The 115,343-nt window shown below is 40.9% G+C and carries 89 protein-coding genes and 1 pseudogene (1 of these 90 running past the window's edge); 50 read left to right on the top strand and 40 right to left on the bottom strand.

Features of this window, described 5'->3' with window-relative positions; genetic code table 11:
• Nucleotides 1-325 precede the first annotated feature (325 nt).
• From H5203_RS01645 to H5203_RS01655, 3 genes are all read left to right on the top strand, one after another.
• The gene (locus H5203_RS01645) at nt 326-1,072 is read left to right on the top strand and encodes a hypothetical protein (protein WP_182819266.1); all 747 of its coding nucleotides are present in this window, start codon (nt 326-328) and stop codon (nt 1,070-1,072) included.
• An 87-nt stretch (nt 1,073-1,159) separates the two neighbouring features.
• Entirely contained in the window at nt 1,160-2,356 is a 1,197-nt protein-coding gene (locus tag H5203_RS01650) for a hypothetical protein (protein ID WP_182819267.1), read from the top strand.
• 63 nt (nt 2,357-2,419) lie between these two features.
• Nucleotides 2,420-3,295, top strand: coding sequence for a hypothetical protein (locus tag H5203_RS01655; RefSeq protein ID WP_182819268.1), 876 nt, complete (start codon nt 2,420-2,422; stop codon nt 3,293-3,295).
• Between the two features lie 410 nt (nt 3,296-3,705).
• Here the strand turns inward: H5203_RS01655 and H5203_RS01660 are convergent, their stop codons facing one another.
• A complete protein-coding gene (locus H5203_RS01660) occupies nt 3,706-5,100 on the bottom strand; it encodes a PLP-dependent aminotransferase family protein (RefSeq protein ID WP_182730818.1) in 1,395 nt (464 codons plus the stop codon).
• Between the two features lie 88 nt (nt 5,101-5,188).
• Between H5203_RS01660 and H5203_RS01665 the strand changes: the two genes are divergently transcribed.
• Nucleotides 5,189-5,815 carry a LysE family translocator gene (locus H5203_RS01665; protein ID WP_145234560.1) on the top strand — a complete coding sequence of 209 codons (627 nt, stop codon included), beginning with the start codon at nt 5,189-5,191 and terminating at the stop codon, nt 5,813-5,815.
• Nucleotides 5,816-5,824: 9 nt separating this feature from the next.
• Entirely contained in the window at nt 5,825-6,259 is a 435-nt protein-coding gene (locus tag H5203_RS01670; RefSeq protein ID WP_182819269.1) for a GNAT family N-acetyltransferase, read from the top strand.
• Nucleotides 6,260-6,600: 341 nt separating this feature from the next.
• Here the strand turns inward: H5203_RS01670 and H5203_RS01675 are convergent, their stop codons facing one another.
• Both H5203_RS01675 and soxR read right to left on the bottom strand, forming a co-directional pair.
• The gene (locus tag H5203_RS01675; RefSeq protein ID WP_145234556.1) at nt 6,601-8,454 is read right to left on the bottom strand and encodes a S8 family serine peptidase; all 1,854 of its coding nucleotides are present in this window, start codon (nt 8,452-8,454) and stop codon (nt 6,601-6,603) included.
• 237 nt (nt 8,455-8,691) lie between these two features.
• Nucleotides 8,692-9,159, bottom strand: a complete 468-nt coding sequence (gene soxR, locus H5203_RS01680; RefSeq protein ID WP_145234554.1) for a redox-sensitive transcriptional activator SoxR — start codon at nt 9,157-9,159, stop codon at nt 8,692-8,694.
• A 97-nt stretch (nt 9,160-9,256) separates the two neighbouring features.
• Between soxR and H5203_RS01685 the strand changes: the two genes are divergently transcribed.
• Genes H5203_RS01685 through H5203_RS01695 form a run of 3 tightly spaced genes read left to right on the top strand, consistent with a single transcriptional unit; the run spans nt 9,257 to nt 10,900 of the window.
• Nucleotides 9,257-9,721, top strand: a complete 465-nt coding sequence (locus H5203_RS01685; protein WP_182819270.1) for an NAD(P)H-dependent oxidoreductase — start codon at nt 9,257-9,259, stop codon at nt 9,719-9,721.
• 32 nt (nt 9,722-9,753) lie between these two features.
• A complete protein-coding gene (locus H5203_RS01690) occupies nt 9,754-10,278 on the top strand; it encodes a DsrE family protein (RefSeq protein ID WP_182819271.1) in 525 nt (174 codons plus the stop codon).
• Nucleotide 10,279: 1 nt separating this feature from the next.
• A complete protein-coding gene (locus H5203_RS01695; protein ID WP_182819272.1) occupies nt 10,280-10,900 on the top strand; it encodes a GDSL-type esterase/lipase family protein in 621 nt (206 codons plus the stop codon).
• On the opposite strand, the gene H5203_RS01700 is transcribed toward H5203_RS01695, so the two are convergent.
• Both H5203_RS01700 and H5203_RS01705 read right to left on the bottom strand, forming a co-directional pair.
• Complete coding sequence (locus H5203_RS01700) at nt 10,883-11,557, bottom strand: LytTR family DNA-binding domain-containing protein (RefSeq protein WP_182819273.1); 675 nt, start codon at nt 11,555-11,557, stop codon at nt 10,883-10,885. The genes H5203_RS01695 and H5203_RS01700 overlap by 18 nt on opposite strands.
• 140 nt (nt 11,558-11,697) lie before the next feature.
• Nucleotides 11,698-13,089, bottom strand: a complete 1,392-nt coding sequence (locus tag H5203_RS01705) for a sensor histidine kinase (protein WP_259401891.1) — start codon at nt 13,087-13,089, stop codon at nt 11,698-11,700.
• Nucleotides 13,090-13,305: 216 nt separating this feature from the next.
• On the opposite strand from H5203_RS01705, the gene H5203_RS01710 reads away from it, so the two are divergent.
• From H5203_RS01710 to H5203_RS01720, 3 genes are all read left to right on the top strand, one after another.
• The gene (locus H5203_RS01710) at nt 13,306-14,178 is read left to right on the top strand and encodes an ABC transporter ATP-binding protein (protein WP_182819274.1); all 873 of its coding nucleotides are present in this window, start codon (nt 13,306-13,308) and stop codon (nt 14,176-14,178) included.
• Nucleotides 14,169-17,336: a M1 family aminopeptidase gene (locus H5203_RS01715; RefSeq protein ID WP_182819275.1), complete on the top strand. Its 3,168-nt coding sequence runs from the start codon at nt 14,169-14,171 to the stop codon at nt 17,334-17,336. The genes H5203_RS01710 and H5203_RS01715 overlap by 10 nt, the downstream gene beginning before the upstream one ends.
• Nucleotides 17,337-17,503: 167 nt before the next feature.
• Nucleotides 17,504-18,709 carry a sugar efflux transporter gene (locus tag H5203_RS01720; protein ID WP_220495275.1) on the top strand — a complete coding sequence of 402 codons (1,206 nt, stop codon included), beginning with the start codon at nt 17,504-17,506 and terminating at the stop codon, nt 18,707-18,709.
• 57 nt (nt 18,710-18,766) lie between these two features.
• On the opposite strand, the gene H5203_RS01725 is transcribed toward H5203_RS01720, so the two are convergent.
• The gene (locus H5203_RS01725; protein ID WP_182819276.1) at nt 18,767-21,037 is read right to left on the bottom strand and encodes a TonB-dependent receptor; all 2,271 of its coding nucleotides are present in this window, start codon (nt 21,035-21,037) and stop codon (nt 18,767-18,769) included.
• Nucleotides 21,038-21,293: 256 nt separating this feature from the next.
• Here H5203_RS01725 and H5203_RS01730 point away from each other — a divergent pair, with 256 nt between their 5' ends.
• The 3 genes from H5203_RS01730 to H5203_RS01740 all read left to right on the top strand — a co-directional run bounded on the left by H5203_RS01730 (nt 21,294) and on the right by H5203_RS01740 (nt 25,148).
• On the top strand, nt 21,294-22,301 hold the full coding sequence (locus H5203_RS01730) for a LacI family DNA-binding transcriptional regulator (protein ID WP_149981828.1): 1,008 nt from the start codon (nt 21,294-21,296) through the stop codon (nt 22,299-22,301).
• 103 nt (nt 22,302-22,404) lie between these two features.
• Nucleotides 22,405-23,655, top strand: coding sequence for a sugar MFS transporter (locus H5203_RS01735; RefSeq protein WP_182819277.1), 1,251 nt, complete (start codon nt 22,405-22,407; stop codon nt 23,653-23,655).
• Nucleotides 23,652-25,148, top strand: a complete 1,497-nt coding sequence (locus tag H5203_RS01740; protein ID WP_145234536.1) for a trehalase family glycosidase — start codon at nt 23,652-23,654, stop codon at nt 25,146-25,148. Before H5203_RS01735 ends, H5203_RS01740 begins: the two co-directional genes overlap by 4 nt.
• 382 nt (nt 25,149-25,530) lie before the next feature.
• On the opposite strand, the gene H5203_RS01745 is transcribed toward H5203_RS01740, so the two are convergent.
• On the bottom strand, nt 25,531-26,334 hold the full coding sequence (locus H5203_RS01745; RefSeq protein WP_145234534.1) for a hypothetical protein: 804 nt from the start codon (nt 26,332-26,334) through the stop codon (nt 25,531-25,533).
• Between the two features lie 1,134 nt (nt 26,335-27,468).
• Here H5203_RS01745 and H5203_RS01750 point away from each other — a divergent pair.
• Entirely contained in the window at nt 27,469-28,161 is a 693-nt protein-coding gene (locus tag H5203_RS01750) for a response regulator transcription factor (protein WP_145234532.1), read from the top strand.
• Nucleotides 28,162-28,745: 584 nt separating this feature from the next.
• Here H5203_RS01750 and H5203_RS01755 read toward each other — a convergent pair.
• The 4 genes from H5203_RS01755 to H5203_RS01770 are packed head-to-tail and all read right to left on the bottom strand — an operon-like array spanning nt 28,746 to nt 31,899.
• Entirely contained in the window at nt 28,746-29,519 is a 774-nt protein-coding gene (locus H5203_RS01755) for a CsgG/HfaB family protein (protein WP_145234530.1), read from the bottom strand.
• Nucleotides 29,520-29,960 (bottom strand): curli assembly protein CsgF, encoded by a 441-nt coding sequence (locus tag H5203_RS01760; protein WP_145234528.1) that lies wholly within the window; start codon nt 29,958-29,960, stop codon nt 29,520-29,522. It abuts the gene before it with no gap.
• A complete protein-coding gene (locus H5203_RS01765; RefSeq protein WP_145234525.1) occupies nt 29,950-30,351 on the bottom strand; it encodes a curli production assembly/transport protein CsgE in 402 nt (133 codons plus the stop codon). The genes H5203_RS01760 and H5203_RS01765 overlap by 11 nt, the downstream gene beginning before the upstream one ends.
• A gap of 33 nt (nt 30,352-30,384) precedes the next feature.
• Nucleotides 30,385-31,899 carry a curlin gene (locus H5203_RS01770; RefSeq protein WP_145234523.1) on the bottom strand — a complete coding sequence of 505 codons (1,515 nt, stop codon included), beginning with the start codon at nt 31,897-31,899 and terminating at the stop codon, nt 30,385-30,387.
• A 591-nt stretch (nt 31,900-32,490) separates the two neighbouring features.
• Between H5203_RS01770 and H5203_RS01775 the strand changes: the two genes are divergently transcribed.
• Both H5203_RS01775 and H5203_RS01780 read left to right on the top strand, forming a co-directional pair.
• On the top strand, nt 32,491-34,992 hold the full coding sequence (locus tag H5203_RS01775) for a S8 family serine peptidase (RefSeq protein WP_182819278.1): 2,502 nt from the start codon (nt 32,491-32,493) through the stop codon (nt 34,990-34,992).
• A gap of 244 nt (nt 34,993-35,236) precedes the next feature.
• The gene (locus tag H5203_RS01780) at nt 35,237-36,700 is read left to right on the top strand and encodes a carbon starvation protein A (RefSeq protein ID WP_145234518.1); all 1,464 of its coding nucleotides are present in this window, start codon (nt 35,237-35,239) and stop codon (nt 36,698-36,700) included.
• 131 nt (nt 36,701-36,831) lie between these two features.
• Here the strand turns inward: H5203_RS01780 and H5203_RS01785 are convergent, their stop codons facing one another.
• Nucleotides 36,832-37,350: a TetR/AcrR family transcriptional regulator gene (locus H5203_RS01785; RefSeq protein ID WP_145234516.1), complete on the bottom strand. Its 519-nt coding sequence runs from the start codon at nt 37,348-37,350 to the stop codon at nt 36,832-36,834.
• A gap of 179 nt (nt 37,351-37,529) precedes the next feature.
• On the opposite strand from H5203_RS01785, the gene H5203_RS01790 reads away from it, so the two are divergent.
• The 3 genes from H5203_RS01790 (at nt 37,530) to H5203_RS01800 (ending at nt 39,393) form a co-directional block, all read left to right on the top strand.
• On the top strand, nt 37,530-38,150 hold the full coding sequence (locus H5203_RS01790; RefSeq protein ID WP_145234514.1) for a glutathione S-transferase: 621 nt from the start codon (nt 37,530-37,532) through the stop codon (nt 38,148-38,150).
• Between the two features lie 27 nt (nt 38,151-38,177).
• Nucleotides 38,178-38,870 carry a cupin domain-containing protein gene (locus H5203_RS01795; RefSeq protein WP_145234512.1) on the top strand — a complete coding sequence of 231 codons (693 nt, stop codon included), beginning with the start codon at nt 38,178-38,180 and terminating at the stop codon, nt 38,868-38,870.
• 121 nt (nt 38,871-38,991) lie between these two features.
• Complete coding sequence (locus H5203_RS01800; protein ID WP_145234510.1) at nt 38,992-39,393, top strand: STAS/SEC14 domain-containing protein; 402 nt, start codon at nt 38,992-38,994, stop codon at nt 39,391-39,393.
• Nucleotides 39,394-39,591: 198 nt separating this feature from the next.
• Here H5203_RS01800 and H5203_RS01805 read toward each other — a convergent pair whose 3' ends face one another.
• The 3 genes from H5203_RS01805 to H5203_RS01815 all read right to left on the bottom strand — a co-directional run bounded on the left by H5203_RS01805 (nt 39,592) and on the right by H5203_RS01815 (nt 44,456).
• On the bottom strand, nt 39,592-40,536 hold the full coding sequence (locus H5203_RS01805) for a carbohydrate kinase (RefSeq protein WP_145234508.1): 945 nt from the start codon (nt 40,534-40,536) through the stop codon (nt 39,592-39,594).
• A 129-nt stretch (nt 40,537-40,665) separates the two neighbouring features.
• Nucleotides 40,666-43,059 carry a TonB-dependent receptor domain-containing protein gene (locus H5203_RS01810; protein WP_145234506.1) on the bottom strand — a complete coding sequence of 798 codons (2,394 nt, stop codon included), beginning with the start codon at nt 43,057-43,059 and terminating at the stop codon, nt 40,666-40,668.
• A 167-nt stretch (nt 43,060-43,226) separates the two neighbouring features.
• Entirely contained in the window at nt 43,227-44,456 is a 1,230-nt protein-coding gene (locus H5203_RS01815) for a sugar MFS transporter (protein ID WP_149981806.1), read from the bottom strand.
• 176 nt (nt 44,457-44,632) lie between these two features.
• On the opposite strand from H5203_RS01815, the gene gtfA reads away from it, so the two are divergent.
• The gene (gtfA, locus tag H5203_RS01820) at nt 44,633-46,105 is read left to right on the top strand and encodes a sucrose phosphorylase (RefSeq protein ID WP_145234502.1); all 1,473 of its coding nucleotides are present in this window, start codon (nt 44,633-44,635) and stop codon (nt 46,103-46,105) included.
• A gap of 25 nt (nt 46,106-46,130) precedes the next feature.
• Here gtfA and H5203_RS01825 read toward each other — a convergent pair whose 3' ends face one another.
• Nucleotides 46,131-47,162 carry a LacI family DNA-binding transcriptional regulator gene (locus H5203_RS01825; protein WP_145234500.1) on the bottom strand — a complete coding sequence of 344 codons (1,032 nt, stop codon included), beginning with the start codon at nt 47,160-47,162 and terminating at the stop codon, nt 46,131-46,133.
• Nucleotides 47,163-47,585: 423 nt separating this feature from the next.
• Between H5203_RS01825 and H5203_RS01830 the strand changes: the two genes are divergently transcribed.
• Nucleotides 47,586-50,360 (top strand): collagenase, encoded by a 2,775-nt coding sequence (locus H5203_RS01830; RefSeq protein ID WP_182819279.1) that lies wholly within the window; start codon nt 47,586-47,588, stop codon nt 50,358-50,360.
• A gap of 89 nt (nt 50,361-50,449) precedes the next feature.
• On the opposite strand, the gene H5203_RS01835 is transcribed toward H5203_RS01830, so the two are convergent.
• The 5 genes from H5203_RS01835 to H5203_RS01855 all read right to left on the bottom strand — a co-directional run bounded on the left by H5203_RS01835 (nt 50,450) and on the right by H5203_RS01855 (nt 57,541).
• Entirely contained in the window at nt 50,450-51,466 is a 1,017-nt protein-coding gene (locus H5203_RS01835; protein ID WP_145234496.1) for an ABC transporter ATP-binding protein, read from the bottom strand.
• A gap of 14 nt (nt 51,467-51,480) precedes the next feature.
• Nucleotides 51,481-52,980, bottom strand: coding sequence for an iron ABC transporter permease (locus tag H5203_RS01840; protein ID WP_145234494.1), 1,500 nt, complete (start codon nt 52,978-52,980; stop codon nt 51,481-51,483).
• Nucleotides 52,980-54,020 carry an extracellular solute-binding protein gene (locus tag H5203_RS01845; RefSeq protein WP_145234493.1) on the bottom strand — a complete coding sequence of 347 codons (1,041 nt, stop codon included), beginning with the start codon at nt 54,018-54,020 and terminating at the stop codon, nt 52,980-52,982. Before H5203_RS01845 ends, H5203_RS01840 begins: the two co-directional genes overlap by 1 nt.
• Nucleotides 54,021-54,833, bottom strand: coding sequence for a hypothetical protein (locus H5203_RS01850; protein WP_145234491.1), 813 nt, complete (start codon nt 54,831-54,833; stop codon nt 54,021-54,023).
• Nucleotides 54,834-55,039: 206 nt separating this feature from the next.
• Complete coding sequence (locus tag H5203_RS01855) at nt 55,040-57,541, bottom strand: hypothetical protein (RefSeq protein ID WP_145234489.1); 2,502 nt, start codon at nt 57,539-57,541, stop codon at nt 55,040-55,042.
• 68 nt (nt 57,542-57,609) lie between these two features.
• Between H5203_RS01855 and H5203_RS01860 the strand changes: the two genes are divergently transcribed.
• From H5203_RS01860 to ppiC, 5 genes are all read left to right on the top strand, one after another.
• Nucleotides 57,610-59,379, top strand: coding sequence for an MFS transporter (locus H5203_RS01860; RefSeq protein ID WP_182819280.1), 1,770 nt, complete (start codon nt 57,610-57,612; stop codon nt 59,377-59,379).
• Nucleotides 59,369-61,741, top strand: coding sequence for an alpha-glucosidase (gene ygjK / locus H5203_RS01865; RefSeq protein WP_145234486.1), 2,373 nt, complete (start codon nt 59,369-59,371; stop codon nt 61,739-61,741). Before H5203_RS01860 ends, ygjK begins: the two co-directional genes overlap by 11 nt.
• 43 nt (nt 61,742-61,784) lie before the next feature.
• A complete protein-coding gene (locus H5203_RS01870) occupies nt 61,785-62,210 on the top strand; it encodes a thiol-disulfide oxidoreductase DCC family protein (protein WP_145234484.1) in 426 nt (141 codons plus the stop codon).
• Between the two features lie 20 nt (nt 62,211-62,230).
• The gene (locus H5203_RS01875; protein ID WP_145234482.1) at nt 62,231-63,142 is read left to right on the top strand and encodes a hypothetical protein; all 912 of its coding nucleotides are present in this window, start codon (nt 62,231-62,233) and stop codon (nt 63,140-63,142) included.
• Between the two features lie 62 nt (nt 63,143-63,204).
• On the top strand, nt 63,205-63,483 hold the full coding sequence (gene ppiC / locus H5203_RS01880) for a peptidylprolyl isomerase PpiC (RefSeq protein WP_145234480.1): 279 nt from the start codon (nt 63,205-63,207) through the stop codon (nt 63,481-63,483).
• 89 nt (nt 63,484-63,572) lie between these two features.
• On the opposite strand, the gene H5203_RS01885 is transcribed toward ppiC, so the two are convergent.
• The 4 genes from H5203_RS01885 to H5203_RS01900 form a co-directional block, all read right to left on the bottom strand.
• Nucleotides 63,573-64,985 (bottom strand): YfcC family protein, encoded by a 1,413-nt coding sequence (locus tag H5203_RS01885; protein WP_145234478.1) that lies wholly within the window; start codon nt 64,983-64,985, stop codon nt 63,573-63,575.
• Between the two features lie 191 nt (nt 64,986-65,176).
• Nucleotides 65,177-65,824: a DsbA family oxidoreductase gene (locus H5203_RS01890; protein WP_145234476.1), complete on the bottom strand. Its 648-nt coding sequence runs from the start codon at nt 65,822-65,824 to the stop codon at nt 65,177-65,179.
• Nucleotides 65,825-65,968: 144 nt separating this feature from the next.
• The gene (locus tag H5203_RS01895) at nt 65,969-67,189 is read right to left on the bottom strand and encodes a Xaa-Pro peptidase family protein (protein ID WP_145234474.1); all 1,221 of its coding nucleotides are present in this window, start codon (nt 67,187-67,189) and stop codon (nt 65,969-65,971) included.
• Between the two features lie 25 nt (nt 67,190-67,214).
• On the bottom strand, nt 67,215-68,504 hold the full coding sequence (locus H5203_RS01900) for an FAD-binding oxidoreductase (RefSeq protein ID WP_145234472.1): 1,290 nt from the start codon (nt 68,502-68,504) through the stop codon (nt 67,215-67,217).
• Nucleotides 68,505-68,773: 269 nt separating this feature from the next.
• Here H5203_RS01900 and H5203_RS01905 point away from each other — a divergent pair, with 269 nt between their 5' ends.
• From H5203_RS01905 to H5203_RS01930, 6 genes are all read left to right on the top strand, one after another.
• The gene (locus H5203_RS01905) at nt 68,774-68,956 is read left to right on the top strand and encodes a hypothetical protein (protein ID WP_145234469.1); all 183 of its coding nucleotides are present in this window, start codon (nt 68,774-68,776) and stop codon (nt 68,954-68,956) included.
• On the top strand, nt 68,956-69,957 hold the full coding sequence (locus tag H5203_RS01910) for a 4-hydroxyproline epimerase (protein WP_182739491.1): 1,002 nt from the start codon (nt 68,956-68,958) through the stop codon (nt 69,955-69,957). Before H5203_RS01905 ends, H5203_RS01910 begins: the two co-directional genes overlap by 1 nt.
• Before the next feature lie 13 nt (nt 69,958-69,970).
• Nucleotides 69,971-71,467, top strand: coding sequence for an aldehyde dehydrogenase (NADP(+)) (locus H5203_RS01915; RefSeq protein WP_182717615.1), 1,497 nt, complete (start codon nt 69,971-69,973; stop codon nt 71,465-71,467).
• Between the two features lie 135 nt (nt 71,468-71,602).
• Nucleotides 71,603-72,271, top strand: a complete 669-nt coding sequence (locus tag H5203_RS01920) for a GntR family transcriptional regulator (RefSeq protein ID WP_145234461.1) — start codon at nt 71,603-71,605, stop codon at nt 72,269-72,271.
• A 124-nt stretch (nt 72,272-72,395) separates the two neighbouring features.
• A complete protein-coding gene (locus tag H5203_RS01925; RefSeq protein ID WP_182757463.1) occupies nt 72,396-73,187 on the top strand; it encodes a Cthe_2314 family HEPN domain-containing protein in 792 nt (263 codons plus the stop codon).
• A 277-nt stretch (nt 73,188-73,464) separates the two neighbouring features.
• Entirely contained in the window at nt 73,465-73,686 is a 222-nt protein-coding gene (locus H5203_RS01930) for a hypothetical protein (protein ID WP_182717613.1), read from the top strand.
• Nucleotides 73,687-74,151: 465 nt separating this feature from the next.
• Here H5203_RS01930 and H5203_RS01935 read toward each other — a convergent pair whose 3' ends face one another.
• A complete protein-coding gene (locus H5203_RS01935; protein WP_145234584.1) occupies nt 74,152-75,120 on the bottom strand; it encodes a dihydrodipicolinate synthase family protein in 969 nt (322 codons plus the stop codon).
• A gap of 330 nt (nt 75,121-75,450) precedes the next feature.
• Here H5203_RS01935 and H5203_RS01940 point away from each other — a divergent pair, with 330 nt between their 5' ends.
• The 5 genes from H5203_RS01940 (at nt 75,451) to H5203_RS01960 (ending at nt 82,196) form a co-directional block, all read left to right on the top strand.
• On the top strand, nt 75,451-78,444 hold the full coding sequence (locus H5203_RS01940; RefSeq protein WP_182819281.1) for a TonB-dependent receptor domain-containing protein: 2,994 nt from the start codon (nt 75,451-75,453) through the stop codon (nt 78,442-78,444).
• 205 nt (nt 78,445-78,649) lie between these two features.
• The gene (locus H5203_RS01945; protein WP_145234449.1) at nt 78,650-79,699 is read left to right on the top strand and encodes a proline racemase family protein; all 1,050 of its coding nucleotides are present in this window, start codon (nt 78,650-78,652) and stop codon (nt 79,697-79,699) included.
• The gene (locus tag H5203_RS01950; protein WP_145234446.1) at nt 79,696-80,781 is read left to right on the top strand and encodes a Xaa-Pro peptidase family protein; all 1,086 of its coding nucleotides are present in this window, start codon (nt 79,696-79,698) and stop codon (nt 80,779-80,781) included. Before H5203_RS01945 ends, H5203_RS01950 begins: the two co-directional genes overlap by 4 nt.
• Nucleotide 80,782: 1 nt before the next feature.
• Nucleotides 80,783-81,727, top strand: a complete 945-nt coding sequence (locus H5203_RS01955; RefSeq protein ID WP_182717610.1) for an ornithine cyclodeaminase family protein — start codon at nt 80,783-80,785, stop codon at nt 81,725-81,727.
• 70 nt (nt 81,728-81,797) lie between these two features.
• Nucleotides 81,798-82,196 carry a hypothetical protein gene (locus H5203_RS01960; RefSeq protein WP_145234441.1) on the top strand — a complete coding sequence of 133 codons (399 nt, stop codon included), beginning with the start codon at nt 81,798-81,800 and terminating at the stop codon, nt 82,194-82,196.
• Between the two features lie 90 nt (nt 82,197-82,286).
• Here H5203_RS01960 and ycaC read toward each other — a convergent pair.
• Both ycaC and H5203_RS01970 read right to left on the bottom strand, forming a co-directional pair.
• Nucleotides 82,287-82,796 (bottom strand): annotated as a pseudogene (gene ycaC, locus H5203_RS01965) (isochorismate family cysteine hydrolase YcaC); the annotation flags it as partial.
• Nucleotides 82,797-82,993: 197 nt separating this feature from the next.
• The gene (locus H5203_RS01970; protein ID WP_145234436.1) at nt 82,994-83,968 is read right to left on the bottom strand and encodes a transposase; all 975 of its coding nucleotides are present in this window, start codon (nt 83,966-83,968) and stop codon (nt 82,994-82,996) included.
• Between the two features lie 412 nt (nt 83,969-84,380).
• Between H5203_RS01970 and H5203_RS01975 the strand changes: the two genes are divergently transcribed.
• Nucleotides 84,381-85,190 (top strand): peptidase S8, encoded by an 810-nt coding sequence (locus H5203_RS01975; RefSeq protein ID WP_145234434.1) that lies wholly within the window; start codon nt 84,381-84,383, stop codon nt 85,188-85,190.
• Between the two features lie 186 nt (nt 85,191-85,376).
• On the opposite strand, the gene H5203_RS01980 is transcribed toward H5203_RS01975, so the two are convergent.
• From H5203_RS01980 to H5203_RS01990, 3 genes are read right to left on the bottom strand one after another with little or no spacing between them, the layout of a single operon-like run.
• Nucleotides 85,377-85,991, bottom strand: coding sequence for a flavin reductase family protein (locus H5203_RS01980; RefSeq protein WP_145234432.1), 615 nt, complete (start codon nt 85,989-85,991; stop codon nt 85,377-85,379).
• 9 nt (nt 85,992-86,000) lie between these two features.
• Nucleotides 86,001-86,735, bottom strand: coding sequence for an SDR family NAD(P)-dependent oxidoreductase (locus tag H5203_RS01985; RefSeq protein ID WP_182730786.1), 735 nt, complete (start codon nt 86,733-86,735; stop codon nt 86,001-86,003).
• On the bottom strand, nt 86,735-87,100 hold the full coding sequence (locus H5203_RS01990; protein WP_182757459.1) for a thiol-disulfide oxidoreductase DCC family protein: 366 nt from the start codon (nt 87,098-87,100) through the stop codon (nt 86,735-86,737). The genes H5203_RS01985 and H5203_RS01990 overlap by 1 nt, the downstream gene beginning before the upstream one ends.
• Before the next feature lie 220 nt (nt 87,101-87,320).
• Here H5203_RS01990 and ppc point away from each other — a divergent pair, with 220 nt between their 5' ends.
• The 3 genes from ppc to cdd all read left to right on the top strand — a co-directional run bounded on the left by ppc (nt 87,321) and on the right by cdd (nt 91,721).
• Nucleotides 87,321-89,966 carry a phosphoenolpyruvate carboxylase gene (gene ppc, locus H5203_RS01995; RefSeq protein WP_182819282.1) on the top strand — a complete coding sequence of 882 codons (2,646 nt, stop codon included), beginning with the start codon at nt 87,321-87,323 and terminating at the stop codon, nt 89,964-89,966.
• A gap of 396 nt (nt 89,967-90,362) precedes the next feature.
• The gene (locus H5203_RS02000; protein ID WP_145234423.1) at nt 90,363-90,740 is read left to right on the top strand and encodes a hypothetical protein; all 378 of its coding nucleotides are present in this window, start codon (nt 90,363-90,365) and stop codon (nt 90,738-90,740) included.
• 48 nt (nt 90,741-90,788) lie between these two features.
• On the top strand, nt 90,789-91,721 hold the full coding sequence (cdd, locus tag H5203_RS02005; RefSeq protein ID WP_182819283.1) for a cytidine deaminase: 933 nt from the start codon (nt 90,789-90,791) through the stop codon (nt 91,719-91,721).
• Here the strand turns inward: cdd and udp are convergent.
• Nucleotides 91,702-92,457 carry a uridine phosphorylase gene (gene udp / locus H5203_RS02010; protein WP_145234419.1) on the bottom strand — a complete coding sequence of 252 codons (756 nt, stop codon included), beginning with the start codon at nt 92,455-92,457 and terminating at the stop codon, nt 91,702-91,704. The genes cdd and udp overlap by 20 nt on opposite strands.
• A gap of 429 nt (nt 92,458-92,886) precedes the next feature.
• Between udp and H5203_RS02015 the strand changes: the two genes are divergently transcribed.
• The 3 genes from H5203_RS02015 to H5203_RS02025 all read left to right on the top strand — a co-directional run bounded on the left by H5203_RS02015 (nt 92,887) and on the right by H5203_RS02025 (nt 96,246).
• On the top strand, nt 92,887-93,999 hold the full coding sequence (locus tag H5203_RS02015) for an arginase family protein (protein ID WP_145234417.1): 1,113 nt from the start codon (nt 92,887-92,889) through the stop codon (nt 93,997-93,999).
• Between the two features lie 124 nt (nt 94,000-94,123).
• Nucleotides 94,124-94,816 (top strand): ABC transporter substrate-binding protein, encoded by a 693-nt coding sequence (locus H5203_RS02020; protein ID WP_182819284.1) that lies wholly within the window; start codon nt 94,124-94,126, stop codon nt 94,814-94,816.
• 131 nt (nt 94,817-94,947) lie between these two features.
• Complete coding sequence (locus tag H5203_RS02025) at nt 94,948-96,246, top strand: hemolysin family protein (protein ID WP_182819285.1); 1,299 nt, start codon at nt 94,948-94,950, stop codon at nt 96,244-96,246.
• 26 nt (nt 96,247-96,272) lie between these two features.
• Here the strand turns inward: H5203_RS02025 and iadA are convergent, their stop codons facing one another.
• From iadA to H5203_RS02040, 3 genes are all read right to left on the bottom strand, one after another.
• A complete protein-coding gene (gene iadA / locus H5203_RS02030) occupies nt 96,273-97,439 on the bottom strand; it encodes a beta-aspartyl-peptidase (RefSeq protein WP_182730782.1) in 1,167 nt (388 codons plus the stop codon).
• A 12-nt stretch (nt 97,440-97,451) separates the two neighbouring features.
• Nucleotides 97,452-98,858 (bottom strand): putative basic amino acid antiporter YfcC, encoded by a 1,407-nt coding sequence (gene yfcC / locus H5203_RS02035; RefSeq protein ID WP_182819286.1) that lies wholly within the window; start codon nt 98,856-98,858, stop codon nt 97,452-97,454.
• Between the two features lie 163 nt (nt 98,859-99,021).
• On the bottom strand, nt 99,022-101,952 hold the full coding sequence (locus H5203_RS02040) for a TonB-dependent receptor domain-containing protein (RefSeq protein ID WP_182819287.1): 2,931 nt from the start codon (nt 101,950-101,952) through the stop codon (nt 99,022-99,024).
• A 339-nt stretch (nt 101,953-102,291) separates the two neighbouring features.
• Between H5203_RS02040 and H5203_RS02045 the strand changes: the two genes are divergently transcribed.
• The 5 genes from H5203_RS02045 (at nt 102,292) to H5203_RS02065 (ending at nt 110,864) form a co-directional block, all read left to right on the top strand.
• A complete protein-coding gene (locus H5203_RS02045) occupies nt 102,292-103,992 on the top strand; it encodes a cyanophycinase (protein ID WP_182819288.1) in 1,701 nt (566 codons plus the stop codon).
• A gap of 409 nt (nt 103,993-104,401) precedes the next feature.
• Nucleotides 104,402-105,559 carry an efflux RND transporter periplasmic adaptor subunit gene (locus H5203_RS02050; RefSeq protein ID WP_182730778.1) on the top strand — a complete coding sequence of 386 codons (1,158 nt, stop codon included), beginning with the start codon at nt 104,402-104,404 and terminating at the stop codon, nt 105,557-105,559.
• A gap of 12 nt (nt 105,560-105,571) precedes the next feature.
• Nucleotides 105,572-108,703 carry an efflux RND transporter permease subunit gene (locus tag H5203_RS02055; RefSeq protein ID WP_182819289.1) on the top strand — a complete coding sequence of 1,044 codons (3,132 nt, stop codon included), beginning with the start codon at nt 105,572-105,574 and terminating at the stop codon, nt 108,701-108,703.
• Nucleotides 108,703-110,112, top strand: coding sequence for an efflux transporter outer membrane subunit (locus H5203_RS02060; RefSeq protein ID WP_182733974.1), 1,410 nt, complete (start codon nt 108,703-108,705; stop codon nt 110,110-110,112). The genes H5203_RS02055 and H5203_RS02060 overlap by 1 nt, the downstream gene beginning before the upstream one ends.
• Before the next feature lie 137 nt (nt 110,113-110,249).
• Nucleotides 110,250-110,864, top strand: coding sequence for a TetR/AcrR family transcriptional regulator (locus H5203_RS02065; protein WP_182739503.1), 615 nt, complete (start codon nt 110,250-110,252; stop codon nt 110,862-110,864).
• A 92-nt stretch (nt 110,865-110,956) separates the two neighbouring features.
• Here the strand turns inward: H5203_RS02065 and H5203_RS02070 are convergent, their stop codons facing one another.
• From H5203_RS02070 to H5203_RS02090, 5 genes are all read right to left on the bottom strand, one after another.
• Nucleotides 110,957-111,544 carry a GNAT family N-acetyltransferase gene (locus H5203_RS02070; protein ID WP_182819290.1) on the bottom strand — a complete coding sequence of 196 codons (588 nt, stop codon included), beginning with the start codon at nt 111,542-111,544 and terminating at the stop codon, nt 110,957-110,959.
• Between the two features lie 140 nt (nt 111,545-111,684).
• Nucleotides 111,685-112,803, bottom strand: coding sequence for a HupE/UreJ family protein (locus H5203_RS02075; RefSeq protein ID WP_182819291.1), 1,119 nt, complete (start codon nt 112,801-112,803; stop codon nt 111,685-111,687).
• Nucleotides 112,800-113,807 (bottom strand): hypothetical protein, encoded by a 1,008-nt coding sequence (locus H5203_RS02080; RefSeq protein WP_182783526.1) that lies wholly within the window; start codon nt 113,805-113,807, stop codon nt 112,800-112,802. The genes H5203_RS02075 and H5203_RS02080 overlap by 4 nt, the downstream gene beginning before the upstream one ends.
• Before the next feature lie 51 nt (nt 113,808-113,858).
• Nucleotides 113,859-114,374: an Ig-like domain-containing protein gene (locus H5203_RS02085; RefSeq protein ID WP_145234389.1), complete on the bottom strand. Its 516-nt coding sequence runs from the start codon at nt 114,372-114,374 to the stop codon at nt 113,859-113,861.
• 11 nt (nt 114,375-114,385) lie between these two features.
• On the bottom strand, nt 114,386-115,343 hold the 3' portion of the coding sequence (locus tag H5203_RS02090) for a DUF4331 domain-containing protein (RefSeq protein ID WP_145234387.1). Its footprint extends 635 nt past the window's final position; 958 of the gene's 1,593 nt are visible here — the last part of the coding sequence; its start codon lies beyond the right edge, outside the window; its stop codon occupies nt 114,386-114,388.

Raw genomic sequence — 115,343 nt, forward strand, 5'->3', positions numbered from 1 at the left:
AATCAGCTAAAAGCAGAAACAAGCTTTAATAAAGGCATGCCCGCAAAACAGAAAAAAGCTATGCGCAGTACAGATTACCTTGAAAAGATATTGAAATCATAGATTTTTTTCATGCTCTTGCCCTGCCTTTAAATACGCGTTTTTGGTGATGAAGTAGAATAAAAACAAACCATGCGCGAGGTAAACTCCCGCCTACAGGCGATGTAATACTGTTCTTTAAATTTGCGTAGACGGGGCTTTGTGTCGCGCAAATTTAAAAATAAAAACGACACTCACTCTGAATAGTTAAGATGGGTATCATCTTAATTCATGCGTTGCAGGGTTAGTGATAATTTTAATTGCGGCAGGGCTTATTTATTACTTTAGTGAATCTGAAATTGAAGCGTGGCTACATGCATGTCCGTGGGGGAAAGCTGCCTTTATTAATGATGGCTCAACTAGTGTACGAGCTGACGAGTGGCAGAACCGACCTGACTTAGCGCTTCTCGATGTTTATAATGCACTTTACAAGCCTTATATTAAAGTGGTTGCAAGCCACCTTGCCAAAACTATTTCAATTAGTTTATCGACTCCCGTTGCTGCGGTAAAAGAGGGAGTTGATACAAAGCTCTATTGGCGGGTCGTTAATCCAACTGATGCAAATATAATTGCACCTTATCGTGGTTATAATGTTGAAGCAGCTAAAAAATATGCAGAAATGATACAACGTAGAATGTCACGTTACACAAAGCATAGAGTATTTAAACAAATCCCCCTTAATTCCCCTATATTAGTAGATGCAATATGGATGCTTCAACCTGCTCGAACAGGCTGGCAAGCAGAAATAAATTACAATGCATTTTTGACTGAATTTGGTTTGCAGCCAGGCGACCAGGTAGAACTCAAACTAGAAGCTACCGTATACCCAAGTGGTAAAGGTCAATCAATCATTCAAGGATTTTCAAGCAAGTATGGCTTACCAATCGAATATTATAAGCAAGGAGAAGCACCAAGCTGGTACGAATTTAGCGATGACCGCAAATATAGCCACCGGATTGGCCAAGTCATTAGCCAAGCCATCATTCATTTATAAAGGGTAAATTATAAAAAAAAGCTAAGTTTTAATAAGTTGAGTTGTAAAAACAATACATAATGAAGTACAGCAATTAAAGGAGTAACAATGAGTAGTGATGATAAAAGCTCAGAGAAATCAAGCGAACTTGATGACTTAATTGATAACCTTATTAGTGATGAGGATCTTGAGCGCTATTTTGCTGAACAAAAAGACGGTTTAACTCATGAAGAACGGGAAAAAATTAAACGAGAAAATCGTATTAACGCGATTAACCAGTGGTGCGCTGAAAACCCAAACCGAGACCCTACAAGAGCAAAAGACAAAACCATCAAACAACTGGCGTTAGATGAAGAAGCGGTGGTGCGATTAGAAGAGTTTAGAAGAGATAACCCTGAAAAAGCAGCAGAAAATAAAAGGAGAGCTGAAAACAGAAGTAAATACCGTAAGGATAAACAAGCCTATAACGAGCAACTGCCAAGGGACTATTTACATAAAGATAGTTATGAGACGCGACTAAGAAAAGCGGAAACACTCAATGGCTGCGGGTTTAAAACCCGCACGTTTAAAAGTAAACGATTCACTGATGAATATGCAGCAGAGCTTAAGTCACCTAACCGTGGCTCAACACTTGAGGGGCACTGGGTTCGCGGAGATGGGCAACAACTTGCTATTTCATGGTTTGGCGGGTGGTCAAATCTATTTACTATTCTGGGTTTTGGTTGTACTAGCCTCGCTTTAATCGTTTTCTTTTTTCATATCATTGCGTTAATTGCGAATGGGTTTGAATATTTCTGGGTGATGGCCTCAATCTATATAACTCTTTTTTGTTTAGGAGTGTTTACGTTAAAACACCGTGCCATATTATCGCACCGAGATAAGTTTTATTTTAACCGCCATACAGGTTTAGTAAAAACCCCTCATACTTTGTTTAGAAAACCGTTTTATTTACCTTACGAAGACATTGTTTGTTTTGGTGCAAATGAGCGAAATGTAGGTTCAGCCCGTGGTGGTTCACGCGTGTTTGTGTCTCTCATGGTGCCGTTAAAGTACCCTAAACATTATCGCCTCACTAAACCAACATTTTACGTAGGTGGTTTTAACCGTGAATGGGATTCACTGCAATATGCCACAGCAATGACCTTTATGGATACCTCAATCCCGCTTGGGACACACTTATATCAATCAATAGAGCATTACTTCAAAATTGATAAAGATATAACAGAAAAACACGCCTTTCCTGAGGAGTTAAAACCTTATTTAGATCCAACCGATTGCCAAGTTAACCGTCAGGAAGTGTGGTAATTAGAGGATTCCTAGTATTTAAACAATGGAACAGCCTGAAAATATGCCATAAGGAAATAGAATATGCTTGAGCAGTATGCTGACACGGCTTACAGAGGTAAGCAAGATGCAAAATTTAGAAATGAAATCGCTAAAGATGAACGTGATTTAATGTTCTGCCGCTATCAAAGCAAACAGGCTCTGTATCCAAGAGGAAAAGTGTTCGGCCATTGTTTTGATAATAGCCAAAGAAGTTATTATAAGAGGAATATTACTGGAGAAGAAAGGTATGTTCGTTCAATTTTAGCTAAAGGGAAAAGTGATTTAGCTATGCCATTGGTTGGAAATGCTACAAATATGATTGGTTTTATAAACTTTACTTGGGCAATAATTCATTTATGTATTGTTATATTCTTGTTTGTTATGCCGTTATTTAGTTTAGCATTAGGGGCGGTTGATGTTGCGTTAGAATTTTTAGCGGGCCTGTCATTATGTTGGATAGTTTCTAAATTGATTAATTGGTTAATTTGGCCGTTTTTTAGGTTTAAATATAATCTAGCTGTTATTTTTAATCGTGCCACAGGAATGGTGGAGGTACCAACTAAAAACGCGAAAGATTTCGATATTTTCCCATTTGAAGAGTTTAATGCACATTATAGGGTGCAGCATAACCCTAAAAGCGGTTTTCCATACCGTGGCTTTACTTTGTTACATTATAAGCAAAGCATGCGATATGACCAAACATATAGTAATCAAATTACTTCTGCTTTTTTACACTGGGAATTACTACAAAACTTTATGGATGTTACTCAACCTTTAGCTGATATTCCGCAATTTGAATATTACCGTGAGTTTGATAAAACCACCGCTGAATTTGATAAAGCGAATGGCCGCCCTAAGTATTTTTGGTATCGTGTTGATAAATCATTTTTAAAGCAAATGAATCAAGCTGATGATTAGCTTCTAAAAGATTTTAATGATGAAGAGCAGCTTGATAACCTTTTGATGGGTAAACCTATTAAAAAGCTAACACCGCCGGATATATTTAAGTTTCCATGGAAATACGCAGATAACATAAAGGCGAGTGTGACATTAAGTTCGGTAAAACGTTGTGGCAAAAATTCACTTCATTTTTGATGGTAGATCTGTAGTTAAGTAACATAATAAAATTAAAGGAATTTAACCCAAGCAGTAAATAACTGCTTGGGTAGGCAAAAGGATATTCATGTCAATTTCATATAGATTTGCAAAACTAAATGCAAGAGTGATAGAAAATTCGCAGAACTTTAAACACTATATTTCCTCAAAAAAGTATGAGTTCACATCACCCAAAGGAATAATGATTCCCCGATTTTATTGAATAATAAAATTTAAATAACTACCTCAAATGTTTGATTAAACTGCTGTAAAGCGGCTTCAACGCGGGTGATGCCTAAGTCAAACTCAGCCCGGGTTGCTGGGCCGCCTAGGGTGAGGCGAACACCATTTGGATTATCTACTTTTAGGGCTGGAACTTCTGGGATAAAGGAATCTAGCGTCCTTACAATTACCTTATGCGCTTTTAATACGCTGCAAAACTCAAACATATTCTGCGACTGGGATAAGCGAATATATACATTTAAACTGGCAAACTGAGCATCTATCTCATAAGTTTGAAGCAGCTTTTTTATTTGTTCAATACGATAGCGTATCTCATCTGCTAGCTTAGTTTGATTATAAGTAAATTCGTTACTTTTAATGGCGCGCATTATTAACTCAAAATTCATTGAGGAAACCGCCCAACACTCACTATGAATTTGTTTTAAAATTGGTTGCTCCCAAAGTCGTGGAGGTAATAAGTAACCGGCTCGTAGTCCGCCTGCAAAATATTTTGAAAAGCTTGAAATATAAAAAACCCGATCCGGTGCTTGTTGCCACAATGGTAATCGCCAATACTCTGGCAAACAGTAATTTACGTCATCTTCAATAATGAAAAAATTATATCGGCGACTCAGCGCCAGTAGGGCATTTAAATTGTTACTGCTATAGCAAATATTGGTTGGATTTTGACAGTTTGGCGTGATGTAAACCGCTTTGATTGTACGCGACTTACACAATGCTTCAATTTGCGCAAGATCAATCCCGTCGCTATGCACGTTTACTTGTGCTAATGAAAGTTTAAGCGAATGACACGCATGGTAAAAACCGGGGTAACACATTGACTCTGCAATGACAGTATCGCCACTTTCACACAAGGTTGCTAACGTAGTGAATATTCCTTGCTGAGCACCTTGGGTAAATATCAACGGATGGTTTAAGCAATCAAAGCCCTTATCCGCTAGCCATTGTTTGAAAAAATGTTGATGTGAGGTAAGTCCATTGAGTTTATAAATCATCACATCTGTTAATGCACTTTGATCCTTTGACAGCGATTGCAGGGCATTGGTCATAACATGTTGTTGCCCCATCATCGGTTGCATGCTTGAAGCAAAGTCTGTGTCGCCCTCAAAATGACTTAACTCAATAACTTTACTTACAAAGGTACCAGCCCCTAGTTTTGCAGTAACCAACCCTCGTTGCTCAAGTAAAGCATATGCACGAGTTACCGTACCATGTGTAACACTTAGGCTGTCAGCGAGTAGTCGTTGGGCTGGTAATTTTTGCTCAAAACCCAGCATTTTGTTGTCGATAGCATGCTCAATCAAAGCGGCTAATGCGCGATATTTTGGCTGTGTTTTGCACAAACTACTAAATAGAGTGTGATCCGGTTTGTAAATTGTATTCATAACAATAAAAATATTGATGATTTTACATAAGTATGACAATTAATAGTTATTAAACAACTACAATATTGTATCAATACAATTAATTATTATGAATACAGCTACTGTTTTTGAGCTTGCTCCGGCTCTCATTTTATTTTGTTTTGCGGCGTCAATTACGCCTGGGCCTAATAATATTTTGCTTACTCACTCAGGCACACATTTTGGCGTGATCAAAACCCTACCGCACTTATTGGGTATTCGAGTAGGCATGACGATAATGCATTTGGCAATGCTACTAGGATTAGGGAAATTGTTTTTAATACAGCCAAAGCTGCATTTTTTTCTACAGCTTTGTGCCAGTGGTTATATTTTATATTTGGCATACAAGATAGCTAGTAGCTCTCAATTAAAAGGTGATAATGCTCAAGCAAGGCCTTTAAATTTTTTTCAAGGCATGCTTTTTCAGTTGATCAATCCTAAGTCATATGCAGTGTTAATGACACTTTGTACTGCACTGACTTTACCAGGAGGTGCCTATTGGCCTTCTGCAATTTTGGGCGTGATTATTTTTAACCTTGTCGCGGCTTGCTCAGGCTTGTTTTGGGTGAATTTTGGCAAATACATGCGCCAATTTCTAAATAAGCCAAATATCTTTAAACGTTTTAATTGGGTTATGTCACTGTTTCTTGCGGCATCAATTCCTTTAGTTTTTCTTTCCAATGCAAGCATTCAGTAGGGAAATAAAATGAAATTTACTCACCAATTGTCACCACAACAATTTACCCAAGCATTTGAGTTTTTATCTGAGCGAAGTTATTGGAGTCAAGGCATTAGTCGCGAACGGTTAGAAAAAGCGTTCGCACACTCGCTGTGCTTTGCATTAATTGAAAATAAACAGCTATTGGCATTTGCACGAGTGGTGACTGACCAAGCCACTTTTGCAAACTTACTGGATGTATTTGTGTTAGAGCCATTTAGAGGTCAAGGGCTGGGTAAAAAGCTGATGGATCATGTAATGAGTCACCCTGAATTGCAATCATTACGCCGTTTTACACTGGCAACAAAAGACGCTCATTCACTTTATCAACAATTTGGTTTTCAAAGCCAAGCAACCCCCTATCTCTCGATGGAAAAGTGTTTAGTTGGCGGGTACTCAACATTATTACAGCGGCAAAATTAAGTATGGATTGAACGCTTTAATGCGTGCAGTTAAATACTATTATTATTTTGCAGCTGAACTATTTATTCTCTATTTATAGCCGTTTTATTAAAAATGTGAGCACTTTAGAGAGTATCAATAAATAATACGGCCTATAAAAATAGGCCATATTATTATACCAATCGACTTAAATATTTAACCATTCTGGCGGGCTAAATAAAACGCTAACTGCGTTAATCATTTTTTATGTAGAGCAACAACATGTCAAAATTTCTGCCTTGTTATCACTGTATTTATCTGTCGTTATAAATGGTCAGCAACTTAACACTATTGGTATTATTGAGTTTTTTAGAGTCAGTTAATTAGTAAGATGCAACAATGCTTACGCCAGAAAATGCATTGTACCCTCTTAGTGTAATGTAATATTTACCGCCTTGTCCTGAGCCTAGGTTACAGCTTTCATTATTACCATTTGCATATGGACGGCAGTCATACACACTAGTTGTAGCTTGTGCGCCTTTACGAACATATAAATCAGCGTCGCCCGTACCTCCAGACATACTAATATTCAACGAAGCATTTGCTGGTACTTCAATGGTGTAGACAAGTTCTTGATTTCGTGCCCCAGAAAGCCCTGTAATTGGCACGCCATTTGTTAAGCAATTGCTGCCACAGCTAGTGCCACCGCCAATTGTGCCAGTTAAACTTACACCACTGTATTGGCTGTAGCCATTGAGCATTACCCACCAATCGCCAGCTTGTGGGTTAGTGAATGTGCAGTTTTCTGTGTTGCCATTTTTATATGGTCTACAGTTGTAGCTACTAGTTGAAGGTTTTTGCCCTACCTGTACATACATATCAACATCGCCTGAACCACCATTGGTATCAAATGATAGCGATTCAGAACCCGCAGGAACAACGAGCTTATAAAAAGTGTTTGTACCTTGAGCGCCTGATACGTTAACGCTTTGTCCATTGGTCAGTTCATTTTCTTCTGGGGGGACAATAATGCCACCTTCTAATGTATAAAGTAACTCATTCGGTGAGCCAGATTTCGCATCAGACACTTTGTTTTTAGTACTTCGTTGGCTGAGCATAGTATCGATTTGTGATGGGCTCAAAGAGGGCGTTTCATCAAGGTATAGTGCAACGGCACCAGCAACATGAGGCGAGGCCATTGAGGTGCCACTGATAGTATTTGTTGATGTATTTGAGTTATACCATGCTGATTTAATACTTGAACCAGGTGCGTAGATATCTAAGCAGTTACCATAGTTTGAAAAACTTGAACGACTATCGCTGCTAGTCGTTGAGCCAACAGTTATGGCGTTCGCTGCACGAGCTGGTGAATAATTGCAGGCATTACTGTTGTCATTACCCGCAGCTACTACAAAACTTATTCCTGCTGCTACGGCATTGTTTACTGCGTCATCAGTTGCTTGTGAGGCGCCACCGCCTAAACTCATATTTGCAACTGAAGGTCCCGTCGCGTTATTTTTAACCCAGTTAATACCTGCAATAACCCCTGAGTTTGAGCCTGAACCATTACAACCTAGTACGCGCACACCTACGATGTTGACATTTTTAGCAACCCCGTAAGTACCACCACCAATCGTGCCGGCAACATGCGTACCATGTCCATTACAGTCTGTTGCATCTGAGTCGTTATCTATAAAGTCATAACCGTGAGATGCGCGATTGCCGAATTCATTGTGGCTTATACGTACACCTGTATCAATGACATACGCAGTTACGCCAGACCCATCAAAATCATAATAGTAATTTGAATTGAGAGGGAGGTCTTGTTGATCTATGCGGTCTAAGCCCCAGATTGCATTTGGTTGATTTGCGTTTGTTTGTGCCAAAGGGTTAATCGACATCATTTGATCTTGTTCAATGTAGTCAATATTCGGATTGCTAAGCATTTGTTGAATTGTTTTATCTGACGCATTGACAACAACACCGTTTAAAATGCCGCCAAATTCCTGAGCCACATCGATGTTATATAGGTTACTTAAACTCGCTGATTGTGAACTGGCAAAGTCAGCTATTGCATCACTACTTTGAACATTTAAAACGGAGGGAGTTTTAAATACAACGATATATTTACCTTCAATCGCGCGGCTTGTGTCGACGGACATAAGTTCTGCCGCATGAGTTTGCACCGCTGATAAACTGACTAAAACAGCAAAACTTAGAGTACTTAATTTACGCATTGTTTAATCCTTTTTGGATAGTTATTGTTTGAAACGCACTCCAAAAGATAGCTTTAATTAGCAACAAGCAAATATTTTGTTAACTTTAATTTTACTTAAATGTAAAAATATGTAAACAAGTGTAACTGTTTTGGTTTTTTGTAGCCTTATTATGAATCTAACACTTGCTTGCTTTTTAGTGCAATTATTTGAATTTAAGTGTTTTTAATATTGAGCGTATTGTTATTTTTGGCAGGATTATTTTTGAGGATTATTCAAAAGTACTGCGCCACTTTGGGTATCGCCTAAGTAATCGTCTTTATTGTAAATCGGGCACTTTGTCATTGACAGGCAACCGCAGCCTATGCAGCCGTCGACTCTGTCGCGTAGGCGCTGCATAAAAGCAATACGTTCATCAAGTTGTGCTTGCCAGTTTTTTGATAATGCTGACCAATCTTCTTTAGTAGGGGTACGTTTATCAGGTAAAGTGGCGAGGGTTTGTTTGATTTCTTCAAGAGTAATGCCCATTGCTTGCGCTGCTTTGATGACCGCCACACGGCGCAGTACATCAGGCTTATAACGGCGTTGGTTGCCGTTGTTCCGCCAGCTGCGGATCAAGCCTTTGGTTTCGTAAAAGTGTAGTGCGGAGACTTTTACGCCGCTGCGTTTAGCTACAAAGCCCACAGTTAAATTAGCTTCAACAAGCTTTTTTTGTTGATCGGTCATAGTTCTCTTCTTTTTTATTAAAAATCAATTTTTAAGGTTGACCTCAATCTTACTTGAGGTTTCATGCTCTTTGCAACCATAAAAAAGGAGAAATAAAATGCAAGAAAAATCAATGCATAACACCGCCATTATTTATTCAAGTGGCCGTAAAAACGGTAATACTACGGCGCAAGTTAATGCCTATAGTAAGCAACAAAGCGGCATTGTTTTTTGCTTAGATGATTATGTTATTTCACCTTATCGCTACGATAAGCAGTATCACAATGATGATTTTTATAATTTGTTTGAAGTGTTACTTCGCTACGAACATTGGGTGTTCGCATCGCCTGTGTACTGGTATAACACCACGCCACAAATGAAAGCATTTATGGATAGGATCACAGATTACATGGATGACGAGGCGTTAAAACCGAAGCTTAGAACTTTACGTCAAAAACAGTTTTCACTATTGTCTAATGCCTCATCTGCCTCTGCGCCAGACGCCTTTATAGACATGTTTAAACAAACCTTTAATTATTTAGGAATGACTTTTACAGCTCATTCACATGTACAGGCTGGTTAAATACGGGTAGGCTAAACAAAAAAGGATGATTTATGAAAACTTCACTTTTAGGCTTTGGCCTTCTTGCAACTAGCTTAACAACGATCGCTGCTGAGCCAACTCCTGTTGTCAATGACTTTGGTTATTTTTACAATGTACCAGCTCATGTATCAGACTTAAGCCAAGCGCAGTTTAAAATTGCCTTTGATGTGGGGGATGGTGCAAAACATGGCGAGCAAAATAACCCTATTAATTCGTTAGCGCGCTTTATTAATATGCATGTTGCCCATGGGGTAAAGCCGGAAAACATCCAACTGGCCTTAGTCGTACACGGTAGCGCGAGCGTTGATATGCTGGAAAACAGCGTTTACAAAAGCCGCTTTGATGTTGATAATAAAAATCAGTCTTTGATCACCCAGCTACTTGCTAATAATACGGTTGTTTATGTGTGCGGGCAGTCGGCAATGCATATGAAGGTAGCAGCAGAGCAGCTTATCCCAGGGGTGAAAATGGCGCTTTCTGCAATGACCGCTCATGCGCAGTTACAGCAACAAGGCTACACGCTGAATCCATTTTAAAATGAATATTTTGTGTTTTGGTGATTCGAATACCTTTGGTATTTCTCCTGTTGATGGGAAACGGCTGAGCGAAACTGAACGCTGGCCTACTTTATTAAAGCAGCAGTTGGGCACAGGCTTTGAAGTGATTGAAGCAGGGGAACCTAATCGTACTTTAGTCAATAATCCCCCGTTTATGGGGGATAAATCGGGCATTAAGTATTTAAAACCGTATTTGGAAGCGCATACTGTTGATGTTGTTATTATTCAACTCGGTACTAATGATTTAAAAGCGCGCTTTGACTTAACACCAGAGCAAATTGCAGGTGGGTTAGACTCTTTTATAACTGCTATTAAGCTGTTTTATCAACAATCAATGATACCTGTACCAAGCATTGTGGTTATCTCTGTTGCAAACGTAATTGCGAACGGCGCTTATAAAAAAATCTATGCGGGGGCAGAGCATAAAGTTATGCATCTTGCTGCTTGGTGTAAAAAAGTGACCAACAAGCATAACTGCATATTGGTTGATGCCTTCTTGTTTATTAAGCCTTGTCAGTATGAGGGGGTGCACTGGCCATCTTGTGAACATAAAAAGCTCGCAGATAATTTATATCAGCATATTTTAGAGCAAAGAACGTGATACTTCTTTATATGACTTGCCAACTTTTACAATCGTACCTGAAATTAGCTCAATATAGTCATTACTAACCGCAACAACCTTATTTTTATTGATTAAAAATGATTTATGAGTTTGCAAAAATGGGCCATCAAGTTGTACTGAGAGCCGCTTAAGTGTGCTTGTTGCAAGTATCACTTGGTCAGCTAGGTGAACTCTTACATAGTTTCCATATGCCTCAATGTATTCAATACTATCTAAGTTGACCTTACGTTTTTCACGGTCAACTTTAAGAATGATGCTTGATTGCGGCTGTGTTGAAAACTGACTCTCACGAATTATAACTTTGTTGAGTGCTTGCTCAAGCCTTTGTGCCGATACGGGTTTTAGCAAATAATCAGTTACATTGAGTTCAAAGCCTTCAAAGGCATACTCTTGATAAGCACTGACTATAATTACTTGCGGTGGTTTAGCGAGCGCTTTGAGTAACTCTAACCCCGATAACTCTGGCATATTGATGTCTAAAAAGACTAAATCGACGTCTAACTTTGCCAAGTCATATAAAGCATCTTTTGCGCTATAGTATTGGCCAACAATATTAATTGTAGGGTGAGCTGCTAAGTGGTGCTGAATTACAAGGTGTGCGAGTGGCTCATCATCGATTATCAATGCGTTTAACATGATGAAAGCTCCAAAGTGAGTGTAGTTTGCCAAATATTATGTTGACTATTTGTAATCAGAGAATAGCTATTTGGGTACAGAAGTTCCAGTCTTCGCATTCAATTGCTCAGTCCCATGCCAGAATCATCTTGTTGTTTTTGTTATTCTTGTTGTTTTTGTTGTTTTTGTTGGTGGATGGTGTTTGCGCAATACAGCGTTAGTGTATTGCTACTGACTGTGAGTTCAAAGGTTATTTCTGTTTGCTGTGATGTTGGCTCTACACCATGTTTAATAGCATTTTCTAATATAATAATGAGTAGCAGTGGGGCTATTTTTAATTTACCAGGGTTACTTGGCCAAACAAGGTTAAATTGGCACTTGTCACCACTTCTGATCTGCTGTAATTCGATAAAGTCTTTAAGATAATTAATTTCTTGGGTTAAGAAAACCTGTTGTTTTTGACCTTCGTAGACCGTGTATCGAAGTAAATTGGCAAGTTGCATCACCAACTGCGGTGCATTATCTGATTTAGTGAGTGTTAATGCATATAAGTTATTTAGTGTGTTGAATAAAAAGTGCGGGTTAATTTGTTGTTGTAGTAACGTCAGTTCTGTTTCAGTTTGCTGCTTGGCAATCACATTTAATTTATTATGCTGCTGTTGGCGTTCAAAGGCTAAAATAATTGGCGTGCTAACGCTAAGAAAGAAAAACATAAACTGGTAGTTATACTTACTAAAAAGGCTTCGAGTTCCACTTGGTGTTAAATTTACAACCTCTGTAGGCAGATCATTGATGGGCAGTAAAAGCACACCCGCAGTGAGGGTGGGTGTAAGCAAAGCAATAAAAATTAAACATGCAGCGAGAAAAGTAAACACACCATGGTTTGTTAATATTTGGCGGATCAATATGTATCGGTTAAATAAGTACAAACAAAAAATGATAGCTGTGTATACGCTTAGCTGCCAAAAGTAAGTTAGGAATTGATTAAATTGGGTAAATACTTTGCTTATGTCAAGGATCAGGTCTAAAGGTTGATTTAGCATCGGGTTTGTATGCGTATTAAGTACGCCAGCCATAATTAAAGACCACGATACTAATACTAAAATAACCATATTATCGAAAGATGTTAATGAGTTAAACCACTTTGAAGTTAATGAGTTTTGTGCGCTACTAACTCGCTTTAACATTAGCCAAATAAGACTCGCGAATGCAGAGAGTATCCAGCATTGTGCGTCGAGGTATTGCCAATTAGCAAACGCAGAAGACATTATATTTAACAGGTAGACAAGAGAAGGATACGCAACAAAGCCTAATAGCCACACTACAACTGAGCGTTTAAGTGGCAATTTAAATGCTAAAGCGTGAGCAGCTAAAAAAGGCAAGCACTCTAAAAATAGTTGCCCATTAATTAGCGTGTAGAGCTCGGCTGAGTCTTGCTTCAATGATAGATAGCGAATGTGTGCTTCTAGCATTATTGCAGCAATAACGGGTAGTAAAACAACCACATAATGTAAGTTTAATCGTTGCCACCGCGCTGAAATAGCTGCCTGCATACTACACTCCATGTTCATCGTGCTTAATGATATGTTTTATTAAGTTTAAATGAATTACTTCACTTAGTTCAGCAAAATAATGATCAAAGGTCGTTTTTTAATGACAACTGCAAAATACTTGCTTTCATCCTTTAATTCAATGTGTTGATCATTGCTATGTAGCTTATTGTGCGGTGGTTTCTTAATGTGATTATTAATCAATTAAGGAACATAACGATGCTAACACTTACAAATATTAATAAAAAATATGCAGATGGTACCCAAGCATTAAGTGATATATCTATTACTTTACCAACCGGTATGGTGGGATTACTTGGGCCAAATGGGGCGGGTAAATCAAGCTTAATGCGCACGCTTGCGTGTTTGCAAAGCGTTGATACTGGTCAGGTGAACTTTGACGGTTTAGATGTGTTGCAACACCCTGATGAGATGCGCAAGCAGCTTGGCTATTTACCGCAACAGTTTGGTGTTTATCCAAATATGAGTTGTATTGCTTTGCTAGAGCATATCGCAATTTTAAAGGGCCTCAATAAAAAAGACCGACAGCAGCAAATAAGTGAGCTCTTGGCGCTATTAAATTTATCTCAGTTTGCAAACAAAAAGGTGAGCCACTTTTCTGGTGGGATGAAACAACGCTTTGGTATTGCTCAAGCGTTGCTAGGCTCCCCTAAGCTGATTATTCTAGATGAACCAACCGCAGGGCTTGACCCTGCAGAGCGTGAAAGTCTCAACAATTTACTCGTAACTATTAGTAAGCCGCGCTTGGTGTTGTTATCTACCCATATTGTTGAAGATATAGAAAATCAGTGTCATTTTGTCGCGATGATCAATCAAGGTCGGTTAATTCAAAGTGGTGAAGTGGCAGCACTCATTAAGCCATTGCATGGTTGTGTATGGCTACTGGAGAGCCTTCCTAGTGTGTTACCGCAAGAGAGCTTTGTATTAAGCCAAAGTTATCGATACGGCAAGCCTTCATTTCGAGTTTATGCCACTACTGCTCCCGCTGAGCGTGCAAGACCTGGCGAAGTGACGCTGCAAGATAGCTATTTTTATGAGTTGAAATTGCGAGGTAGTAACACATGCTACTGATCAACGAACTACGTTATGTACTTCGCCAGCCTTTGCTTTGGCTTTGCTTTGTAACTGCCCCTTTATTTGCGTTTACATTGTCATCAGGTTTAGCCGTCGAAGGCAGCGACGCTATAAATCAATTTAAATTACATCTAGTTGCACTGCAAATGATACAACTAGCTTTACTTACAGGTGCGCTTGCACCGCCACTTTTTTTACGTGATCAAATACACAATATGCAAGAGCTGGTGGCAGTGACACCTATCACGTTTAAACAAAGCGCATTGCTACGTGTGGGGACGTTGGTGTTGTGTGTGTTTGTGATTGTGCTTATCAGTATGCTAGTAATGATGGTTATGCAAGTACACAGCAAAGGGTTTGACTGGCAAATCATTAATCAACTGGCTGTTAATAGTCTTTTTGTGCTGCTTCCTAATAGTTGTTTGCTTGGTGTAATTGCATTCTGGTTTTGTCAAAAATTCAGCAGCCCTCTGGTGAACTATGTTGTATTTGCAGTTTTATGGATTGGCTACTTACTGCTTGCAAGTGTCACGGGTAATCCCATATTGGCGGGAAGTAGTATTATCAGTGAAACTAGTTATCAACTGTTTATATGGTTAGATCCTTTCGCATACACTGCAATTATAGGTAGCTTTGTTGAGCCTCAGGGCTGGGTTATAGCCATTAATCGGGTGCTGATACTGTTACTCACAACCGCTATCTACTTTAGTACGGCGGCTGCGAGTAATGTGTTTAACTCGTTCAATAAGCGGGTAAAAAATGCAGTGAGTAATCTACAACCCGTTATAGTAGCAAGTGCTTCGTACCAACCTGTGGCTGCAAAAAACCATGAACTGCCGATATTTATCGCATGCTATAAAGTAGCGCTTTTCAATGTTTTAAAGCATCCAATAACACTGTTAATTTTATTAGCTTGGCCAGCCATGGTGTTTAATAATGTAGCCTCTTCTTCTGCTTATGCTGAGCCGCTAAGTGTAATAAATGCAACCAGTATCGATGCAGTTAGTCACTATGCTTTTGATATGCAAATACTGTTTGGGTGTTTGCTGATGGTGCTTTGGAGCTGGCAAATCAGTTGCTATGCACGGCGCTTTAACATGGCTGAGCTAATTGCTGCTACGCCGATCAAAACGGCCACTATTTTATATAGTCAATTATTGGTATTGGCTACTCTGGTTATTATTTTTTCAACGATGAGCTTTGTTGGTGCTTCTTTGTCACAATGGTTTATTCATAGCCAATATGACGCGTACGATCATGTATATGTTCTGTGTTTAACGGCACTGCCCCTAATGATGATTACATGGGTAACGGTGTGTGTGTTTAATTTGTGTCGTTCAATACTGATTTCAGGGCTGGTTGTTTTTGTAATGCTAATACTCAAATTTACACCAGTTATGACTTATTTAGGATTCACACACACATTTTGGAGCCTAGCTTGGACGCCATTGCAGCCACCGAGTGAATTTTGGGATTATCGGGCCAGTATTAGCAGTTATTGGCCTTATATACAGGTGTGGTTGTTTGCCTGTGTAAGTTTTATATTGCTAACGTGCGTATTTAGTCACCGCGGTGCAGGGCTTGATAGGCGTGCGGTTGTACGAAAAGATGCATGGCTAATAATGCCTGTGTTGCTCTGTGTTGGTTTATTTGTGCAATTACACCTACGTTTAGTTGATGAAAAGCCCCTTACCAATTCACATAAACGTGAGGCCTTTAAAGCGGATTATGAAAAAACCTTTGCAGGCTGGCAGCATAAGTTGCAACCTCAGGTTAGTCATATTGATGCAAAAATTGATTTTTACCCGCATCAACAGTTAGCAAAGTTTGATCTGGCTTACACCTTAAAAAACTCTCATCCAATGGCCATTAAGCAAATTTTAGTCGGCAGAGCTGGGTTTTATAAGTGGGCGAAGGTGAAGATTAAAGGTGCGACCCAAATCGCTTTTTATCCTGACTTAAATCAGGCTGTATATGAGTTTGACGTTGCAATAAAACCACATGAAACACGACAATTAACAACACAATTTGAAGTACATCAAGCGAAATTGTGGCCTGCTGGTGGACATCAAATAATTACGCCTGAATTTAGTTATATTCGAGCAGTTCCGGTGCTGCCAACCATTGGCTATCAAATCAACTATGAGTTAACAGATACAAGCTTACGAGCTCAATATGGTTTGCAACAAAAGCCTCGCCCTTTAGCTTCAGCGTTACTTACTAAAGGGCAAAATAGACCAGCACACTATGAGCGTATAACGATGTCGAGCACAGTATCAACGGCAACGGGGTACCAAGTTGTGACACAGGGCAAGCAAATTACGCATCAACGTGAACAGGGTCGTGAAATATTTAAGTTTAAAACAGTGTCTGCAATTAATAACTTACCAGCTTGGCTGTCAGTGCCTTTTAATGCTGAAACTAAAAAACATGATGGTGTTACTTTACAAGTATTTGCAAAAAAACAAGAGCCGATTGAGCGTTCAGATGCAATTGCCGTTAACTTTCAAGCAATGATGGACACACTTGATTGGTTTAAAAATAATATTGTTGCGTATAAAGCCAAGCAATTAAGCTTAATTGCAGCTCCCCCATTTGGTGGCACTGGGTATGCTTTACCACAAATTATATTAATTGAGGATAAAGTTGGGTTTAGGGCTCGTCCAAGCGTTGGCGCTGACTTTGATCAGCGTTATCGCCGTGCAGTGCATGAAACCGCGCATCAGTGGTTTGGCCATGATATAGGTAATAGTGTGCCTGCAGATAGTGCCTTTTTAATGGAATCGATGGCTAAATATATCGAATTAGTCGTGTTAGAAAAACGCTACGGTAAAACCGCCATGAACGCATTAGTTGATTATGAAACAAAGCGTTATGAGCAGGCATCGCGCATGGATATTACCGCTCAAATGGCGTTGATTGATTCAACAAAAAATTATGATCAATACTCAAAAGCCACCATCGTGTTTGCAAAACTAAGGGCTAAAGTAGGCGATGAAGCGATAACTAGTGCACTTAAGTCAGTATGGCAAGAGTATGCTTATCCAAATCGGCCTGCGACAGCAATGGATTTTATTCGAGCATTGAAACAGCAGGTTGAGGAGCAGCATATTGCATTTATCAATTCGCTGTTTTTAGACGTTTTAGTGAACTAAACGCCACAATTTATAAACCGTGGCTTGATTTTTATGCTTTGTTTAGTCGCTGGTAAAATGTGCGTAGTTTAAATACTCGTGATTATTAAATAACCCGCTTTGTATTTTAATATTACTTAAAGCCACGTATAATACGCGGCTTATTTTTAGTGTCTGTATGGTGTTTTTTGAAGTCGATATTCAAACAATATGGTGTGGTATTCATCTTGTTAAGCTTATTAACGGGCTTAATAGGCGCATTTGTTAATCCACTAATGAGTTTGTTTATTGTTGAAGGCTTACAAAGTCCACCTATATATTTGGGTGTGTACACTACCGGTGTCACTTTGATGGGCATTCTCTTTAGCCAATGGTTAGGTGGATTGGCCGATAAGGGTGTGAGCGCTAAAAAGATGTTTATGATTGCGGTCTCTGGCATGGGGATGGCCTTAGTCGTATTTGCCAACGCAACATCTTTTTGGCAGGTGTTTGCAGCCGGAGTACTCTTGCTCTCGATGGGCAATGCTGCGATACCGCAAGTTATGACCATTGCTCGCCAGTGGGCTGATGAGCAAGAGCATATTGATATCACCAAGTTTAATACTCGTCTTAGAGCGGCAATTTCATTTGCATGGGTCGCAGGCCCGCCGCTTGGCTATTTACTTGCATCAGGAGTTGCCTTTAGTCACTCATTTTATACCGCAGCTACGTTTGCGTTGTTGGCATTAATTTTTGCAATGAAGTTTTTGCCCAGTGTTAATGCTAACGACAGAGCTAAAAAAGCGGAGCCAAATCAGCCGATCAATCAATCATTTTGGGCCTTAGGGGCTGCTATAACCTTTGGTTCAATTGGCAATATTATGTACGCCAGTGCCTTACCGCTTTATACAATAAATGAACTGGGCTTTGCTAATAATATGCCTGGAATATTTATGGGCATGGTGGCATTAATTGAAATACCTGTGATGTTGTATAGCGCAAAGCTCAGTAAACGCATCACTAAAACAGCCTTGTTAGGTTTTGCTTTTAGTTGCGCTATTTTGTTCTATATTGGCGTGTTTTTTGCCGATCAAGTATGGCAATTCTTTGTACTGCAAGGTGTAAATGCTATTTTTTATGGGATCTTTGCGGGTATCGGCCTGACTATTTTACAAGAGCAGCTACCATCACGAATTGGTTTTACCTCTGCTTTTTATGGCAATGCCATTAAAGTAGGGGTCATGCTTGGCACTGCCAGTACCGGTTTAATTGCACAGTGGTTTAGTTTTCGTTTTGCCACGCTAGGCTCGCTTATTGCGGCAAGCATTGCTATGACTTTTTTAATAATATTTAGTTATTTAAAGCGCCAAGAGAGCGAGTCGCAAGAGCCGATTTTTGCTCAAAACGTGATTTAAAAAAGCCGCAGTGTATTAACCACCACGGCTTTGGGTATTGATCCAGGGAGATGGGGGTTAGAATTCGTAGCTTACGCTTAAGCGTGTTGTACGAGGCATAATGTAACGGCCATTGGGGGCGTCAGCATTACGTGGGTCGCCTTCGGTAATTCCTTGCTCGTCAGTTAAGTTATCAATTGCTAATTGCAGTTTAATCCCTTCCATTGGCTCAAGGATAAAACCTAAGTCAACTTTTTCGTAGCCATCAAGTGTCACGGTGTTTTCATTATTACCAAAGCGGTCATCCACTGCTGACAAAGTACCATAGAGTGTGGCGTACATGCCGTCGACTTCAAAGTCATAGCTTGGTGTTACGCGTACTTGCCATTTAGGTTGGCGCTGTGCTTCTTTGCCTTTATTTTTTGGACTTTTCGTGATTTCTGTTTGTTGTAATGTAGTATTTAAATTAACAGAAAAGCCAGATTCATGATTAAAGTTGTAATCAAGTTCAACACCATACGCTTCGTTGGTTAAAATTTCAGCTGGCACACCCGGGCGACTTACAAAGGTATCGCCTTTGACTTCGTTGGTAAATAAAGTGGCAAAAAAGTCAGTGCTTTGAGTGATCAGTTTATAGCCAAGTTCAGCTTGAGTGACTTCTTTAATGAGTTTCTCGCCGTCTTGGTGGTATGCGACGTAGTTATCTCTAAAATCATCGAAGTATGGCATTTTATAACCACGGTTAACGCGAGCAAATACGCCCATGTCATCATTAATTGAATAGTTTAAACCGGTTGTCCATGAGGTTTTACTCTCATCGTAATCAACGGTTTTATTGATAATACCGTCAAGGCCTTCATCAACACTGTACTGTACATCATGGCTTTCATAACGTAGTCCACCGTCAAGAGTGAGATCTTGGCTTAGCTTGTACTGTGCTGTGGTATAAAAAGCATTAGTGCGTGCATCACCTGATGAATTAATGTCGTAGTTAAAGTCACAGCCTTCGGCGCTTTCATTACAAGTAATATCACTGAGCATTTCACCACCCGCTTCAAGAACATGATAGGCTGTATTGCCTAAGCTCCACCAGTCATTGGCAGAGGTGCTTGCAGTGTAATAGCCGACAGCAACAGAGAGGTCTTCAAATTGCTTTGAAAATGCTAAATCATTAGTAAATGAACTAATTTCTTTGAGTACCACCCAACGACCCACTTGTTGTACTGGTGTATCACTGTCATAAGTTGTGCCTGTCGCGGCGCCTGTTGCAGATTGACCATTATCAGCCACTTCACCTAGTGTTGTTGCGGAGCCTGCTGGCACTAAACCAAGTGTATTGGCATCGCCTTTGGTGATATTAAAGCGGTCTGAAAAACTCCAGCCATTGTCAAATTCAAGTTTAATACTACCGCCAGATACATGGCCATTCCAACCGCGGCCATCGCCAATATCAACTTGGTGCGCGTCATTATTTGGCCCGGTATAAATGGTCGCTTGGCGGTTTAGTGTGCCAAGTTGGGTATATTCAGCATCAATGCCATTAACATTGAGTGGTGTTGGTAAGTACCATGCGCCATGATCGTCTGTTTGGCGAGTGTAGAAATTCATTTCACCGTTATCGAGTTCTTTGGTGATATTAACCGTAAACTGGCTGCCTTTCTCAGAGGTAAAGCCTGCATCACGAATACCTGGTGAGCTTTTTACATAGCCGCCTACCATAAAATATAGGTCGTCGCTGATTTCGCCACTTAAAACAGCATCAACACGTTGCAAATCGTAATCAGAGGTGGTGTATTTAAATAAGCCTTGAGTATCTTCGCTGCCACGCTTTAAACGAAAGTTGGTTGTTAAGCCCGGTTGGCCGTTAGAAACCACTGGGTTTGGACCACCACGTAATGCTTCCATGGTTTCAATGGTTTCGTCGATTCTAAATAATGATGAGTTTTCTAAAAACGATAATGTTGGTGCTGGGTAAATAGGAGAGCCTTCAAGGCTTAGGGTTAAAAATGGTGCATCACCACCACCAGGAAAACCACGCACAAATACATTAGCGCCAGATTCACCACCCGAGCTTTCTACCCACACACCGGGAACTGCTTTAAATAAGTCCGCAGTACTTTTTGGTGATAGTTTAATTATTTGCTCAGCATCAATATTTGTCACAGCATAGCTGGCATCAATTTTACGAACGCCCATACCTGCAGGTGTGCCAGAAACCACAATGCGTTCAACTTTTTTATCTGTGGTTGTTTGCGCGCTTGTTGCTGGTTGATCTGCAAGCACGGTTTGACTGGATAGCGCTAAAATAATAGCGCAAGCAAGTTTGCTTGGTGTGTGTGTTGTTGTCATGTTGGTATTCCCATTTTTTGTTCGTTATTTAAAAAACTATAAATAACAAAGCACTAACTAATTTAATGAAATGTTAATGCTGTGTTCTTTTAAACCTTAGAACTTTATGCAAACGTTTGCAATTATTTTTTTAACTTTCTGTATTATTTTTATACACGGTTATGTTTATGACTAAATTTAGGCCTTGGCGCAGCCTAATTTTAATAATGATGGTATATTGCAACTTCACGATTTAAGGAAGGCTTCGTACTTAGCAATGAATAACAAACAACTAAAGTTAGCGGATCTAGCCAAGCTTGCTGGAGTATCAACCTCGACTGTTTCTCGTGCGTTAAATGATAACCCATTGATAAAAAAAGAAACTAGAGATAAATTAAAGCAGTTAGCAAAGCAACATAACTTCAGTTTAAATACGGCTGCGAGCCGCCTTCGCTCACAAAAAACCAATGTTGTAGCAGTGATCATAAATTTCGACAGTGGCACTGAGCAATCAATTAACGACCCTTTTTTGCTTAAGGTAGTCGGAGAGATAAACCTCGCGTTGAATAAACAAGGGCTAGAACTTCTGCTCTCAAACTCATTTATGGCCGGTGATGACTGGGCTAATTACTTTATCAATAGCCGTCGGGCTGATGGCATTATTGTGGTTGGGCAAGGCAAAGATCCGGCAAACATTGAAGCCGCCGCTAATGCAGGCGTGCCCTTAGTTGTTTGGGGTGACCCAAAAACTCCCAGTAATTATCCCATTGTAGGCAGTGATAACTTTGTTGGGGGTCGTCTTGCTACTGAACACTTATTAGCAGGTGGCGCTAAAAATATTGTATTTTTGGGAGACCCAGGACATGCTGAAATTGGCGAACGTTACCGTGGCTATTTAGCGGCTCTAAATACGGCTAACGCTATAGCACACGTAGTGTCTATCGATATTACTAGTAGCGCAGCATACCACGGGATCAACCAATTACTAGTCGCGAAAGGTTTATGTTTCGACGGCATTATGGCGTGCAGCGATATGGTGGCACTAGGCGCTATGAAAGCGTTAAAAGAGCGCTATATCAGTATTCCTAACGATGTTGCGTTAGTTGGTTTTGATGATATTGCCATGGCAGATGTGAGTCACCCATCACTTTCGAGCATTAAGCAAAACACTCAGCGAGCCTCAGTATTACTGGTTGAAAAATTATTAGCGCAGTTACAAGGCCAGTCAGCTGAATCGCAAGTTGTTGAAATAGAATTAATTAATCGTCAATCTAGCAAAGGATAATCTGTAGGGTGAGTTAACTCAATTTTGAAATTTAAAATGCAAACGTTTGCATTTTATTTTGCGCTACACTATGCTAAAAGAAATCAACATCAGGTTAACGTGCATGAACCCAATAAGAATAACCATAGCGTTGGCGTGTAGCTATTTCGTGTTCGCTATTTTACTCAATAGTGTTGGCACCGTAATTTTACAAGCCATCAATAGTTTTGACATAACAAAAACGCAAGCTTCTGTTTTAGAAGGCTATAAAGACCTTACCATAGCAATAGTTTCTTTTATTGTTGCATCATTTATTCCACGACTTGGCTATAAACTGGCCATGCTTGTAGCGTTGGGGTTGGTTGCCTTAATGTGCTTGTTAATGCCCTCAATTGCACAGTTTTATGCGTTCAAAGTATTGTTTGCTGTGATCGGTTGCAGTTTTGCGATTATGAAAGTATCCGTTTACTCGGTTATTGGCCAAGTCACTGATAACGCCAATCAGCACTCAGCATTGCTTAACACCATTGAAGGTATTTTTATGCTTGGGGTGTTATCTGGCTATTGGGTGTTCTCATGGTTTATTGATAGTAGTAATGCGCAAAATACAGCATGGTTGAACGTGTATTATTTGCTGGCTTTGTTAGCGGGTATGGCTTTTATTACAGTGCTTATAGCGCCAATAAAAGTTCCGCAAAAAGCAACATTACGTACCAGTCAATTAGCTGCTTTTATTGACATGCTAACACTCACTTATAAACCTCTAGTGGTTATATTTATTATCAGTGCATTTTTGTATGTGTTGATTGAGCAAGGGGTAGGGACTTGGTTACCTACTTTTAATAATCAAGTACTTAAGCTGCCAGTTGATATTAGTATTCAACTGGCCAGTGTGTTTGCCGCAGCACTGGCGCTAGGTAGACTAGTGGCGGGGCAGATATTACGCGTTATTGGCTGGTATAGTTTGTTGTTAAGTTGCTTGGTTGCTATGGGCGTGCTGGTGCTACTAGTTTTACCGCTGACTCATGAAATTGATGGCAGCCAAGTAACGAGTGTATTTGATGTGCCTTTTGCAGCATACATGCTGCCGCTCATTGGCTTTTTTATGGCTCCTCTTTACCCATTACTTAACTCTGTGATGCTCAGTGCGTTAGCCGCTCACCAGCAGGCAGCTATGACCGGACTTATCGTGGTTTTTTCAGCATTAGGCGGCACCACTGGTTCAGTAATTACCGGCTTCATCTTTGATAAATTTAGTGGCCAACATGCCTTTTATCTTACCTTGATCCCAATTAGCTTGTTGTTGATCAGTGTAACTTTATTTAAAAAAATGACAGTAAACTTAGGCGCAGTGCCAGAAAAAGGAACGATATGAACTTTGTAAATAGCCAATTATTTTTAGATGTGCAACTGGCGGCTATATTTAGTGACAGTAAAACTTTTGCTGATGCGATTGCTAATGATAGTTGGCAGTTAGCATGCGACCTTTACTTACGCGTTAAACCACTTACTACACCACAGTTAACAGAATTTGTAGCACAGCATTTTACGTTTGAATCAACACAGCTCCCAACTCAGCAAAGCAACAGCGATAGTGTGCAAAGCTATATTGCCAATTTATGGCCGTATTTGCATCGCAATGCAGACACAGCTAAAGCCAGCTCTTTATTACCACTTAAACACAGCTACATAGTACCGGGTGGGCGCTTTCAAGAAATATATTATTGGGATAGTTATTTTACTGCGTTAGGTTTGCAAGATATTGGCGATATAGACAGTATCGAAGCCATGCTTGCTAATTTTATTGATCTGCAAAATCGTAATGGTTGTATTCCCAATGGCAACCGCAGTTACTATAGTTCTCGCTCGCAGCCTCCTATTCTAGCGCTGATAGTTGATTTAATTTGGCAAGCAAAATACTGTAAAAATAGTGACTTTGCATGGTTAACTGATTGCGTTGTTGCCCTTGAGCAAGAATATACATTTTGGATGCAGGGGGCAGAGCTACTGAGTGAGCAAATATCAAGCCATAAGCGTGTAGTAAAAATGGCAAATGGTGCATTACTTAACCGTTACTGGGATGATCAAGCAACACCACGGCCAGAATCACTGCGTGAAGATTTGCATGATGCCTCATTACTTCCTGAACAGCAAAGAGCTAATTACTATAGAAATATTAGAGCTGCGTGCGAGTCTGGTTGGGATTTTAGTAGTCGCTGGCTGGGTAATAATAAGCTTACCAGTATTCAAACCACGGATATTATTCCTGTGGACCTCAATAGTTTACTTTATTACCTTGAAAAACAGCTGGGTCATTACTTTGCGGTATTAAACAATACAAATAAGCAACAGTATTTTGAGCAACAAGCAGCTCAAAGACGTGCGGCAATTAATCAGTATTTATTCAGTACTGATATGGGGTTTTTTGTTGATTTTAATTATCAAAGCCAGCAACAATCTACAGTGCTGTCGCTTGCCGCCACCGTCCCATTGTTTGTCAATTGTGCTAGCGAAGAGCAGGCGGTGTTGGTTAAAAATAAGCTTATGAGTGACTTTTTAAAACCAGGCGGATTAGTAACAACCCTCAATGAGACTTCCCAGCAATGGGATAGCCCTAATGGCTGGGCACCACTGCAGTGGTTTGCTGTACACGGATTTCACCAGTATGGCTTTGTTGCAGATGCAAACACCATCATGAGCAATTGGTTACAGATGATAGAAAACAGTTTTAAAACCGACCACTGTCTACTCGAAAAATACAATGTTTATGAGCCTGAAAATAGAGCTGGAGGTGGCGAGTACAAAGTGCAGCAAGGCTTTGGTTGGACCAATGGAGTGACTTCTCGATTTTATCATTTAATAAAATAACGTAATAGCCAAGGATTGGCTTTAAAATTGTTTAGTCGTTATGCATCAGACATCTAAATTTTCATTCTTTTGATAAATCAGATGCAATATAGATGCAATATAACCCCCATCTCTGTTATTAGCATTGAAGATAGGTGTCATTATAAGTTTGTTCCTTATACTGAACATGGAATAGCGGTTTAAAGGAGAGAGTAATCGTCTGCTAATACACTCCTACAAAACAGCTAAGAGTGATTGTTATCAGCCAATTAAGCAAAGATATTTAGCGATGTTGCTGCTCTCTTTTTAGCGTGAAATAAAAGCTTTTCATGAGTATATACATGGTTACGGCCAGCTATATTCATACTTTTCAATAGTATAAAAGCATGATGTAGCTAAGGTTTTAAAAATTACAGGGGATATTGTCAATAATCGCTTGTGATGCTACCTGGCCAAATAATGCTTGTGTTATTGCATCTCCTGGTAAGGTATCGCTAAACGTTAATAAATCGGCTGACTTCCCTGTTATGGTTTCATACAACACCAATGAGGAAAGCAACTTACCTAACATTGTTGCATGATTCCCGTCAGCCTGATGAATGGTTAACTCAGGCGATATTTCGAAGGCTTGATTCCATGCTAACCCTACAGGGGCCACACAACTATGTTGCTCTTTAGCAATATCTACATGAATACCGTGTACGTAAATTGCATCTTGTGGCTTTCCTGCCAGTGGATGTTCAGGAAAAAGAATTGGCGTGGCACCTATCGCTTTTGCTCGTTGTATCCAAGTTACAGTGGCATCGATAGGATAAAATTCCGACTGGCTTTGAGAGTATTTTTGCCCTTGTAAAATAACATGGGTCCATTGTTTATTTTGTATTGTTTCAATAATGCTTTCGTTATTAACGATCGTGTCGAGAAATGCTCCATTGCGAGTGTCAATATTTACCGTTTTATTGGCGTCACCATGAGAAAATATTTCTGTTAGTAAAGATTCAATACCGGCTACATGGCTATTACCAATAATTAGAATATTATAATTACTTAATTCTCTGTTATTGGGGATTGGTAAATTATCCGTTGATTTTATTGGCTCACTAGTGCCATTTCCAGCAGGGATGGCTGCTTCTGATGTGGAAGTCGACCCCCCACACGCACACAGCATAAGTATTGCAGAATAAATAATTAGGTTTTTTCTCATCATTCCCTCGATAGTTAATAGTTATTTTTTTAGTGTGAAATTTGGCTTGATGTATCCTATTTTTTTGCCACTTTATTTAAATTTATTATAAAACTCGTCAGTTATGGTTGTCATTTTGCAATTCAATGTGGTGTTTTTTCGCTTCATTATAAACAATGCATAAATTTGTACTCATCAAATCAACAGCAAAGATAAAATTATATCGCTGTTAAAATCATTTGATACGGTGTTCCAATTACCTGCAGTGCCTTTAGAAATAGTTTAAAACAATGCGTTAAAGTCTAAATCTTTTTGTTGAACATTTTCATCATTAGCAACACCGTAAAAACGATGGTGCACTGCATATAGTCACATTCCATTTACATTACCACCAAGTTTGAAGCAAATAAAGTAAATATCTACTCCTTGGCTACCGACATTTAATAAACAGATACTGAAACGTCTTGTTGTAGGGCCGTTGGCATGTGGCTCTTACTTTCGCGTTAAACTACTCACAAGAGCGAAATTAACAGAATTAGTAACGTAGCATTTTTACATTCGTATCAACGAAGCTTCCAGCTAAGCAAAGGATCACCGAGGCCAGAATCATTGCGTGAAGATTTAAAGTATGCCTAATTACATCCTGAGCACCAACGAGCTAGTTACTATAGAAATATTAGAACCGCGTGTGATTATGGTTGAGATTTTAGTCGTTGCTGGCTTTGTAATAATAAGCTTATGAGTGACTTTTTAAAACGAGGAAGATTACATCCCTCAATGAGACTTCCCTGCTATGGGATAGCCACAAATGCTCACTGGTGCTAGAAAGTACTTTTAATACTGACCACTGTCTACTCTAAAAAAGTACAGTTTTTATTGGGCTTTAAATAGGCTAGAGCTGGCGAGTACAAAGTGCAGCAAGGCTTTGGTTTATAACCACACGATTTTATTATTTAATCAAACTATAAGTTAATAATAAAGTTTTGATTTAAATCATTTTTATAACTAAAATGGATTAGTTGAAAGGTGCTTGATAGTCAAGCATCTAGACGTCTAAATTTTTTATTCTCTTTATAAATCAATAGATTTGAGTGAAATAGGTTGAACATTGGAGTTGTTTTAGGTATTGTAAACAAAATGTTTCAAGGACGAGATGCAATGATTCAACCAACCTCAGTATTTATCAAAACCGTTTTTAAAATGCCTGTCCGTTCGCAGTGTTATCCATACTTAATTAAAACGTTAGATGCATTTTTTAGTAAAGTAAAAATGGACGACAGTCTACCCCATAATGACAACCGCAATGAGTTTGATCTTTTCTTAATTGATAGCAGCGGCTGCAATTGGCAAAACTTAATACCAGCAGACTTATTAGCCTTAGCCAAAGTGAAACCTGTGATTGTGTTTAATGCGCATTCTGACGCTATTTGTGAAAAAAACTTGTTACTTAATAATTTTAAGGGAGTCTTTTATAACAATGACCTTCCTGAGGACGTATTTACCGGATTAATGCGGATCATTAATGATGAGCTCTGGTTCAGTCGCAAGATTATTTCTTCTACATTTAATGAAGTGCTCGCGATGGTAAGTCATTATGATCATCAACCTAGCAGTGATGCTGGTAGTGAACATCAAGTGTTAAAAAGCCTGACTAAACGAGAAAAATCAGTGGTTTATTTACTTGCGCAAGGTGCGAATAACCATAGTATCGCAGAGCGGTTAAATATCAGTGATCACACCGTAAAAACACACCTTTATAGCGCATTTAAAAAAACAAATTCACGAAATCGTATTGAGCTATCTAATTGGGCACAGCGATATATGGCGGTACGATTACCGTTGCATGACTAACAGATCAACCATAATATGCACCCAATTATAACCAGTAGGATGGAGCATCAGTAACTGCATATTTTGTGATATTGTTTCAGGTAAAGCACCTTGTGACCCTGTTTGGGAGGATGAAAGCATTTAGTATTTCTGACTATCTATCCAAATACAAAAGGAGCAACTGTGGTTATTCCTAAGCAGCACCTTAGTCGTTATGCTTTTGCGCAATCTGATGAAGTACTTGCAAAGCTGATTGTAGCCACTCAAAAGTTGCTCTTATTTTAGACTCTGCGCTAAAGGGAGGGGAGAACAGGTATGTTTTTGAAATTTATATTCTCACGATTGTGAAAGAGCCGACGACAGTGAGCTCGCTGCTTTTGCCAAACAGATCAGAGAGTACGCATAACCTTTGTTTATATAATACTCAATCGGTAATTGCAGCCCTAATACTCTTCATACATTACGTTGGTTTTTGATTGGTGCTATATCGGTGCTGGTACACAGATATAACACCTGTTATTGCTATTTTTGTATCTCATGGTTAGCTATAGAATAAGCTAACCAGAAATCAGAATCGTTATGCCAGCGTTGATAGACGTTAATTATCAACTACGCTTTGTTGCCCATATGCCTTTATCAATGCCTTTGATGACTAGATCACTGAGGGCTTTTTCAATTGCTTGGGTTACGCAAATACTCATCGGTTCGTTATCACTAAAACCCGCTTCGGCTTCGGCTAAACGTTTATAACTAACATAACGGAAAAACCCTGCGCGCATTTCTTGGCTGAGCACTTTTTTGCTGGTGGCTACGGACAATAATACTTGCCCAGTACGCACGTCTACGGCACGTAAGTAAATAGAGATAGCATCTTCGCGGTAGAGTTCTGACGCGCCGATGCCAAAATATTCCATGCCAAAACCACCGGTTTTTACATTGGTGTCGTAGCTAATTATACCGCCTTCTAAAATGATTTTAGCGGTGGTCAGTGGTGGTAATTCAACAGCATTTGGCTGTTCGGCTTGGGCGGCACGAATAATTTTTCTTTCAGTCAGAATATTTTGCAAACCTTCACGTTCAACCGGAATAAACCAATCAGATTCGTGTAGCGCTTGTATTAAGATGGAATTAGCCCCTTGAGTGACGGCGGTTGAAAATGAACTAACATTGCCTTGCGGTTTATATTGGCCCGTTTGATCACGAAAAGAATATACCGATACGGCGATACTGCCAGCAGGTGTTGGTAACTGTTGAAGTGCTTTAAAGGTTTCAGTGGGGGTTAAACTTGCGGCCAACTGTTGCGAAGGTGGGATCAAATTGCCCATGCTACTGCATGCGGATAATGCCAGGGTAAGTACTGCAATAAAGAGCGCTTTCATTTAGCTAAACCTCGGTACTTCAATGACCACGACACTGTTGTCAGTGGTGTTGGTTATTCGCACTGTAATTGAATCTACGGTACTGGTGATCACTTGAATTTCGTAATCACCACTTAAAAAAATTGAATCTTGGTTAAAAATACTTTCATCTATATCTTCACCAAAGGCAATATCAGTGATCTCTCTTACCATGCGGTTTAAGTAGGTACGTTCTAGAGAATCTTGAAATTTCTCAGCGTAGCTTTGTTCAATTATTGGTGCTTTATGTTTATTTTGCGCTTGCGCTTTATTTAATAGCATACTGGCATTGAGTGGACTACCTCCGAAACTTGGATTAATGGGGGTATACACAAGCTCTGTTGCAGATACCGATAAGGGGAGTAATATCATTATAGTTGTTGTTATATATTTTCTTGAGTCGGGGGCCATTTTACCATCCATTTTTTGCCATATCGGGCGAAGCTTTATGTAAATTAGAGCGCGCCATCGCATCCATAACACTGTATAAAGCGTGTTCTACACGCTCATCAATAGGCTCCAAGCGACGCCCTAAATAGGTTACATATACAATTTGATTATTCATTACTAAGGTCAGTTTTGTGCCAGCCCGAGGAAGTACGGTCTCTTTTATTTCTATATTAAAACCAGCGGTTGAGGGTAGGTCGCGCCAAAGGTTTGAAAATTCAAAATAAAACTGGTGACCAAAGCGACTAATGCTGCGATCGAGCACTAGGCCATCTATTTCTAATTCGTCAGCGCCTTGAGATAAGTGGCTAAAGGTAGTTAAAAAAAGCAGGCTTAGCGCGGTAATAAGCGTTCTAACTAATGTCATGTTTAATATGGGGGGACGTGCCCCCCAATATCCTTATTCTTGGGTCACAGTTGCTGTGTTGTAATCGCCCACTTGGGTGATCACGACTGAAGTGTTAGAAGCGGTAATAGCACCTTCAACTAAGTTGCCATTGCCTACTTGTGTGACTGTGAAGTTGATGTTGTCACCACCAACGATAAATGCACCCGTATCGATACCTGCTACCATATTCATATCGCCTTGCTGCGAAATATCAATAGAATGGTTGCTGCCTTCCATAACTAAATCAATCGCATTCAGATCGCCACTTTGGCTAAAATCAACGCTATTGTTATTACTATTTAGCACACTTGCAAAGGTTAATGTTGCTTCATTTGTGCTGCCTAATTGACTGATATTAATGTCATTATCGTTTGAATTAAGCGATGTGTCAGGGTACGAAGATTGAATTAAAGCGGTATTCATGTCACCGGCTTGAGCTAAATCAACGTCGTTGCCTTGACCATTAAAATTAGCGATGTGAGCGCTGTTTTCGTTACCAATTTGAACGCTTGAGAATTCATTGTCAGCGCCAATTGTGCCCAAGTAGGTCTCGTTCATTGAGCCATTTTGCATAACAGTGAGTTCATTGTTATCACCTAATACATCAGCCCCAACTTGATTATTATCTTGTTGTTGATCAACCGAAACTTGATTGTCATTACCGGCAAATAACTCAGATGTGAAGGTATTGGTATTACCTTCTTGATCGATTGATAGGGTGTTTTCGTTTCCTTCAACACTTGCAAAAGTCGCAGTATTTGAATCACCCGCTTGTTCGATGTCTAAGCTGTTTTCATCGCCGCGAACAGAAGTAACCGTAACGCCGTTGAAATTACCTTCTTGTGCTATTACTACTTCATTCGTATTACCAACGAGTTCAGTAAGTGTAAAAGCGTTAAACAAGCCGTTTTGAGTAACTTCAATGGTGTTTTCGTCACCACTAATAGTTGCCAGCGTTGCTTCATTTAAAAGGCCTGCTTGAGATGCGCTAATTTTGTTGCTATTACCTTGCAAATCCAAATTATAAAACCAATGGCCGCCATCTTGCTGAGTAACTGCAATGTCGTTAGCATCACCTTGAACTACGTTAATCGCTTCGTTATTAATACCAAAAAAGCCCGTGCCAAACTGCGCAACATTGACTGAGTTATCATCGCCTGTTATGTCTGATAGAGCGCCATTAACTTCACCATCTTGGCTGTGACTTAGGGTGTTGTTATCGCCTATTACGTACGTTAAAGACAAGTTTTGAATTTGTTTTTGATCAACATTAATGCTGTTGTTATCGCCTAAACTTGTTACGTTTGCTTCAAGGCCATCACCTTGTTGCGTGACCATTACATCGTTACCCATACCTTGCAATGATGTTTGTTCAATAGTGAGGACATTGCCTACCGCAGTAGTTGACACTTGACTTGCTAATACAGAGGTTGATTGGTTTTTATCGTCGATATTTGCGTGTGCAACAAAGCTTGAACTTAATGCAACTGCGATTGCACATGTCAATAAAGATTTATTTAACTTCATGATTTTTCCTTAACTTATAATTATTAGAGCAGTCATTAATGGGTTGTGGATACCTTAATGTTCTGCATAGTTTGTTCGGCATGCCTTGCCGATTTAAGTTTTGTGATATCAAGAGCAAAAAGCTCACTCATACAAAAGTGAGTGAAGAATTATATTGATATGCAGTGTTGTGTTTTATGCAATTAATGCTTTTTTACTTACGCACTGCTACCAATTGACGGTTAACTTTATTGTGTAAACGTAATATTCGAAATCATCTCTTTTTATGATTTTTAATCTACTTTCTTTTCAATTGCTTACTTGTTTTCCACCGTAATCAGCTTGGAATGTTGAATAATCTGGTAATAAAAGATGAGGCGGGTAAGGCATCTACTGAGCGCTAATTACTCATAAAAACGATTGTGTTGTTAATAAATTGACCGTTAAAAACAGTGTTAAAGACTGGTTTTTTAGTAATTTATTGAATTTTTCTTGTCTGGTTTAGGTTTTCTCTGTCATTTATGGTGCTTGCCAGTGATATTTCAAAAGTAGTGAAGTTAGCGAAACTTAGTAACAAAGCTAAGTTAATATTTCTAACTATGGATACAAAATATGAAAACTAAATTATCTATTTTAAGCTTGGCTATTTTGCCATGTTTAGCTGCAGCACAAGTAACAACCATTGCTGCAGAGCCTTCAGCACGAGCTTCTCAAGACTCATTGCTTGTTATGTATAAAAAAGGCACTTCTGTGGCAATGCGAAGTCAAGCCCGCAGTTTAGTAAAAGCTAAAGTAAGTGATTTAAATAAAGATGGTGTTGATGATAACTATTCGTCGATTTTATCTGGTCGTCTAGCTAAGTTTGAAGTAACTGGCATGAGCACCAAGCAAGCAATTAAATTACTGCAAACACATGCAGCGGTTGAATATGTTGAGCCAGATTATCGCGTGAGCATTGCTACGGCTCCTAATGACCCTGATTTTTCAAAGTTGTGGGGATTACACAATGAAGGCCAATCTGGTGGAACGGCCGATGCGGATATAGATGCACTCGAAGCATGGTCAATTACAACAGGTGGTAAAGATGTCGTTGTGGGCGTTATCGATACTGGTGTAGATCACAGTCATAGTGATTTAACGGCAAATATGTGGATAAATCCGAATGAAATCGCAGGCGATGGCATCGATAATGATGGTAATGGCTACATTGATGACGTGCATGGTATTAATGCCATTACAAATGTTGGCGACCCAATGGATGACCAAGGTCACGGTACGCATGTCTCAGGGACAATCGGCGCTGCAGGTAATAACAATAATGGTGTTGTGGGTGTTAATCATGAAGCGGCGATTGTTGGTTGTAAGTTCTTAGATGCATCAGGCAGTGGCTCTACATCCGACGCTATTAAGTGTATTGACTATATGGTGAGTCTGAAAAATGCGGGTGTAAATGTTCGCGTACTAAATAATAGTTGGGGCGGTGGTGGCTTTAGCCAAGCGCTTGCTGATGCGATAACCGCCAGCGAACAAGCTGACATTTTATTTGTTGCCGCTGCAGGTAATGACGCCGTTGATAATGATCAAAATCCACATTATCCATCCAATTATGAGCATGAAAGCGTGTTGTCAGTGGCCAGCACTGATCGTAACGATAATATGTCAGACTTTTCACAGTGGGGTTTAACCAGTGTTGATTTAGGCGCACCAGGGAGCGCTATTTTATCAACCGTACCGGGTAATGGTTATGCCACTTACTCTGGTACATCAATGGCCACACCGCATGTTGCGGGTGTCGCTGCTTTGGTACTATCACTCAATCCTGACTTATCAACAAGTGAGCTTAAACAGCTGCTTATGGATAGTGGCGATGATAATGCACAACTGGCAGGGAAGACCGTATCGGGCAAACGCTTAAACGCTAATCAAGCTCTTGAGCAGGCAGACCCTACACCAAGCTTTAAACTATCTGTTACACCAACAGCTCAGCAGATCACTGCCGGTGAAACGGCAACATATACATTTGAAATTGGCTCAATTGCCCAGTGGCAAGGGGTTGTAGACCTTGAATTAATTGGCGATTTAGCTGGTGCTAGTTTATCAGCAAACACTGCAACGCCTGGTGATGTGGTGATACTTAGTGTGCCAACTCAAGAGTCAACACAATGGGGGCGCTATGACTTTAGCGTAAATGCATCTTCTGGCGAGTTGGCTAAGCAGAAGTCAGTAAGCTTATTAGTTGATCCTGTTGGCTTAAATGATTTTACCTATACGAATGATACCGCAGTAGCAATCCCCGATAACAATGTTGACGGTGTTGATTCTGTGATCACCGTAAATGATCCACTGACTGTTTTTGCAACTCAAGCGAGTATTGATATTTCACATACTTACATTGGTGATTTAATCGTTACGTTAACCTCGCCTAGAGGAACAAGTTCTACATTGCATAGTCAGTCAGGCGGTAGCGCAGAGGATATAGTACAAAGCTACTCTTTAGCTGATTTTAATGGCGAAGTGGCAACGGGTGATTGGGTATTACATGTTGAAGATACCTATGCGGCAGATACTGGCACACTGAATAATTGGTCACTTACATTTAGTGCAATTGGTGAGGTAACCCCGCAGCCACCACAAGCTGATTTTGACTATGATGCACAAGCTTTAACAGTCTCGTTTACGGATTCAAGCAGCGATGCAAATAACGATATTACACAATGGAGCTGGGACTTTGGTGATGGTGCAACTTCAACAGATGCAAATCCAGTTCACGCTTATGCGCAATCAGGTAACTACCAAGTAACATTAACTGTAACCGATAGTGAAGGTAATACTGATTCGTCAGTACAGACCGTGGTTGTGAGTGATGTTGCAATTGCGTTGAGTTTAACCCGCGCGAATAAAACCCGCTTAAACACTATGCGTGTTGATCTTAGCTGGGAGCAAGTGGGTGCTCAATCACTTAATGTATATCGCAATGGTGAGTTTGTAGGAACAACGACTGATAACGGCCGTCACCGTGACTTCTTACGTAATGCAACTTTGCCAGCCTATGATTACCAAGTTTGTGTTACAGCAGATGTATGTTCAAATATCGTAATAGTGACATTTGAATAAGTGCACTTAACATTTAAATAATTCCCCGTGAAGTCCCAAGCCTTGCTGTTCCCCTGCAAGGCTTTTTTATTGCCTACTATATTGTTCCTGATAGTTAAACTCTGCACTTCAAACATCTAATAATATTATCAGATAGTCGTATTGTGGATTTTAACTGGCTCTGCTAACGTTCAACGATTACCCATAGTTTGAAATTCGGGGCGACTGACAACGCGCTCTATATTACAAAAAGAGAAACGTGCTTATGATCATCTTTTTTATCTGCCTGACTATTTTAATATTAGGTTACAAGTTCTACAGTCCCTTTGTAGAAAAACAAGCTGGTATGGACGCCACCATTGATACACCACAAAAACGTTTTAGCGAAGGTGTTGACTATGTTGCAATTCATCCTGTTCGTGCGTTTTTAATTCAGTTTTTAAATATTGCAGGGGTAGGCCCAATATTTGGCCCTATTCTCGGTGCTCTATATGGACCAATTGCTTTGGTCTGGATCGTACTCGGTAATGTATTAGGTGGAGCTGTACACGACTTTTACTCAGGTGTTATGAGTATCAAAGAGGATGGTAAAAGCCTACCAGAAATTGCAGGTAAATATTACAACGTTGTATTTAAAGGCTTTATGTTAATATTTACGGCGATGTTACTGTTTTTTGTCGGCGTGGTATTCATAATGAGCCCCGCTGGATTATTAAGCAACTTAGACGTATTTAAAGATACTATATTTGCCAATAATACCTTTTGGGTTTTGGCTATTTTGGCTTATTACTTTTTAGCTACTTTACTGCCAATTGATAAAATCATTACTAAATTTTACCCTGTTTTTGGTTTATTAATGATTGTGATGACGGTTGCAATTGCTGTATCACTGTTAATTAATGCGCCGCATTTACCGGTAGCTGGTGATTTTTTAGCGTATTTTGAAGCTGATCATGCCCATGACTTTTTAACTCCAAATCCAGATGGATTACCTACGTGGCCGTTATTGTTTATTACCATAACCTGTGGTGCTATTAGTGGTTTTCATTCTACGCAAGCACCAATTATTGCACGTTGCCTAACTAACGAAAAATACGTTCGTCCAGTTTATTATGGCGCAATGATGTGTGAAGGTATTGTTGGTTGTGTATGGGCATTAGCGGGTATTGCTGCTTTCCCAGAAGGCTATGCAGGTTTGAAAGCAATGCTTGATTTAGGCGGCCCAGGTTTGGTGGTTAACCATATAGCAAACAGTTATTTAGGTGTGTTTGGTGGTATTATGGCGATTATTGCAGTAGCAGTATTCCCAATTACCTCAGGCGATACGGCGTTTCGTTCACTTCGTTTAACAGTGGTTGATGCGTTTAGTATTCCGCAAAGTTTGCGTAATCGTTTATTGCTAGCAATCCCTATTTTAACGATTGCCTACTTTATGACTAAGCTTGATTTCTCTGTGATTTGGCGCTACTTCGCATTCTCAAATATGCTGCTTTCTACGAGTGTGTTATGGCTTGCGACCAAGTACTTATTTGACCGTGGAACATTTCACTGGATTGCCAGTGTACCTGCAGTCATCGCTACAGCAGTGACCTTGTCATACATAATGACTGCGGCAATAGGGTTAAACTTATCAAGTGATTTAGGTAAACCGATTGGTGCAGCAGTGGCGGTAATAGGCTTTATAGTACTAGCGATAGTGCATTCAAAGCATAAAGTGCGTGCAGTTTAATAAATCGTAATCTTAATAATGTAAAAGCGAGCCTTGTGAAGGCTCGCTTTTTTATGTTTAATCGAGTTGTAATTTAGTTAATAGCTTTATCAACTTTTTGATCACTAACCGTTCAGGCAAACTATTAGCCGTTAAAAAGTAGCTTGCTCAAAGTAGCGAATATCATCAAGGGTGTTGCTGATCATCATTGCGCCCTCTAATAAACTCACTGTTTTAATCGCAGCACGTTCAGGATTAAGCTCTCCATTTATTTTATGTGCTTGAGTTAACCAGACTAAATTTTTAATGAAAAAGCGTTTTACTTCATCGCGCACTTTATCAGGAAGGCTGTCACTTTGTGCGCCAAGTAAGCCACATAAACACATTTTTTTATCCATCACTAACGCATTTCTAAATAATTGCGTGTAAATATCGATTGGATTTTTACCGTTTGCTTTATGTGCCTCCGGTTCGCCAAGCACAGCGATAAAGGCATCAGTGTATTGATGCGCGAGTTCAGCACCTAAATCAGCTTTGGTCGGAAAATGATAATGCACACTCGCACTTTTAATACCAATTTCATTCGCCAACTCTCTAAAGCTAAAATTGCTATAGCCACCAAGTCTAACCTTATTTTCTGCTGCTTTTAACAGGGCTGCTTTTTTTGTCATTTTAAAACTTCCTTCATATCGCTGCAAAAAATTATCAACCAGTAGGTAGTTATTTTCAAGCTCTTTTATTTTTAGTTTGCAAAGATCGAGATCTTAATATAAATTACCTATCAGTAGGTAGGTAATTTAATCTTGCCAATATTAGTTCAAACTGTGGTTAAAAATATAAAGAGATAATTATGAAAATTTATGACGTAGAAAACTTTCCTAATCCATTACGTGTACGTATTGCACTTGCTGAAAAAAATGCGACTGACAAAGTAGAATTTGTTGCTGTTGATTTATTAAATGGTGAGCATCGTACTGAAGCCTTTTTAGCTAAAAACCCCTTAGCAGGCGTGCCTGTTTTAGAGCTAGATGACGGGACATATATAGCAGAATGCACCGCGATTACTGAATACATTGATAGTTCTTTTGCTGGCCCTTCATTAACCGGTGTTGAGGCAAAAGAACGCGCGGTGATTAATATGATGCAAAAGCGTGCGGAGTCAATGGTCCTTGATGCTGTAGCCAGTTACTTTCATCATGCAACGGATGGCTTAGGCCCAGCACTTGAAACCTATCAAAATGTTGCTTGGGGAGAAAAGCAAGGTGAAAAAGCGCGCCAAGGCTTTGTTTATTTTAATACAGTGTTAGCCAATTCTGCTTATGTTGCCGGTGAGAATTTTAGTGTTGCAGATATTACTTTGTACGCCGGTCTGGTGTTTGCAGGATTTGCGAAAATTGCTATTCCTAGTGAGCTATCACATTTAATTGCATGGCAACAAAAGGTCTCTCAACGTCCAAGCATTGCCGCTTAGTTATCAATTTATAATGTGGAGCTACTTATGAAAATTGCAGCTGATTTTAGCGAACGTGTTGTTGTGCATAGCGAATCGTTAGAATGGATAGCCTCACCGATGGCGGGTGTTGATAGGCGTCCACTTGATAGAGTGGGCGATGAGGTTGCACGCGCAACCAGCATTGTACGTTATGCGCCAAACAGCCATTTTTCTGCCCATACACATACCGGCGGTGAAGAATTTATTGTGCTTGAAGGTGTTTTTCAAGATGAACATGGTGATTTTCCCAAGGGTTCTTATATTCGTAATCCGCCTGAGTCAAAACATACACCAAGCTCTGAAAACGGGTGCGTTATATTTGTAAAATTATGGCAGTTTCAGCCAGAGGACAGAGAGCATGTTCGCTTGCAAACTAATACCATGCATGGTGTTCCTCACCCTGAGTTTAGTGATGTAAATGTAGCTCCTCTTTATAAAGACGCCTTTGAAGAGGTGAGTATTTTAGCATTTGCACCTAACAGTGAAATATCGTTAAACGCCTTGGGTGGGGGCGAGCTTTTAGTTCTTGAAGGCTCGCTTGAAGAGCAGGGCGATACATTAGTAAAACACAGCTGGTTAAGAGTACCGCCTAACAGCGAAATTAAAGCAATAGCAGGCAGTGAAGGAGCCAGAGTTTGGCTTAAAATCGGTCATTTAACAGATGTTGAAAACCAAATAGCACGGCTTAAAAATGCATAATTAAGCATTTAATTAAAATAGGCACAATAAAAGTATATGTGCCTGTTTTTTGATCTACTTCACTATTGGTTACTAAGCTATCACCTATACTCAATGCTCATTTTATTGCGGAGTTCGGGTTATGGTAAATTTAACACACGGCTTATCTATTGGTATTGAGCGCTCTGGTTGCGAGTTTTTTTTAACCTTAAAAGCCATAGGCACACTCACTCACAAAGATTATGAAGTGATTACGCCGATGATAGACTCTGCGCTTGGCGAAGTTAAACATCCTATTGTTAATGTACTCATAGATGGAACTGAGCTTGATGGCTGGGAACTTAGAGCCGCATGGGATGATTTAAAACTTGGCTTAAAACACAACAAAGAGTTTAAAAAAATAGCCATATACAGCAACAAAGACTGGCAATCAACCATCGCTAAATTAGGCAGTTGGTTTGTATCAGGTGAAATTCAATATTTTGAGAACGCCACTGCGGCCTTAGAATGGTTAAAAAGTAATGATGAAGAAGCGGATGCTTAAATAAAGGCCATAATCGGCCTTTATTTTTAAAGTATTTATACCAATTCGCTTAATTAAGTGATCTATTTTGAGGCTGGAAAAACGTGTTGATAGCTAGGCAAAAAATTTGCTATTTAGTTGTTCTAAATGAGAATTTTTTAACGCAGATAGCGACACGTTTAGCCCCGTAAAATTATTAAGTATTATTGCGGATTGGTATTATACCTCTTGAAGTGTAGGTAATGCTGGAAAAGCCCCCTTGGCTAAGCAGGCTTTAGAGCCACAGCGAAGGCCGAAATTTAAAGCGCGTTTTACTATTTTCTGATTGTTGAGTTTATCCGTGAGCAATATATTTTCATCATTATGATTTAAATAATACAAAACCCCGGCAATAAACGCATCGCCCGCACTGGTGGTATCAACCGCCGTAATAATTGGTGCAGCTTCAGTAAATGTAAATACGTTATGGTAAACCGTTGCCGGTGCAGGGCCATCGGTTAAAAATACCAATTTAACACCTGTATCTAAAATAGATTGTAAATAATCATCAGGTGCTTGCTGTGTTTGCTCAGCTAAAAAGTTTAGCTCATCACGCGATAGCTTAACAATATCGCAATAGGCGTAACACGCGTGTACATTTTGCTCAATGTCATTGCTATTTTGCCACAAGCTATAGCGTAAATTCACATCAAAGCTGACTAGCTTATGGTTGTTTTTAGCCAGCTTTAAAGCATTGATCGTGGTGCGCGCAATGGCTAAATTAGTTAACGTGTTGGAACAAAAGTGTAGGGTACTCAATTCATCCCATTTGATATGGTTTAAATGCTCACTCGTTAACAGTAAATCGGCGGTATTGTGGCGATAAAAATTAAAGCTGCGTTCACCGGTTTCATCCAAACTGACAATAACCACGGCCGTTTGAGAGTCTTTAATTGTAAATAAGTACTCTGTACTTACCTTATATTGCGCAAGCGATTTACTTAATTGTTTAGCAAAATAGTCATCGCCCATACCGCCACAAAAAGCCGCTTTGCCGCCCAGTTTGGCATAACCTACCGCTACATTGGCAGGAGCGCCGCCAGCAATGGGCAAATAAGCACTGTTTTGAGAATCTTGCGGCAGCATATCAATAAGCAGCTCGCCAAGGCTAAGTAATTTGGTCATATTGTAAATCCTAAAAAACCTAGCAAGGGCTAGGTCAAAAGTAGTGGGAGAGTCTTTCAAGGTAAATAGATGTTAGGAGATCAAGCGCTGAAAATACATTATTCAGCGCTTAAAAATACTAAAGCTCGGTTAATTAAATAGGTATTTAAGTGTTAGTGACGTTGTACGGCCGTTAATAGTGCGGGCACGAATAATATTATTATCTGGGATAGAACCTTCTTCGGCTTCAGTAATACCGACTGTATCAAATAGGTTATTTACATTAAGCGCGATGCTAAGGTTTTCAGATAAATCGTAGCTTACAAAGCCATTTACTTGGGTGTAACCATCAAATTTAAGGTCGTTGTTGTCTTGAGCGTATGCATCGGTAGTACCAATAAAGCTTACACCAGCTGCACCTTTCTCGTAGCTATAACGCGCCATTAGTGAGTAAATTAAATCTGCTTGGCGTCGAGGTGTATTACCTTCTACTTCCGGTGTTAGAGCATCTTTAACGATTTCAGCATCGGTCCAGGTTAAGTTACCGCGAAAATCCCACGCATCGATGAAGTAAGTTGATTCAATCTCAATCCCTTTGGCTTCGTATTCACGGTCGAAAAAGGTTTGTGATGTAGCTTCAAAATTTTGCTCTTCAGTTTCTGCATAAAAAGCAGTTGCAAATACAGAGAAGGAATCAAAACGTTTTTTAACCCCAAACTCATATTGATTAACTTCATCTACAGCATCTTCTTTCGCAACAGAGCCATCTGCACGTACTTTACCAAATAAAAGTCGGTCAGCATTCGCTCGTCCGCCTTTACTGATACGAGCAAATGTTGCCAGACTTGGGTCAATTTGATAGTTGGCACCAATTGAATAAGATGTGTAGTTCCAGTCGTAGTTAACTGGGCTGGCATTAGTAATATCAATGCCTGCAACATTTTGTTCAGGAACGGATATTTCACCATCACGATTCATATCAACTGTAGAGGTTACTGCACCTGCGTAATTACCGCGAGCTTCGCCACTATCGTAACGGGCACTTGCATCAATACTTACATCGCCAAGTTTTGTAGAAAATGCAACGTACGGGGCGCGAGTGTCGTATTCTGTGTCGTAATCACGCTGACAACAGTTACCCCAAAAAGGTGTTCCGTATGCGTATAAACCATTTTCAGAAAACTCAGTACCATCGGCAGCTGTGACATTTAATAAGGCTGCGTTATCGCCCTTAAGCTCCATTAGATAAGAGTTCCATAACCACGACATGGCAATGTTTTGCGTTGATGCGTAGTAACCAAACGTAATACTGGTGTCGTCATCGAGCGATTTAGTCAATTTAAAGTCGTTCACAATAGAGTCAAAGTCGTTCATTGTGACGTCAAACGTATGAATACGCATTGCTAAATTGTCTTTAAATGCAGCCCCAGTATTTGCATTGCTGAGTGTTGCACCTGCGCCGCCAATACTTTCTGCAATCGACGTTGCACTGCCTACTTCAGCAGGAATAAGTGAATTAAAGTTACCGCTTACAGATGATTTACGAAAACGGTTTTCGATACGCCAATCATTATCTAAGTCAAATACTGCTTCAAAGCCAATTGAGTCAACGTTAGGGTTCATACCGTCGCGAATATCGCCACTGCTAATTTGGTTTTCGCCGTTTAGACGCACTGTTTTTGTAAATAATGCCGAGTGTGGTGTATCCGATTGTGCGTCAAACCCAGGGATAGAATCGCCATTTGCATACATTGGCATCGGTAAGTAACCTACGCTTTTATCATCTAAATGCTTGTAATAAATTCGAACATAGCCGTTTTCAAAATCTTTGGTTAGGTTGGCTTTAATTTGCCCGCCTTTATTTGATGTGTAACCTGTTTCGCGTGGACCTTCACCTTGGCGAACAAAGCCACCGACATGAAAACGTACACTATCGCTTAGGTAAGTACCGTATTCAAAGTCTGTACGAACGCTATCGTAATCGAGGCCCAGAGTAGTTGATACGCTGCCTGATTCGTTTTCACCATTTTTAGAAATAAAGTTAATAATGCCACCAGGTGCATTACTTGCAGCCGTCGATGCTGAGCCGCCACGAATTGATTCGATTGTTTGTACGGTATTATCTAAGCGCATAAAAATATCAGCGTTACCAAAAGCGATATCACCGTATTGCAGTACAGGTAAACCGTCTTCTTGTAATTGTAAAAATTTCGCACCGCCAGATGCCACAGGTAAACCACGCACAGCAATGTTTGCGTTACCTTCACCACCGGTCGATTCTGCGCGAATACCCGGAATGATTCTAAACGCCTCAGCGGTTGAGCGAGGTGTAGACACTTCAACCTGTTCAAGCGACAAGCTACTGACTGATACGCTTGATGCCATAATCGTTGTACGACGTGGTACACCAGTTACAACGATTGTTTCAAGACCTTTGTTAGCTTGTACTTGAGAATTTTGATCTTGTTGTTGCGCATGTACGCCTTGGCTTACTGCAAGTGCTAATGCACTGATTAAATATAAAGGTGTGTTGTGTGTTGTCATGGTTACGCCTCGTTATGTTGAACCCAATTGGATTTGTATTTTTACTTAATCGATTAAGTAAAAATAACAAATATTTTACAAGAAGCAAATTATTTTGTGCTTAATTTGCTCTTTTTTTATTCATTCATTGATTTATAAAGTATTTTTTATTGTCTTAGAATATAGGTTTACTCAGTTACAGGGTTATCTTGCTGTAAAGCCGTTGCTGATGGATCTTTAAAATAATTAAACAGCATAGCTAAAAATAAAATGACAGCAAAGCCCGTAGCTAAATAAAAACCGTAACGCACATGGCCAAAGTAATCGCTGATCATACCCATGAACAAGGGTGCTAAAGCCGCCGAAAGTGCGGTAAAAAATAATATCACGCCCGCCACAGCACCGTGCTGTTGCACTGCAAAGCAGGATATACCTTTAGAGTTTAAAGTCGGATAAACCATCGACATAAATAACCCCGAAAGCGGCAATAAACCCACAGCCCAATCAACGCCACCGAATAATGTACCGACATAACACAGCGCAATGCCTAAGCTTAAATAGGCCATAACACCTTGCCAGCTATAGCGGTTTAGTAACCATACGGCAATAAATCGCCCTGCGGCACGCAGTACAAAAAATATTGTCAATGCATAGGTTGCAAGTAGTGGCCAAGAGCCAGTGTAATCTTTTAACAGCGTAGGCATCCATACATAAATAGCAACCTCCGTGGCCACATAAAGGGCAATTGCCAGAGAAAAACCTAGCGCATACGGATTTTTGATCATTTTCATGGTGGTGGCAAGCGAAGTGGGCTTTGCTGTGGTTTTTACAACGGCTGGGTAGTCTGCACGCCACGCTAGTAAAGCGAGAATTAAACACATTACACCTGCAATAATGTACAGGTAAGTCCAGCTTACATTTTGCACCAGTAAGACGCCTACTAGAGCTGGCCCTACAATGGCGCCTATGCCAAAAAAGCCTTCTACCTTATTCATCGTTTTAGTGTGATCTTCGTTACTATGTGAAATATCACCAAGTAACGCAAGCGCACCCGTTTTAAATAAACCAATGGCTAAGCCTATGCAGCAAAGTAGCAATAAAAAGAAGGTAAAGCTGGTGCTAAACGCAAACAAGAAACAGCTCGCCGAAAATATTAAAAGGCCTAGCATGATGGTTGTTTTACGCCCTAAACTGTCTGCTAAAAAACCTAAAAACAATCCACTAAAAGCAATTAGCGCCATAGGTGCATAATGGAACGCGCTTGCTTGGGTCATGCTTAAACCAAACTCTTTAATAAGTTCAGGTATGATCATGCCCACCGCATCAGAAGTCATGGCAAACATAAAAAACATCATATATGTAAGCCAGCGTATTTGTTGCAACGGATCGCTGCTTACGTGTGTGTGTGATTTTGTCATGTACTTTTTCCTCGTTAAATGCTCAGTTAATACTTAGTAAGTCAGTTAGTTACTTATTGTAGTATTACGTGAGCCACGATTTTTGTATGTAAAATTATTAAAAATTACTTGTAAATTCTTACTTGCTAGTTAAAGATATATCTTAATCGATTAAGTTTCAACATGGTAATCACACAATGATGAAGAATAAAGTTCAATTGATCACATATGCTGATCGAATCACTGGCCAAGATATCAACGCATTGACCGCACTTTTAAATGGTCCATTACACGGCGTGTTCGGAGGTGTCCACCTATTGCCATTCTACAATCCAATTGATGGTAGTGATGCAGGCTTTGACCCTATTGATCATAGTGCCGTGGATGAACGGATCGGTACTTGGCAAGACATTCAAGTGTTAGGAGCAGACTATGATCTGATGGCCGATTTGATTGTGAACCACGTATCGGCGCAATCCTTTCAGTTTCAGGATGTACTAGCAAAAGGTAAAGCATCACCGTTTTGGGATTTATTTTTAACTAAAGAAGATGTCTTTCCAAATGGTATGAGTGACGCCGAGCAAAAAGCGATTTATCGCCCGCGCCCTGGCAGTTGTTTTACTCCAATGCCATGTGGCGATGGTCAAACGTATGATTTTTGGACCACGTTTACCGATAATCAAATCGACATTAATGTTAAAGTTGCTGCGGGCGTTGCGTATTTAAATAATGTATTAACAAAGTTCTCTGCTAATAACGTTAATATTATTCGTTTAGATGCGGCGGGTTACGCGATTAAGCAAGCTGGCACAAACTGCTTTATGCTAGATGAAACGTTTGATTATTTAGATAAGTTATCGGCGCAAGCTAATGCATTGGGTATGGAAACAATTGCTGAAATTCACAGCCATTATCAAACTCAAGTTGACGTCGCAAAGCGGGTCAATATGGTTTATGACTTTGCATTACCACCATTGATTTTGCACAGCTTATTTACCAATAATAGTGATGCACTTGTAAAGTGGTTAAATATTTCACCACGTAATTGCTTAACAGTACTCGATACCCACGATGGCATTGGTATTATTGATGCGGGTCCAATGGGTGATAAGCCAGGATTATTAAATGCAGCGCAAATTGATAATCTAGTTGAAACTATTCATGCAAATAGCAATAACCAAAGCCGCCAAGCAACTGGGGCTGCTGCCAGTAATGTCGACTTGTACCAAGTAAATTGCACTTATTACAATGCGTTAGGTGCAAATGATTTTGACTATTTAGTTGCGCGCGCGATTCAATTTTTTGCACCCGGCGTACCACAAGTTTACTACGGTGGCTTATTCGCAGCTGAAAATGATATGGCGTTACTAGCAAAATCAAATGTAGGTCGTGATATTAATCGTCCATATTTAGATGCTGATATCATTGCGCAGTCTCTTGCAAAGCCTGTTGTACAGGGATTACTAAAATTAATTGAGATACGTAATACTCACAGTGCCTTTGCAGGTGAGTTTAGTGTTGAAGGTGATGACAATAGTTGTGCTTTAAAGTGGCTATTAAACGACAGTGAAATTGTCCTAAAAGTTAATTTTGCACGTCGCGAAGCGTTAATAATTGAACGCACTGGGAATGAGCAAATACTCACCTCACTAAATGATTTGTTAAACTAAATTAAACCTTACAATCAGTCACTTATCAGCCACTATGACCTAACTGTAATTGGTAGTTGATAAGTGCTTTTTGCTCTTCTTTGCTAATAAATAAATTAGCTGCTAACGATCCTTTTTCTTCACTATTTTGATGAATTGTTGTTAATGTTGGCATAGAGCGCTGCGCTTCATCAATGCCATCAAATCCAACAATTCGCAATTCTTGGGGTATTTTTATACCTATTTTAACTGCTTCGCGAATTGCCGCGAGGGCAATAAGATCACTCATACAAAGTAATACATTGGGTCTAGGTATGCAGTTGAGCGCCTCTTTTGCTGCGATGCTCGCATAACGTTCGCTACTTTCTGGAATATTCCAAGTTCTATCGTCACCTAAGGTAATGTTAACTTCGCTTAATGCTTTTTGATAACCTCGTAATCTTTGATGTGCAATTGATTGACCGGCTTCGCATTCATGGTGCTCATATACACGACACAATACATTTTCATCTAATAACCGCAGTCCCAATATAGCGACCTGATCAGCACTGCTTTTTAATACGTGTTTAGCCACTTCATAACTAGCTTGTTCGTTATCTATGTTTACTGAGGCATTACGATCAATATCAAAATCAACGGTAACCACATGTTTGGGTACAATTTTTAATTGATCTACAAGTGATTGATTGCGCGGACGACCATAACAAATAAAGCCATCAACAAAATCTAATACGCTGTTAAGGTTTTGACTATTTCCCGAAAATAATAATAAGTTAATATTGTTTTTTTCAAGGATAGAAGCCACACCACGCATAAAACTACTGGCCACAGGATCCGACACCATATACTCAATACTGTCAGGTAATACCAGCGCAACAATATTAAATTTACCACGGCGTAATGATTGCGCTGCTTTATTGGGTCCAAAATAGCCAAGCTCTTTACACGCCAATAAAATAGACTCGCGACGACTTTTTGATAGTTGATCTGGACGATTAAATGCATTTGAAACGGTGGCGTTAGAAACGCCTAATTCTTTGGCGATGCTTTTTAATGTCCAATGTTTTTTTTGGGTCATACGACTTCTCATGATAGTGAACGCGATTCACTAATAAATTACCATATTTCACGCTAAATCAAAGTGTTAATTATATTGTAGCGTGTATAGCAAGTTACGTAATTAGGTATTAGGAACAAGAATGAACTAGAAAGTGGTTGTTATTAATAATAAAGTACTGGCTTTTTTATATCTGCTAGCTTACTAACTCACACGTTACTGTTTGGGTGATTTTTCACAAAGTCGCCTTATCATTTATATCTTTACATATGTACCCTTTTTGATGATAAAGTACTGTTGTTTTCTATTTTGCTACAACTAATGAATTAAAAATTTTTTAGTTTTAGGCAAAGTATATTGTATGTAATGGCGATTATATGTTGCAAATTGCGTCCTCGATAACCCGTTCTGGATTGAAATAATAAAATTTATCAAAGGTAAATTATGAAAATGAATAGATTGATTTTGGCGTTACCGTTATTAGGAGCAAGCTCTATGGCGCTTGCTAATACGACCCATCAGCGCGTATTCAAGCCACAAGCTGCGATTGTTGAACGTGTGCATCATCATGGCGTTGAACACGGCCATAATGAAAAAGCACCAATAGCACAGCTGCAATCACAACCCCAAAAATTTAGTATGTTAATGATGCGTAGCCAAGCTGCAACAGTCAGCTGCGATTTAAATGCACTGGCTAATGCTAGTTCAACGAGCATTATTACAGAGCTTAAAAATCAAGGTAGTGGCTGTGTTAATGAACTATTTAGTGCATCAGCATCAACTCAGAGCCTAGTATTTAGTTCTGATAATATGTATGCGGTTGCTAATCATGCAAAGTCACTCTCACAGACTTATGCTGGCGGTGGTGACATTGAACTCGAGGCATTGTTCCTATATTTACGAGCTGGTTTTTATGCGGAATTTTACAACGACAACGTGAGCTTTAGCTCTTGGGTTACGCCTGCCGTAATTGATGCGATAGATGCTTTTGTAAACAACAGCCATTTTTATGACGATAATGACGGCCATGGTAAAACGCTTTCTGAAGTGATCATTACGATGGACAGCGCTGAACAGCAACATCGTTACTTGTATGTGGTGAAACAGTGGCTAACGCGTTTTAACGAAAGCTATGCTGCAAAATGGAATATACGCAGTGCGGTGAATGGTATTTTTACTTTGCTTTATCGCGGCCAGTGGAATGATGCATTTGTTACAGCTGTAGCTAGCGATACTGATTTAGTTACTAAGCTGAATGCATTTACCCAAAAGCAGTGGATGATTGACTCTGACGCACAATATTTAATTGTTAATGCAGCCAGTGAGCTTGCGCGCCTTAAGCAGTATTCCGACACTGCTATTCAAGCTACTGTTGATACTGGCTTAAAAGCGGTTTTTAGTACTTATAACAGCTTTGGCTATGGTGATGCAGTATGGCTTGCGGCGGCAGATTCTGTCAGTTATTACGCTGATTGTAATGACTATGGTATTTGTGGATTTGTTGATGAACTTACTCAGCAAGCGCTTTCGCAAAATTATAGCTGTAGTAGCACTATTAAAATTCGCTCACAAAATATGACTGCAGCACAACATACAGCTGCATGTGCTGCAATGGGCGCAGAAGAAGGTTTATTTCACACTAAACTTGCCACCAATAACACCCCAGTTGCCGATGATAACAACAGTTTTTTACAAGTAAATATATTTGATAGCAGCGATGATTATAGTAAATACGCAGGTGCGATTTTTGGCATTAACACCAATAATGGCGGCATGTATTTAGAAGGTGACCCCGCAGTTGTGGGTAATCAAGCAAATTTTATTGCCTATGAGGCGAGCTACGCCAATGCTGAGCATTACGTGTGGAATCTAGAGCATGAATATGTGCATTACTTAGATGGTCGTTTTGACTTATATGGAAACTTTAATTCACCAACTGAAGATATTGTGTGGTGGTCAGAAGGCGTTGCAGAATATGTTGCTAATCTTGATAACAATGACGCCGCTAAAAATACCATCAGTGATGGTTCGCGTTATACCTTAGCGCAAGTATTTGCCACTAACTATGACGGTTTTGATCAAGACCGTATTTATCGCTGGGGTTACTTAGCTGTGCGCTTTATGTTCGAACGCCATTACAGTGAAATTAATGCCATGCTTGCAGATACACGCATTGGTAATTGGAGTGCTTATAAAGCGAAAACTGTGCAGTGGGCAAATAATTATGAAAACGAGTTTGTACAATGGTGTGATGACTTAGTTGCAGGTACAACCACTAATACGCCACCAATCGCATACATCAATGGACCTTATGCCGGTATGCAAAACAATGAGATCAATTTTACGAGCAATGGCAGTATTGACAGTGACGGCTCAATTGTTAGTTATCAGTGGAGCTTTGGTGATGGCAGTAGTTCTAATCAAGCAAACCCGGTGCATACTTATACAACATCAGGACAATATAGCGTATCGTTAACGGTTGTTGATAACCAAGGTGCCAGCCAAACCGCATCAACATTGGCTAGTATTGAAGAGGATAGCAGCGTTGGTAACGGCGAGTTGATAAACGCTCAACCAATGACTATTGCTGGCGAGCAAGATGAGCTGTTGTATTTCAGCTTTGATGTACCGCAAGGTGCCAGCGACTTAGTGTTTAGCTTAAGTGGTGGCACGGGCGATGCTGATTTATATGTGAGTTATGCTGCTACACCAACAATGGATAGTTATGATTGTCGTCCATATGTCGGTGGTAATAGTGAACAATGTGTAATAAATCCTGCGCAAGCAGGTGTTTATCAAGTAATGGTTCGTGGCTATAACATGTTTGATAATGTGCAATTAACTGCTTCATACACAGGAGCAAGCAGTAGTGTACCTGATGCATGTGCTACCCAAGGTAGTCGTAGCAATGGCCGTTTAAATGACGGTGAAGTGATTTGTTTGGGTAACAGCGATCCTATGTGGTTTAGTATTGCTGACGTTCAAAGTCAAAGTGGTGTGGCGATAACCACCGCTAATGGCAGTGGCGACATCAGCCTAAGTTATTCAAACAGCAGCTGGCCAAATGGCAGTAATGAACAGGCTCAGTCCAGTAATAGCGGCAATAGCGAATGTATTTATATTAGTGATCAAAGCCAATATTGGGGTTATTTAAAGGTGTCGGGCAATAGTACTGGTGCAAATCTAGTGGTTGATTTTAATAGCCAAGGGTGTCGTTAAAATTATCATATTCAAAAAGTAAAGCACCTACAGCAAAGCCCATCTAGATGGGCTTTTTTTAGTGTTGTAACTTAAGCGTTAAAGTGAGTTTAGGTTACTCGTTTATACACCGCGAGTGGATGCGAAGTACTTAATGATACATGCACGCTATCGCCAGGGTATACCACGACTTCGTGGCTTACGCGGCTAGTAACCACTGTTTTACAGGCAAGCTCTACTGCACATAAACGACTCCCTCCTTCAAAGCGTACCCATACGACCACACCGTTGTTGCCGATCTCACCTTGTACTAGCATTACATCGTCGGGGCGAAGTAGGACATCCACCTCACCTTGTTGGCAATCTACGGCTAGAGCGGGCACATTGCCGATGGCTGTAGTTGCTTGATTATTATCAAAAAAACCGCTAATGAAACTTGCTTCACCTAAAAAACGTGCAACAAAGCGATTGTTGGGCACACTAAAACAACGCTCAGGAGTATCAAGTTGCTGGATTTTTCCGGCCTTGAGCACACCCACACGATCGCCTATTGATAAAGCTTCTTCTTGATCATGAGTCACCCAAATTGCAGGCACGCCAGCTTTTTTCAGGGCATTTCGGATATCCCAGCGCAGCATATCTTTTAGTGCCGCATCAAGGTTTGAAAGCGGCTCATCAAGTAACACAAAGTCAGGTTGGTGGGCAAGGGTACGTGCTAGTGCAACTCGTTGTTTTTGACCGCCTGAAAGGGTGGCTGGCTTTTTATGACGAAAATCATCAAGACCCAGAAGGGCTATCCAATGATCAGCAACGGCGGTATCTTTTAAACGAAAGCCAATGTTTTGCTCAACGGTTAAATGAGGGAATAACGCAAAGTCTTGAAATACCATACCTACGCTGCGTTTTTCAGGCGGCACAGTCAATTTTGGGGTAGCCTGCCATTTACCTAAGTTAATTTCACCTTCGCTAATAGGAATTAGTCCGGCGAGCGCTTGTAAAATTGTGCTTTTACCACAGCCCGTAGGGCCTACTAGCATGAGAATTTCACTTTCACCAAGCAACAAATTTAGGTCGCTTACTACACGGTTACTGCCATAATCTATAGACAACTGGCTTACAGATAGCATTTGTATTTAAATCCTCAATGTTCGAGTTGGTTACGTTTTTCGCCAGACATCATAATAGCTAAACCGCACGCAGAAATCAGTACTAACAATAACCCAGGAATAGCAGCACGACCAAAATAGCCCGCCTCATAAACACGCCATAAATAAGTCGATAGTGTTTCAAAACCAGTTGGGCCAAGTAATAAGGTTGCTTCTAATTCACGCATGGATTCTAAAAATACTAAAGCGGCACCGGCTATGATCCCACGCATTGTGAGTGGTAAAGTTATGCGGGTAAATGCTTCGCGCGGACTGGCGCCTAAGACCCGCGCAGATTTAACTAAACTTGGATCAAGGTGCTCAGTGCTAGTGCGCACAGAGCCTACCGCTAAGGGTAAAAAACGCAGCATATAGGCAATGATCAACAGCCCTAATGTTTGATATAAAAACGGCAATTGCAAACCACCGTAAACTAGCGCGGTGCCCATTACAATACCTGGAATACCAAAACCAAAGTAAGTAACACGCTCCATGATACGACCCGCTTTACCGCTAAGTGCAGCATGGGCAACAGGGATAGCTACAATCACCGCAACCACTGCAGCAATGGCTGAGGCATACGCTGAATTCCACGCGATGCTAAAATCAAATGAGCTAAAGCCATCACGCGCTAACCACAGCGAAAATATCGCCAGAGGTAAGCCAATGGCTAATAATAAAATAGGCGCAAAAGTGGCAAACATAGCCGCTAGTTGCCACTTACTAGGAAACAAAATTAATGGCCGGCCATGGCGTTCGCTAGCCGTTTTAATTTGTGACTCAATCAACAGTAAAAAGCCCACAATCACCAACAACTGTAACGATAACATTGCCGCACGACTTAACTCAAAAGCATTGTACTCGACATAAATAACCCGGGTAAAGGTATCAAGGCGCATCATTGCAGGTGTGCCAAAGTCAGACAAAGTATACAGGGCGACCAATAACGAACCTGCGGCAATGCCATTTACTACACGGGGTAAGATGACTTTAAATACACTTTCGGTCATCGACATACCTAAGGTGCGGGCCGCATTAACCATGCTTGCATCAAGACTAAGTAAAGATGAGCGGGTAGTCATCATTACAAATGGAAATGTGTAAAGAGTCATGACAATAGCTGCGCCGCTGAGTCCATCCATCGATGGCAGTTCAATACCAAGTAGATTATGTATCTCTCCGCCGGAGCCAAAAGCCGCATAAAGCGTAAATGCACCTATGTAACTGGGAATGGCTAGAGGCGCGGCAAAAAACACCAACCATACTTTTTTAAACGGTAAGCGCACATAAGCGCTGATAAATGCTAACGGTACTCCGATTAAAATAGAACCAATGACCGTTAATACCATCAAGGACAAAGTATTGCCGAGAATACTTAAATTATGATTATCAAACAAAGAGCTGGCATCAGTGGCCAGCGTTATTAAAATAAAGATAGGAGATAAAACAATAAGCGCTGCAAGCAGCGCCATTGGGTAAGAAGCTGGTAGTCGCATTACAGTACGCCGCTATTTCGCATCAAAGCTATGGTTGGCCGAAGATCAGCTAACTGTGTTAAGTCCACTTTGGGTGGTGAAATATTGGCTAAAGATGGTAACCCTTCAGGTAGAGGGACACCATTTACCAGCGGAATTTCATAGGCTTCACGAGCCAAGTAACCTTGCACTTCGATGCTTAATAAATAGCGCATAAAGTGAGTGGCAAGAGGGTCGTCGTTCAATGCCAAAATACCTGATGCATTGACTAAACAGCCAGCATCTTGTTGGGTAAATGCTAAATCAAGTTTGGCATCTGGTTTGCCTGATTTTAAACGTAAGGTGTAATAGTGATTAGCAAAACCAATATCCACTTCACCACGTTCAACGGCCATTACTACACCCAACTCACCGGCATAGGTTTTAGCACGCTTCTTAATCTTTTTCAGCCATTTCGCTGTTTTATCGTCACCTTCGAGAATACGCATTGCCGTTACAAATGATTGAAACGATGCATACGCAGGTGCCCAGCCAATGCTTAAGTCACTATCAGCAATGTCCATAATACTGGTTGGAATTTGCTCTTTGGTCAAACGCGAAGTGTTATAGGGTATGGTGCGCACACGACCGGTGACAGGGGCCCAATCTTTATAGCGAAACTGTGGTTGCAACTGCGCTGATAGATCACTCGGAATAGGTTGTGCAAGGCCGGCATCTGAAACCAAGCCAATAGCGCCAGAATCAACAGCCCAAAACAAATCGGCTCTACGCACCCCTGCTTTTGCTTCAGCAACAATGGTATTGGCTAAAGCTGCTGTAGGACCACGACGAATGCCTAGTTTAAAGTTGGGGTTTCTGTCTTGAATTGCTTGTAGCACATTTTCATACAAACCACCTTCACCACGACCTAGGTATAAGGTCAGCTCACCTTCAAGTTTAGGTAAGTCATCAACAGAAACTGGGTTTGCTATGTTGGCAGCTAGTGCGCGAGAAAGAGGCAATGGTAATGCACCGATTGCCCCAAACGCAGCTAGGCCTTGTATAAAGGTCCTACGCTTCACTTAAAATACATCCTTACGTGCTTTTTCGGCTTTTTCGAGTAATACCTTGGCGCGGTCTAATTTAGTGTGCATGCTACTTACCACATCGCGTACTTCATCAACACTTTTGTTATCTGAAATTGCTTTTGGCAGTGTCACGTTAAAATCTTTTTCTAATATTTCAACAAGTTTGGCATCTTGTTCGATAAGTGTGCCTTCAACACCTTCAAATAGGTGAAGGTAAGTATCGTGCACAATGCTGGTTGCTTCATCACTTAAACGCTCTGCATATTTGGCAATGACACGATCAAGTTTATGTTTAATTTCATCGATTGTAGCACTTTGAGTCATGCTTGTGGTTGCAGTTGCTTTAACGTTTGCAAGCAAACCTTTTTGTTGAAATTGCGCCGCTAGTTTAACTGCGCCAAGACCTTGCCACAAGGCAGCATTCATCGCTTGTTGTTCTTTACGAGCTTCAGTCGCCGGCTTGTTATTATCAATGGCCATTTTTACGCCATAAATACCTTGCCAGATTGACGCATATACCGGCACAAAATTTGTTTCAATCGCGCTGTGAAACTTCACTGATTCCCAATACTCGATTAGGTCATCGCTTTTTACTGCTTTTACGCCTTTGCTTTCATAGTCGCTTACCATGGTATCGACTTTGCCGATCATCCATTCAACTTCTTCTGAGTAATCTTTGATATTTGCTTGTAAGTGATTTACATGTTCGCCAATAGGGCCATTAGCAAATGCAGGTTGCGCAACAAATGCTGATACTAAAAGAAGGCTCACACCTAAGGTGGTAGCTGATTTAAATACTGCTTTCATAATAGAGGATCCGAAAGGTAATTGTAAATGATAGGCATTATCATATATGTAACCATGACTAAAATCAAGGATACTAATTTTACGGACTAAATTCTATTTTGTCTTTATTTATAAAGCATTTGGCGATATTAGGGACGTGCCAACGGGTCGTTGAGTTGTGGCTAAAGCAAAGCAGCTAAGAGGTTATTTCTTAGCTGCTAACTAAATTATAAGTTTAACCGTTTGATAAGTCGGATCTCCTCCCCATCGACATCTAATAACGCAGTGACGGTGATCAACATCGGTTCGCTACTCGCTGTGAATTTAAATTGATAGTTTTGTACTGCATAAGGCGCAATCTCCACAGGGTGTTTTTGTGTCATTACACTTTCAAGCTGTATAAAGGGCGTAGCTGTCAGTGTTATTTGCCCCGTTGTCGCACCTGAATAAGGGCCTGATAGGGTCGCGGTAAATAGCCAATCACCCGCGTTATTTTTAGTCTGAGTGAGTGTCATCCTAACTCCGTTGAAAGGGACATTAGCAGCACTAATTTCACGGGTTTTATTTAATCCTTGCCAATTAAGATCTTGTTCGACAACAATTGTTTGAGCTTGTGTTGACGCTGGTAAGTGAATGTTGTGGATACCGGGTTTTAAGAGCTGACGGAGATGGTGCTTGTTAAGCACCTTACCTGCAGTTGCAAAGCTAACTTGGGCGGCCAATTGCAGCTCAAAATCGGTAGGGTTTTCGACGCGTAAAAAGGCTTTGTTGTGGTGATAGTAAACACCAGAATTAATACCACTGAGTGCGCTAAAACCACTATTACCTAATAGGGTTTTATAGCGGTTAAATATAACTGCAAGTTCAGCATTTATGGCTGTATGGTTGCTCGGCTGAGGTAATTTTGCCATTAACTTACTCAGCTCGACATCGCAATTAACCAGTTTGCGCTGATGTTGTTGGCAGGTTCTAAACACTCGATTTAATAATTTATAACCTGTAAATAGCCACGGATCAGTAAGCTGTGTTTGGTTTTGTGCTGCTAAATTTAAATATTTAGCATCGCCAGCTGGCGTTGCAAATAAGTAAGGTGTGATCTGGTGATTGTTATTTTTACTTAATAAGCTGATTTTTTGTGTATCGAGTGCGGCTGTTATTTTAGTCGATAAAGCAAGGGTAAATGTTTGCCCAATGATATTCGTCCCGTTATCCGCTTTTAAGCCCACCGTTAGTTGGCTGCTCCCTAATGTAAGGTTTAAACCAAGTGTTGCGTGTTGAGCTAAAGCGGCTTTTAACTCAGGACTAAGTGCGATTTGCACAGGCTGAAAATCTTTGAAATTACGTGCGGTTATTATTAACCGCTCAGCATCTACTATTAATAGTTTTAGTAATTGGTCGTCATTCGCTTGCTCATTACCAATAAACGTAGTGCGGTATTGTTGGTTTTGCTCGCTGCGCTTGCCTTGCATGGCAATGCCTATTTCACCGCGCTGTAATTGTGCCGGTTCAAATTCAATTAAAGCAGCCACTTGGTGCTTATTTGTCAGATCGATTAACGCATTTACTTGTGGTGCGGGAAAGTCCATCACTGGGTGCGATACATCAGTAGTGAGAGCGGGGTTTATATCCAATCGAGATAAGGTATTTGAATCTGTATTTCGTAGCCAATAAGCATTACCATTTTGCTCCCACGGGCCTGATACAATATGAAAACTGGGTTTTATATTTTGCACAAAGTCAGCAAAGCCTTGCTCTATTGCCTGCCAATCTTTAAAAGTGTGTTTAAGGAGTGAATTGGCTGTGCTGAGCGTGGCGTCACTGTGTGGGTTGGCAAGCCTAAGTTGCTGCACAAAATATGCAAAATATTGTGCGCGTTCTGGAGAGCTTAAAAGGTAATGAATGATAAAAAAATTAAGGCCGCGTTTAAGTGCAGGATCATCGTTTATTTGCTCAAGAGTGGGTTTATCAGCACTGTAATATTGCTTTAAACCGGTCTCAATATAATTCATAGGGGCACGATCAAACACCATCACAGTCAGTTGTTTTTGCTTGGCATCGTAAACATGGTGAGCGACCGAGTCGGCTAAGCCTTCGGTGATCCAATTAGGCGCCCAGGTTGAATGACCGTTTAAAGCCATGTGAAAAGCATGCATGGTTTCGTGAATGACAATATAGCGTTGGTGATGCTCACGATGGCTTGGGAAGTTATATCCTGCGCGGTTATAAAACATAGTTTCGCCGCCTGCGGTTTTATGTACGCCTCTTAAAAAACCGTCATCAAGCATGGCCTCGCGCACTCTATCGCGGCTGCTACCATACACTACAGCGATACGCTGGCGTTCAATATTAGGTGGCTCCATACCGAATAGTGCAACATAGTGTGGATAAGCCATTTCTAAAAGCGCTAAATACAGCGTTACTTTTTCTTTTGGTAAATCACTCTTCAGTGCAAAGTGTTTACTTACCCACCAATCATATCCTCGGCTATTACCAATTTTGCCATCGCTATATGTATAGGGGATGGTTTTCCCTAAGAATGCAATGTCCATTTTGTGTAACGTACTGGTGTAACCTTGTACTGATAGGTCTACTTGCATCTGTTGTGGATCAGTTTCCATAGCACTTGACGTTGTTGTTTGTGGTTGTACGGTCTGCGCAGTATCGGCTTGCAGCTCTTTTTGACACGCGGCAAGTAACAGTAATAACAAAGTGAGTGAGAGTTTTTTCATAATTATAGTTGTTTTATGTGTATATTGTATGCAATATAAAATACTGTGTTTAATTGTGAAAGTAAACTATGAATAATAATCAAATACCAATAACAACCAACTCAGCAGCAAAGCAGAGTAAGCAAACCCCAGCTAATAAAGGCTTTGGTGTGGCATTTTATATTGCAAACACCATGGAAATTTTTGAGCGCTTAGCTTGGTATGGCTTTTTTGCGGTTTCATCTGTCTATATGACTACCCCAGTTGAACAAGGTGGGGTGGGCTTTAATGATGCACAGCGTGGTGCTGTGCAAGGTATTATTCCTTTCTTTTTATATTTATTACCGGTGTTAACAGGCGCGCTGGCTGATCGGTATGGTTATAAAAGGCTGTTTATAATTTCCTTTATAATTATGGCGCCAGGTTACTACTTTTTAGGCCAAGTAACTGGCTTTAATTCGTTCTTTATGATTTTAATGTTGGTGGCATTTGGTGCGGCGTGTTTTAAACCTGTGGTGGTTGGTACTATAAGTCGCAGCACGAATGATACTAACCGTGGCCTAGGGTTTGGTATTTTTTACACTATGGTTAATTTGGGCGGCTTTATTGGCCCATTAGTCGCCGGTTATATGCGTGCGATCAGCTGGGATGCGGTATTTGTAATGTCGGCCGTGTGGATTTTGCTTAACTTTATTCCGCTGTTATTTTATCGCGAAACAACCCCATCTTCGCAAGCAAATACCAGCCTTAAGCAGGTATTACAACAAGCTCAACAAGTATTAGGCAACAGCCGCTTTGCACTGTTGTTATTTACTTGTGTGATTATTCTAATGACCGCAGGCGTGAGTTGGCTCAGTTATACGCAAGCTTTTGTATTAATTGCTCTATGGTTAGGGACAAACTGGTTGTGGGATAAAAGTGTCAGTACTAAGCAAAGCCATAACTGGCACTTACAGCCGGTGCGGGTAAGTAACCGTAATTTTGCCTTGTACTTAGCCATATTGACAGGGTTTTGGACTGTGTATAATCAGCTATTTTACACTTTACCGTTGTTTATACGCGATTATACAAACACTCAAGACTTAGTTGTTTTACTCAGTTACTTTGGTCAATCAACAGTGGATTTTTTTGCGTTTGTTGATAGTGGAGCATTGAGTGAAAAAATTCAGCTTCTATCAGTCAATTATGCATCTTCATCACCTTTAGCGAGCACTGAGCTTGAAGCAATACGCCTTGAATTAGTGCATTTAAAAGTAAACGTGCCAGTGAGCGAAATAGCGCTTTTTATTGAGCAAATAGCGACTAGCGACTTTACCCTGCAACAAAGTAAACAACTTGCCCAGCAATGGCTGGTTTACCGACAAGTTAATCCCGAGTACCTGATTAATTTAGACTTTGCGGCCATAGTATTATTACAAATAATCATTAGTGTAAAATGCCAGAGATTTAAGGTGATATCGGTTTTGATCAGTGGTTTGATTGTTACTGCGGGTGCCTTTTTAGTGTTATTGCTAATGAGCGCGGGTTTATTAATGACGCAACTGGGCGGAGCGGTCATGATCACGGTTATTTTATTGATTGCCTTGGGTGAAATGCTCACCTCGCCAAAAAGCCAAGAATATGTTGCCAGTATTGCCCCTAAAGATAGCGCTGCAATGTTTATGGGTTATTATTTTGTATCTATGGCACTGGGTTTTTTATTTGCTGGTTTTTTATCAGGTTGGAGCTATGGTTACTTAGTGAAAGAGCTGCAACGTCCGGCACTCATGTGGCTATTATTTGCAATGATCGCGCTTTTCACTGGCTTTGGTTTTTACCTTCTAGCGCGAAATAATAAGGATACCCACAGTGAAACTTAAACAGCGACTTATTTTAATAGCTGCCATGCTGATGTTGAGCTTACAAGCCACAGCAAATGACCCAGTGAGCGGTGAAAATAGTCATTATAAAAATTTAATTGATCGCACGGGAAGTCCATATTATATGCAAGACTTTGCTAGAGGCGAGCATCATCGCTTTAGTCCATTATTTGACTTAGGTGCATGGCATGGTCATTTACTGCCAAGCGATGACAATATCGGAAGCTTTACCGGGCCTGCAATTATTAGCGAAGAATACCTTAATTTTATCGCTCCTTATTTAGAAAAGCTCAGCGTCTATATAGACCAAAGTCATAAAGTTAAACTCGCCATGAATAGTTACAGCTTGCCGGGTGCTTTAGTGCAAGAATTAACGGGTGATGGCGTAAGTATTCGCATGGAGTTAAGTTTTGTAAGTAATCGTACTTCGTTAGTTAAAACACAGATCACAACCAAAAAACCACTCATTTTGCGCTGGGAAGGGCGGTTAGTGAGTAAGTTAACAGCTCAAGACGGTATCGCAAAAGATGCGCGTTCACCTTTTGAAGTATACCCGCAACTGTTACCTCAATGGCAAGTGAGTGATAATACTATCACGCTAAAGTTTGGCAAAGTGCGTGCACATGGCCAGTTACTAACTTCTGGCAGCTCGCAGTTACAATTGCATAAAACGCTATCAGTCAACACCACTCATGAAGCATTAAGCTATGCAAGTGACACAACAATTGATAGCGATACCACGTTTTACACAACTTATTCGTACTTATTAAATAGCCAAGAAGCGGCAAACGAGCAGGCTATTATAAAAGATGTTTTAAACCAGCCCGAGCTGTATTTAGCCCGCAGTGCCACGCGTTGGCAAGGGTATATTAATAGTGCGCTGCGCCCGTTAGCCAGTGCCGATGAAAGGCATAAAAAGTTAGCCGTCAAAAGTATTGAAACCTTGATTGGTAATTGGCGTTCTAAAGCCGGTGCTGTTGGCTTTGATACCGTAAGTCCTGCCGTGACGGGACGCTGGTTTTCCGGTAATCAGACTTGGCCGTGGGATAGTTATAAGCACGCTTTTGCCCTGGCGACTTTTCACCCAGTACTCGCAAAGCAAAATCTCAATGCGGTATTTGAGCACCAAATAACAGCAAATGATGCTGTAAGACCGTGGGATGTAGGGTTTATTCCTGATTTAGTGGCTTATAATTTAAGCCCTGAACGGGGTGGTGATGGGACTAACTGGAACGAACGTAATACTAAACCCAGTTTAGCCGCTTGGGCTGTGTGGCAAGTTTATGAGTACACAAATGATAAGCAGTGGCTTGCGGAAATATTCCCAAAGTTGGTCAGCTATAGAAACTGGTGGCTAACTAATCGAGATCACAATGGCAATGGTGTGCCAGAGTATGGCGCAACAGTTGATAAGGCCCATACAACGGATGACGGTAAATTACGCTTTGAGGTGCAAACAGCAACGGGTTGGGCTGCGCAAAGTGGTCTTGAAAATTATAAGGATCAGCTTATCGCCCATCCACAAAAACAGATAAAGATCCCTGCGCAAACAGCGGCATCGTGGGAGTCGGGCCGAGATGATGCAGCGGTGTTTGGTTTCATTAGCAGTGAACAACTCGCGAAGTATATAAAAAATGGCGGTAAAGCCACTGATTGGCACGTAGGTTTTGCCGAAAATTTTGATAAAGCGGGGCGTTTGATTGGCTACTCATTACTGCAAGAATCAGTCGATCAGGCATCATACATGGCAGCGGATAATCGCTATTTAAGTAAAATTGCTAAAGAGCTGAATTATCCTCGCCAAGCGAGTTATTTTTTAAAACAAGCAACCAAACTAAGAGCGTATATAAATCGATGTATGTTCGATAGAACAACTGGCTATTATTATGACATTGAAATAGCACCACAACCGTTAGCAAGTGGCTGTGCAGGCAAGCCGTTAGTTAAGCGCGGTAAAGGCCCTGAAGGCTGGTCGCCGCTATTTAATCAAGTAGCCACGGTTGAACAAGCGCAGCAAGTGGTTGATGTAATGCTTGATGAAAAAGAGTTCAATACCTACGTACCACTTGGCAGCGCGGCTTTGAGCAACCCTGCTTTTGGTGCAGATATCTATTGGCGAGGTCGAGTATGGCTTGATCAGCTGTATTTTGGTTTGGTGGGTATGAGTCATTACGGTTATTGTGAAAAGGCGCAGCAACTCAGTGAGCAACTACTTACTCATGCTGATGGCTTATTGGCCAGTGCTCCTATTCGCGAAAATTACAATCCTTTGACGGGCGAACAACAAGGCGCGCCTAATTTCTCGTGGAGTGCCGCGCATTTATTGTTGATAATGCAAAAACAAGGACGTTGGTGTGAGTAGGGCTAAATAAATATTGATATAAACGTTCAATTAAAGGCTAAGTATGTGTGAAATAAATGCTCAACAGCTTATGCAAAACAATAAAATAATACTCTTTGACGGGCAGTGTAAGCTTTGTAATGCATGGTGTAATTTTATTATTAAGCACGATAAAAAGCTGTGTTTTAAATTATGCAGTGTGCAGTCTTTAAAAGGCCAAGCAATCCTCACGCACTTTGGTTACCCAACAGCTAATTTTAAAACCATGATCTATGTTGAAAATAATCAGTGTGTTACCAAAAGTGATGGTGTGATTAATGTTGTTTCACAGTTGGGTTGGCCATGGCCCTTAGCTAACATATTACGAATAATACCGAAACGGATACGCAACTGGGGGTATGATGCCATTGCACTTAACCGGTATCGCTTATTTGGAAAATATAATTATTGCGTGATCCCAAGTCATGAGTATGATCACCACTACTTATAATTTCTTTACAAGGCGGACTGTTGGCAGGTTATTTGGTTAAACTTAATATACTGTTTTTAGTGTTTAGTGCTGGACTATATGCTCAAAATGACACCCATGATGACTCTGCAATCGTGGTAGATGTTCGCGACAGAATTAATCTGCGGATGCAAAATACCGCCCAGTGGTTAGACGATTTACTCGGTGAAGAGGTTAACCCAAACAAAGCCCATGCGAGAGGTTTTTTGCGGTTAGGCTGGCTTCCCCGCAGTGCTGATCTAGCTGAAACAGAAGTACGCTTTAAAGTATCATTAAGCTTACCTAGCTGGGAAAACCGCTTAAATCTAATAATAGATAATGACGCTGACGAATTTAGCCGGTTGCCTTTTGAAATCGACTCCCCAGCTAATCAAAACAATGGTACTGAAGACATAAATGCTGCGCTGCAATTTTTAGTTGAGCGTACCGCTAACTTAGAGGTTGATAATCGTGTTGGCATATCACGTAGCCAACTTTATGGACGCAGTGCACTTCGTTGGAATAAAACATTTAATCAAACGCAGTACTTTGCATCTGCCGGCTTAGAGTATTACTTCTCTGATGGCTTTGGTTACTTTATTAAGCTCTCCAGTGATACTAAGATCAATGAGTTTTATTCGCTGAATGTCTCTGCTAATTACCGTGAAATTGATGACGAAATAGATAGCGAAATGCGCTCAGGTGTTTATTTAAGTTATATACCCGATGCGCAGCGAGCCGCAGTGTTTGGTGCCAATGTACAGAATAGTTTTGATGACTTTACTATCTATACAGTATCGTACCGTTACCGGCAGCAAGTAAAATACAGTTGGCTGTTTTATGAATTAGAGCCGTTTATAGAATACCGAGAAGAACTCAATTATCGCGACGAAGTAGGATTCGCGATTCGTTTAATTGGCTATTATGGCCAGTGATAATGACTAGTTTTTATCTATTATGATAAAATCCCCTCAGTTTAATTTTGTAGAGATAGATCATGGCTAGCACCGCACACGCATTACACATTTTAGTTAAGCATAAAGAACTTGCCGAAGACATAATTCAGCAGTTAAAAAAAGGCGCTAAGTTCCATGTGCTCGCTAAAAAACATTCCTCTTGCCCATCGGGTAAAAAAGGGGGTGATTTAGGCGAATTTAAACGTGGCCAAATGGTTCCGCAATTTGATAAAGTGGCTTTTGGCGCAGAAATATTAGAACCACATTTAGTAAAAACTAAATTTGGTTGGCATGTGATAAAAGTGCTTTATAGAACGTAAGAGTAAAGTTAGCTAGAAAAACGAGTGACTTCGATTTAACGAAAAAACCACCTACAAAGGTGGTTTTTTCGTTTAAGTATCCAGTAACTTTAGCTGCCAACGGCACTTGGTTGTACATCCAAACCATAACCAAACATCACTGCAAGTACGAGCACAATCGATGCTGCTAACATCAATTTAAGTAATAGTGGTAAACAAAAACGGAACCAATGCCCATAAGGGACACCCGCCATGCCTAAAATTCCCATTAATACCGCATTGGTAGGGATAATCATATTTGAAAAGCCATCACCAAATTGATACGCAAGCACTGCAACTTGGCGTGGCACGCCGACTAAATCGCCCAGTGGTGCCATAAGTGGCATAGTGACATACGCTTGCCCAGAACCTGACGGAATAAAGGTATTAAGCACTGTTTGAATTACTAACATGCCAATGGCTGATATTTCAGCACTCACATAAGATAATGGCAGTGACATGCCATGCACTAAGCTATGCAATATTTGCCCATCTTCAAGGATTAAAGCAATACCACGGGCAACACCAATTAAAATAGCGGTGGTGACGAGATCTGAAACACCTTCAATAAAGCGGTTTGCAGCATCATCGGCAGATAAACGGCCCAGAATAGCGATCAACACACCCCACGCGATAAACACGCCGCCTAATTCGTATAAGTACCAGCCTTTGGTTGCAATACCCCATACAGCAACACCTAGCGTGACAATAAAGCTACCTAAAATTAATTTATGACGCAGTGCAAGTTCAGGGTAATGCGGTGTTGCTTGATCATTGAGAGGGCAAGGCACATCAAGCATCATGGATTTACTTGGATCGGCGGCCACCTTTTTAGTGTACTGCCACACATGATGAAAACCAATTAGTACAAAGGGCACAAATATCGCTAAGCGCAACCATAAACCAGAATAAACAGGAATTTCAGCAATCTGCTGGGCAATTAACACTGTGAATGGGTTAAACGCAGACACGCCATAACCAATCCCGTAACCGGCTACAATCATCCCTACTGCTGTCATTGCATCAAGGCGCATAGCTTTACAAAGAGCGACTAATATTAATACAAATGGAATATATTCACCCGCTGTACCAATACTGCTTGATGCTAAGGCAAAACAAAAAACCACCATAAATATAAGTCGTTGCGGCTTTTTACCATGGCGCTCAAGTAAACGGCCAATCAACGCATCAACCGTGCCGGTAGCACGGGCAATGGCCAGTACACCGCCAACAATCAAGACAAAAAAGATCACATCTTGCGCCGCAGCAAAGGCGCGCGGAATCGCCGTTAATAAATCCCAAGGGGTAAGATAGTGACGTTCAGCGACCGTATGATAGGTGCCCGCAAGGACCATTTCCCGACCAGACTCGGTGAGTGTTGTGTCAAAAAAACCTTGTGGTACTAACCAGGTAGCAACTAACGCAGTGACCATCATACCTAGCAGTAAAATCAAAGTATGCGGTACTTTGAAAGAATTACTCATACGTTCTCCATTTTTATAATTGGCGCAGCAGATATGCCTCGCTGTTTTTTGTTAAGGATAACACGAGTTATAAAATCACAATAAAAATAGCAACGTCAGTCTGTAAAGGAATGTAACGGGGGGCACTAAGTTAAAGAAGAAAGTTAGTTAAAAAGCGACGCAACAGGTAAATTGCGTCGCTTGTCATTTTATTACGCTTCTTGCTCGGCGATTTGTTTAAATGCTTGCACAAATGCGTCGTTTGGCTGGCCGCCAGTGAGGGCGTATTGATCGTTAATGATAAAGGTTGGCACTGAGGAAATGCCCATTTGCTGTAGCGCATTTTGCTCGCTGCGTACTTCTTGGAAATACTCGCCTGAGTCTAAAATTTCTTTTGCGCGGGCTCTATCAAGACCAACACTTTGTACTACATCAAGTAGGTTGTCTTGCTCATTAAGGAAAATTAAATCGGTAAAGTGGGCTTTAAATAAAGCGAGTTTTAGCTCGGTTTGTTTGCCTTCAGTGGCAGCCCAAGTGAGTAAGCGATGTAAGTCAAAGCTATTGATCATGATGCGTTTACCGTCAAAATTAAAGGTAAAGCCTGCTTTTTCACCCATCTCTAAAATACGTTTGCGGTTTTCGTCGCCTTGCTCCTCGCTCAGGCCATATTTTTGTTGTAAATGCTCATTTAAATCTTGCCCTTCAATTGGCATATCTGGGTTTAACTCAAATGGCTTCCAGCTGATCTCAGCTGAAAATTCGTCACTTAATTGCGCTAATGCTGTTTCAAGGTTTTTATAACCAATAATGCACCACGGACACATTACGTCTGAAACGATGTCGATTTTTAGCTTTTTCATGAGTGAGCCTATTTTTTACAGTGTGTACGGGTCTATATGCAGGCGCGAAGGGGTTAATTCAAGAGGGGGGATTTTCAATTTACAGAAATAAGTGCTTAAACTGCACGGTAAGCGTTTACCGTGCAGTCGTTATGATGGACTAGCTTAGTCAGCTAAACCAAAAGGGTCTTCGATGCTATGGGCAGGCTCAGTAAACCATTTTGGCCCTTTATCAGTCATATAGAAATGATCTTCTAAGCGAACGCCAAATTCATCAGGTATAACTAGCATAGGCTCATTACTAAAGCACATACCTGTTGCAAGTGGGGTTTTGTTGCCGCCGACTAAATAAGGCCATTCGTGAATATCTAAGCCAATACCGTGGCCTGTGCGGTGGGGGCAACCTGGCGTTTGATATTCAGGACCTAGCTCTTGCGCGGCTAAGTAACTACGCGCGGCGGCATCGACTGCTTCACAAGGCGCACCAATTTTTGCAGCGTTGAAGGCGGCAATTTGTGCGGCTTTTTCATAATCCCAAAATTGGCGTTGGCGCTGTGTTGCTTCACCAAAAACGTACGTGCGGGTGATATCTGATAGGTAGTCATGCACTTTACAACCGGTATCAATCAATACCATATCGCCTTTTTTAAGGATTTGTGGGTCTTTCACGCCATGTGGGAACGAGGTTGCAACGCCAAATAATACGATGCAAAAATAGTTACCTGGAGCACCTACTTTTTGGTGTGCTTGCTTGATAAACGCTTCAACTTCGGTGGTGCTGATTCCTTCGTGTAACATACTTGCAGTTGCTTGGTGAACCGCTAACGTCATATCCATAGCGCGTTGCATCAGTGCCAGCTCGTTGGCTGATTTATGCATTCGACAATGAGCGGTCACAGGTTGTGCATTGACTAGGTTTAAGCCGGTTTGTGCTTTGTTTATACCATCAAAAATAAAGAACTGTGCGCTTTCGTCAATGCCAACAGTGCCATTAGCCGCAATGCCCATTTCTGCGAGTATTTCAACAAATAAAGCATAAGGGTTTTGGTGCTCTTGCCAACCACGAATAGGGCCATCGATGACTTTAAAACCGTTTAGTGAGCCAATTTCAAAATACGGGGCAATGTATTGTACGTCGCCTTTAGCCGGTAATATTGCGCCTACCATACGCTCACTGGCATACCAACGCATACCGGTAAAGTAGGTTAAGTTAGTGCCTGCATTTAAGTAAATTGCATCAATACAATTGGCTTGCATGTAGGCTTGTGCTTTGGCAATACGCGCTAAATGCTCATCAGCCTGAATAGGCATTAAATCGCCCGTCATATCGCTTAGACCGGCGAGTGCTTGCTCTTTAGTTTGCGTACCAATACCAAATATTGTCATGGTGCTCTCCTTTATTTATATGCGGCTATTGTGCGTGTGGCTGTGCTTTACTGCAAGCGGGTTGCGTTGAAAAGCGACTCACACAATAAGGGTGTATATCTATTTGCGGCGGGTGGTTTAAACACAGTGCGGTTATTAGCTCTGCGGTTACGGCGCCTTGGGTTAATCCTAAGTGCTGGTGGCCAAAAGCAAAGTACAGGTTATCGTGGTTCGGGGCGCTACCAATAACGGGCAATGAATCCGGTAGCGATGGCCTACAGCCCATCCAGGTACTGTTAGCATGTAATGAAAAGGCTGATCTATTCAGTAATGCTTTAGCGTTGGGTAATAATGCTAATGCGCGTTTGTTATTCATTTTTCGTTTGGTGCCGGCAAATTCTACCGTGCCAGCAATGCGTAGGCCTTGGCTCATGGGAGTCATAATAAAGTGACGCTCGGCAGAGGCCACAGGGCGTGAAAGCCCGTAATTACTGGCTAGCATGCAATGGTAACCACGTTCAGTATCAAGCGGCACTTTGTAGCCTAAAGGTTTCAATAGTGTGTTACTCCATGCGCCTGCGGCGATGACTACTTTATTCGCTGTGACAATTTGATTTTGGCAACTGAGTGTATAACCTTGCTTTGCAGGCTGTATCGAGGTGATTTTTTGTTGGCAAAATTGGCCGCCCAACGCGCTAAATTGTTCTGCTAAGTTGAGGCAAAATAAATGCGGATCAACACTGTGAGCCACCTCTTTAAATAATAAAGCGTAGGTAATGGTTTTAGCTAAATTGGGCTCTAGTAGACGCACGTGTTCGCCATCAAGTAACTCCACCTCAATACCCTGATCAAGGTAGCTGCGCAGCATAGCGTTAATTTTACTAAGAGGGGTGGTCTCAAAAGTCAGTAAGCTGCCCTTTTTAGTTAGTAAGTGGCCTAAATTATACTCACTGAGTAAGCGCTCATAAGCGGGGATCGCTAGTTGGTTTAACGCCTTAAGTGCTTGTGTGTTAGTGCGATAAGTCTTGCTTGGCATGTTTTTAACAAATTGCCAAAACCAAGGTAGGGCTTTAAAGCCATAACGCCAATCAATCCGTAGCGGCCCTAATGGATTGAATAACATACCGGGTAGCTTCTTTAATAGTGAAGGGTGCGCAAGCGGAAACACTTGCTCAGTCGCAAAGTGTCCAGCATTGCCTTTAGAGCAGCCTTGCGCTAAACCATTTTCATCATACAAGGTGACTGCAAAACCTGCTCGTTGTAGTTGTAATGCGCTACAAATGCCAATAATACCAGCTCCTATAACGGCGACTTGCTGTTTATTTTTATCCGCCAAAATAATTTACCTCTTCTATAAAAGTAATACCAAACACTTGATTTGTAGGCGCGTATACATTGCATCTCACTTTAAACAGTGATTTATGAAAAAAATCCCGCTGTATTAAATCAGTAAATAAGCATTGTTTTTCAGTTGCTTAAGTAGTTATTCCCAATCCCAAAAGAGCCTCAGAAGATAAACCTTTTAACAAACTTTAAGGTGGGATATTGATTATTGTATACAATATACCTATGATATCAAGCCTAAACATCAATCAGGTAATTAAAATGACAGTAACTTGGCAAGGAGTCTGTGCAGCAGTAATGGCTCAGTTTAGTGCAGACGACTCCATTAACTTTGCAACAACAGCAAACATGAGCGATGAACTGATCAACAAAGCTGTTCACGGCATGATTGCACTGGCTATAGCAAGCCCTACTAACCTAACAAAATTAAAGTGGGCTAAGTGATGCGTAAAGGAAGTTTTTTTTGTATTGACGGCCATACTTGTGGCAACCCAGTTAGGCTTATAACCAGTGGTCACCCGCAATTGAGCGGGCAGAGCATGAGTGAGAAGCGCCAAGATTTTTTGCAAAATCACGATTGGATCCGCCAAGCACTGATGTTTGAACCTCGCGGTCACGACATGATGTCGGGCGGATTTTTATATCCACCGACCACGGAAGACGGCGATGCCGCTATTTTATTTGTTGAAACATCTGGGTGTTTGCCTATGTGCGGCCACGGCACAATGGGTATCGTTACGTTTGCTTTAGAGCATGGTTTGTTACAGGCAAAAGTGCCGGGAACTCTGCTGCTAGACACACCTGCTGGGCGTGTCCAGATCAACTATGAAATGAGTGATGGCAAAGTACAGTGGGTAAAAATTTATAATGTACCTGCGTATTTAGCACATAAGTCGATAGTTATTGAAGTGCCTGAATTGGGCGAGCTGATAGTAGATATCGCCTATGGCGGCAACTTCTACATTATTGTTGAACCGCAAGGTAATTATAAAGGCATTGAACATTTAACGGCTGGGCAAATTTTGCAATATAGCCCGCTAGTGCGTGATGCAATAAACGCCAAAATTAAATGTGTTCATCCGCTTGACTCAACCGTTCAAGGCGCAAGCCATGTTTTATGGACAGGCACCCCAAAAAATGCCAATTCAGACGCCGCAAATGCAGTTTTTTATGGTGATAAAGCCATTGATCGCTCGCCATGTGGAACAGGCACCAGCGCCCGTATGGCACAGCTATTTGCCAAAGGGCAGTTGGCTCAAGGGCAAAATTTTATTCACGAAAGTTATATTGGCAGCCAGTTTATTGGTTGCATTGAACACGTAACAGAGATCGCAGGCATAACAGCTATCTTACCAAGTATTCAAGGTTGGTCTAGGGTGACGGGCACAAGTGCTATCACCGTAGATGACGATGACCCATACGCATTTGGGTTTCAAGTAATTTAATGAGGAGCAAAGCATGACATTAACAGGACAAAGTTTAGTAGCAGGGCAATGGCTCGGTCACTCTGGAAATGGTGAATTTAACGCATTTTCCCCCGCCCGCAATGAACCACTCGCAACGCGCTTTTTTAACCTCAGCGCCACTGAGTTAGACAGTGCAATAGAAGCCGCACAATCGGCGTTTTATGAATATCGTAAAACCAGTTTTGCACAACGAGCAGATTTTTTAGAATGTATTGCTGATCATATTTTAGCGCTTGGTGATGAGTTACTTGAGCAAACACAGCAAGAAACCAACTTACCGCTGGCACGTTTGCAAGGTGAGCGTATGCGCACCGTAAATCAGCTTAAAGCCTTTGCTAATGCATTACGTGACAACCCTGAATCGCCACTGGGTTTAAAAATAGTGGATGAAGCAGATGCCACCAGAGCACCGTTACCAAAGCCGCACACTGAACTTAACTATTTACCGCTGGGGCCGGTGGCTGTATTTGGTGCATCTAATTTCCCTTACGCCTTTTCAACACTGGGCGGCGATACCGCCGCAGCCCTTGCAGCAGGCTGCCCAGTAATTGTAAAAAACCACACCGCGCACCCAGGAACGGGTGAGTTGATGGCACGTGTGGCGCTTGCAGCCATTAAAGAATGTGCAATGCCGTTAGGCGTGTTTGCAATGGTACAAAGTAAAGCCTACGACATATCGCATCAATTAGTGGCTGCGCCGGCAATAAAAGCGGTGGGGTTTACAGGCTCATTTAATGTGGCCAGCAAGCTGCAAGCAACAATTGCCAAGCGTGAAGAGCCGATACCATTTTATGGTGAGCTTGGCAGTATTAACCCACAAGTTATTTTACTCAATAAAGCCATTGAACATAGCAAAGAGATGGCACAATCACTTTGCCAGTCAATGCTGATGGGGAACGGGCAGTTTTGCACTAGCCCAGGGCTTTGGCTAGTACCAACCGGGTGTGACGAACTCGAAGCACATATAACAGCGTGTATTAATGATGCCCCATCAGACACTTTACTCACCCCTGGGATTGTTAAAACCTTTAAACACCAAATAGCAGAGCGAACTCAGCTTGATAAGCTTAGCGTGCTGGGTAAAGGCAAGCTGGAGCATGAATTTCATGCAAATGCACATGTATTTGCTTGTAATGCTGATGACTATTTAGCAATCTCAGCTTTGCAAGAAGAAGTGTTTGGCCCTGCTGCGTTAGTGGTGCGCTACGACAGTGAACAGCAGCTCATGACATTGATAAACCAATTACAAGGGCAGTTAACCGCCAGTATTCATGGCACTGAAGCTGATTTAAACAACGCCGATAGCCTTATCGAAGCGCTGCAATATAAAGTAGGTCGTTTGATAAAAAATCAGCTGCCAACAGGTGTTGAAGTGTGCGCTTCAATGAACCACGGTGGGCCGTTCCCAAGTTCAACCGATGTACGCAGTACCTCTGTGGGCGCAAATGCAATGTTACGTTTTATGCGACCAATTTGTTATCAAGCATAGGATTTATTGGGCGGGATATGCAAATTGTATATTCCCGCTTTCCCCCTTGTTTATATAGGGTACCGACAGATTCTCACTTGGCATATGAGTGAACTTGAGTATAATGTATGCTAAATGCAATGTAAGAGGATCACCATGGCTATCGAGCACAAAACCCGCACCCAGCTTGTTGCAGAAGCAATTCGCGCAAAAATTCTCTCTGGTGAAATTAAAGCAGGCGAGCCCTTACGTCAAGCTGCACTGGCAACAGAGATGAACGTAAGTCGTATTCCTGTACGTGAGGCACTTCTTCAGCTTGAAGCCGAAGGGCTTGTTAACTTTGAAGCGCACAAAGGAGCTACGGCAACAGAGCTTTCAGCATCACAAATTGATGAGATTTTTGATTTAAGAGCCTTACTTGAAGCAGAGCTATTAAGCCATTCAATAGACGGTTTAACAGATCAAGATTTAATCGACGCTGAGCTTATTTTAACTGAGCTTGAAAGCGCTATGGATGCGGGCGACACCCACCTTGCCACAGGCGATTTAAATAGTCGATTTCATGGTAAATTATATTCGCGCGCGCAACGGCCACAAACCCGTGAGCTGGTAGATATGTATAGTAAAAATTCAGAGCGCTACGTGCGCATGCATATTTTACTGGCTGGTGGTTTAACCACCGCACCCGAAGAGCACCGCACATTGTTAAATCACTGTCGCGCAAAAGACACTAAAAAAGCCTGTGACTTTTTGAAAAAGCATATCTTGGGCGCCAAAAACGACATTAAAAAGCTATTATTAAAAATCGAAGACGAAAAAAGGTAACCTTAATAAGTTGTTATTATAAATTTTAATGTGTGTTTACGCAGTTCAGGGTAATCACTCAAGAGTGTTTATCGGTATTCTTGGTAAAAGGCTGTTAGCTATCTGTCAGAAATTGCGAGTATCTATGAATAATGAATATCATTGGTGGGATCTGGAAGACTCTAGCTTCAAGGGTGTTTTATACGACTCGATAAATTGTTATTTCTTGCATGACTTGCCTTACAAAAACTGGGAAGAGTTTTCTGAAGCTGACCCACATATGGCTTATGCACAATTAACCTATGTCCGATTTAACATGCTTGAACAACAATTCATTGATTTGCGGGTTATCCCTCAAATGCTTGGGGTTGAAACTGTTCCAGTTAAATCCAGCGTTCAAGACATAAATAGATACGACTGGCTTAAATCTATCGTTGATTTGACTTTATTCCGTTTTTCCAGCTTGAGAGATATAGCCTTTCATTTTGTGAATGAAGTTTTGGAGCTAGGACTTTCTGATTTTCAGTTAAATATTAAGCAACTCAAAAAAGCTCTCAAAACAGAGTACCCTGAAATTCTAGAGGACTTAAAAACTCTTGATAAAACCGGTGAAGAATTGCGGACTGATCGTAATGACCGAGCACACAAGGGATTCAGTGAACTCTATACTGGCGATGATAAAATGTTCAAAAATATGTCGTGGATGGAAGGCAAAGTTATCGACAACATTGATTATGATTTGGTCGGTATTTATGAAAACTCCCGTGACAAAATTTGTGATCTAGTAGTTCAAGAAGTGCAGGTGGCATTAAGAGCTACAATCAACTTAGTTGATAATTGCTATGACCACTATCGTGATACACACCTTAGGTTATCATGCGGTTCTGCAATGGGAGTGTCGCAGCATTTCCCACTGCATTGTGAAAAAGATAGCTAACAAGCAATTTAAGAGTGATTCCCCACGCTTGGCAGTTTCAGTTTAGGGCTAGTTCAGTGTTTACGGTGTTCAATTTGAGCGTCGTGGTAGCGTGGCCCACACCTTAATTGGGGGGTGAGGCTGTAGAATTACTCTTTTTTTAAGAAAGACAGCCAGTTTTATGGGTTCCAAATGCATTACCTAATGCTTTAAAAACGCTTAGAGTTAATTACAGGAGCTCGTCTTTTAATTGAATTTGGCTGTTGGAGTTATACTACAGCCTCGTTAGGTGATTTACATGGATGGTTGGCAGTATCACGATATTGGTTTTGAATCCCAAACTAAAAAAATCAATGGTATTAATATTTGGAAGTATCCTTGGAACGACATGGACGAACCATCATTTGAAGTGCCTCATCCTCAATATCCAGATCAACGTCATAAAATCACACCTTACTTTATTAAAACTAAAGGTAAAACTCTCACATTTGCTGCGGGTGAAGTTAGTAATTGCGTTTGATGTATTTATGTTGCAGAATCAATTGCCTAATACATATGAGCCTTAACTCTGTCAATAGGCACTAGTGTTCTTTTTGACCGTTTTATAAATTGAAGGTCAATCAAAAATCAACTCTAATTCAATAAGCAAATTCGTTTACTTCGTATGTCGATGTGGCTGTTAAGCAAGTAGCTTACGGCAAACACATCTAGGATGCGTTACGCAGTAATCTCTTATTGCGATCTTATCGCAGCCAGGTTTTTCCCATATCCTTTTGGACTTTCTGGGGCACTACGACTAAATAGATTTAGAAGGTAGAACGAAGCAGGATGCCAGAGCCGAGACATTCATCGGTTAACCTAATCATGGCAAGTAGCCTAGGCCTGTTTTGAATAAAATAAGATGTAACAATCTCAAAAATAGCCAATCTGTAAAGATAAAAACTCCGTAGCAACGGAGTTTTTGCTATTTGAATATTTTAAAACATCAGTCTAGTAAATCGAGGACCTCAAGTCGTTCTTTTGCTAGGGCATACCGTGTGTGCACGTCATCAATTTGCTGTTGGGTTAACTTCTTGCCAAAGGTGCGAAGCCCACCTGTTAGATCATTATGATGAATGCCAAAAGCAAACTTAAGGTATTCTAAAAGTAACGGCTGTGCATCAAGATAGGATATAGAGTTCATCGCTTGAGAGATTTTGTTTGCCTCGGCCCATTCTCCGTTATTTACATACTCTTGCATTGTAATACTCGCTTTTGGGAATATGCAGCCCACACCTGTAATGCCGCCACATGCGCCTGCGAGTCCTGCATGTACAGTAACGGTGTCAACACCGGCCAATACTTTTAAATTTTTGTTCTCTAACATCATTGTTTCAATAACTGACACATCGATAGTTGATATTTTAAGCGCAGTTACCTCTGGTAGAGCTGCAAGCCTTGTAAGCAGATCAGTTGAAAGCGCATGGTAGCCCGCTGCGTCAGGGTTGTTATAGGGCATTATTGTTATGCCGGCCTCTTTTGCCGCTGAGGCGCTAAGCGCGTAGTAAGCATACATCTGTTCATCACAAGGTGTTTCTTTGGTTTTTGGTGGCATTACCATAACGGTATCTACGCCGACCGTTGCGAGTTCTTTTACTATTTTGGCTAGTTCTTCTTTGGTTTCTGCCGCTGCGCCACTGATTAAAGGAACGTTGTGTTCTTTAGCAACACTTGAAAGGGCTTTTAGTAAAGAAAGGCGTTGCTCAGCACTTAGGTAGCTGTTTTCACCCAGCGTACCAGAGCCAACAAGTCCACCCATACGAGTACCCCCCTTTCCTTGCACTTTTAAAATATCTGCAGCGTATTTTTTTGTTGTATCAAGGTCTATTTCCAGGGCTCCGGACTCTGACTCTTTTAGCCATGTAAATACGGCCGGCATAACTGTATATCGCCAATCTTTACTGTTCGTTTGCATCATATTTCCTCTTATAAATACATATTGTATACATTATACATTTAGATTGTATCAGCTAAATTGCTTTCGGCAAGGCCGGAATAAAAATAAACTAAACCCTGTATTAATTACTTTGCTCACTTCTGTTACTTTTTAGGTGTTCAGTGTGAGTTTGCAAGCAATTGATTATAAATATTGTTTTTGAATAAGTTTGACATGAACCATCTTGTTTTTTAATTTTACGTAAATTAAATGCATATTACATATTGTATACAATATGTAATAAGTGTATATTTTTTACGTCAAGGTTAGCCTGGCAACAAAAAATCAACAGGATCAAAGGAACATTTCATGTTTACGAATAATAAAAAGCAAACTCGGGGAGTGGGTGTTAAAACCCTACTGGCAACAGCTGTTACAGCTGCATTAATAATGACACCAGCTGCGCAGGCCGTAGATGGTAGTAGTATTGTAAAAGGTCATATTGTTGCACACTCTGGTAATGATTTGATTGGCGCAACAATTACACTTAAACACAAGAGTAAAGGGCTTGTTTACACTATTACGAGTAATGCTGAAGGCGATTACTTATTACGTAATGTACCGGTGGGTATGTACGATGTAACGATTGTAAAAGATGGCTATCAAACACTAATTGAAGAAGATGTAGCAGTGACCATTGGTCAATCAATCATTCTCGATGTACAACTTTATAAAGCTGGTACTGATATAGAGCGTATCGCGGTAACAGGTTCGGCAATTCGTCGTGTAGATATGGCTTCCTCTACCTCCGGTTTAACGTTTAGTGATGCTGAGCTTAAAGCAATGCCGGTTAATACAGGCTTTGAGAGCATTGCTTTACTTGCGCCAGGTACCGCTGCACCTGGTGGCTCTAATTTTAAAGGCGCATCAAGTTTTGGTGGTTCATCGGCTGCTGAAAATGGCTACTATTTTAATGGCTTAAATGTAACGAGTATTCGTACTGGTTTAGGTTCCATTCGCCTTCCTTGGGAAGCTATATCCCAAACTCAAGTTAAAACCGGTGGTGTAAGCCCTGAATTTGGTGGTGCATTAGGCGGCATTGTAAACGCTGTGTCTAAATCGGGCGATAACGACTTTAAATTCGGTGCAGAGGTGCGCTGGGATCCTGATGGCCTTCGTAGTCAACATGATTCAATATTTCAAGATAGTGGGACAATAAACACTAATACACAGCAAAGCAGTTACGACTTTAAAGAAGTACAGCTATGGGCAAGTGGTGCAATTATTGAAGATACCCTGTTCTTTTATGGTTTATTTGCACCACGCAGAGAAGAGTCTAATAGCGCAGGGCAAACCACTTTTTCTGATTTTGAGCGTGATGAAGACCGTTGGTTCACCAAAGTGGATTGGTTTATTAATGAAGATCACTCTATTGGTTTCTCTGCAATGAACAATAAACGTACTTGGACTGATAAAACGTTTGCGTATAGTTGGCAAGATAATGTGGTAGGTGATCAACAAGGTGTCGATGCACCAGGCGAAGATGGCGGCAATGTATACAGTATTAACTACAATGGCTACCTCACAGATACTTTTTCAGTGTCAGCCGTTGTTGGTCGTGTTACTGAAAATGTTGAGAACGTTGTAGCATCACCTAATCCCGGCGTGTGGGATGAACGTGACGGTTTTGTAACTCTAAGCCAGCATACAAATTCCGGTATAACGGAAGAAGAGTATATTCGTGATCAAGCCAGAATTGATTTTAACTGGGACTTGGATATGCATTCAATTCAATTTGGTATTGATTACACCAATGTGAAGGTTGATTATTTTGAAGGCCAAAATGGTATTGGGGATGCACAAGGCTGGTGGACTATAAAAACTGCTGGTGAAAATGATATATCAAGTGCTGCGCTGGGGAGTGACTTTATCGAAAGGCGGGTCCGTAGCCGTGAGGTCGATTCAGATACAACTTCACTGGCGTTTTATATTAATGACTCATGGCAAGCAACTGATAATTTAGTCCTTAATATGGGTTTGCGTTATAGCCAGTTTGAAAATAGGGTGACAGATGGCCGAGCATTTGTTGATATTGATAATCAAATAGCGCCACGCTTACAGGCTATTTATGATGTATCGGGTGACGGTAGCGCTAAAATATTTGCCACTTACGGGCGCTATTTTCAGCCAGTATCTGCGAACATGAATATCACTCAAGGCTCTGCATCAATTGAATGGTTTGAGTATTTTGAATTAGATCAATTAGAAGGCAATGGCTCGCCTACTTTATTAGCTGACGGCTCACCTAGCAGAGGTGATATGTTACGAGATAGACGCTGGCGCCAGCGTGGTATTACTGAACCTGGGTTAATTGCCTCGTCTTCTTTAAAACCAATGTACAGCGATGAGTTCACAATAGGGTATCAACAAGAAGTTTTTGATTCTATGTCTGCCGGCGTACGTGCTATTTACCGCGACCTTGGGCGCAGTGTTGAAGACACGGATGTAGGCCCTATACTTGCCAAGAAACTTGCCGAAATGGGGATCACCGATAACGTAGGGCAGGGTTCATATTATGTGCTTAATAATCCTGGTGAAGCGATTCAAATGTCGTATGACTTTGATGGTGATGGAGAAATAGATAACGTTAATTTAAGTGCTGATGAGCTTGCACTTGCCGAAGCACAACGCAAATATTTGGCCCTTGAGTTTACCTTAGATGGCAATGTAACCGATGACTTGCGTATCAATACTTCATATACATGGTCACATAGCTACGGTAATACGGAAGGTTTAGTTAAAACGGATAACGACCAAGCAGATCCTGGTTGGACGACCTCTTACGACTATGGCGATTTGATGGATCATGGCTATGGTAATTTACCAAATGACCACCGCCACGCAATCAAATTTAGTGGCGCGTATAATATTACCGATTCACTGACTGTAGGTTTAGTTGCGCGAACTACATCGGGTCGTCCAAAGAGCTACTTCTCAGTTCACCCTGAAGGTGTTGATAGCTGCGAGCAAGGAAGCCCGTGGGATGCATGTGTGAGTAAATACTATGACCAAGCATCGCACTATGATGAAAATGGTAACCCGGCACCACGCGGAAGCAAAGGTAACTTACCGTGGTTAACTAATGTGGATATGTCACTGACTTATTATACTGACTTTTTTGGCTCTGACATGACCTTAAAAGGCACGGTATATAACTTATTCGATGGAGATAGCGCGGTATCGATAAACGAGGAGCGAGCTCAATATGGCGATAATGGCTTAGAGCTCAACCCAGATTATGGTTTAGTAACTGGCCGCCAAGGTGCTCGATATGTATCGTTAACCGCACGTATAGAATTTTAAGTTCCCTGGTAAGTGGCTGTAAATTGTCGTTTTAGTAAATAGTATCTAACAAGCGAAAACTAAAACTGACAAAATGTTTAAGCACATTCTCATTAAGAGTAACACAGCCTTGATGCTGAGTAGGTAACTGCTCAGCATTTTTTATTAAAGTTATTGCACTAAAAAATATTGAGATATATTGTATACAAAAGTGAAGGAGTTAATTATGACCCAGACTTTATTTTCCCATTGGCAGCAGCCTAATAATGATTGGTTACAAATACATACTTTAGAGATGCACACTGGTGGTGAACCATTGCGTATTATAGTTGATGGCTTTGAGCAACTTACAGGTGATACGATGCTAGAAAAGCGTGCCGATTGTTTAGCGCGTTTTGATTATTTACGAAAAGCATTGATGTTTGAACCTCGTGGTCATGCCGATATGTATGGCGCAGTGATCACTTGTGCTGTGCGCTCAGATAGCCATTTTGGCGTACTTTTTTTACATAATGAAGGTTATAGCACCATGTGCGGGCATGCGATTATTGCACTGGCTACCGCTGCAAAAGATTGCGCACTTGTTGACTTTAAAGATGGCTATAATGAACTAAGAATAGACACTCCAGCTGGGCTTATAAAAGCGTATGTTGAACTTAACAATAATCAGTTACAGCAAGTATATTTTGATAATGTCGCCAGTTTTGTTGATAAATTAGACGTTAAAATAAGCTTGCCGATGTGTGGTTCGGTTAGCTGTGATATAGCGTTTGGCGGTGCATACTACGCATTTGTTGATGCAGATACTCTTAATTTAAGCTTAGCACCTGACAATCATGGACATATAATTAGCCTTGGGAAAGCCATTAAACAGCAAGTGACTAATCAATATCAGCCAACGCACCCAACCGATCAGGCACTGGGTTTTTTATATGGGGTTATTTTTTACTCCAATAGCCAGTTATCACAAATTAACCACTTTAGCCGTCATGTGTGTGTATTTGCCGAAGGTGAACTTGATCGAAGCCCTACAGGCACGGGCGTAAGCGCTCGTGCTGCATTAGCTTTTGCCAAAGGCGAATTAGCGGTAGGACAAAGTGTAAATATTGAGAGCATTTTAGGCTCAGCATTTAATGTAATGGTTAAGCAAACATGTGAGGTTAAAGCACGGTCTGCGATTATTCCTCGTGTTACGGGTACAGCCTTTGTGACGGGTAAACATACCTTTTTAATTGATCCAACAGATCCCCTAAAACAAGGATTTATTTTTCGATGAATAATCATTTTTTAGTACGCCAACAATTACTAAAACAACGTATGGCAGAGCAAAACTTAACGGCGTTATTAGTGTTAGGGCATGAGAATATTCGCTACTTGAGCGGGTTTAGTGGTAATGCCGCGTATGCAATTGTGACGCAAGCTAGCTGCATACTTATTACTGATTATCGTTACTTTGAGCGCGCACAATCTGAGTGCCAAGGGTTTGAAGTGATCAGCCGCGACCGTGATAGCGAAAGTTTAGGCTGTTGTATTAACCGTTTTTTACCTGCTAACAGCCATTTAGGTTTTGATGCGGCATTTATTAATGTGGCATTGTGGCAGCAAATTGCTAGTGATTTGAGTGGTCACACATTAATGCCAATTCAAGGAGTAATTGAACGTCAGCGCATGATCAAAAATGACTGGGAAGTAGCACAAATAAAAGCTGCGGCTGCGATTGCGGATGAAGCACTTGCACACACTATTCCATATTTTAAAGTAGGTGTAAGCGAACGTGATTTAGCCTTAGAGCTAGAGTTTAGAATGCAAAAATTAGGCTCTGAAGGAATGTCGTTTGCAACGATTTTAATGTTCGCAGAGCGTACCTCGCTGCCCCATGGTAGCCCCAGTGATAGAACACTTAAAGAAGGCGACTTTATTACCCTAGACTTTGGCGCTGTTGTTAATGGCTATCGCTCAGACATGACACGTAGTTATGTATTAGGTAAAGCGTCAAGCAAACAAGTTCAAATTTACAATGCAGTTGCGACTGCACAACAAGCTGCTATTAATTTAATTAAGCCAGGGGTTGATTGCATTGATTTACAAAATGCATCACAACAAGTATTGGATGGCTCTGGTTTTGGAAAATGGGCAGGACAAGGGCTTGGCCACGGCTTAGGGCTATTTTTACACGAGCAGCCGTTTATCAATAGCAACGTTAAGCACGTATTAGAAGTGGGCAATGTGATCACCATAGAGCCAGGTATTTATATCTCTGAATATGGAGGGGTGCGTTTAGAGGAGGACATCTTGATCACCAACACGGGTTATGAAATTTTAACTCACGCACCTAAACCATTCGAACTGGAGTTATAAAATGCAAGTTATTGATAAAAAACACATTGATAACGCCCTTGATTTTGACTCGTTAATCACTGCTATGCAGCAAGGTTTTGCCCTCGATTTTACTATGCCAAAGCGTAACGTCTATGAGTTAGATAGCAACAGCGGTAGCCGGGATGCGTTTGCTGTGTTACCTGCATGGAATGAACAAGTGATTGGCGTAAAAGCATTTACTTATTTTCCTAATAATGGCGAGGCGGGCTTTGATTCTTTGTATTCTAAAATAATGTTGTTTTCGCGCGAGCACGGCGAACCGTTGGCACTGGTAGATGGCACGAGTATTACTTTATGGCGTACGGCAAGCGTATCGGCGCTTGCGAGTCGTTATTTATCCCGAGAGAATAGTAATCATTTAGTATTTTTTGGCAGTGGTAACTTAGCCGAGTATATGGTGCGTGCGCATTTGGCTGTTCGTAATTTTAAACGAGTAACGCTGGTGGCGCGTAATCATTTAAAAGTAGTCGCCCTGCAAAGTTGTTTAGAGCAGTTATATCCTGATGTTGAGTTTGTCATTGGGCAAAGTACGCAAGAAGTAATTTACAGTGCTGACGTGATCAGCTGCGCGACCGGCTCTCAAGTGCCATTATTTGATGGCAACTGGTTAAAATCAGGCACGCATGTTGACCTAATCGGTAATCATCAGAGTGACCATCGCGAATGCGACACCGCCACAATTACTCGTAGCCGCGTTTATGTTGATAGTAAAACCAATGTATTAGGAGAAGCAGGTGAATTATTAATACCAATAAGTGAAGGTGTATTTTGCGAGCAAAGCGTATGTGCTGAATTAGCTGATTTAGCGAAGGTAAATACCGTAGCCCGTTTTAACGAAACGGATATAACGGTATTTAAATCAGTTGGTACAGCACTGAGTGACTTGATTGCTGCAAATCAAGTTTATCAATCTCTACAGAACTAATAGATAATTTGTGGTGAGTTTTTAATGTGTGTGCTGTGTGTCTGTTTTAGTTTTATAAGGTAAGTGAAAGATGAATACTGTGCTATTGATATTGGGTGTGTGTTTTATTTTTGCAGGGTTACTGCCTCTTTTTAGGTGGTTAAAGTGTAAAATAAGCAAACATCACTGGCGCGTGTGTGTGATTGATAACATCACTAATGCGGTTAATACTCGTATTGGTGCTCATGAACTATTGCCGTCACAGTCAATGTTAGTTAGCTTTAGATTTAACAATCATTTGTATAGCGTATTGGTCAGTCACGACAACACCCTGCTCACACGATTCAAACAAGGCGAGCCTTGCAGTGTATTGGTTGATAAAAATAACCCGCAAAAGGTTTATAACAACTCACAACTATGGCAAAGCTATGCATTAGTTTGGTTGGTTAGCGGTCTAAGTTTGTGCGTGGGGAGCTATTTTTTAACGTGAGGTAAACGAGCATGCTTGGTATGCAACTCACTTATATTGTTTAGTTTTTAGTTATAAAAAAAGGGGGCCAGCCCCTTGTTAAATAGTATGTTATTTAGGTTGGAAGGTTGAGTAACTATTTATTAGGTTGCGATAATCTGGAATGTGGTTTGAGAATAGAGTCCCCAGTCCTTCCACATCATTGCGCCAGTCTCTATGTAATTCGCAAGCTGCGCCAAACCAGGTCATAAGTTGTGCGCCAGCAGCTGACATGCGATCCCAAGCTGCATCACGAGTCATTACATTAAAGGTGCCTGAAGCATCAGTGATCACGAATACATCAAAACCCTCTGCTAAAGCGGATAAAGCTGGGAATGCAACGCATACTTCAGTTACTACTCCAGCAATAATGATTTGTTTTTTTCCTGTAGCTTTAATAGCGGCAACAAACTCTTCATTATCCCATGCGTTAATTTGTCCAGGCCGAGCAATGTAGGGCGAATCTGGAAACATTTCTTTTAACTCAGGTACTAGCGGGCCGTTGGGGCCTTCTTCAAAGCTGGTGGTTAAGATTGTTGGCATCGCAAAGTATTTTGCACAGTCTGCCAATGCGAGTAAGTTAAAAGACATCCACTACTTTTAAAAATTAAAATGACACCTAACTTCAATACAGTTACAAGAGTTTTTATGTGTCTAATGATATTAAAAAACTCTTCTCAGAATAGTAAATGTTCATTTTTGGGCGAGTATAGCAAATAACTGGCAGCATAAGCTTCAGCCTTGAGCTGATAAAAAGTAAAAAGTTGTTTTATATGGTATTACGCTAATAGTTTTTCGCAATTTTTGAGGTTACTTCGTCGTTTAAAGTGTTGGTGTTCACAATATCGGTCAATTGCATCTGGTTTACCAACTGCACCATGAAAGACTTTAGTAAACCTACTGGTGATTTTTAGCCAGTTTTCAGGGCATATGTTTAGTTGCTCTAGTAGCGGTGGCAAAGAATGATCTATATAACCTGTTTTATCTGTTTTTATGCAGCGCCCTGTTTTATCAACAAGGTTTAGGTAAGAGTTCAGTTCAAAAGGCAAACCATTTACAGTGTGTTTTGTCGTTAAACCTGCAAAGCGAAATAAGGACCTAGGTTGTTTGGCATTTTGTGCTGCTGCAATACGTTTTTTAATACTTGTATAATTTGAGTTTTCAGGTGATGAAGCGGTTCCAGCACGGATTGGGTTTAGATCGACATAGGCCATACAAGCCACTAGTGCTGACTCATCAAGTAAAGCTTGAGATTTAAAGCGTCCCTCCCAAAATCTACCTTTACAATTATCTTCTTTATTAGCTTTGCGAGCAATGTACTCATTAAGTGATCGCATAAACCAGCTAATGTCCATTAGCCTTGAACGATATTCTCCAATGCTAGACTTTGCTAATTGCAGTTCGACAGTAGAGAGCACCTCATTTTTCACAAAGCGTTGAGTTAATAAAGTACCTTTAAATGCTTTGTGCCAGCGTAAAGCAATGGCTTTATCATTTAGGCGGTTAGCTTTATTATTATCTACATGAAGGATGATATGTGTATGATTACTCATCACAGCATAGGCGCATACATCAATACAAAATATTGAAGCGAGCATTATAATTTTATCTTCAACCCATTCTCTGCGGTGCTCATACGATTGGCCCGTATGCTTGTCTATGCCACATAAATAAGCTTTTCTTACGCAACGAGATATACAGTGATAGTAGCGAGTATCACTTAGGCTAATTTGTCTTTTTCGAGCGATTGCCATAAAACCTCCAATGTTGTGTTTCTATAAAAATACTAGTCACTTTATATAGGACTGCAACTTTATGATGGGTTTGAATTGGAATCAGTTGTTGAATTTAGATTTAAATGGGTGTCATGTAAGTTTATATAGGATTGTAACTTTATGATGGGTTTGAATTGGAATAAGTTGCTGAATTTAGATTTAAGTGGGTGTCATATAAGTTGGTGTCATATAAGTTTTTACTTTATATAGGACTGCAACTTTATAATGGGATTGAATTGGAATCAGTTGCTGAATTTAGATTTAAGTGGGTGTCATGTAAGTTTTTTATCATTATGCGACTTGTAATAAGGTGTAATGTTTTATTTCATGTCGACGTTTACGCTTATAGGGCTGTTAATCCTAGCAGCGTAAACGTCACAGGAACTCGACAATGATTACTTCAAAACTTTTATTTGTGGTTTTACTTGGTACGGCATCGATTGCGCATGCTGGTACGCAGTACACAACACAACCTGCAAGCAATATTACGACAACATCGGCGCAGTTAAATGGTTATTCGGCATCTACTATTGGCTTAAGTGGTGAAATAATTGATTATGGTGAAACCACAAACTATGGCTTTAGTGTTTTAGTCACACCCGCAGGAGTTAATGGCCCTGTGAGTGCGCAAGTAGCTAATTTAGATTGTGGAACGCAGTATCATTTTCGGTTTCATGGTGATCCAAAACCGCCCAGATCAACACTGCAAGGTGAAGATCTCACTTTTACCACGCTACCATGTAACCCCACTATATTAAACAATATCTCCCTAGAAACAGGTGGCCAATATTACGTTGTGGCTGAGAATAATGGGGGGGATACAGTGAATGCAAATCGTCTTGCAATTGGTCCATGGGAGCAATTTAATTTAATAGATATTAATGGCGGTGATTTGCTAAGTGGTGATGAAATACATATCCAAACAACATCAGGATACTATTTTGTGGCAGAGCAAGGTGGTGGGGCTGCACTTAATGCAAACCGAACTGCGGCATCAATATGGGAAACGTTCACTATAGAATTACCAAATAACCCTGGTGCATTAATTCAAAATGGTGACAACATCGCGCTTAAATCGATTAATGGTTATTACGTACAAGCGGTCAATAATGGTGGTTTTGGAACCAATGTTCTGCCTACAGTTATAGGTTGTAATGCAATGTATCCTTGCTCATTAGAAATGTTTAAAATAATATTTTAAGTATGGGTCGCAATTACCAAAACAGTCTATTGTAAGGTAGTTGCGACTTTCAATATAATACGTTGCACTTGCTGCTGAGGTTTACTCCATAGCGCAGTGTTAACAACCGTATCAAAGTATGATATTTAATTATTCAAAGTATATATGACACTCTTAACAATCATTTTCAAAGCTCAGCTGCACTATTTAACGAGGTTTTTTAGCATAGGGTAGACGCGTTATAGCGTGTGTTTTGTGATAACTATCTAAGCCGCTAATGGTGACGGTGTTGATTGACTCTAAATCGATAAAACCATCCTCTAAAATTGCTGAGTCTTCAACATGTAAGTCTATAATCTCACCGATTACTAACTCAGTGCCATTTACGGCAAGGTGTTGATGCTCAACAAATTTAACAGCATACTTTAAACGGCTTTGAGCAACAAACGGAGCCGAAAAATTAGCCAGATACTCGGTTGTAAGGCCTGTAGCATCAAATTCAGATTCATTTTTATCGTAACGGGCAGAAGTCTGGTGAGCTTGTTCCACAATCTCGCTATTCACTTGGTTAATAGTGTAAACACCGGTTGCTAAAATATTCTCGAAAGTATGACGAGGTACACTATGTGGGCGCATAATCATACCTACAAGCGGTGGATGCGCGCCAAGGTGAATAACCGAACTTACAATTGCTAAGTTGGTGTTGCCTGCACTATCTTGAGTACCAATTAAGTTGGCACTTTTAAAACCAGATAGTGAGTTTATTAAATGCGTACGGTAGTGTTTATCTAACTGACTAATGGCGTCTGTTGTAAAGTGCATGGTTTATCCTTACCAGTGTATGTGCTCACCTTGCCAATCAATGTAGGCGGGTTGACCTACCTCAGTGAGCTGTTCAGGTTGTTGTAAAAGAGTATAAAGTTGTGATGCTACAAACTCAGGTGTAAAGAGCTTACCTGCGGGTACATTTTTTTGAAACGGCTTAGATAAATTAGTATCTGTTGTGCCCGGATGAAAAAGAATTAAACGTGTTTGTTTTGCGCGTCGTTGCAGTTCAATAGCTGCTGTTTTGAATAACATATTAAGTGCTGCTTTTGAGGCGCGGTAGCTGTACCAGCCGCCTAAGTTATTGTCTGTAATACTACCTACTCGCGCACTTAAGGCCGTTATGGTACAAGGTGTTTTGTGGCTAAGTAGCGGCGCGATTGCTTGCAGGCACAAAATAGGAGTCAATGTATTGGTGTTGAGTAAGGTATTGAAATAATGCTCATCGATATCGTCGAGTTTTTTTTCAGGCATAGATTGCGCATAATGTAGCTGGCCGTTAAAAATAACTACCTGAGTTGGGTATATTGCGCGCTCTTTAAGTAAGTTTGTTAATTCACTTAAGCGTGCTTTGGAATAGTCACAAACAAACTGCTCAACAACAATACCGACAGCGGATGTGTCAATAGAGCTGCGACTTACACAAAAAACCATAGCCTGTGGATCGTGTTTGGCAATTTCTTTTAGATACGCATTTGCAATTTCACTACTTGCACCGAAAATAATATAAGCGTTAGTCATTATTTTATCCCACAACTTGATTGACAGAAAATGCGTGTGATCTGTCTGCGGTACTTAGCAAACAGGCGATAACTTAAATCGGCAATAAAGCGTATTATGGGTAATTGTAGCAGCTTTAGCCATGAATGACGGCCAACCGTTTGCCATGCTTCAAATGTGACATCTAATCCGTAAATCATTTCACCGTTATCACGCTGGCCATGCAAAAACGCCATGGCATCGTGGCGTTTTATGTTTTTAAAGCGCTGCTCAAAATCATCTTTATTTATATCTTCGAGTATTATTTTGTTGTGTGTGTCAGCACGCTTAAGTGAATCCATTTCTTTAACACAAAGCGGGCAATTACCATCGTAAAAAATAATCATAGTTACTCAAAATTCATCGATTCATTATGTCTTGTTACGAAATAGAATAAGCCTTGGATCTGTTAAATTATCCATTTGGATGATATTAATAGAGTCTTACAAATATAAAGGTAAGCAAAGTGTCGATTTTTTACCGCATTTTACACTCCACACTTAAAAATTGAACACGGCTTATTATTAGTACCTTTATGGTATAAACATCAACAATGGAGTATCAGGAATGAGTGAACAATATGCCGCCTTGCGTGGGAACGTTAATTTATTGGGGCAATTATTAGGCCAAACAATCAAAGACGCCCAAGGACAAGCGATTTTAGATAAAGTAGAAGAAATTCGAGCTTTAGCTAAGTCATCCCGCACAGGAAACGAGCAAGACCGCCATACCTTAATTAATGTTCTGCATGCTTTAACCGATGAAGAGTTACTGCCAGTGGCACGTGCTTTTAATCACTTTTTGAATCTAGCCAATGTTGCAGAGCAGTTTCATACTATTTCTCGTTTTAATGACGTGGGTTTTTGTCAGCTAAGCCCGTTAACACAAACTTTAAAAGCATTAGCTAGCCACGCACAGCAGGGTAAAATAAATCCCAATGAAATCGCAGAAAGTTTAGCTAAACTGCATATCAATTTAGTTTTAACTGCACACCCAACTGAAGTAACTCGCCGTACAATTATTAACAAACACGTTGAATTAAGTGATTGTTTAGCAGCTCTTGAGCGTACCGATAACCTGCCTTATGAGCGTGAAAATATATTAAACCGTATCGCACAGTTGATCAGCCAAGCATGGCATACAGACGACATCCGTCGTTCACGTCCAACCCCAATTGATGAAGCAAAATGGGGTTTTGCAGTTATCGAAAATAGCCTATGGCATGCCGTTCCGCGTTTTTTACGAGACTTTAATAAAGAAGTAAAAGAGCACCTTGATTTAGAGTTACCAAACGATTACAGCCCCGTTGAATTTACCTCATGGATGGGGGGCGATCGCGATGGCAATCCATTTGTAACAGCATTAGTGACGCAGCAAGTGCTGGATCATGGGCGCTGGATGGCACTGGATTTATACAGTCGCGATATCGACACTTTAAGCACTGAGCTTTCTATGTCACAAGCCAGTGATGAGCTAGTCGAGCTCGCTGGACAAGATTTTGAACCGTATCGTGCGGTATTAAAAGTACTCAAAGCGCAAGTGAGTGAAACCGTTGCTCATCTTGGCGCTAAAATTATGAATAAGCGCACCGATGCACAAGACATCGTCACTGACATTGAGCAGTTAAAGCAGCCGCTTGAGGCATGCTACCGTTCGTTGCTTAAGAGTAACATTGCGGTGGTAGCCAATGGCTTATTATTAGATGTGTTACGTCGTATTAATAGCTTTGGTATTCGTTTAGCTAAACTAGATGTGCGCCAAGACTCATCACGCCACAGTCAGGTATTTTCAGAGCTCACTCGTTATTTAGGTTTAGGTGATTACGAACAATGGCAAGAAGAAGATAAGCAGGCATTTTTATTAGCCGAGCTTAACTCTCGTCGCCCGCTTATTCCTAAACATTGGCAACCAAGCGCTGATGTAAAAGAAGTCCTCGACACCTTTGATGTAATCGCCAAGCAAGATGCGTCGACGTTTGGTTTATATATTATTTCAATGGCACGCACAGCCTCTGATGTATTAGCAGTACAACTGCTATTAAAAGAAAGTGGTTGTAGTTTTAAACTGCCTGTTGCGCCATTATTTGAAACCTTAGATGACTTAAATGCAGGCAGCGATGTTATTACTCAATTGCTAGATAATAACTGGTATCGAGGCCAAGCTGAGGGCATACAGAATGTTATGATAGGTTACTCAGATTCAGCCAAAGATGCTGGGATGATGGCTGCCGGGTGGGCGCAATACGAGGCAATGGATAAGCTTGTACAATTGGCAGAGCAACGCGGTATTGAGCTGATATTATTCCATGGCCGTGGTGGTACTGTTGGCCGTGGTGGCGCACCTGCTGCGCAAGCCTTGCGTTCACAGCCACCAGGTTCACTCAAAGGTGGCCTGCGTGTTACCGAACAAGGGGAGATGATCCGCTTTAAGTTTGGCCTACCTAATGTGGCGCTGGAAAGTCTAAACATCTATGCAGGTGCTGTGCTTGAAAGTAATTTGTTACCACCACCAGAGCCAAAAGATGAATGGCGTGATGTAATGGCGTTGATCAGTGAAAAGTCATGTGAGCATTACCGTAATGTAGTGCGTTTTGATGAAGACTTTGTGCCGTACTTTAGAATGGCAACACCAGAGCAGGAACTATCAAAATTACCGCTTGGTTCGCGTCCAGCAAAGCGTAATCCCAATGGTGGTGTTGAAAGCCTGCGAGCTATTCCGTGGATTTTTGCTTGGAGTCAAAATCGCTTAATGCTACCAGCATGGCTTGGGGCACTAACTGGTTTACAAGCTGCACTTGAAAAACACGGCATAGACACCCTTAATGAGATGAGTCAACGCTGGCCGTTTTTCAGAGCCCGTCTAGAAATGCTTGAAATGGTATTCAGTAAAGCGGACTGTTGGTTAAGTGCGCATTACGACGACGCTTTAGTTGAAGAGCAATATAAACCACTAGGTGAAAAACTGCGTAAAGAGCTCAAGCAGGCTATTTCACTGGTACAATCGTTAAGTCCACAGCAAAGTTTGCTTGCCGATCAACCTTGGATAAAAGAGTCTATTGGTTTGCGCAACCCGTATACGGATCCATTGAATGTGCTTCAAGTTGAGTTGTTAAAACGTTCGCGCGAAGCGGCAGAAGGCAGCTCTGGTGACATTGATAACGCGTTAATGATTACTATGACTGGGATTGCCGCAGGTATGCGTAATACCGGTTGATTATCCAATAATTAAGTGTGGACTTCTTTGCTGTGTTTAGCAGCGAGAGGTCCATTAATTAGTTAATTGAGCACTAACAGTGCGCTGTGCTGGTAAGGTTCGGCGCATATATTACCAAGTAAGTTATATTTATCCGCATTAAACATCTTATTTAATCTTAGTTCAGCTTAGATGTATTGAATACAGTTACTTCCTATCGTTAAGCTGTTTCAGGTTATAACTTAGTTACAACAAGGTATTTTTTGGTATCATTTTAGCAAAAAAAACCATCCTTTATTCTGTATTAACGCTCTGGTCAGACCTGATTTGCTACTAGATATTGACTGTCTGTTTTTTTTATCTAGAATGTCGGCTGTTTTGCCATAATGGTAAGTGTATTAATAATTGAGTAGTAATATGTCGAATGTGTCTACTTGCATCACGTATGATGCATCTACGTCATTAATAATGATGACGCTAAGAGGGACGGCAAGTGCACAGGATGTGATGAACTTTTATCAAATCGCGCAGCAGTACGTATCTATTTACGGCAGTAATAAGTTACTCGTTGATGTGTCTGAATTAACGCATAAATTTCCGGCAAGTGAACTGCTGACTATTATGCCAGCAGTATCTCAGTGGTTAGCTAGTTGCTTTATTGCTCGCGTCGTTAGTTTTGATGGTTTTATGCACGATTTGTTTTTGCAAAAAGCACAGCGCTTTGATATAAAAGCAGAAAATTTTGATTGTTTTAACAGCGCGAAAAATTGGTTAGTAAATCAACCTAGCATTTAAGCGTTGAACCTTCTAAACTAGTTAGCCATTAAATCATAAAACTAGTCTATGTCTTCATTAACGCCTACAGTAAGTACTCAAACTAGCTGCGTTTTTAGCTTCAGTGAAAAACAACAGCAGCAGTTATATCTTCACGTAAAACAGCACAAGGGTATTTTAAATACCGCTGATATCACAGCTTTGTGCGCGCAATATAAGCAACCTGTCGAGGTTATACTGCGTGCCTGTTTACCTATTGCTGCAAAATTTGCAGTTGTGCCTATTTCACATTTTTTTGTTGGGGCAATTGTAGTTGGCTACGATAAACACGGTGAGCAACATTTTTATTTTGGGGCTAACGTTGAATTTGTACAACAAGCATTAAGCTTAGTGGTTCATGCTGAGCAATCGGCAATTAATAACGCTTGGCTCAATGGCGCGAAAAAAATAGCTAAAATTGCTATCAGTGATGCGCCATGTGGTTATTGTCGTCAATTTATGAATGAGTTGGCTGATGCGCAGAGCTTTGATATTTTATTACCGCAGCAGCAATTCAAGCTGGCTGATTTACTCCCTCACTCATTTGGTCCGCAAGATTTAGGTAATTCTTATAGCTTGTTTAACCCCGCTCCACAACAGCATGAATTTGTTGTAACTGATGAACTGGATAAAACGTTGTTAAGTTATGCGTTGGCTGCATATGTACCTTACTCTGAAAATTACAGCGCAGTGAAAATTAGTACTTTCGAAAATGGTAATTTTTATGGTTGTTATGCGGAGAATGCCGCGTATAGCCCGAGCTTATCACCACTGCAAAGTGCGGTGAGTCAATTGCATTTAGCCGGTTTGGCAATGACTAAAGATGTTGTCAAAGGGATTGAGTTACTACAAACGCAGGGTAAGGGAAATCAGTTGAGTGTCAGTCAAGCAGTACTGGCAAGTTACACTGATTTGCCAGTACTACAAAGTATTAGTTTAAATATTAAGCCAACAGCAGTTTAGCGGCTTCGAGTACCACGGCGACTGATTTTTTCTCAATCTCGCCGTGATCTACATTGGGGATTTCTTGGCGAGTACGATTAACCAACACACCAGCTACACAGGCTGCTTTTAGCCCCAGTGCTGCACACATTGTAAATAAGGTTGCTGATTCCATTTCATAGTTCATCACGCCCAGCTTTTGCCATTCTTCACAGCTACCTTGAAATGCTTTTGGTACATAACCCGAGTAAGTGTCGTAACGTTCTTGACCTGGGTAAAAAGTATCGCTTGATGCAGTAATACCAATATGAAAATCAATGCCTAAATTACCGCACGCATTTACCATCGCTTGAGTGGCGAAAAAGTCAGACACCGCAGGGTAGTTCAATGGCGCAAAATGTTGGCTCGCACCATCTAAACGCACAGATGCTTGGCTGATTAAAATATCACCTTCATTAATATGAGGTTGAATAGCGCCAGTTGTGCCAATTCGTAAGAATGTTTCAACTCCCAATTGCGCCAGCTCTTCTACTGCAATGGAGGTTGAAGGACCACCAATACCGGTTGAGCAAATAACCACAGAGCTACCGTTAAGTTGACCTAAGTAAGCATGAAATTCTCGGGTTTGGACGAGGCAAGTTGGGTTTTCGAGAAAAGTTGAAATACGTGCTGCACGATCTGGATCGCCCGGTACAATTGCAAGTTTTGCACCGTGTAGATCGTCGCGGGTGAGTCCTAAGTGAAATACCTTTTCCATAGCGGGGCCTTATTTATAACTTTTGTTCTAACGTCAGTTAATAACGCTAATTTATAAAGAGTTGTTGTCAATTTAGCATAATTACTACAATGCATTGCCTTGTACAGGACGGATGTCCGTTATCAAATTTATTCATCCTCTTTGAATATTCAAGCAACTGACTTTAATTTGTGTCATCGCCGGTAGTTGACTTGTATTCATAGACACTATATCAATCCTACTAGGCACTCTATTTTAGTTTATACGTTGTTGGACGAATAAGTATAACCAATTGTTATTATAGAGATTTATATAGTTATTTAAAATGTAGCTAAAGCGGCGAGAGTAATAAAATTGCGAGTGAAAATCGGCGCGTGAATCTTTTATTAATTTTATTTTCAACAACGCTCTTTTGCATAACTACGCAAAAGCACACAGTAAGGAATTGCAATGAGCACACAATGGCACACATTTAAAAGTAAAGTTGAGCACTGTTTATGTCCGCCGGGCGATGGCGTTTTTACGGTTAATACTGCAAAAGAACGTAAAGCGGCGCTGCGTATGAAACTGTATGGACAAGAAGATAATGTCGATACGCTATGGCGTGCATCACTCGATACACTTAGTCAAAGTGAGCATAAAGCGGTGACTTTAGGCATTAGCTCTGACTGTGGTGGTGGCATTTTACGCGGCGCCAACTGGGGGCCGTTGTTTTTACGTTCAGCATTGATTGATCAGCAGCCTCAGGCAAAGTCGTTTGATTTAGGTGATGTAAGGGTTATTCCACATTTATTGCATGATAAATATTTAAACGACGCGACTATCAGTAATTGCCAACAGGCATTATATGATAATCCAAGCAGTGAGTATTATGTCAGCCCGTTGTCTATCACTGAAGATGTATGCGATAGCTTTTATGCAACGTTTACTGATAAAGGCATTTTTGGTATTGGTGGTGATCATTCAATTAGTTACCCGTTAACTAAAGCGTATTTGAAGGCAAAGCGTGCGCAAGGTAAACGCACTGCGATTATTCACTTTGATGCGCATACCGATTTACTCGTTGAGCGTTTAGGTATCGATTTATGTTTTGGCTCGTGGTGCACGCATATTTTAGAGTTTTTACCTGCACCACATCATCTGATCCAATTTGGTATTCGTTCAAGCGGTAAGCCAAAAGAACACTGGGAATCTACCTTTGGCGTTAAACAACATTGGGCCCATGAGATCATCGAACGAGGCGCGCCGGCAATTGCCGCAGAAGTAATTGCTCAGCTTAAAGCTGATAATGTTGATGAACTCTACGTCAGCTTTGATATTGACGCCCTCGATGAAGAGTTTGCATCAGCAACAGGCACACCCGAAGGGAACGGTTTAACGCCGCAGCATGCTTTGGATATCTTAGTTGCTTTGGCTGATGAATTTCCGATCACTGGCGCTGATATGATGGAAATTGCCCCATTTACTGACAGTTCACTGATTGGTCAATCGAGTTCAGATACAACGCTTAGAGAAGGTGCAAAAATTTCAGCATTTTTAATTAATGCCATGAACCGCGCATAGTCAATAACAGTTAATATAAGCAGCATGCTGAGGCATGCTGCTTTTTTAATTCACAAATCAGCTATTTGCCGTTATATTTAATTTACATCAAGAGAGGCTTAAAATAATAATCGGTGGGGTAAGAGTGGCTAAGTGGTGTTATTTTTTATTAATAATCTTAAGTAGTCAAACTGTAGCTAAATTAAACATAGTTACAGAAAACTTTCCGCCTGCTCAATATATTGATGAAAATGAACAGCTTGTTGGCTATATCGCTGATAAAGTTCAAATGGTGTTAGCTTCTTCAACACTCGATTATACAATTTCAGTGCATAGTTGGAGTACTGCATTTAATATGGTACTGCGCGATCCGCAAACGTGCATTTTTTCTATGGCGCGCTCAACTTCTCGTGAAAAGCAATTTATTTGGATTGCAGAATTAGCACAGTTGAACACTTATCTTTATGCTTTGAATTCGAAAAGCATCGTTATCGATTCCCTAGAGCAAGCAAAGCAATACCGAATTGCGGTATTAAAAGATAATTACAGCCATCACTTTTTATTATCACAGGGCTTTGAAGAAGGTGTAAATCTAATGCTGATGAATAGTTTTGATAATATTTTTAAAATAGTTCAAAGCCGTCAAAGCACTATCGATATCGTCGTATTACCTGAACAACGCGTTAAATTTGAACAGTCTAAAAGGCAGGTTACTGACAAGTTAACACCAATTTTAAGACTCAAGATCACGCAACCAGCACTGTATTTTGCTTGTAACAAAGCGCTAGATAAGCCAACTCAAACCAAACTCAGCAACGCATTCAACGCGTGCCATTAAGCTTTTATTGTTGGTAATGTACTGATATTTAATTACTTTTAATATTAATTAAATTTAAATTGCCCAACCTTTAAAAGGGGTTATAATCCAGCTGCTTTTGCTTATAAAAGCGCTTATTTTTGGAGTTATAAATGGGTGACTTAATCGGGATTGGTTTATTAATCTTGATCAGTGCGTTATTTGCTATGTCGGAAATCGCCATCGCAGCATCACGTAAAATTAAATTAAGAGTCATGGCGGACGAAGGCAATGCTAAAGCGGCTGCAGTATTAAAGCTGCAAGAGCAACCCGGTGCTTTTTTTGCCATGATCCAAATTGCCCTTAATGCAATTGCTATTTTAGGCGGTATAGTGGGCGAACAAGCGCTTTCACCTTATGTTGAAAGTGTACTTGTGTTGTTTTATCAAGGACCGTTACTTGCGCAAATTAGCTTTTTACTGTCGTTTTTGACAATTACTTCATTGTTTATTTTATTTGCTGATTTATTACCAAAACGCTTAGCTATGATCCTGCCAGAGGCTGTTGCGGTTCGCGTAGTCACGATTATGCGTTGGGTAACGTATGCATTAACACCGTTGGTATTGTTTTTTAATGGTGTAACTAATATTGTTTTACGCTTATTCAATGTGCCGGCAGAGCGTGAAGACATTGTAACTACCGAAGACATAGTCGCAATGATGGATGCAGGCGCAGAATATGGTAGCTTACAACAACAAGAATATGATTTAATTGGTAATGTATTTGATTTAGAAGCGCGCTTTTTATCGAGTGTAATGTCACCTAGAGATCAAATAGTCTACTTTGATATTAACGAAGCCAGCGATGGTATTTCGGGCAAAATCATTGATCATCCACATAATCATTTTTTGGTATGCAATGGCAATTTAGATAAATTAATTGGCTCAGTTGAATCAAAAGATATTCTTCGCCAAGTGCTCAAAGGCGATGCAGCGAATATTAACGACGAAATGCTCGAAAAAGAGATTTTTTATCTACCAGAAACACTGAGTTTGTCAGAGGCATTAAATGCCTTTAAAGGCGCAGCAAAACCCTTCGCTGTGGTGGTAAATGAATACGCACTTGTCGTGGGAATTGTGACAGTTAAAGATCTGATGAAAGGCTTTATGGGAGATTTGATCACCCATAATGGTGATGAATTAATTATCGCACGTGATGAAAATTCATGGTTAGTTGATGGTTTAACCCCAGCCGTTGAGTTGGCAAAAGTACTCGGTGTGGATGAATTTCCAGATCAAATGCATTATGAAACTGTTGCCGGATTTTTAATTTATACCATGAAGCGAATTCCTAAACGAGCAGAATATATTCAATACGCAGGTTTTAAATTTGAAGTTGTGGATGTTGAAGGGATCCGAGTTGAACAGTTATTGGTGTCTAAAATACTACCGGTAGAACCAGCCTTACAATAAACGTGAGGCGCTATGCGCCTCATTATTTATTCAAAAGCGCCTTTTATTATTGCAAAGCCGTGCTCAACCATATGAATGCCATTACTCCATACATGTTGTGGCGCTAAAGTGTTGCTATCAAGTAAAACTAAGTCGGCGTCTGAGCCTTTGCTAATAGTGCCTTTTTTAATCCCCAGTACATTAGCGGGATTAGTGGTTATGGCCATTAATGCGTGCTCTATACTCACCTCATATTGACGTATAGCTTGTTGAAAAGCACCTAACAGAGATGCTTCTTTACCAATTTCAAGCCCGAGTAAATTAAATTGCTCGTCAAATATTGGCAGGCTGGCATGGCCATCTGAACTCATAGTCAATTGTGTTGGCTTAACATTGTGTGTTAAACAGTAAGCTAACGCTTGCGCGGCAGCATATTCGCCATGGGCAAGATCATACTCAGTTGTGCTGGTGGTAAAATCAATTGTACCGCCGGCTTCACAAAATAAAATCCCAGCGTCAAGCAGCGCTTTATTTCTATTCATGTGTGTTGGATAAAACTGACTCAATGAAATATCAGTATTTTTATCAACCTCATGCAGAATCGCTAAGTGACTATTAACGGGGCCGACATGAATGCTCACGGTGCCTTTTTTTGCGCTTAGCATGCCGGCGACTTTTGCTTCTGCTGCCAGCTCTGCGAGTTGTTGAACGGTGGGTTGGCTGCTTCGGTGATCTGAAATCGCCACTTCGCCTACGCCAATAAACTCGTCAATATACATTAGGTCATTTGTAATACTACCCGTCAGTGTTTTAGCGGGTAAGTGATAAGAGCCAGTATGGCAAAATACATTAAGACCAAGCTCTTTTAAGCCTTTCGCTTTAGCAACTAAGTTGGTTAGTGTGCGACTGCTTGAGTCAGTGCCCAGCGCTGCAATAACGGTTGTAATACCTGCTAAGGTGGCATCAGTTAAGTTCATTTCTGGCGTTCGACTAGTAAAACCTGCTTCGCCGCCACCGCCTGTAATATGGACCAGAGAGTCAACAAAGCCTGGTACTAGAATGTTTCCTCGGCCATCGATAATCTTTACTTCGGTATTACTTTCTAGTTTGATCTCGGTTCGAAAATCAATCACTTTAGAACCAGCGATGAGTACATCCATCTGCCCTTGAGGGCTTGGAGTATAAAGGTTTGCACCTCGAATTAATGTCAACATAGTGAAGTCTTTTTATTGATAATTGATAAAATAAGCAAGAAATATGAAGCCGCTTGCTAAAGTAAATAATGCTAAAGTGAAACGCCAAATAAAGGCTGCCCATTCGCTCCAATCAAGCTTTACAATACCTAAGCAACCGATCAAGCTGGCTGAGGTTGGAATGAATATATTCGTTAAGCCATCGCCAAACTGAAAAGCTAATACCACAATTTGTCGTGAGACATTGAGTAAATCGCCTAATGGAGACATCAGTGGCATAGTGATAGCGGCTTGGCCGGACCCTGAAGAAACAAAAAAGTTAAACACACTTTGAAATAATAACATTCCCCATGCCGCAACAAAGTCTGGTACCGCAGCGATACTACTAGCACTATGATAAAGTAATGTATTTAAGGTTGACGGTGCATTTAAATCACTGCCGCCAAGTAATAATACCACCCCTTTGGCAAGAGCGACTAACATAGCTGCGGGCAACAATTCTTGTGCGCCATGTTTAAATGCATCTGCACTTTGGTTGGCTGTTTGTTTATTAAAAATACTGGCGATAAAAGCACTGAGCACACCAATACAAAAAAACTGTGCTGCGAGCTCTGGAATATAGTATTGGCGCGCCATCACACCCCACACAACCCAAGTAATACCCGCTATAAAAGTAATCAAGATAAGTTTATCGGCGGTATCTAATTTTATATCAGTATGGGAGTCGCTTTGCGCGGTGTTAATGGTTCTGATCGAGTTGGCATAACGTATAGTAAAAAATAAACCAAACAGTGTAAACACAACCCATGCGATCATTCTAAAGCCAGCACCAGAAAAAATTGGTATTTCAGCAATAGATTGTGCAATTGCAATACTAAAAGGATTCATCCAAGACGTTGCAAAGCCAATTTGTGTGGCAACATAAGTAGTTAAAACCGTTACTTTGGCATCATAGCCGAGCTGTTTCATGATCGGTAGTAAGACAATACAAAAAGCAATGGCTTCTTCGCCCATACCAAATACTGCGCCACCTAACGAAAATAACACAAATAATAATGGTAGAAACAGCCATTCAACTCGCTGAGTTTTATTGATAAGCGCCATAATACCGTTATTAATTGCGCCTGTTTTCATAATGATACCGAATGCGCCGCCGGTAATTAATATAAATGCCATGACACCGATGGTTGCGCCGTACTTGTCACCCGATACTAAACCTTCAAACAACACATTTGCCAGGCCAATTTCACCGCCTTCAGCAAACAGCGGCGTTTGCTCGCTTACAGCCACTGTTTGGTATTGAGAAAGTTCAACACTGTGGCTATCTTTTTGGGCGTTAAACATCCCAGGAGTAATAAACAAGGTTGCCAAGTAGGCAATTAATGCAACTGATAACAAGATGATACTTGCATCAGGCATAGTAAATTGTTTGTTTTTCATAATTTCACTTTTCGCAAAGAAATAGGTTGCTTAGACTAAGCCGCACACCTGCTTATTTTAACACGAAGTTTATTTGAATAAGTGACCTTACTCTACAAAGCAAAGCCACTTAGTACAATTTGGATGGTGTTACGCACAGCGACTAGTGCTGCGCGTATAATTTTTAGAAACGATAGCTGACACTAAATGTATAACGCGCGCCATAAGCATTATGGTTTATAGAATCAAAACCACGACTTGAGCCGTATAGCTGTGGCGGCTCTTTGTCAAAAATATTATCAATGCGCGCTCTTAAGGTAAGGGCTTTATTTACGTAGTAACCTGCAGATAAATCCCATACGAGCCAATCGTCAACTTGATGATTACCTTGTGAGTCAAGTTTACCTAAACTTTCCAGTTCATCAATTTCACGGCCTCGAAGTCCTTCAATGTCATCATCATAGCTGCTGGTGTAATTTGCGCCAAGGTTTAGGTAGTAGCTTTGAGCTTCCCAATCGATTGACATGCGACCGATGTTTTCAGGGTAGCGATACGTGCCAACTAACTTTTCAATTGCATCAGACCCTGGTTTACTGCGCTCAAATTCAAGATAGTGCGTGCCATCAAATGCAAAAGTTAAATCGCCACCTGAAAGCCTAAAACGGTGATCAAACTTAATATCAATCCCTGCTAATGTTTGTGTGCCGGTATTTTCAAGTGGGATAACATGGTCACGAAATAATGGTAAAAATAGCTCATCATCACGTGGGTTAAACTCGGTAATATAGTTATCTAAAATTTCATTTAGATTGGCACCATCTTGCTCGATACTTAAACCACTATTGTCATAGACACCACATAACCTATTATCGTAAGAAATACCTTGTTGACCTTCTGGGACAATACCGCAATGGCGCAGTGATGCATCAGTAATGGCACGATCGAGTACCGCAGTCATATTTGTATCAATCACTTCTTCGTGATCAAACTGCCAGTAATCAACGGTTAGGTTAGTATCAGCGCTTGGGCTCCAAGCAAAACCAACACTAATAGCTTCTGATTCTTCTGCTTTAAGATTTTTATTTCCAAGCTCGAGTGAGTTAACACTTACCTCTGTTCCTTGGCCCATACAATAAAGATCAGATACTGCTTGGTTAGCACCGCAATCGAAGGTTGATTGAGTGGTTCTTAATTTAACACCAGCTTGGGTAAGTGAAGGGGCACGGAATGACGTAGACCATGAGCCACGTAACACTAACGAGTCGGTAGGACGATAGCTTAAGCCTATTTTTGGATTAAAGGTGCCGCCAAAATCGTCATAATGATCGTAACGTCCTGCCGCCTGTAGCTCAACTTGATCGGTCAATGATACACTTATTTCTGCGAACGCCGCGTATTGAGTGCGATCAGCCGCTGATAAGCTCGAGCCAAAACCAAATACATCCACTAAGTAGCCGTTTTCAGGGCGTGCTTGTGAGTCAAGTGATGGAGTATCGGTCAATTCTTCGCGACGGGCTTCAACTCCAAATGATGCATAAGCGGGTAAATCATTAAAGGTGAACAGCTCACCGTTAAAGTTTGCATCCCAGCCGTATACGGTGCTTTCGCCACTGCGGGTTGGACGTGCCTTTGCCGTTGCTAAAACCGCATCGTTGGCGGCATCGCCTTGCACAAATGGATTGTAAAATGGCAGTAAATCGCCAGATGCACAGTTAAGGTTGGTGCCATCATAGTTTGCAAGGGTGCCGTCTGAGCATAGCTCACCGGTAATGGCTGCATGAAATTGATAACGATTGTAAACACCATCAATGGCTTCTTGCTCAGAGCTTGAGCGAGAAAAGGTCACGCCTGACTCCCAGCTCCAGTCACCAACGTCACCTGCAAGGCTACTCACTAAGCGGAAGTTTTTAGTTTCTACTTCGACAGTACGTGGGGCATTAAAACGTGCATCAAAGCCAAAGCCGTAAACTTCGCGGCCAGCTTGCGTATCAAATTCAAATGGGTCAATAAACACTTGATCCATCAAATCATTACTGCCATCTGCATTATCATAAATGAACAGCGCATCTTCTAAAATGAAAGGGCCATCTTCATCATTTATTTGATTAATCGGTGAGGGTGACGAGTACGCTTTTGCCTTTGTTTGGCTATAGAAAAAGTCAGTATGCCAATCAAGACCGCCTAAGCTGCTATTGAACATAAAGCCAGTCGATAGACTCTCAAATGGCGTATCCAGATAATCGTCTTGATTTGGGTAATAGGCACAAATCTGTTCACCAAGTTCAGTTGTAACTAATTCAGTCTGGCAATTTGGCGATGGCAATTCATTCCCATCACGCGAGCTGTAATAATAAATATTTGGCGCGTTTTCAAGTTTTGGTAAGTACGAATAACTATTCACCAGTGGTGATGATGCAGTGAAATCTCGATCGGTTGCTTTAAATGCGTTACGGTCAAAAATATCGGCAAAAACCGTTAAGTTACTCTCACCAATGTTTGTACCGTATACTAGGTTAAGCTGTTTTTTACCTTCGTCATGGCTGTTAAAGCTATTTGCGTAGGATGCGTTTACTTCAGCGCCTTCAAAGTCATCTTTTAAAATATAGTTAATTACACCTGCTACGGCATCTGCACCGTAAACCGCTGATGCACCGGTTGCAAGAATATCAATACGCTCGATAGCTGCAAGTGGAATTGAGTTCACATCGACAAAGTTTTCCGTGCCAGCGGCAAATGAACTGGGCGCAACACGACGACCATTAATCAGTGTTAATGTGGCTGATGGGCCCATGCCACGTAGGCTTGCCGCAGATTGTCCCGCAGGTGTTGAGGTGGACGTGCCACCGCTTTCTGAAGTGGAAAAAGTGCCGCTACCACCTTTGAACACGGATAAATCCTTTAGTAATTCGTGAATCGTGTTGGCGCCAGAGCGTTTGATGGCATCTTGGTCTAATACCGTTAGTGGAATCGTTCCTTCAAGATCGACGCCTTTTAAACGTGATCCGGTGACTTCTACTCGTTCAATGTTTTCAGCTTTAGTGTTTTCTTGCGCATACAAAAAAGTTGGGCAAAGCACTGCGCTTATTGCCGTTGCAATTGTTAATTGACGAAACATATTGGTTTACCTTTGTCTTTATTTTAAGCACAGGTGTACTGTACAGTGCTTATTTTTTGATTATTTAGACAGGGCCGTGATCGATAGACACAGTTAGCCCCTCACAGAGAATGTGAGGCAGTGGCTACTCGTCAAACCACTCCGAAAGGTAGTGAGGAGAGTAGAAATATGTACACAGCGATGTTGCGTTTTTAAACATAATTCCAATCCAAAAGGTTTTTGACAAAGCTAGTATTTGGGTGCTAGCTTACTCGCGATTTAAAAGTTCCTTATTTTTATAGCAAGCATAAAGTTTTACTGCAAGCTATTTTTTATCATTTTTTACATGAGTATAACATTATGGAAAACTTTCGGGAACATCTTGCAAAGAGCCCTAAATGTGGTTTTTTTGCTGCTTTTACACTGGTAATGACCGCTTTTTCGGCGAATATATCTGCAAATCAAACTGAGCAAACCTTGCTGTTGATTGGTGGCGCATTAACGACTTGTTCAAGTTTAAGTCCTAAAAATTGCATTGAAAAAACATCATTAATAGGAAAAAAAGCGAATCAATTTCAATTGACGGGCAAAGCACTAAAAGAAATAAAAAGCCAATGGCCTGATGATAGTACTAATAACCGCAATGAAACCTTGCGGGTTTTATCAAAAATTGCCAAGCAACAGCCTAATCTTATCGATAAAGGGTCTTTGCTATGGGCTTGGCGGGATTTAGATAGCCGCTCGCTCAATAATTTAACTGATCGAGAATATAACTTTGTCACTGATATGCTGGAAGTGGCGGTTGTTGATGCTAAAGGCCAGCGCATAAAAGAAACGGTGCAAAGTAAACAAAATAATGAGCCGGCTGCTAATGATATAGTTAATTTTATTTCTGCAACAGCTAAAGTAAATAGTAAACAGCCGAGCTTATTAGCTATCACAGCATCGAGTCGCGACCCTTATGAATCGGCTGACTTTTACGAAGGCTTACTGGATTTTGATCGTATTAAAAGTTCATGGCTGGCATTAACCCCGGCGTTAGCGCAAGCAATCACAACTGGGCAATGTGAAAAGCTAGCGCAATTTCGCCAGCAAAACATGCAGGTGTTTAATCGCCGCAAAATCTATCCTGATCGTATTCAAGCAGAGCAACAATTATGCGACGCGGGTGTTGATAATTTAGTTGCAAAAATCGAATCTGCAACAGGTATTATGCTCAATGGTGGCGATCAAAGTTTAACTCGAAAAGTGTTATTTGATGGTACGGGCAAGCCTTATCCATGGACCGATGCTATACGTTCACGTCCGCTATTGGTAGGTACAAGTGCAGGCACAGCCATTCAAAGTGGTGGCAGTAACCAGTTTGGTAGTGTTGCGATGATCACTAATGGCACTAGTTTAGCTGCATTGCGCGATGGTGCGCACGCAGTTTCTGCACCGAGTGAACGTTGTGAAGATGATTGTAATCAAGGGCTAAGCGCAGATACATTAACCTATCAAACTAATGGTGGGCTGGGCAGCTTTAGTGCAGGTATAGTTGACACCCATTTTAGTGAGCGAAATCGCACTGTGCGTTTAGCGACATTGCTTGCAAAAACAGGACAACAGTATGGCTTTGGTGTTGATGAAACGACAGCCTTGGTGATCATAAAATCACAACTGAGTACGATTGTGACAGTGTTAGGTAAGCATGGGGTAGTGCATTTAAATAAGGGCAAAGATAAATACAGTTTTGATTATTCATTTTGGCCAGCTGGTGCAATTATAGATGTAACACCCCAAGGGTACCAATTAAGCCAACGTACTATAGACAGTGCTTTGCCTGCAATCAAAATACCACCTTTGCCAATGCAGCGTTTCAATAACATACTCACCGATGCTAAATTGCGCTCGCTTACTCAGGCAATGTGTTTAACTAATGAGCAGTCAGCGGTAGGTCAGCAAGATGAGTTTATAGTGACTTTAAATGCCAGCAAAAATACCCAGTATCAGAGAATAAGTCCAAGTAGTTATGGCTGTGCAATTGAACGACTTAGCGTTAATATTACGACGATTCAATGATGCTTTGATGTAGAGCTACTGTTACTCACAGTAGCTCTTCTTTAAATGACAAAGTAATGTGTTAAATTGTCAACAACACCAATTTGGATATATTAGCTACCCATTTCCCCTCAAATCTCACAACCGATGATTGAACATCTGCTTGCTGTGTCGCTTTTCGTTCCAGACGTACAAAATGACTATTTTTAATATTTACTGCAGCTGCATTGTTATGCTCATTAAAGATAAAATTAACTCTTTTTGTACCTGCAATTAGCAATCGAGTTGTTCTGTTTTTTAGCTCACCGTCAAGTCTTTTTACATCACTTTACATGCTCTTAGATCTTTTAAAAATAATTCTCAATTAACATTGGAAAATGTAATAATTTAATTTAGAATGATCGTTCATTCTAAATTAAGGGTAGTTAACATGCAGCGTTCTCGCGTCGTTCTTTTTACTGTCACCGCTTTGGCAAGTGCAGTTGCTTTATCCGGTTGCGATCAAACTCAGCAGGCGAATGCGCCTGCTGCGCAGCCAGCTCCTGTTGGCGTAATTACATTAAAAAGCCAACCATTAACACTTACTAAGGAGCTTCCGGGGCGAGTAACTGCGTCTCAAGTGGCGCAAATTCGTCCTCAGGTAAGCGGTATCATTCAATCACGTTTATTCACTCAAGGTGCTGAAGTCAAAAAAGGTCAGGCTTTATATCAAATCGACCCAGCTACATTCGATGCGCAAGTAGCAAGTAGTAAAGCTGCTATTAGTAAGGCACAAGCAAGCATTGCTAATGCAAAAGCTAAATCAGATCGTTATGCTGAGTTACTAGCAATAAAAGCAGTCAGTCAACAAGATTTTGATGAAGCAGACGCAAGTTATAAAGGCGCGCAGGCTGATTTATTAACAGCTCAAGCGCAGCTTAAAACCGCACAGATCAATCTTAACTATAGTAAGGTTTCATCACCTATTAGTGGTCAAATTGGCAAATCGAACGTGACCGTAGGTGCTTTGGTAAGTGCTAATCAAGCAACCGTATTAGCAACCGTCACTCAGCTTGACCCAATTTATATTGACCTTACCCAGTCAAGTAGTGAGTTGACTCGTTTGAAAAAAGCGATTGCTAATGGTGAGCTTGATAAAGATCTTACTGCGCAATCAAAGGTTGAACTCACTATGGAAGATGGCTCTGTGTATCCGCACACTGGCACTTTGCAGTTTTCTGAAGTAACTGTAGATCCAGGTACTGGCTCAGTAACGTTACGCGCCAAATTTCCAAACCCTGAAAAGCTACTATTACCAGGTATGTACGTCAGAGCTGTGGTTGTTGAAGGTGTTAAGTCTAATGCTATTTTAGTGCCGCAACGCGGTGTTAGTCGTAATAGCAAAGGTGAGCCTACAGCGATGGTGGTGAGTAAAGATAATACTGTTGAAGCGCGAGTATTAAAAACTGACCGTACAGTAGGTGCTAACTGGTTAGTGACAAGTGGCTTGAACGACGGCGATCAACTAATTGTTGAAGGTTTACAAAAAATAGCACCGGGCGCACCTGTTAATGCAGTGCCTGCCGAGTCAGCTACTAAAACTCAATAACGGAGTATTTTAATGTCGAGATTTTTTATCGATAGGCCAATTTTTGCATGGGTTCTGGCCATTGTTGTTATGTTGGCTGGAATACTTGCAATAAGGAGCTTGCCTGTAGCGCAGTATCCTTCAATTGCGCCGCCAGCCATTACTATTAGCGCAAGTTATCCTGGTGCGTCAGCACGCACACTTGAAGATTCAGTAACCCAAGTTATTGAACAAAAAATGAAAGGTTTAGATGGCTTGTTGTATATGTCATCAACTTCTGAATCCAGTGGTACAGCAACACTGACACTGACGTTTGATGCAGAAACTGACCCTGATATTGCACAAGTACAAGTACAAAATAAGCTAGCAACAGCTACGCCGTTGTTACCTGAAGAAGTACAACGCCAAGGTGTTGTTGTTGCTAAGTCATCATCTAGCTTTTTACTGGTAGTGGGTTTTGTGTCGCAAGATGGAAGTATGACCAATATTGACATCGGTGATTATGTGTCATCAAACGTGCAAGATATTGTAGCGCGTGTTGATGGGGTGGGCGAAGTACAATTGTTTGGCTCTCAATATGCAATGCGTATTTGGCTCGATCCGGCTAAGTTACAAAGCTATAAACTAACACCAGCGGATATATCTGCGGCGATAAAAGCGCAAAATGCACAGGTATCTGCAGGTCAACTTGGTGGAATGCCGGCGATAGCAGGTCAACAGCTTAATGCGACCGTTACCGCGCAAAGTCGATTACAAACACCTAAGCAGTTTGAAGATATTTTAGTTAAAACTAACAGTGATGGCTCTGTAGTTCGCTTAGTCGATGTCGCAAAAGTAGAGCTTGGTGGTGAAAACTACGGTGTGGTTGCGCGCTTCAACGGCAAACCAGCATCTGGTTTAGGCGTGAAGCTAGCCAGTGGAGCGAACGCCTTGGATACAGCGCAAGGTGTAAAAGATGCACTTGAAGAACTTAAACCATTTTTTCCACAGGGCTTAGAGGCGGTTGTTCCTTATGACACCACTCCTTTTGTTGCATTATCAATCGAAAAAGTAGTGCACACCCTAATAGAAGCGGTTGTTTTGGTATTTGTTGTAATGTACTTATTTTTACAAAACTTCAGAGCAACTATTATCCCAACCATTGCGGTACCTGTCGTATTGTTAGGTACGTTTGGTATTCTATTTACTTTCGGGTATTCAATTAATACCCTCACGATGTTTGCGATGGTATTGGCTATTGGTTTACTCGTAGATGATGCGATTGTTGTTGTAGAAAACGTTGAACGTTTAATGACCGAAGAAAAGCTTTCTGCGGTTGAAGCAACGCGAAAATCGATGGATGAAATTAAAGGGGCACTGGTAGGTATTGCTATGGTGCTGTCGGCTGTATTTATTCCGATGGCATTCTTTAGTGGCTCTACTGGGGTTATTTATCGTCAGTTCTCTATTACCTTAGTGTCGGCGATGGGGCTGTCGGTACTGGTTGCGCTTATTTTAACTCCCGCACTGTGTGCTACGTTATTAAAGCCTAGTCATGTACATACTGATGGTAGCATTATTGGTCGTTTTTTCTCAGGCTTTAATCGTGGTTTTGATAAAACCAATAAAGGTGCGCAAGGTTTTGTTGGTCGTATGATTAAACATTCCAAGCGTTACTTACTAAGCTATGCATTAATTGTAGCTGGCATGGTGGCTATTTTTTCAAGCTTACCAACTGCATTTTTACCTGATGAAGACCAAGGTATTTTGTTTAACCAAGTAATGCTTCCTGCAGGCTCTACTACAGAGCAAACGCTTGAAGTGGTTAAAAAAGTTGAAAACCACTATTTAGAAGATCAATCTGAAGCTGTTAGTTCAATTTTTACGGTAACGGGTTTTAGTTTTGCAGGCTCTGGGCAAAACTCAGCAATTGGTTTTGTTAGCTTAAAGCACTGGGATGAGCGCCAACGTGACGACCTATCAGTGGGAGCCGTTGCAGGAAAAGGCATGGGGTATTTTTCAACGATTAAAGAGGCATTTGTATTTGCTTTTCCACCTCCAGCGATTGTTGAACTCGGTACCGCAAATGGTTTTAATATGTTTTTACAAGACCGTGTTGGTTTAGGCCATGATGAGCTATTAAAAGCGCGTAATCAGTTATTAGGTATGGCGAGTCAAAGTCCAATACTTGCAGGCGTTCGCCCTAATGGGCAAGAAGATATGCCTGAGTTACAGCTGGATATTGACCTTGCAAAAGCAGAAGCGCTGGGTGTGTCGCAAGATAATATTAATAGTACACTTTCGACGGCGTGGGGTAGTAGTTATGTGAATGACTTTATCGACCGTGGTCGCGTTAAAAAAGTATACCTGCAAGGTCAAGCCGATGCGCGAATGGTGCCTGAGGACTTAAATAAATGGTATGTGCGTAATACAAACGGCGATATGGTGACATTTTCAGCATTTGCTAGTTCTTACTGGTCTTATGGTTCGCCTCGTTTGGAGCGGTATAACGGCTTTTCAGCAATGGAAATTCAAGGCAGTGCAGCACCAGGCTACAGTACAGGCCAAGCCATGGATGAAATGGAGCGTTTAGTTAAGCAGTTACCACAAGGTATTGCTTCTGAATGGACCGGTATTTCATATCAAGAGCGATCAAGTGGCGGTCAAGCTCCGTTGTTATATGGATTATCACTGTTATTTGTATTTTTATGTTTAGCTGCGCTTTATGAAAGTTGGTCAGTACCATTTGCAGTAATGATGATTGTGCCACTGGGTATTTTTGGTGCGATTATGGCCGCCTTTATGGGTAATTTATCAAACGATATTTACTTACAAGTGGGTTTATTAACCACCATAGGATTAGCGTCAAAAAATGCCATTTTAATCGTTGAGTTTGCGATTCATAAAATGGATGAAGGCTTGAGTGTAGTAGACTCGGCCATTGCGGCTGTGCGACTTCGCTTACGTCCTATTTTAATGACTTCAATGGCATTTGTGTGTGGTGTGCTTCCGTTAGCTATCGCCTCAAGTGCAGGCTCAGGTGCACAAAATGCATTAGGTATTTCAATTATTGGTGGAACACTTGCCGCCTCGTCACTGGTTGTTATTTTTGTACCTTTATTTTTTGTTTTAGTTCGCAGAGCATTCTCAGGCAAAACTAAAACAACGTCACAGGAGCAATCATAATGACATTCAAAACGTTAAGCTTAGCGAGTCTAAGCGTATTTGTGCTCAGTGCTTGCCAAATGGCACCTCCGCGTGAAGATATCGTGTTGCCGGTGCCTGATAGCTACGCAATACAGAGTGAGCAAGGTAATACAGCTGATTTAAGATGGCAGCAGTTTTTTGCGAATGAAAAACTGCAACACTTGATTGAGCAAACATTAGTTCATAATAAAGACCTTAAACTTGCCGCACTTAATGTGCAGCAAGTTCGTGCGCTTTATCAAATCGAAGACTCTGCCTTATATCCGTCAATCGATTTTGCTGCGTCGGGCACGCGTCAGCGCTTACCGGGAGACTTAACGTCAACCGGTAATGCACAAATTAGCGAGAGCTACAAAGCTACCGTGGGAATGACCGCGTATGAGCTCGATATATGGGGCAAAATTCGTAATCAATCTGATCAAGCTCTGCAAACTTTGTACGCGTCAGAGCAAACTCAAACGAGTGTAAAAATTAGCTTAATTTCTGAGTTGGTAAGTGCGTGGCTAAATTACGCTGCTGATAAAGAGCAGTTAGCGCTTGCTACGCAAACCCTAAAAAGTCAGCAGGCATCACTGGCGTTAACCGAAAAAAGCTATGCACTTGGCGCGGCATCAAAGTTAACGTTGGCACAAATTGAGAGCACTGTAGCCACCGCAAAAGTTGATATTGCTAACTATCAGCGCTTGTTAAAGCGTGATAAAAATGCCCTTGATTTATTAGTAGGTCAGCCGGTTTCAGCGCAGTTGCTACCTGTTGAGAGTTTAGATGAAGTACTAAATTTCCCGACCGTGCCTGTAGGCTTACCATCCGAGTTACTTGAACAACGTCCTGATATTAAAGCAGCAGAGTTTCAGTTATTAGCTGCTAACGCTAATATCGGTGTTGCAAAGGCGGCATTTTTTCCAAGTATTAGCTTAACGGCTAATGCCGGGAGTGCGTCGAGTGATCTAGATAATTTGTTTTCAAGTGGCACTGGCACTTGGAGCTTTATGCCATCGATCACGATACCGATATTTAATATGGGTCGTAATCAAGCAAACTTAGATGTTGCGCAAACTCAGCAACAGATTGCGCTAACAACCTATGAACAAACGATTCAACAGGCATTTAAAGAAGTCTCTGATGCACTTGCCGATAGGGAAGGCTATATGCAGCAGCTAAGTGCGCTTGAAGATCTGTATAACAGTAATCAAGTGTCGTTTACACTCTCTGAAGCTCGCTTTGAAAAAGGCGCCGATAGCTATTTACAAGTGCTGGATGCACAGCGTAATTGGTACAGTGCAGGGCAACAACTCATTAGCGGTAAAAAAGCCTATATTACGAGCCAAATTAGTTTGTATAAAGCGGTTGGAGGCGGTTGGCAACGGTCGGCTCAACAGAGTGAATAGCCGCTAGGCTGCACCACTGTATAGTTTATCACTAGTTTATTAAGTTCTTTGTGGCAACTGACAAAGTTGATGTCAAAGGGCATATAAGCTAGTGATAATTATTAGGTTAAAGAAAAGCAGCGCTTTTCGGAGTTACTATGAAAGAAAAATCTAAAAGACAAACCGACCCTGCACTTGTGCAAGCACGCCGTGAGCAAGTGCTTAGTGCTGCGGCCGATTGTTTTAGACGAAAAGGCTATCATGGCGCAGGAATGGCCGAGATCTCAAAGACCGCAGGGATGAGCGCAGGACATATTTACAATTACTTTGCCAGTAAAGAAGCGATCATTGAATCGATTATAGAACAGGATATGGAAAAACTGTTCTCTATTTTTCAGGAGTATGAAGATCAACCTGGTGACTTAGTAACGATTCTACTCGATGGTTTAGACCACGCAGTGGATCATCATACTGATGTAAACCAAGGTGCACTGGATTTAGAGATGTTCGCTGAAGCTGCGCGCAACGATAAAGTGGCAGAGCAGTTGCGAAAGTCTGATTGTTACGCCAGAGAGAAAATGCGAAATCTTTTATTGAGTGAACGCAGTTTGATAAAAGACCTTAGTGCAACTGAACTTGAAAGCCGTATCGAAGTGATGTTTGCAATGATAAATGGGATCACCATACGTAAAACGCTTAATCCACATGTTGATAAAGCCACGCTATTATTAGCGCTTCGCCCGGCAATGCGGGTGTTGCTTGTACCGTTCTAATTAGAGCCGAGCCCTTAACCGCAAAGAGGTGTCGTTTAATCCTCTTTGCTGCGTTATTTTGGGGCTTAAAGCGTAATACCTTAAATTATAAGTTAAGTATATTTTAGTTTATTCAGTAAATGATTCTTCACGGCTGGCCACTCTGATGCAATAATTGAATAAACAACAGTATCGCGAATCGATCCATCACTTGTTATTTGATGGCTGCGTAAAATACCATCTTGTTTAGCGCCTAGCCTTGCAATTGCCTTTCGCGACTGTTGATTAAAAAAGTGTGTTCTAAACTCAACTGCAATGGCATTGTGAGTATCAAATAAATACTTCAACATCAAAAGTTTACATTCAGTATTTACAGGACTTCTTCGTACAGCCTTGGCATACCATGTGTAGCCTAGTAATGCGCGCTTATGCTGTGCGTCTACGTTATAGAATCGAGTTGTGCCAACTATTTTATGGCTACTATTACACCTTACGGCGAAGGCGCTATTGCCGTTTTTGGCTTCAATAATTGCCCGTTCAACATAACTGTGCATTTGTTCTGGCGAAGGAACATTGGCATACCATAATTTCCAAGACTCTCCATCAAGCACCGCATGTTTTAATTCATCAATATGATGTAAGCTTAACACCTCAAGCGTTATAAAGTGCCCAACCAATGGCATTGGTTTTAACCACTGCATATATTTCCCTTACTCCTAGGGCCATTGTTTAATATCTCAACGTTTTGTACATAGAGATGATCCTATAAGGATTCAATGATAGCAACTTACACAGTGAATTTTACAATTAATCTGTTGATTTCAGCTATAAATCAATAACCTCAAATCCGCTCCATTGACCACTGTACCGCGATTATTGCGATGGCGAGTGAGCCTGCAGGCATCACCCATTTTTGATACCAGTGATAGTTTCTTGCCCAAATAAGGACTGGTAATGTAACTGCTAATATAGCCAGTTGGCCTATCTCTACACCTAAATTAAATGCTAGCACGCTGAGTAATTGATAGTCACTGGATAGCCCTAATTCACCTAATACACTCGCAAAGCCCATGCCATGCAATAAACCAAAGGCGAATGTGACCCAACCTAAACGCACAACTAATGGCCAAATATTGTTAAGAGCTGCAAACAACACCGATATAGCGATTCCCAATTCTACCCAGCGACTGTTAGGTGTAACTAATTGCATTGCAGTGGCGGTCAGAGTGATTGAATGCGCCAAAGTAAATGCGGTAACTATCCATGCGGTGTGTTTGAAGATCGTGACTTTTGATTCTACACCTTGCCATTTTGCTGATTTTTTTACTAATACACAGGTAAGCAACAATGCAATTAAAAATAAGATATGGTCAAGTCCGAGCCAAATATGCAGCACTCCTTGGTAAACATATTGATTAAAAGTGGTGAGGTAACTGCTTTTAGTAAAATCAAAAGTTTGAAGGGCATTATTTTTACTCATCACGCGAGTTTGTTCATTGATAGTGACAATTGCTTTATGATTGGCATCAGTATCGAAAAATGCCTGATAATGAAATGCTATGGCGCTGTGGTTCGTGTCCAGAGCTGGGCAGGATAATTGCAATTTAACAACCACATAGGGTTGATTAAAATGACTATCAAGCTGCAACGGAGCGTCGCTGGTAAGCGTACATACTTGCTCGTCCGCTGATGTTACCGTCAGTGAGGTCAGGACAAAATCACTTATGGCGCTATGTTTTGCACTGATCTCATGCCATGCGATAGCCCCATCTTGGTTTAAATCAAACGCCACCTGTTGCTCTAAATCGGCAACGTTGATTTGCCAACTACCTGTAAAATGGCTGTCATCAATTGCGTTTAAATTAATATAGCTGGTACTTAATTGGTGTGCTTGAGCTGTTCCTTGCAACATGAAAAATAAACACAGGTTACAAAAAAACGCAGTTACAAATGCGTTCATAAAGAGGCTCCTTGTGCACGTGTAAGTAGTTGCTGATCGGCATTAAGCTTGGCTTGTTGCCAATTTATTTTTGCCCAGTATAGGGCTTTTTCTGGCTGTTTATTGATGTCTAAATAATAGTGAGCTAAATCACTGGCATGGAAACTGTCTTGGCGTAATTCACGCAGCGCGACTCTTTGCGCCATTAAATTTTGCCATTGTTTCAGCGAGGTATCGTTGTAGTGTTGCTCTGCAATTGCTAAGCGCAGCAACAAGGCATCCTCTAAATTTTGTTTTTCATTTACCAGTGCGGGCAAAGTGTTAAGCACTTTTTGATAATTCCCTTGCGCTAAATAAATATCTGCCCATAACACTACAAGGCTGACGGGGGCTGTTTTTAATGGCAATGACTGGATATGAGCGAGCGCTTCATCGGGTTTATTGAGTCTCAGTGCCATTTCAGCCAATACATGGCGGGTATTATCGCTTTGTTTATTACTTGTAATACTGTTTGCTAAACTTTGATAACTCTGTGCTAATTGACCGTCTTGGCTTAGTACATCAAATGTACAGGTATTAATTACATCCATTGCTGTTAGAGCCAAGAGTTTTAAGCATTGTTGTTTGGCGGCTTTAAAGTCACCTTGAACCATTAGCATATTGGCGCGTAATAGATGGGTGTTAACATGGTTAGGATCGCGTTTTAGTACTGCATCGGTGATTGCTAAGGCTGCTGAAAATTGATGTTCACGTTGTAAAACGCGTGCATACATGTAGCCAATTTGTGGTGTGGGAGATTGCGCATAGCGCTGCTGTAACTGGTTTTTTAATAAGCCTTGGCGAAGCTCAGTTTGACCTACTTGTTGGCTATTTATCAGTAACGTCATTAATTCGTCTTGATTAAGGTGTGCGGTATTTATTGTGCGGGCTTTTGCGATGATCTCGTCATCTGCTGGCGTATAAGGTTCAGCCCCTGCATTAACAGAGATCAATAAACAAAGGTAAGTAAAAGCACGGGTGATCATAGCATTCTCCTTAAAAAGGCCATCCATGGCCTGCAAGTTTTATTGTGTGATTTAGTTGTTACCTAACAAATCGTCAAATGTGGCATTTTCATCCGCATTTGTGAATGTACGGCCGTTCACACTCAGTGGCTTATCGGTAGCCGCTTGGTTAAATGCTGCACGGCCTAGTTGTGCAAAATCGACTTCAAGTGCTTCAATAGTGATATCAACCATTGCGGTAACTTGGCTGTTTACCCCATCACTGACTGCAAAGGTAAAGCTATCAGAGCCAGTCGTTTCAAGGTTCGGCGTATAGGTGTAACTACCATCACTATTAACCACTACCATGCCTAGCATTGGCTCAGTAACCAGACTGAAGGTAAGAGTATCTCCTTCAGGATCAGAACCTTGTAGCATGTCTTCAATTACAACTTCGGTTTGTGTGGTTACCATATCAGCTGTTGCTATGGGTGCTTTATTTACCATCGGTGGTATCTCGACGGTGTTATGGTCGTCATCATTGCTACAGCCGCTGAGTGTAAGCGCAGCAAGCAATAACCCAAGATGTGATAATTTAAAATGTTGCATGAGTGTTCTCCTTATTTAGACCCTGCAAGTGGAGTTGCTAGATATGGGAAGCTTGCATCCATCATCGTAGCGTTCACTGGTGCACCATCAGTAAATGGTACGTTACCTACACTGGCATCATCAGATGTGCACAGGCCTAAATCAGTATTTGTACCATTTACTGGAATTGGATAGCATAAGCGACCCATTACCACACGTAGCGCAATATCAACTACATCATCACCAGGACGACGGCCATTTGGGAAACCCGCTAAATCATCGCCAGCAACACCGAATGCTGATTGATCTGCTTGTGCTTTTGCAGCGATATTGGTATTTAGACGCAGCATTTCAGCGCCTGTAACAGTGGCCAATTGATTAACGCCTGGGAAACCAGTTAAAAATGCAGTTACTAAGTCATTACGTGGAAAATTCGTTGGTGCAAGGGTCGCTAGATTTGCCCCTAAGGTGGTGTTAACCGCATCTTTGAACAGAATATTTAATAGCTCTGGTAAAGATGGGTGGGTAACATAATCAATAAATTGACCATCGTCTTTAGGCTGTGAACTTGAGAAGGTATCTTTGTCTTTTAAACCAATTACCAGCTCATTAACAAGTGGATTACCTAAACGAGATACTTGAGTAAGCGCACCACCATTTACCGCATTGTTCGCAAATTTAGCATTTGGGTTTAAAATACGCGCCTGTGGTAAGCTAGCTGTAGTCCATGTGCCAATAGTGCCATTGCCATTACCAACTACACAGCTTTTAGGTACTTCAATAGCAATTGCGGTCACATTTTTATCTGCTAAGTCATCATTATCTGCCGATTGTGTAATGCCTCCAGGGAAGCCCTCGCCATCACCTGCGCCCGGCGCACTGTCGCCTTCTACCGGCACATAGTTCACTAAGTCAAAGGTTTTGCCTAGGTTCACCACGAATGGATCTTTACGTTGGCCAACAAATACTTTTGCCATACCGTCACAGCCC

Origin of the sequence: Pseudoalteromonas sp. SG41-1, from assembly GCF_014164575.1 — a bacterium.
In the GTDB taxonomy this organism is placed as follows: domain Bacteria; phylum Pseudomonadota; class Gammaproteobacteria; order Enterobacterales; family Alteromonadaceae; genus Pseudoalteromonas; species Pseudoalteromonas rhizosphaerae.

Coding starts and splice junctions, on each gene's coding strand:
- H5203_RS01650 (WP_182819267.1), top strand. CDS start 1,160: ATGAGTAGTGATGATAAAAGCTCAGAGAAATCAAGCGAACTTGATGAC.
- H5203_RS01655 (WP_182819268.1), top strand. CDS start 2,420: ATGCTTGAGCAGTATGCTGACACGGCTTACAGAGGTAAGCAAGATGCA.
- H5203_RS01660 (WP_182730818.1), bottom strand. CDS start 5,100: ATGAATACAATTTACAAACCGGATCACACTCTATTTAGTAGTTTGTGC.
- H5203_RS01665 (WP_145234560.1), top strand. CDS start 5,189: ATGAATACAGCTACTGTTTTTGAGCTTGCTCCGGCTCTCATTTTATTT.
- H5203_RS01670 (WP_182819269.1), top strand. CDS start 5,825: ATGAAATTTACTCACCAATTGTCACCACAACAATTTACCCAAGCATTT.
- H5203_RS01675 (WP_145234556.1), bottom strand. CDS start 8,454: ATGCGTAAATTAAGTACTCTAAGTTTTGCTGTTTTAGTCAGTTTATCA.
- soxR (WP_145234554.1), bottom strand. CDS start 9,159: ATGACCGATCAACAAAAAAAGCTTGTTGAAGCTAATTTAACTGTGGGC.
- H5203_RS01685 (WP_182819270.1), top strand. CDS start 9,257: ATGCAAGAAAAATCAATGCATAACACCGCCATTATTTATTCAAGTGGC.
- H5203_RS01690 (WP_182819271.1), top strand. CDS start 9,754: ATGAAAACTTCACTTTTAGGCTTTGGCCTTCTTGCAACTAGCTTAACA.
- H5203_RS01695 (WP_182819272.1), top strand. CDS start 10,280: ATGAATATTTTGTGTTTTGGTGATTCGAATACCTTTGGTATTTCTCCT.
- H5203_RS01700 (WP_182819273.1), bottom strand. CDS start 11,557: ATGTTAAACGCATTGATAATCGATGATGAGCCACTCGCACACCTTGTA.
- H5203_RS01705 (WP_259401891.1), bottom strand. CDS start 13,089: ATGCAGGCAGCTATTTCAGCGCGGTGGCAACGATTAAACTTACATTAT.
- H5203_RS01710 (WP_182819274.1), top strand. CDS start 13,306: ATGCTAACACTTACAAATATTAATAAAAAATATGCAGATGGTACCCAA.
- H5203_RS01715 (WP_182819275.1), top strand. CDS start 14,169: ATGCTACTGATCAACGAACTACGTTATGTACTTCGCCAGCCTTTGCTT.
- H5203_RS01725 (WP_182819276.1), bottom strand. CDS start 21,037: ATGACAACAACACACACACCAAGCAAACTTGCTTGCGCTATTATTTTA.
- H5203_RS01730 (WP_149981828.1), top strand. CDS start 21,294: ATGAATAACAAACAACTAAAGTTAGCGGATCTAGCCAAGCTTGCTGGA.
- H5203_RS01735 (WP_182819277.1), top strand. CDS start 22,405: ATGAACCCAATAAGAATAACCATAGCGTTGGCGTGTAGCTATTTCGTG.
- H5203_RS01740 (WP_145234536.1), top strand. CDS start 23,652: ATGAACTTTGTAAATAGCCAATTATTTTTAGATGTGCAACTGGCGGCT.
- H5203_RS01745 (WP_145234534.1), bottom strand. CDS start 26,334: ATGATGAGAAAAAACCTAATTATTTATTCTGCAATACTTATGCTGTGT.
- H5203_RS01750 (WP_145234532.1), top strand. CDS start 27,469: ATGATTCAACCAACCTCAGTATTTATCAAAACCGTTTTTAAAATGCCT.
- H5203_RS01755 (WP_145234530.1), bottom strand. CDS start 29,519: ATGAAAGCGCTCTTTATTGCAGTACTTACCCTGGCATTATCCGCATGC.
- H5203_RS01760 (WP_145234528.1), bottom strand. CDS start 29,960: ATGGATGGTAAAATGGCCCCCGACTCAAGAAAATATATAACAACAACT.
- H5203_RS01765 (WP_145234525.1), bottom strand. CDS start 30,351: ATGACATTAGTTAGAACGCTTATTACCGCGCTAAGCCTGCTTTTTTTA.
- H5203_RS01770 (WP_145234523.1), bottom strand. CDS start 31,899: ATGAAGTTAAATAAATCTTTATTGACATGTGCAATCGCAGTTGCATTA.
- H5203_RS01775 (WP_182819278.1), top strand. CDS start 32,491: ATGAAAACTAAATTATCTATTTTAAGCTTGGCTATTTTGCCATGTTTA.
- H5203_RS01780 (WP_145234518.1), top strand. CDS start 35,237: ATGATCATCTTTTTTATCTGCCTGACTATTTTAATATTAGGTTACAAG.
- H5203_RS01785 (WP_145234516.1), bottom strand. CDS start 37,350: ATGACAAAAAAAGCAGCCCTGTTAAAAGCAGCAGAAAATAAGGTTAGA.
- H5203_RS01790 (WP_145234514.1), top strand. CDS start 37,530: ATGAAAATTTATGACGTAGAAAACTTTCCTAATCCATTACGTGTACGT.
- H5203_RS01795 (WP_145234512.1), top strand. CDS start 38,178: ATGAAAATTGCAGCTGATTTTAGCGAACGTGTTGTTGTGCATAGCGAA.
- H5203_RS01800 (WP_145234510.1), top strand. CDS start 38,992: ATGGTAAATTTAACACACGGCTTATCTATTGGTATTGAGCGCTCTGGT.
- H5203_RS01805 (WP_145234508.1), bottom strand. CDS start 40,536: ATGACCAAATTACTTAGCCTTGGCGAGCTGCTTATTGATATGCTGCCG.
- H5203_RS01810 (WP_145234506.1), bottom strand. CDS start 43,059: ATGACAACACACAACACACCTTTATATTTAATCAGTGCATTAGCACTT.
- H5203_RS01815 (WP_149981806.1), bottom strand. CDS start 44,456: ATGACAAAATCACACACACACGTAAGCAGCGATCCGTTGCAACAAATA.
- gtfA (WP_145234502.1), top strand. CDS start 44,633: ATGATGAAGAATAAAGTTCAATTGATCACATATGCTGATCGAATCACT.
- H5203_RS01825 (WP_145234500.1), bottom strand. CDS start 47,162: ATGACCCAAAAAAAACATTGGACATTAAAAAGCATCGCCAAAGAATTA.
- H5203_RS01830 (WP_182819279.1), top strand. CDS start 47,586: ATGAAAATGAATAGATTGATTTTGGCGTTACCGTTATTAGGAGCAAGC.
- H5203_RS01835 (WP_145234496.1), bottom strand. CDS start 51,466: ATGCTATCTGTAAGCCAGTTGTCTATAGATTATGGCAGTAACCGTGTA.
- H5203_RS01840 (WP_145234494.1), bottom strand. CDS start 52,980: ATGCGACTACCAGCTTCTTACCCAATGGCGCTGCTTGCAGCGCTTATT.
- H5203_RS01850 (WP_145234491.1), bottom strand. CDS start 54,833: ATGAAAGCAGTATTTAAATCAGCTACCACCTTAGGTGTGAGCCTTCTT.
- H5203_RS01855 (WP_145234489.1), bottom strand. CDS start 57,541: ATGAAAAAACTCTCACTCACTTTGTTATTACTGTTACTTGCCGCGTGT.
- H5203_RS01860 (WP_182819280.1), top strand. CDS start 57,610: ATGAATAATAATCAAATACCAATAACAACCAACTCAGCAGCAAAGCAG.
- H5203_RS01870 (WP_145234484.1), top strand. CDS start 61,785: ATGTGTGAAATAAATGCTCAACAGCTTATGCAAAACAATAAAATAATA.
- ppiC (WP_145234480.1), top strand. CDS start 63,205: ATGGCTAGCACCGCACACGCATTACACATTTTAGTTAAGCATAAAGAA.
- H5203_RS01885 (WP_145234478.1), bottom strand. CDS start 64,985: ATGAGTAATTCTTTCAAAGTACCGCATACTTTGATTTTACTGCTAGGT.
- H5203_RS01890 (WP_145234476.1), bottom strand. CDS start 65,824: ATGAAAAAGCTAAAAATCGACATCGTTTCAGACGTAATGTGTCCGTGG.
- H5203_RS01895 (WP_145234474.1), bottom strand. CDS start 67,189: ATGACAATATTTGGTATTGGTACGCAAACTAAAGAGCAAGCACTCGCC.
- H5203_RS01905 (WP_145234469.1), top strand. CDS start 68,774: ATGACAGTAACTTGGCAAGGAGTCTGTGCAGCAGTAATGGCTCAGTTT.
- H5203_RS01910 (WP_182739491.1), top strand. CDS start 68,956: ATGCGTAAAGGAAGTTTTTTTTGTATTGACGGCCATACTTGTGGCAAC.
- H5203_RS01915 (WP_182717615.1), top strand. CDS start 69,971: ATGACATTAACAGGACAAAGTTTAGTAGCAGGGCAATGGCTCGGTCAC.
- H5203_RS01920 (WP_145234461.1), top strand. CDS start 71,603: ATGGCTATCGAGCACAAAACCCGCACCCAGCTTGTTGCAGAAGCAATT.
- H5203_RS01925 (WP_182757463.1), top strand. CDS start 72,396: ATGAATAATGAATATCATTGGTGGGATCTGGAAGACTCTAGCTTCAAG.
- H5203_RS01930 (WP_182717613.1), top strand. CDS start 73,465: ATGGATGGTTGGCAGTATCACGATATTGGTTTTGAATCCCAAACTAAA.
- H5203_RS01935 (WP_145234584.1), bottom strand. CDS start 75,120: ATGCAAACGAACAGTAAAGATTGGCGATATACAGTTATGCCGGCCGTA.
- H5203_RS01940 (WP_182819281.1), top strand. CDS start 75,451: ATGTTTACGAATAATAAAAAGCAAACTCGGGGAGTGGGTGTTAAAACC.
- H5203_RS01945 (WP_145234449.1), top strand. CDS start 78,650: ATGACCCAGACTTTATTTTCCCATTGGCAGCAGCCTAATAATGATTGG.
- H5203_RS01950 (WP_145234446.1), top strand. CDS start 79,696: ATGAATAATCATTTTTTAGTACGCCAACAATTACTAAAACAACGTATG.
- H5203_RS01955 (WP_182717610.1), top strand. CDS start 80,783: ATGCAAGTTATTGATAAAAAACACATTGATAACGCCCTTGATTTTGAC.
- H5203_RS01960 (WP_145234441.1), top strand. CDS start 81,798: ATGAATACTGTGCTATTGATATTGGGTGTGTGTTTTATTTTTGCAGGG.
- H5203_RS01970 (WP_145234436.1), bottom strand. CDS start 83,968: ATGGCAATCGCTCGAAAAAGACAAATTAGCCTAAGTGATACTCGCTAC.
- H5203_RS01975 (WP_145234434.1), top strand. CDS start 84,381: ATGATTACTTCAAAACTTTTATTTGTGGTTTTACTTGGTACGGCATCG.
- H5203_RS01980 (WP_145234432.1), bottom strand. CDS start 85,991: ATGCACTTTACAACAGACGCCATTAGTCAGTTAGATAAACACTACCGT.
- H5203_RS01985 (WP_182730786.1), bottom strand. CDS start 86,735: ATGACTAACGCTTATATTATTTTCGGTGCAAGTAGTGAAATTGCAAAT.
- H5203_RS01990 (WP_182757459.1), bottom strand. CDS start 87,100: ATGATTATTTTTTACGATGGTAATTGCCCGCTTTGTGTTAAAGAAATG.
- ppc (WP_182819282.1), top strand. CDS start 87,321: ATGAGTGAACAATATGCCGCCTTGCGTGGGAACGTTAATTTATTGGGG.
- H5203_RS02000 (WP_145234423.1), top strand. CDS start 90,363: ATGTCGAATGTGTCTACTTGCATCACGTATGATGCATCTACGTCATTA.
- cdd (WP_182819283.1), top strand. CDS start 90,789: ATGTCTTCATTAACGCCTACAGTAAGTACTCAAACTAGCTGCGTTTTT.
- udp (WP_145234419.1), bottom strand. CDS start 92,457: ATGGAAAAGGTATTTCACTTAGGACTCACCCGCGACGATCTACACGGT.
- H5203_RS02015 (WP_145234417.1), top strand. CDS start 92,887: ATGAGCACACAATGGCACACATTTAAAAGTAAAGTTGAGCACTGTTTA.
- H5203_RS02025 (WP_182819285.1), top strand. CDS start 94,948: ATGGGTGACTTAATCGGGATTGGTTTATTAATCTTGATCAGTGCGTTA.
- iadA (WP_182730782.1), bottom strand. CDS start 97,439: ATGTTGACATTAATTCGAGGTGCAAACCTTTATACTCCAAGCCCTCAA.
- yfcC (WP_182819286.1), bottom strand. CDS start 98,858: ATGAAAAACAAACAATTTACTATGCCTGATGCAAGTATCATCTTGTTA.
- H5203_RS02040 (WP_182819287.1), bottom strand. CDS start 101,952: ATGTTTCGTCAATTAACAATTGCAACGGCAATAAGCGCAGTGCTTTGC.
- H5203_RS02045 (WP_182819288.1), top strand. CDS start 102,292: ATGGAAAACTTTCGGGAACATCTTGCAAAGAGCCCTAAATGTGGTTTT.
- H5203_RS02050 (WP_182730778.1), top strand. CDS start 104,402: ATGCAGCGTTCTCGCGTCGTTCTTTTTACTGTCACCGCTTTGGCAAGT.
- H5203_RS02055 (WP_182819289.1), top strand. CDS start 105,572: ATGTCGAGATTTTTTATCGATAGGCCAATTTTTGCATGGGTTCTGGCC.
- H5203_RS02060 (WP_182733974.1), top strand. CDS start 108,703: ATGACATTCAAAACGTTAAGCTTAGCGAGTCTAAGCGTATTTGTGCTC.
- H5203_RS02065 (WP_182739503.1), top strand. CDS start 110,250: ATGAAAGAAAAATCTAAAAGACAAACCGACCCTGCACTTGTGCAAGCA.
- H5203_RS02070 (WP_182819290.1), bottom strand. CDS start 111,544: ATGCAGTGGTTAAAACCAATGCCATTGGTTGGGCACTTTATAACGCTT.
- H5203_RS02075 (WP_182819291.1), bottom strand. CDS start 112,803: ATGAACGCATTTGTAACTGCGTTTTTTTGTAACCTGTGTTTATTTTTC.
- H5203_RS02080 (WP_182783526.1), bottom strand. CDS start 113,807: ATGATCACCCGTGCTTTTACTTACCTTTGTTTATTGATCTCTGTTAAT.
- H5203_RS02085 (WP_145234389.1), bottom strand. CDS start 114,374: ATGCAACATTTTAAATTATCACATCTTGGGTTATTGCTTGCTGCGCTT.